At 27.9% G+C, this 115343-nt stretch carries 101 protein-coding genes, 1 pseudogene and 1 riboswitch (2 of these 103 cut by a window edge); of the genes and pseudogenes, 14 read left to right on the forward strand and 88 right to left on the reverse strand.

Features of this window, described 5'->3' with window-relative positions; translation table 11 throughout:
* The 12 genes from ACTG44_RS16525 to adhE all read right to left on the reverse strand — a co-directional run.
* A protein-coding gene (locus tag ACTG44_RS16525) for a V-type ATP synthase subunit A (RefSeq protein ID WP_021385858.1) crosses the window boundary here: on the reverse strand, nucleotides 1–346 show its 5' end (the start). It extends 1433 nt beyond the left edge of the window; the window shows 346 of its 1779 coding nt (coding positions 1–346); the start codon lies at nucleotides 344–346; its stop codon lies beyond the left edge, outside the window.
* Between the two features lie 116 nt (nucleotides 347–462).
* Complete coding sequence (locus ACTG44_RS16530; RefSeq protein WP_009893746.1) at nucleotides 463–780, reverse strand: V-type ATP synthase subunit F; 318 nt, start codon at nucleotides 778–780, stop codon at nucleotides 463–465.
* Complete coding sequence (locus ACTG44_RS16535) at nucleotides 773–1750, reverse strand: V-type ATP synthase subunit C (RefSeq protein ID WP_021385854.1); 978 nt, start codon at nucleotides 1748–1750, stop codon at nucleotides 773–775. The genes ACTG44_RS16530 and ACTG44_RS16535 overlap by 8 nt, the downstream gene beginning before the upstream one ends.
* A gap of 14 nt (nucleotides 1751–1764) precedes the next feature.
* Entirely contained in the window at nucleotides 1765–2328 is a 564-nt protein-coding gene (locus tag ACTG44_RS16540; protein ID WP_021385844.1) for a V-type ATP synthase subunit E, read from the reverse strand.
* A 51-nt stretch (nucleotides 2329–2379) separates the two neighbouring features.
* Nucleotides 2380–2871 carry a V-type ATP synthase subunit K gene (locus ACTG44_RS16545; protein WP_021385913.1) on the reverse strand — a complete coding sequence of 164 codons (492 nt, stop codon included), beginning with the start codon at nucleotides 2869–2871 and terminating at the stop codon, nucleotides 2380–2382.
* Between the two features lie 2 nt (nucleotides 2872–2873).
* A complete protein-coding gene (locus ACTG44_RS16550) occupies nucleotides 2874–4799 on the reverse strand; it encodes a V-type ATP synthase subunit I (RefSeq protein WP_479917436.1) in 1926 nt (641 codons plus the stop codon).
* A 1-nt stretch (nucleotide 4800) separates the two neighbouring features.
* Entirely contained in the window at nucleotides 4801–5112 is a 312-nt protein-coding gene (locus ACTG44_RS16555) for a hypothetical protein (RefSeq protein WP_021385841.1), read from the reverse strand.
* A 629-nt stretch (nucleotides 5113–5741) separates the two neighbouring features.
* Nucleotides 5742–6017, reverse strand: coding sequence for a hypothetical protein (locus ACTG44_RS16560; RefSeq protein WP_021385846.1), 276 nt, complete (start codon nucleotides 6015–6017; stop codon nucleotides 5742–5744).
* Between the two features lie 94 nt (nucleotides 6018–6111).
* Nucleotides 6112–7521: a L,D-transpeptidase family protein gene (locus tag ACTG44_RS16565; protein ID WP_479917437.1), complete on the reverse strand. Its 1410-nt coding sequence runs from the start codon at nucleotides 7519–7521 to the stop codon at nucleotides 6112–6114.
* Nucleotides 7522–7895: 374 nt separating this feature from the next.
* Nucleotides 7896–8558, reverse strand: coding sequence for a B3/B4 domain-containing protein (locus ACTG44_RS16570; RefSeq protein WP_021385878.1), 663 nt, complete (start codon nucleotides 8556–8558; stop codon nucleotides 7896–7898).
* 246 nt (nucleotides 8559–8804) lie between these two features.
* The gene (locus ACTG44_RS16575) at nucleotides 8805–11030 is read right to left on the reverse strand and encodes a bifunctional diguanylate cyclase/phosphodiesterase (protein WP_479920847.1); all 2226 of its coding nucleotides are present in this window, start codon (nucleotides 11028–11030) and stop codon (nucleotides 8805–8807) included.
* Nucleotides 11031–11305: 275 nt separating this feature from the next.
* Nucleotides 11306–13960, reverse strand: a complete 2655-nt coding sequence (gene adhE, locus ACTG44_RS16580) for a bifunctional acetaldehyde-CoA/alcohol dehydrogenase (RefSeq protein ID WP_479920848.1) — start codon at nucleotides 13958–13960, stop codon at nucleotides 11306–11308.
* Nucleotides 13961–14357: 397 nt separating this feature from the next.
* On the opposite strand from adhE, the gene ACTG44_RS16585 reads away from it, so the two are divergent.
* Nucleotides 14358–14546, forward strand: coding sequence for a hypothetical protein (locus ACTG44_RS16585; protein ID WP_021385931.1), 189 nt, complete (start codon nucleotides 14358–14360; stop codon nucleotides 14544–14546).
* A 123-nt stretch (nucleotides 14547–14669) separates the two neighbouring features.
* On the opposite strand, the gene ACTG44_RS16590 is transcribed toward ACTG44_RS16585, so the two are convergent.
* The 5 genes from ACTG44_RS16590 to ACTG44_RS16610 all read right to left on the reverse strand — a co-directional run bounded on the left by ACTG44_RS16590 (nucleotide 14670) and on the right by ACTG44_RS16610 (nucleotide 19305).
* Nucleotides 14670–15260 carry a dipicolinate synthase subunit B gene (locus ACTG44_RS16590; RefSeq protein ID WP_021385926.1) on the reverse strand — a complete coding sequence of 197 codons (591 nt, stop codon included), beginning with the start codon at nucleotides 15258–15260 and terminating at the stop codon, nucleotides 14670–14672.
* A gap of 3 nt (nucleotides 15261–15263) precedes the next feature.
* Entirely contained in the window at nucleotides 15264–16139 is an 876-nt protein-coding gene (gene dpsA, locus ACTG44_RS16595) for a dipicolinate synthase subunit DpsA (RefSeq protein ID WP_479917440.1), read from the reverse strand.
* A 75-nt stretch (nucleotides 16140–16214) separates the two neighbouring features.
* Entirely contained in the window at nucleotides 16215–17600 is a 1386-nt protein-coding gene (locus tag ACTG44_RS16600) for an AMP-binding protein (RefSeq protein ID WP_021385897.1), read from the reverse strand.
* A gap of 3 nt (nucleotides 17601–17603) precedes the next feature.
* A complete protein-coding gene (locus tag ACTG44_RS16605; RefSeq protein ID WP_479920849.1) occupies nucleotides 17604–18740 on the reverse strand; it encodes a thiolase family protein in 1137 nt (378 codons plus the stop codon).
* A 16-nt stretch (nucleotides 18741–18756) separates the two neighbouring features.
* Nucleotides 18757–19305 carry a biotin transporter BioY gene (locus tag ACTG44_RS16610; RefSeq protein WP_021385914.1) on the reverse strand — a complete coding sequence of 183 codons (549 nt, stop codon included), beginning with the start codon at nucleotides 19303–19305 and terminating at the stop codon, nucleotides 18757–18759.
* A 293-nt stretch (nucleotides 19306–19598) separates the two neighbouring features.
* On the opposite strand from ACTG44_RS16610, the gene ACTG44_RS16615 reads away from it, so the two are divergent.
* The gene (locus tag ACTG44_RS16615) at nucleotides 19599–20378 is read left to right on the forward strand and encodes a hypothetical protein (protein WP_479920850.1); all 780 of its coding nucleotides are present in this window, start codon (nucleotides 19599–19601) and stop codon (nucleotides 20376–20378) included.
* 185 nt (nucleotides 20379–20563) lie between these two features.
* Here the strand turns inward: ACTG44_RS16615 and ACTG44_RS16620 are convergent, their stop codons facing one another.
* The 17 genes from ACTG44_RS16620 to nrdE all read right to left on the reverse strand — a co-directional run bounded on the left by ACTG44_RS16620 (nucleotide 20564) and on the right by nrdE (nucleotide 38208).
* On the reverse strand, nucleotides 20564–21481 hold the full coding sequence (locus ACTG44_RS16620; protein WP_479920851.1) for a putative RNA methyltransferase: 918 nt from the start codon (nucleotides 21479–21481) through the stop codon (nucleotides 20564–20566).
* Nucleotides 21482–21787: 306 nt separating this feature from the next.
* Nucleotides 21788–22216 (reverse strand): N-acetyltransferase, encoded by a 429-nt coding sequence (locus ACTG44_RS16625; protein ID WP_479920852.1) that lies wholly within the window; start codon nucleotides 22214–22216, stop codon nucleotides 21788–21790.
* A gap of 622 nt (nucleotides 22217–22838) precedes the next feature.
* The gene (locus ACTG44_RS16630; RefSeq protein ID WP_479921703.1) at nucleotides 22839–22946 is read right to left on the reverse strand and encodes a WCX domain-containing protein; all 108 of its coding nucleotides are present in this window, start codon (nucleotides 22944–22946) and stop codon (nucleotides 22839–22841) included.
* Nucleotides 22947–23756, reverse strand: a complete 810-nt coding sequence (locus ACTG44_RS16635; protein WP_479920853.1) for a helix-turn-helix transcriptional regulator — start codon at nucleotides 23754–23756, stop codon at nucleotides 22947–22949.
* 268 nt (nucleotides 23757–24024) lie between these two features.
* Nucleotides 24025–25941, reverse strand: a complete 1917-nt coding sequence (locus ACTG44_RS16640; RefSeq protein ID WP_479920854.1) for an FtsX-like permease family protein — start codon at nucleotides 25939–25941, stop codon at nucleotides 24025–24027.
* Nucleotides 25941–26687 carry an ABC transporter ATP-binding protein gene (locus ACTG44_RS16645; protein ID WP_479920855.1) on the reverse strand — a complete coding sequence of 249 codons (747 nt, stop codon included), beginning with the start codon at nucleotides 26685–26687 and terminating at the stop codon, nucleotides 25941–25943. The genes ACTG44_RS16640 and ACTG44_RS16645 overlap by 1 nt, the downstream gene beginning before the upstream one ends.
* A gap of 108 nt (nucleotides 26688–26795) precedes the next feature.
* Entirely contained in the window at nucleotides 26796–27647 is an 852-nt protein-coding gene (locus ACTG44_RS16650) for an undecaprenyl-diphosphate phosphatase (protein ID WP_054277480.1), read from the reverse strand.
* Between the two features lie 221 nt (nucleotides 27648–27868).
* The gene (locus ACTG44_RS16655; RefSeq protein ID WP_479920856.1) at nucleotides 27869–28726 is read right to left on the reverse strand and encodes an ATP-binding protein; all 858 of its coding nucleotides are present in this window, start codon (nucleotides 28724–28726) and stop codon (nucleotides 27869–27871) included.
* Nucleotides 28727–28879: 153 nt separating this feature from the next.
* On the reverse strand, nucleotides 28880–29572 hold the full coding sequence (locus ACTG44_RS16660) for a response regulator (RefSeq protein WP_479920857.1): 693 nt from the start codon (nucleotides 29570–29572) through the stop codon (nucleotides 28880–28882).
* 145 nt (nucleotides 29573–29717) lie between these two features.
* Nucleotides 29718–30677 carry an ABC transporter substrate-binding protein gene (locus ACTG44_RS16665; protein ID WP_479920858.1) on the reverse strand — a complete coding sequence of 320 codons (960 nt, stop codon included), beginning with the start codon at nucleotides 30675–30677 and terminating at the stop codon, nucleotides 29718–29720.
* A gap of 32 nt (nucleotides 30678–30709) precedes the next feature.
* Nucleotides 30710–31588, reverse strand: coding sequence for an ABC transporter ATP-binding protein (locus ACTG44_RS16670; RefSeq protein ID WP_479920859.1), 879 nt, complete (start codon nucleotides 31586–31588; stop codon nucleotides 30710–30712).
* Nucleotides 31581–32363: an ABC transporter permease gene (locus ACTG44_RS16675; RefSeq protein ID WP_479920860.1), complete on the reverse strand. Its 783-nt coding sequence runs from the start codon at nucleotides 32361–32363 to the stop codon at nucleotides 31581–31583. Before ACTG44_RS16675 ends, ACTG44_RS16670 begins: the two co-directional genes overlap by 8 nt.
* Entirely contained in the window at nucleotides 32364–32993 is a 630-nt protein-coding gene (locus ACTG44_RS16680) for a hypothetical protein (RefSeq protein ID WP_479920861.1), read from the reverse strand.
* Between the two features lie 464 nt (nucleotides 32994–33457).
* Nucleotides 33458–34357, reverse strand: coding sequence for a helix-turn-helix transcriptional regulator (locus ACTG44_RS16685; RefSeq protein ID WP_479920862.1), 900 nt, complete (start codon nucleotides 34355–34357; stop codon nucleotides 33458–33460).
* A 63-nt stretch (nucleotides 34358–34420) separates the two neighbouring features.
* Nucleotides 34421–35047 (reverse strand): GyrI-like domain-containing protein, encoded by a 627-nt coding sequence (locus ACTG44_RS16690; RefSeq protein ID WP_479920863.1) that lies wholly within the window; start codon nucleotides 35045–35047, stop codon nucleotides 34421–34423.
* 77 nt (nucleotides 35048–35124) lie between these two features.
* Nucleotides 35125–36096 carry a class 1b ribonucleoside-diphosphate reductase subunit beta gene (nrdF, locus tag ACTG44_RS16695; protein ID WP_479920864.1) on the reverse strand — a complete coding sequence of 324 codons (972 nt, stop codon included), beginning with the start codon at nucleotides 36094–36096 and terminating at the stop codon, nucleotides 35125–35127.
* Nucleotides 36097–36108: 12 nt separating this feature from the next.
* On the reverse strand, nucleotides 36109–38208 hold the full coding sequence (gene nrdE / locus ACTG44_RS16700) for a class 1b ribonucleoside-diphosphate reductase subunit alpha (RefSeq protein ID WP_479920865.1): 2100 nt from the start codon (nucleotides 38206–38208) through the stop codon (nucleotides 36109–36111).
* Between the two features lie 479 nt (nucleotides 38209–38687).
* On the opposite strand from nrdE, the gene ACTG44_RS16705 reads away from it, so the two are divergent.
* Complete coding sequence (locus ACTG44_RS16705; protein ID WP_021385907.1) at nucleotides 38688–39413, forward strand: pentapeptide repeat-containing protein; 726 nt, start codon at nucleotides 38688–38690, stop codon at nucleotides 39411–39413.
* A gap of 133 nt (nucleotides 39414–39546) precedes the next feature.
* On the opposite strand, the gene ACTG44_RS16710 is transcribed toward ACTG44_RS16705, so the two are convergent.
* The 8 genes from ACTG44_RS16710 to ACTG44_RS16745 all read right to left on the reverse strand — a co-directional run bounded on the left by ACTG44_RS16710 (nucleotide 39547) and on the right by ACTG44_RS16745 (nucleotide 48145).
* Complete coding sequence (locus tag ACTG44_RS16710; RefSeq protein WP_479920866.1) at nucleotides 39547–40743, reverse strand: ABC transporter ATP-binding protein; 1197 nt, start codon at nucleotides 40741–40743, stop codon at nucleotides 39547–39549.
* Nucleotides 40744–40745: 2 nt separating this feature from the next.
* Complete coding sequence (locus ACTG44_RS16715; RefSeq protein WP_021385863.1) at nucleotides 40746–41771, reverse strand: FecCD family ABC transporter permease; 1026 nt, start codon at nucleotides 41769–41771, stop codon at nucleotides 40746–40748.
* Between the two features lie 72 nt (nucleotides 41772–41843).
* The gene (locus ACTG44_RS16720) at nucleotides 41844–42974 is read right to left on the reverse strand and encodes an ABC transporter substrate-binding protein (protein ID WP_479920867.1); all 1131 of its coding nucleotides are present in this window, start codon (nucleotides 42972–42974) and stop codon (nucleotides 41844–41846) included.
* Nucleotides 42975–43202: 228 nt separating this feature from the next.
* Nucleotides 43203–43387, reverse strand: a riboswitch (cobalamin riboswitch).
* Between the two features lie 137 nt (nucleotides 43388–43524).
* Nucleotides 43525–44418, reverse strand: coding sequence for a dihydrodipicolinate synthase family protein (locus tag ACTG44_RS16725; RefSeq protein ID WP_021385868.1), 894 nt, complete (start codon nucleotides 44416–44418; stop codon nucleotides 43525–43527).
* An 81-nt stretch (nucleotides 44419–44499) separates the two neighbouring features.
* Complete coding sequence (locus tag ACTG44_RS16730) at nucleotides 44500–45402, reverse strand: fumarylacetoacetate hydrolase family protein (protein WP_021385904.1); 903 nt, start codon at nucleotides 45400–45402, stop codon at nucleotides 44500–44502.
* A 48-nt stretch (nucleotides 45403–45450) separates the two neighbouring features.
* A complete protein-coding gene (locus ACTG44_RS16735) occupies nucleotides 45451–46611 on the reverse strand; it encodes a UxaA family hydrolase (protein WP_479920868.1) in 1161 nt (386 codons plus the stop codon).
* A 161-nt stretch (nucleotides 46612–46772) separates the two neighbouring features.
* Nucleotides 46773–47078 carry a UxaA family hydrolase gene (locus tag ACTG44_RS16740; RefSeq protein WP_021385903.1) on the reverse strand — a complete coding sequence of 102 codons (306 nt, stop codon included), beginning with the start codon at nucleotides 47076–47078 and terminating at the stop codon, nucleotides 46773–46775.
* A gap of 92 nt (nucleotides 47079–47170) precedes the next feature.
* The gene (locus ACTG44_RS16745) at nucleotides 47171–48145 is read right to left on the reverse strand and encodes a 2-keto-3-deoxygluconate permease (protein WP_021385880.1); all 975 of its coding nucleotides are present in this window, start codon (nucleotides 48143–48145) and stop codon (nucleotides 47171–47173) included.
* A gap of 593 nt (nucleotides 48146–48738) precedes the next feature.
* On the opposite strand from ACTG44_RS16745, the gene ACTG44_RS16750 reads away from it, so the two are divergent.
* Nucleotides 48739–49515: an IclR family transcriptional regulator gene (locus ACTG44_RS16750; protein WP_021385900.1), complete on the forward strand. Its 777-nt coding sequence runs from the start codon at nucleotides 48739–48741 to the stop codon at nucleotides 49513–49515.
* 338 nt (nucleotides 49516–49853) lie between these two features.
* Nucleotides 49854–50999: an iron-containing alcohol dehydrogenase gene (locus ACTG44_RS16755; RefSeq protein WP_479920869.1), complete on the forward strand. Its 1146-nt coding sequence runs from the start codon at nucleotides 49854–49856 to the stop codon at nucleotides 50997–50999.
* A 180-nt stretch (nucleotides 51000–51179) separates the two neighbouring features.
* Here ACTG44_RS16755 and ACTG44_RS16760 read toward each other — a convergent pair whose 3' ends face one another.
* The 11 genes and pseudogenes from ACTG44_RS16760 to ACTG44_RS16810 all read right to left on the reverse strand — a co-directional run bounded on the left by ACTG44_RS16760 (nucleotide 51180) and on the right by ACTG44_RS16810 (nucleotide 65342).
* The gene (locus tag ACTG44_RS16760; RefSeq protein WP_479919403.1) at nucleotides 51180–52031 is read right to left on the reverse strand and encodes a L,D-transpeptidase family protein; all 852 of its coding nucleotides are present in this window, start codon (nucleotides 52029–52031) and stop codon (nucleotides 51180–51182) included.
* A 136-nt stretch (nucleotides 52032–52167) separates the two neighbouring features.
* Nucleotides 52168–52881: a DUF434 domain-containing protein gene (locus ACTG44_RS16765; RefSeq protein WP_479920870.1), complete on the reverse strand. Its 714-nt coding sequence runs from the start codon at nucleotides 52879–52881 to the stop codon at nucleotides 52168–52170.
* A gap of 276 nt (nucleotides 52882–53157) precedes the next feature.
* Complete coding sequence (locus ACTG44_RS16770; RefSeq protein ID WP_479920871.1) at nucleotides 53158–54546, reverse strand: FAD-dependent oxidoreductase; 1389 nt, start codon at nucleotides 54544–54546, stop codon at nucleotides 53158–53160.
* Between the two features lie 124 nt (nucleotides 54547–54670).
* Nucleotides 54671–55948: a cytochrome c biogenesis protein/redoxin gene (locus ACTG44_RS16775; protein WP_479920872.1), complete on the reverse strand. Its 1278-nt coding sequence runs from the start codon at nucleotides 55946–55948 to the stop codon at nucleotides 54671–54673.
* A 139-nt stretch (nucleotides 55949–56087) separates the two neighbouring features.
* On the reverse strand, nucleotides 56088–56420 hold the full coding sequence (locus ACTG44_RS16780) for a winged helix-turn-helix transcriptional regulator (protein WP_021385918.1): 333 nt from the start codon (nucleotides 56418–56420) through the stop codon (nucleotides 56088–56090).
* 622 nt (nucleotides 56421–57042) lie between these two features.
* Nucleotides 57043–58151, reverse strand: a pseudogene (gene tnpB, locus ACTG44_RS16785) (IS200/IS605 family element RNA-guided endonuclease TnpB).
* A 620-nt stretch (nucleotides 58152–58771) separates the two neighbouring features.
* On the reverse strand, nucleotides 58772–61348 hold the full coding sequence (locus ACTG44_RS16790) for an alpha-mannosidase (RefSeq protein ID WP_479920873.1): 2577 nt from the start codon (nucleotides 61346–61348) through the stop codon (nucleotides 58772–58774).
* A gap of 132 nt (nucleotides 61349–61480) precedes the next feature.
* The gene (locus ACTG44_RS16795) at nucleotides 61481–62581 is read right to left on the reverse strand and encodes a PTS fructose transporter subunit IIC (protein WP_021386065.1); all 1101 of its coding nucleotides are present in this window, start codon (nucleotides 62579–62581) and stop codon (nucleotides 61481–61483) included.
* A gap of 15 nt (nucleotides 62582–62596) precedes the next feature.
* Complete coding sequence (locus ACTG44_RS16800; RefSeq protein ID WP_479920874.1) at nucleotides 62597–62917, reverse strand: PTS fructose transporter subunit IIB; 321 nt, start codon at nucleotides 62915–62917, stop codon at nucleotides 62597–62599.
* Nucleotides 62918–62919: 2 nt separating this feature from the next.
* On the reverse strand, nucleotides 62920–63378 hold the full coding sequence (locus ACTG44_RS16805) for a PTS sugar transporter subunit IIA (protein WP_479917459.1): 459 nt from the start codon (nucleotides 63376–63378) through the stop codon (nucleotides 62920–62922).
* Nucleotides 63378–65342, reverse strand: a complete 1965-nt coding sequence (locus ACTG44_RS16810; RefSeq protein ID WP_479920875.1) for a BglG family transcription antiterminator — start codon at nucleotides 65340–65342, stop codon at nucleotides 63378–63380. Before ACTG44_RS16810 ends, ACTG44_RS16805 begins: the two co-directional genes overlap by 1 nt.
* Before the next feature lie 147 nt (nucleotides 65343–65489).
* Here ACTG44_RS16810 and ACTG44_RS16815 point away from each other — a divergent pair, with 147 nt between their 5' ends.
* Nucleotides 65490–66362: a GRP family sugar transporter gene (locus ACTG44_RS16815; protein ID WP_479920876.1), complete on the forward strand. Its 873-nt coding sequence runs from the start codon at nucleotides 65490–65492 to the stop codon at nucleotides 66360–66362.
* Nucleotides 66363–66479: 117 nt separating this feature from the next.
* Here the strand turns inward: ACTG44_RS16815 and ACTG44_RS16820 are convergent, their stop codons facing one another.
* The 14 genes from ACTG44_RS16820 to ACTG44_RS16885 all read right to left on the reverse strand — a co-directional run bounded on the left by ACTG44_RS16820 (nucleotide 66480) and on the right by ACTG44_RS16885 (nucleotide 80892).
* Entirely contained in the window at nucleotides 66480–66947 is a 468-nt protein-coding gene (locus ACTG44_RS16820; RefSeq protein WP_479919411.1) for a C-GCAxxG-C-C family protein, read from the reverse strand.
* Nucleotides 66948–67052: 105 nt separating this feature from the next.
* Entirely contained in the window at nucleotides 67053–67985 is a 933-nt protein-coding gene (locus ACTG44_RS16825) for a TDT family transporter (protein WP_021385991.1), read from the reverse strand.
* Between the two features lie 164 nt (nucleotides 67986–68149).
* Nucleotides 68150–69106 carry a DUF1848 domain-containing protein gene (locus tag ACTG44_RS16830; protein ID WP_479917463.1) on the reverse strand — a complete coding sequence of 319 codons (957 nt, stop codon included), beginning with the start codon at nucleotides 69104–69106 and terminating at the stop codon, nucleotides 68150–68152.
* A gap of 61 nt (nucleotides 69107–69167) precedes the next feature.
* Nucleotides 69168–69842, reverse strand: a complete 675-nt coding sequence (locus ACTG44_RS16835) for a 4Fe-4S binding protein (protein WP_479920877.1) — start codon at nucleotides 69840–69842, stop codon at nucleotides 69168–69170.
* Between the two features lie 67 nt (nucleotides 69843–69909).
* Nucleotides 69910–70656 (reverse strand): DUF2087 domain-containing protein, encoded by a 747-nt coding sequence (locus tag ACTG44_RS16840; RefSeq protein WP_479920878.1) that lies wholly within the window; start codon nucleotides 70654–70656, stop codon nucleotides 69910–69912.
* Nucleotides 70657–71009: 353 nt separating this feature from the next.
* Complete coding sequence (locus ACTG44_RS16845) at nucleotides 71010–71480, reverse strand: PTS sugar transporter subunit IIA (RefSeq protein WP_021386073.1); 471 nt, start codon at nucleotides 71478–71480, stop codon at nucleotides 71010–71012.
* 24 nt (nucleotides 71481–71504) lie between these two features.
* A complete protein-coding gene (locus ACTG44_RS16850) occupies nucleotides 71505–72104 on the reverse strand; it encodes a KpsF/GutQ family sugar-phosphate isomerase (protein WP_021386113.1) in 600 nt (199 codons plus the stop codon).
* A gap of 19 nt (nucleotides 72105–72123) precedes the next feature.
* The gene (locus ACTG44_RS16855) at nucleotides 72124–73305 is read right to left on the reverse strand and encodes a MalY/PatB family protein (protein ID WP_021386044.1); all 1182 of its coding nucleotides are present in this window, start codon (nucleotides 73303–73305) and stop codon (nucleotides 72124–72126) included.
* On the reverse strand, nucleotides 73298–74875 hold the full coding sequence (locus ACTG44_RS16860; protein WP_021385997.1) for a PTS transporter subunit EIIC: 1578 nt from the start codon (nucleotides 74873–74875) through the stop codon (nucleotides 73298–73300). Before ACTG44_RS16860 ends, ACTG44_RS16855 begins: the two co-directional genes overlap by 8 nt.
* Before the next feature lie 433 nt (nucleotides 74876–75308).
* On the reverse strand, nucleotides 75309–76145 hold the full coding sequence (locus tag ACTG44_RS16865; protein WP_021386110.1) for a PRD domain-containing protein: 837 nt from the start codon (nucleotides 76143–76145) through the stop codon (nucleotides 75309–75311).
* A gap of 901 nt (nucleotides 76146–77046) precedes the next feature.
* The gene (locus ACTG44_RS16870) at nucleotides 77047–77751 is read right to left on the reverse strand and encodes an ATP-binding cassette domain-containing protein (RefSeq protein ID WP_044213924.1); all 705 of its coding nucleotides are present in this window, start codon (nucleotides 77749–77751) and stop codon (nucleotides 77047–77049) included.
* Nucleotides 77752–77761: 10 nt separating this feature from the next.
* Entirely contained in the window at nucleotides 77762–79123 is a 1362-nt protein-coding gene (locus ACTG44_RS16875; RefSeq protein WP_021385994.1) for an FtsX-like permease family protein, read from the reverse strand.
* Between the two features lie 63 nt (nucleotides 79124–79186).
* The gene (locus ACTG44_RS16880; RefSeq protein ID WP_021386085.1) at nucleotides 79187–80233 is read right to left on the reverse strand and encodes a sensor histidine kinase; all 1047 of its coding nucleotides are present in this window, start codon (nucleotides 80231–80233) and stop codon (nucleotides 79187–79189) included.
* Nucleotides 80221–80892 carry a response regulator transcription factor gene (locus ACTG44_RS16885; protein ID WP_021386039.1) on the reverse strand — a complete coding sequence of 224 codons (672 nt, stop codon included), beginning with the start codon at nucleotides 80890–80892 and terminating at the stop codon, nucleotides 80221–80223. The genes ACTG44_RS16880 and ACTG44_RS16885 overlap by 13 nt, the downstream gene beginning before the upstream one ends.
* Before the next feature lie 343 nt (nucleotides 80893–81235).
* On the opposite strand from ACTG44_RS16885, the gene ACTG44_RS16890 reads away from it, so the two are divergent.
* The gene (locus ACTG44_RS16890; RefSeq protein ID WP_479920879.1) at nucleotides 81236–82510 is read left to right on the forward strand and encodes an aminotransferase class V-fold PLP-dependent enzyme; all 1275 of its coding nucleotides are present in this window, start codon (nucleotides 81236–81238) and stop codon (nucleotides 82508–82510) included.
* A gap of 231 nt (nucleotides 82511–82741) precedes the next feature.
* Here ACTG44_RS16890 and ACTG44_RS16895 read toward each other — a convergent pair whose 3' ends face one another.
* Nucleotides 82742–83626 (reverse strand): NAD(P)/FAD-dependent oxidoreductase, encoded by an 885-nt coding sequence (locus tag ACTG44_RS16895; protein ID WP_021386004.1) that lies wholly within the window; start codon nucleotides 83624–83626, stop codon nucleotides 82742–82744.
* A 171-nt stretch (nucleotides 83627–83797) separates the two neighbouring features.
* Nucleotides 83798–84115, reverse strand: coding sequence for a thioredoxin (gene trxA / locus ACTG44_RS16900; protein WP_021385981.1), 318 nt, complete (start codon nucleotides 84113–84115; stop codon nucleotides 83798–83800).
* A 254-nt stretch (nucleotides 84116–84369) separates the two neighbouring features.
* Here trxA and ACTG44_RS16905 point away from each other — a divergent pair, with 254 nt between their 5' ends.
* The gene (locus tag ACTG44_RS16905) at nucleotides 84370–85116 is read left to right on the forward strand and encodes a TrmB family transcriptional regulator (protein ID WP_021386035.1); all 747 of its coding nucleotides are present in this window, start codon (nucleotides 84370–84372) and stop codon (nucleotides 85114–85116) included.
* Nucleotides 85109–85990, forward strand: a complete 882-nt coding sequence (locus ACTG44_RS16910) for a PhzF family phenazine biosynthesis protein (RefSeq protein WP_021385976.1) — start codon at nucleotides 85109–85111, stop codon at nucleotides 85988–85990. The genes ACTG44_RS16905 and ACTG44_RS16910 overlap by 8 nt, the downstream gene beginning before the upstream one ends.
* A gap of 205 nt (nucleotides 85991–86195) precedes the next feature.
* On the opposite strand, the gene ACTG44_RS16915 is transcribed toward ACTG44_RS16910, so the two are convergent.
* The 6 genes from ACTG44_RS16915 to pepI all read right to left on the reverse strand — a co-directional run bounded on the left by ACTG44_RS16915 (nucleotide 86196) and on the right by pepI (nucleotide 94715).
* Nucleotides 86196–87551: a peptide MFS transporter gene (locus ACTG44_RS16915; protein ID WP_021385961.1), complete on the reverse strand. Its 1356-nt coding sequence runs from the start codon at nucleotides 87549–87551 to the stop codon at nucleotides 86196–86198.
* Nucleotides 87552–89476: 1925 nt separating this feature from the next.
* Nucleotides 89477–89980, reverse strand: a complete 504-nt coding sequence (locus tag ACTG44_RS16920; RefSeq protein ID WP_234781145.1) for a CarD family transcriptional regulator — start codon at nucleotides 89978–89980, stop codon at nucleotides 89477–89479.
* Nucleotides 89981–90185: 205 nt separating this feature from the next.
* Nucleotides 90186–91595 carry a vWA domain-containing protein gene (locus tag ACTG44_RS16925; RefSeq protein ID WP_021386074.1) on the reverse strand — a complete coding sequence of 470 codons (1410 nt, stop codon included), beginning with the start codon at nucleotides 91593–91595 and terminating at the stop codon, nucleotides 90186–90188.
* A 3-nt stretch (nucleotides 91596–91598) separates the two neighbouring features.
* On the reverse strand, nucleotides 91599–92729 hold the full coding sequence (locus ACTG44_RS16930; RefSeq protein WP_021385983.1) for an ATP-binding protein: 1131 nt from the start codon (nucleotides 92727–92729) through the stop codon (nucleotides 91599–91601).
* 11 nt (nucleotides 92730–92740) lie between these two features.
* Nucleotides 92741–93544 carry a hypothetical protein gene (locus ACTG44_RS16935; protein ID WP_021386069.1) on the reverse strand — a complete coding sequence of 268 codons (804 nt, stop codon included), beginning with the start codon at nucleotides 93542–93544 and terminating at the stop codon, nucleotides 92741–92743.
* A gap of 289 nt (nucleotides 93545–93833) precedes the next feature.
* The gene (gene pepI, locus ACTG44_RS16940) at nucleotides 93834–94715 is read right to left on the reverse strand and encodes a proline iminopeptidase (protein WP_021386032.1); all 882 of its coding nucleotides are present in this window, start codon (nucleotides 94713–94715) and stop codon (nucleotides 93834–93836) included.
* A gap of 470 nt (nucleotides 94716–95185) precedes the next feature.
* Here pepI and ACTG44_RS16945 point away from each other — a divergent pair, with 470 nt between their 5' ends.
* Complete coding sequence (locus tag ACTG44_RS16945) at nucleotides 95186–96160, forward strand: aromatic acid exporter family protein (protein WP_021386076.1); 975 nt, start codon at nucleotides 95186–95188, stop codon at nucleotides 96158–96160.
* Nucleotides 96161–96275: 115 nt separating this feature from the next.
* On the opposite strand, the gene ACTG44_RS16950 is transcribed toward ACTG44_RS16945, so the two are convergent.
* From ACTG44_RS16950 to ACTG44_RS16985, 8 genes are all read right to left on the reverse strand, one after another.
* Nucleotides 96276–97307, reverse strand: a complete 1032-nt coding sequence (locus tag ACTG44_RS16950) for a transglutaminase-like domain-containing protein (protein WP_021386067.1) — start codon at nucleotides 97305–97307, stop codon at nucleotides 96276–96278.
* A 574-nt stretch (nucleotides 97308–97881) separates the two neighbouring features.
* The gene (locus tag ACTG44_RS16955) at nucleotides 97882–98901 is read right to left on the reverse strand and encodes an ATP-binding protein (RefSeq protein WP_479920880.1); all 1020 of its coding nucleotides are present in this window, start codon (nucleotides 98899–98901) and stop codon (nucleotides 97882–97884) included.
* Nucleotides 98898–99575: a response regulator transcription factor gene (locus tag ACTG44_RS16960; protein ID WP_021385986.1), complete on the reverse strand. Its 678-nt coding sequence runs from the start codon at nucleotides 99573–99575 to the stop codon at nucleotides 98898–98900. Before ACTG44_RS16960 ends, ACTG44_RS16955 begins: the two co-directional genes overlap by 4 nt.
* Before the next feature lie 154 nt (nucleotides 99576–99729).
* The gene (locus tag ACTG44_RS16965; RefSeq protein WP_479920881.1) at nucleotides 99730–101637 is read right to left on the reverse strand and encodes an FtsX-like permease family protein; all 1908 of its coding nucleotides are present in this window, start codon (nucleotides 101635–101637) and stop codon (nucleotides 99730–99732) included.
* Nucleotides 101638–102390, reverse strand: a complete 753-nt coding sequence (locus tag ACTG44_RS16970; RefSeq protein WP_021386010.1) for an ABC transporter ATP-binding protein — start codon at nucleotides 102388–102390, stop codon at nucleotides 101638–101640.
* 159 nt (nucleotides 102391–102549) lie between these two features.
* Nucleotides 102550–102906, reverse strand: coding sequence for a DUF4180 domain-containing protein (locus ACTG44_RS16975; protein ID WP_479917480.1), 357 nt, complete (start codon nucleotides 102904–102906; stop codon nucleotides 102550–102552).
* A 20-nt stretch (nucleotides 102907–102926) separates the two neighbouring features.
* On the reverse strand, nucleotides 102927–103385 hold the full coding sequence (locus tag ACTG44_RS16980; protein WP_479920882.1) for a helix-turn-helix domain-containing protein: 459 nt from the start codon (nucleotides 103383–103385) through the stop codon (nucleotides 102927–102929).
* Nucleotides 103386–103727: 342 nt separating this feature from the next.
* Nucleotides 103728–104927 (reverse strand): S41 family peptidase, encoded by a 1200-nt coding sequence (locus ACTG44_RS16985; protein WP_479920883.1) that lies wholly within the window; start codon nucleotides 104925–104927, stop codon nucleotides 103728–103730.
* A 354-nt stretch (nucleotides 104928–105281) separates the two neighbouring features.
* Here ACTG44_RS16985 and ACTG44_RS16990 point away from each other — a divergent pair, with 354 nt between their 5' ends.
* From ACTG44_RS16990 to ACTG44_RS17000, 3 genes are read left to right on the forward strand one after another with little or no spacing between them, the layout of a single operon-like run.
* The gene (locus tag ACTG44_RS16990; RefSeq protein ID WP_479917482.1) at nucleotides 105282–106055 is read left to right on the forward strand and encodes a sulfite exporter TauE/SafE family protein; all 774 of its coding nucleotides are present in this window, start codon (nucleotides 105282–105284) and stop codon (nucleotides 106053–106055) included.
* Between the two features lie 14 nt (nucleotides 106056–106069).
* The gene (locus ACTG44_RS16995) at nucleotides 106070–107329 is read left to right on the forward strand and encodes a DUF1254 domain-containing protein (RefSeq protein WP_479920884.1); all 1260 of its coding nucleotides are present in this window, start codon (nucleotides 106070–106072) and stop codon (nucleotides 107327–107329) included.
* Nucleotides 107330–107359: 30 nt separating this feature from the next.
* On the forward strand, nucleotides 107360–109090 hold the full coding sequence (locus ACTG44_RS17000) for an alkyl sulfatase dimerization domain-containing protein (protein WP_479920885.1): 1731 nt from the start codon (nucleotides 107360–107362) through the stop codon (nucleotides 109088–109090).
* A gap of 172 nt (nucleotides 109091–109262) precedes the next feature.
* Here ACTG44_RS17000 and xylA read toward each other — a convergent pair whose 3' ends face one another.
* Both xylA and xylB read right to left on the reverse strand, forming a co-directional pair.
* Entirely contained in the window at nucleotides 109263–110600 is a 1338-nt protein-coding gene (gene xylA / locus ACTG44_RS17005; RefSeq protein ID WP_479920886.1) for a xylose isomerase, read from the reverse strand.
* Nucleotides 110601–110687: 87 nt separating this feature from the next.
* Nucleotides 110688–112232, reverse strand: a complete 1545-nt coding sequence (xylB, locus tag ACTG44_RS17010; protein WP_479920887.1) for a xylulokinase — start codon at nucleotides 112230–112232, stop codon at nucleotides 110688–110690.
* A gap of 213 nt (nucleotides 112233–112445) precedes the next feature.
* Here xylB and ACTG44_RS17015 point away from each other — a divergent pair, with 213 nt between their 5' ends.
* Complete coding sequence (locus ACTG44_RS17015) at nucleotides 112446–113627, forward strand: ROK family transcriptional regulator (protein WP_479920888.1); 1182 nt, start codon at nucleotides 112446–112448, stop codon at nucleotides 113625–113627.
* 474 nt (nucleotides 113628–114101) lie between these two features.
* Here the strand turns inward: ACTG44_RS17015 and ACTG44_RS17020 are convergent, their stop codons facing one another.
* The 3 genes in view from ACTG44_RS17020 to ACTG44_RS17030 are tightly spaced (at most 20 nt apart) and all read right to left on the reverse strand, a layout consistent with a single transcriptional unit that may run on beyond the window.
* On the reverse strand, nucleotides 114102–114506 hold the full coding sequence (locus ACTG44_RS17020) for a PTS sugar transporter subunit IIA (protein ID WP_021386091.1): 405 nt from the start codon (nucleotides 114504–114506) through the stop codon (nucleotides 114102–114104).
* Nucleotides 114507–114526: 20 nt separating this feature from the next.
* Complete coding sequence (locus ACTG44_RS17025) at nucleotides 114527–115009, reverse strand: PTS sugar transporter subunit IIB (RefSeq protein WP_044213929.1); 483 nt, start codon at nucleotides 115007–115009, stop codon at nucleotides 114527–114529.
* A 20-nt stretch (nucleotides 115010–115029) separates the two neighbouring features.
* On the reverse strand, nucleotides 115030–115343 hold the 3' portion of the coding sequence (locus ACTG44_RS17030) for a PTS system mannose/fructose/sorbose family transporter subunit IID (protein WP_227835629.1). It continues 502 nt past the right edge of the window; the window shows 314 of its 816 coding nt (coding positions 503–816); its start codon lies beyond the right edge, outside the window — the gene reads right to left on this strand; it ends in the stop codon at nucleotides 115030–115032.

Genomic DNA, 115343 nt, shown 5'->3' on the forward strand with positions numbered 1-115343 from the left:
TAACTGCTCTATCAAGTGAAGATACTTCAACACCTTTAGTTATATTAGTACCTGAAATATCATACATTTTTTCAAGTGGACGTTGAATACCATCATAAATAGTTGAAATAAGACCTGGCCCAAGCTCAACACTCATAGGCATTCCAAGAGAAACTACTTCTTCCCCTGGCCCTAGACCAGAAGTTTCCTCATAAACCTGTATAGAAGCTTTATCTCCATGCATTTCTATAATCTCGCCTATAAGATGTTTATCTGAAACTCTTACGACGTCAAACATATTCGCATCTCTCATGCCCTCCGCTACAACAAGCGGTCCTGACACCTTTACAATTGTGCCTGTTTTCATATTCTCTCACCTGCAATCATATACTTTATCAAAATTTAAATACTCCCTCCTATATTTTATCAATACATACCTTTAGCACTAATAAAATTTGAGATTGTCTTTTATTCAACTTCCATTTATTCTTTAAATAATATATCTGCACCTATAGCACGTTTACTAGATTCTCTTACTTCATTCATACCTAATCCCATACTTCCTCCAATACCTGGAATAACTATAATAGCAGGAAGTTGGTAGTCTTTGTATTTTGCTATTGATTCTTTTGCAAGCAATGATGCCTGTTCTGTAATATAAATTATCGCATACTCATCTTCAACCAACTTATGTATACTTTTTTTAATTTCGTCACTATCATAGGCTGGGAAGATATCTATTCCAAGAGCTAAAAATCCCATGATGCTATCTTTATCTCCAACTACTCCTACCTTATACATAAGCATCCCTTAGCCTTTCTTTTATAGTATCTGCGTCTATATTATTAAGCTTACTAGTCAAAATAATTCTTATTGTTTTTATCTCTGATTCTTTAGCATATAAATAAGCAATTAATGGTTCTAATGTAAGAGGTTTAAATTTTGCTTCTCTAACATATTCCATAAGATAGTCATCACAAAGTTTTTCAAAGACAGTGAATCCACTACCCATACCTTTTTTACAGACATCAGAGTAAGAAGTAGATTTAAAACATGATGCTGGAGTGTCTGAAGAAAAAGCTTCTAAGAATTTTTCCTTATCAAGTGACCCCCCTGAAACAAACACATTCATAAACATCTGAAAATCTTTCTTCATATTTTTAACTCTTATAAAACTTTTTAGATTTGTTAAATCACAAACTTTCATAACATAATCTATTACAAATTTGTTTTGACTTTCTTTAGCAGTCTCTCTCATACTAGAAAAAGTCGCTTTATCTAAAGCAATATCAACCATTTGACCATTTTGTGTCTTACTATAAACATCAAATGCCTCTACTATGGCGGCTTCCATTATCTTAGGTAAATCACTAAAACTACGATTTGCTAAAGATTCTCTAAGCTTAACAAGAGGAATTGTACCTCCATCAATCAAATATTTTTCACCATCTACACCAGAAATTTCTTCTTTAATCAGCACTTTTAAGTTGTGATAGTCATTTTTATAAAGAAATACATCAACAAATTTTTCTTCAGGAGCTAGACCTTTAAGAATTTCATATGTCTTTGATAATTCTTGAGTCAAAATATTCTCAAAATTATGGATATTATTATTTGCTGTATCCACATAACCTGCTTCAGCTATAATTCTTAAAGAGTCTTCAGGGCTTTTGGCTTCTGCCATTTGAATAAACATTTGTCTGTTAAGAAGCTGTTTTTCAAGCACTCTTATTCGTGCCACGGCATAGGGATAAGTTTTTTCTTCTGCCATTTTTTAACCCCTCCTTAATTAAACAAAATTTCTGCTGCAATTTGTTCAATATCTTCATGTTCTACTGCAATTATGGCTTCAAATGAATAATTGTACTCAATGTCACCTTTTTTAACTATGAAGCCTCCAGTAATATCTCTGATTTCATCAGACACTTTAATGCCTTTTTTTGATAATACATCTTTTAATGTTTTTTTGTCCTTTTTAGATAACACTATCTGTGAATCTTCTGTACAATTTGATTTTTCAATCATATTTAATATAATCTCTTCATATTCACTATCTTTAAGATTTAAAAGTTTATTTTTAGCTTCTAAGATTACTTCTTCTAAAATCTCTTGTTTTTTTGATAATATTTGTTTTTTAGCCTCCATATAAGCTCCTGATATTTCCTTAGAAGCTGCTTTTTCTGCTTCTGCCTCTGCAAGCTTTGTATAGGAAGCCATTTCCTTTTCAGCTTTTTCATTAGCTGAGTTTATTTTTGAATCTGCCTCACTCTTAGCTTTATCCAATATTTCTTGTGCTTCTTGCTTGGCATCAGCTATAATTCTGTCAATCATTTTTTGTTCATTACCCATAGGAGTGCTTCCTCCTTTTCATTTTTTTTACTTATGAATTATACTCTATATTTAACCAACTGCAATTCCATTGTAAGCTAAGAAAGAAACAAGTAGTCCTAAAAGCGCATATGTTTCAACTATAGCTGCAAATGTTATAGCCTTACCAAGTTCTTCAGGTCTTTTAGCAACTATTCCAACCCCTGCTGCTGCTGCCTTACCTTGTGCAATACCTGACACTAAACCAACTAAACCAATTGGAAGTCCTGCCATAAGAAGTTGTAAACCTTGAGCTGATGTTGGTATTGCGTCTCCCCCAATAATTCCTGCTTTTGATAAAATAAGGAAAGCTATGATAAATCCATATAGACCTTGTGTACCAGGAAGAAGTTGTAAAACTAGAAGTTGACCGAATTTACTAGGGTCTTCTGTTACAACACCTGCTGCGGCTTGACCTGCTATTGAAGTACCCTTAGCAGAACCCATACCTGCAAATAATGCTGCTATAGCAGCTCCTGATATTGCCAAAAATTGACCATTTCCTAACGCGTTTAAAAATTCCATATTTACATCTCCTTTTTATTAATGCTTGTATATTTTGTTTTATACTTAAACGGAACAAAAGGAACTCCTCCGCCTTCATAAAACTTGTTGAAAAATTCTACATACTGTAACCTACTTGTATGAACATATGCACCAAGTGCATTTATAAGAAGGTTTATTGTGTGTCCTACAACACCAATTACAACTGCAAATATTGGACCAGCTATAGCCCCTAAAAGATTGATAACCTGCCCTATAACTCCTGTTGTTAGACAAAGTGCCATAATTCTTGTATAAGATAATATATCAGCAAAATAACTTGTTATACCATAAAGACTTGAAAATCCTTTGAAAAGCTTAACAGGAACACCTTTAAAGCTTCTTCCTTGAGTAAGAACAAGACCTATAGCACCTATAATTGCTAAATATTTTCCTACTTCAGAAAATACACCTATATCTCCTGCAACAAAAGGTATTATAAGTAGACATACCCCTGTTATACATAAATACCAAAAACCTATATCAAAAATTGCATCTATTACCTTTCCATCTCTTATTAATGTATATGCTTTAATTCCCAAACCTACATATATATGGATAATACCGAACAGTAATGACATTCCCATAAGTACCATAACATCCTCCAAAGGATTGATTAAAGCTTTTATAGGAATTAAATCCCCCAAAATACCCCCGAATATAAGACCCCATATAGTAGTTGAAACTCCGCAAATACCAATAAGTTTAATTAAATTCCCTTCACCTTTTTGCATTTTTGATTTGTATACAATAAATCCACATGCTAGTGCAATTATCATCCCATACGCAGCATCACTTAGCATCATTCCAAAGAATATAACATAAAAGAAAGTCATAATTGTATTTGGGTCAATATCTTTTGTGCTTGGACAGCTGTACATGTTTGTTACACTTTCAAAAGGTGTTACAATTTTATTGTTTTCAAGCAGAATTGGGAAGCCTTCTTCTTTATCTCCTTCCTCTGTCTGAACGCAACAATCAAACTTCTCTGTAATTTCTTTAATTAGTTCTTCTGCTCTTTTACTTGGTAGCCAACCATTAAGACAGAATGTTGTTTTTGTTTTGACAAGCCTCTCTATAATCTTTTTTTGGTCTCTCTCTATAGTGTAAAAATCATATAGATTTTCAAGCATGTGTACACTATCTGCATGGCTTTTAATTTCTTCCGTCTTATCTTTAGAAACGTTTTCCTGTCTAATTATCATTTCATTATATTTCTTAATAGCTTGTGATGGTGTACCTTCTTCATTTGGCAATGCAACTACTGAAAAATTAAATTCTTTTAGAACCTCTAAAGCATTATCAAAAGTTTCTTTCAAAGTAATTAAATAAACATAGTTCATTAATTTATCGGAATTAATAATTCCAAGAACACTTTCTGGTATTTCATCTTCTAATTTTACTCTTAAGGCATCAATATTTGCACTTATAGGTACAGTTCCAAGTATAGTTTTTGTATACTTAGTTTCCATATTCTCAAGAGGAATGTCAAAGTTCACCCATGGTTCTAACATGTTTTTATTGTTATTCAATAGATTTATGTTAGTCCTTATTGTACCTATCTCCTTATGTAGAGTGTTTAACTCTAAAGCTTCAGCATAAATTTGCTCTTCTTTTTCACTATCAATTCTGTTAAACTCTCTTTTTGGTGCAAACATGGCTTTCTTTTGTTTCACTAGTGAAGAAACAATGTTAATTGCTTGATTTACATGAGACATCTTCTGTTCTAGCATTATAACTTCTGATTCTTCACTATCTTTTACAAGATAATTTTTTAATTCCTCCTCCTCAGTAAGAAAGGCACTATCATCAATCTGAACAAACCCACGGTTCATAAGTAGCTTTAAAATCTGGCTTTTTTGAGCTTCTAAGCCAACAATAGATATTTTGTTCATATTAACTATTGCCATATTATCTCACTACCTTTCCAATAACCGCTTCAATTGCCTTACTTTTTCTTTCTTTAGCAGTTTTTTCAATTTTCAGACATTCACTTTTAGCATCAGCTAAGATTTTATCAACCTCCACCTTACTGTCGGTGACTGCCTTCTCAATAAGAGTTTCTTCCATAAGCTTTGCTTGCTTTTTTACATCAGCAAAGATGCTTTCACATTGGTTTACAGCATCAGCTCTGATAGACTCTGCATCAGTAACAGCTTTAACTTTGATACTGTCTGCTGTCTGCTCTGCCTCAACAATGCTTTTTATTATTTCAAAAGCCATCCAAATCACCTCTCTTACCTTTTTACTATGTATATAACCAATTAGATTTTTTTATTCTAATTAGATTACTACCTCATTGTTAAAGTATAAACAGCATTTTTATATAATAATTAATATTTTTCAACGTTTATTTCTTAATAAAACATATTTTAGAATAGTACTTACTTAGATTTATATCCTGTTTTGACTTACTTTTAGACTATGACATGAGTATGATTTTTAAATATCATTATTTTCAATAATTATAATTTAAAGCGATATAGTTTGTCAATAGCGTTATTCTGTTTTAAAATTAACGTTTTATCGACATTTTAAATTTTTATTTTAATTTTTTTCTACATATAATTTTATTTGTTACATATAAAATATTTTTATTTGTTTTTTCAACACTCATAGTACTGAAACTTATTGTTTTTTTTGAATTTTTAGAAATATCTCTCATTATTTCATCTAAGTTTTATAAATCATTGGGCTATATCGTTTTTTGTCACCTTATTTTTAGTCTAATTTTTTATATTTACTTAGAAAGAAATTAATATTTTTTAAGATTGATAAAATTTACACTTACATCTGATATTTTTATTTGAACTAGCTATATTAATTTTAAATTGATAATATATACAGTTACTTTATATATTCGACAACATTATGAAAAAATCCTCGTACCAATCACTCCAATCTTCAATAGGATATGCTGCTCCACCATTTACACTCTTCAATAGATTTGATGTATATTCTTCTCCTATAGAAAAAAGCTCACCTACTGTTATATTGTAACCTTTAGATGTAGCCACTTTACAAAATGAATCCATAACATCACGTTGTTCTCTTGTTTTTATAAGCTCTATTTTAAATTTCTCATCTTTTCTGGCTGCTTCTAAAATTTTAATTAACTTTTCATTCATTATATGTTCCTCCTTTTGATAATCATTATATAAAAATGAAGCCATCTTAAAAAAACTAAGATGACTTCACTTAATGTCTATAGTAGTACATTCCTTAATATAAAATAATTGGTGTACCTGGTTCTATATTTTCATATATCTTCTTTGCTTTAGAAAAAGGTGTATTTACACATCCATGCGAACCTGAAGATCTATATATACCTCCACCAAAAGAGCCTCTCCAAGTAGCATCATGAATTCCTATATTTCCATTGAATGGAAGCCAATAGCTTACAGGTGAACTGTAACCTTGCCCAGTTAATGAAACATTTCTAGCTTTATAGTTAAGAGGGTATATACCTGATGGTGTGGCAAATCCTCTACCTAAATCACCTGTTACAACATCTGTTGATACAAGCATCTCTCCATTTTTAAAGAACCACATATGTTGGTTAGAAAGACTAATCTCTACATATGTATTTCCAATATCATCTCTATTACGAGATACAGCTTTTTGTATGTAAATAGGTTCTCTTGTAACATTTTTACCAGCTTTTACAACATCAACCAATGCTTTAGCTTCTTTATTTTTGTCTATCAACCAACCATAAATTCCACCTGAAATTGTAATCTCTTTACCTGTTGCAGTCTTAAATGGTCTTGAATCTCCAAAAGTACTATATTTTTTGCTTAGTCCTCTTGCATATTCAACCATTGCAGCATTATCAAAGCTTATCTCATAATTCTTTTCTGAATCCACCTTTAACCATTTGTTAATCTCAACACCATCTAAAGTTTCCTTACGGTCACTAAAATCATATGTAACAACTACACCAACATACTTATCTAATGTCTTAATAGCTTCTTTCAATTTTTCTGAATCCTTTGTATTGTTTGGTGCTTCATATACCTTATTTTCTTCTAAAGAAATAGAAGTATCTCCAGAATTAATTGATTTTTGTACTAACTTATAAAAATCATCTTTTTTTACTTTGTTTCCAAGTACCTCTGGAACTATAGCATAAGCATTTTTAATACTATCATACTTAGGATAAGCACTCTTAGGTTCTACAACTTTTTTACTATCAAAGCAAGCTAGAGAATTAAATCTTTTTTCTAGTAAATCTTTATTATATGAAAGAGTTACCATATTATTATACTCTTTAGATTTAAATATTCCACCAATCCATCCAAATGCACTCTGGCTATCTTTTATCTTTTGAACTTTATCATCTGGTGTAAACTTCAAATCTATATCCTTTGCTTTTATTTGCTCTTTCTTATTGTTTCTTTCCTCTAAGTTTAAAGTATAAGAACTAGTACTTGATGTTAATAAATCATTTACTTGCTCAACTGTTTTTCCTGAAGCTTTAACCCCATTAATAGTTGTTCCAAAGTAAAAATGATTTCTAAAAAAGATTGCCATTCCTATATAAGCTACAACTAAAACACCTACTACTATAGCTATCTTAACTTTTAGATTTTTTTGCCCACTTTCTTGTTTTACCTCTTTTCCATCAATCATAATTAAATCCTTCCTTACATTATAATTACCTATGTACCTTATTGCTTTTTAAACAAAATCACGTTTGCCTTATTTTATATACCCAAATTACTGTAGTATTATTTACATTTTTAAATATAGAGTTATTTCCATCATACTATTTTATTTTTTAGGTAAAATAGTTATTGTAAATACCTCCTTTCAAAATCCCTTAAATATAGGCTCTGCTATATTAATATATTACCATACTTTTAGGAATCATGGGGATATCTATCTATTTTTGTAACTTTAAACTACTTTTTTAAATAAAAGAAAATAATTATTTATTAGTTTACTTATCTTAAATTATTTCTTAAACATTATATTCCAATCTAACATAACGTTGTTATATACATCTATTTAATTATCTTAGTCTCTATATCTTTTCCATCTGCATATTCTTTTAGTAATTCCTTAGCATAATCAAAATATTCTTCAATATCAGATTCTTGACTAAAAGAAAATATACAAATCAGTATTTCATTTGCGTCTTCTGTTATCATTGCTCTCTCAGAGTCACTAGTTGGACTTCCAAATTTACCTAGTGAATCAGATAATATAGGAAGATTTTCTATATTTATTAATTCTTTTCCAATACCTTTATACTGTTCACCTTCGTCTCCTACAGTAAAACATACTGGTGAATGTAATTTACTTACATTATATGTACCTACTGGATACAACGATTTTATTGATATTAGATTATTTATTTCAACTATATTATTTATTGTGTAAAGACCTTTCCCTTGGATAATTCTTCTAATTAATGCTTCTGAAGACGTTCTATATCTACTTGGATTTTTACCAAGTTCTTTATAAGCATTTCTTGCATCTTTAATCTTATCCAATTTTGTAATGTCTTCAACTTTTAGACTTTGATTTAAAATGTCACAAAACTCGTTTATCTTGTTAATTAATTTTTCTGAGCTCTTATTTACTGCTACTTTTGCTTGGATACAGCCTAACTTCGCATCAGGCCATCTTTCCTTAAGTTTTTTATCAATACTTACATCTATCATACTTAAACAACTCCTATACACTGAATTTTTATTAAAGTTTTTATCATCTATACATTATAGTACTATTCTTTTGTTAATAAAATGTTTATTAGCAAAATAATTTATTTTTAATACAATCTTTGTAAAAAACTATTACTTTTCCCTTATATAGTCTGCATATGACCAAAAATCAAAAAACACTAATTATTTAACAAGAATTTACTAAACTCAAGTATCTATAATAGTGTTTTATATAAAATTTAAATTTCAATCTTGCAATAAACTTATAAAATTTATACCTGGCATTGGTCTTGCAAAATAGAATCCTTGGACTAAATCACATCCGAATTGCTTCATTAGCTCAGCTTGAGCCTTACTTTCAACACCCTCTATAGTTACAATTAAGTCTAGGGATTTAGCTAGAGATACTATAGATTTTGCTATATTACGACTTCTCTCATCATTTTCTATACCATCAAGAAAAGATTTATCTAATTTCAGTACATCAATTGGCATATCTCTTAAACAACTAATGGAAGAATATCCTGTCCCAAAATCATCCATAGAAATAGAAAATCCATACTTTCTTAACTCATTTAAGACATTCTTCAAAATATTTAATTCATTCATAGCTACAGTTTCTGTTATCTCCAGCTCAATTAAATCTGAATTTATATTATATTTTTGTATAGTACTATTAATAAATTTTACGATATCTGGTTGGTACAATTCAACTCTAGATAAATTCACTGAAACTGGAACTATACTTTTACCTTGTTTTTTCCAGTCAGATAAATCTATACAGACTCTCTCAAACACAAATCTCCCAATTTTTAAAATCAATTGACTTTTCTCTGCTATAGGTATAAATATTGCTGGACTTATAAATCCATATTCTGGGTGATTCCATCGTATTAATGCCTCACTACCTATCATTTCACCATTTACAAGTGAAAACTTAGGTTGATAATATACCTCAAATTGATTTTTTACTAAGGCTGTTTTTATATCATCTAAAATAATTGATTCTTCACTAAGCTTATTTCTAACATCCTCATTATAAATAGCATAATTTATATTTTTACCTTTAGCAACAGACCTAGCCATATTTGCCTTATTTACAGCCTTTTGAATATCTACTTCTCCTTCTTCTACAAAGTAAATCCCAACACACAGAGAAATTTCAAATACTGTATTTAAATTACTTTCAATATTATTTCGTATATTATCAAGTTTTCTTATAATTTTATCTCTTCCCTTTTTATAGTCACAGAAAATTGAAAAATAATCACTCGAAAGTCTTGCATATATTTCGCCTTCTGTTAGTTCCTCTTTTAAAGCCCTTGCTATTGTGATTAACAAATTGTCACCAAATTCGTATCCAAAAGTATCATTAATCATCTTAAAATTATTAATATCAAAATATACTATAATATAGTCTAAAGATGGTTTATTTAAAAGATATTTACTACACTCCTTATAAAACTTATTTTGATTTCCTATATGAGTAATCTTATCTTCATAAGCCAAACTTAATATTTCTTTTTCATTAGATTTTTTTATATACATTATATATAAAATAATTGTAATAAATACAAATATAATAAATAATACTGCATATACAGCTCTCTTAATAATTTGCTCTGAATTCTTGAATATAACACTTTCTGGAACTGAAAAAATCAAGTTCCAATCCTTTATATAGTTATTTTTTTCATTTCCATTATCCATAGTGGCATATCCTAGATATCGTCTTTCTCCTGAGATTGTTAATATTGTTGCACCTGTTTTATTTTCTTCTAATTTTTTATTTAAATTATTTACCTCTTTAATATCATTATCCTGTTTTAATAATTCATAAATATTTTTTGATAGTCTGTCCTGTTGAGGATGAAGTATAACTTTCCCATCATTTTTTACAACATAAGATATACTATTATCTTCATAAAAAGATACATTTATAAGTTTCATTAAAGTATTGATATCATAGGTACAATATAAAACTCCAACTATTTTATCATTATTTAATATTGGCACTGATATAGTAATCTTTTTTACAGATTTATTTACTTCATCAACATATGGACTTGAAACATAATTTTTACCTTTAATTGAGTTTTTGAAGAATTCTTTATCCTTAACTGAAAACTTGTTACCCTTAGTATTTTCTGTATTACCATTTATATCAACTATTGCCATGGTGTAAAATTTTTGATTTTCCATTTCATCCAAAAGCTTTTTTATTTTTTCTTCATTAGATATGTTTGGATTCGAAGCATAATAACTTGAAAAAATATTTAAAACATCTAAATCTTTTTCAATTTGTCTCTGGGCTAATTGAGAACCTTGTATTGCAACTTCTTTTATATGTACTTCTGCTTCTGATATAAGAAGATTTTTTGTATTTTCTATATAGATATACCCCATTATCAGAAATACTGATGTCAACAAAAGAATTATAATTAATGTAACACTCTTATTTCTCTTCGTCATTCTTCTCCTCCCCTAATTAGTCAATACTTTATATAGCTAACATACCTTATTTAATATAAATTTATCATTTATGTTATATACAAATATACCCAAATACCATATATAAAACCAATCTAATTATCATATAAAACATTCTTTAACTATTATAATAACACTATTTAATTGAATTTTGAATTAAAGAATAAAAACTATTCATTTTTCCAAATAAAAATCCCTTATACAGTAAAATTTTATCTCATGTATAAGGGATTTTATTTTATATATTTTATAATAATTTATCTTCCATAATATGAATTTAAATACATATTTTTTATTTCATTCATAAGAGGATATCTTGGATTTGCTCCTGTACATTGGTCATCAAATGCTTGAATTACCATTTCATCTATTGAATCCATAAACTTAGATTCTTCAACACCAAATTCTTTTATAGTTTTAGGAATGCCAACTTTACATTTTAATTCTTCAATAGCTACTAGTAAGCTTTGGAATTTCTCTTCATCAGAATTTCCTTTTAAACCTAAGAATGAAGCTATTTCAGCATATCTCTTTAAAGCTTCTGGGTATTTATATTGAGAAAATGCTCCCATTTTCTTTGGTGCATCTGAAGAATTAAATTTCATAACCTCTGTTATTAAAAGAGCATTTGCAACTCCATGTGGTACATGATGGAAAGCACCTAACTTATGAGCCATAGAGTGGCAAACACCTAAAAATGCATTTGCAAAAGCCATACCTGCCATTGTAGAAGCATTTGCCATTTTTTCTCTAGCTTCTGGGTCTTTTGCTCCATTATCATATGCACGTGGAAGATATTCAAATATACTCTTAATAGCTTGTAGTGCTATACCATTTGTATAATCAGTTGCAAGCATAGATACATATGCTTCTAATGCATGAGTCAAAGCATCTATACCAGAAGCAGAAGTTAAGCTTTTTGGCATATTCATCATCATATCAGAATCAACTATGGCCATATTTGGCATTAATTCATAATCAGCTAGTGGATATTTTACCCCTGTGTCTTGGTCAGTTATAACAGCAAATGGTGTTACTTCTGAACCAGTCCCTGCTGATGTTGGTATTGCTACGAAATTGGCCTTTTCACCCATTTTAGGGAATGTATATACTCTTTTTCTTATATCCATAAATCTCATAGCTAGGTCTTGGAAATCTACTTCTGGATGTTCATACAATGTCCACATTATTTTCCCTGCATCCATTGCGCTTCCTCCACCTATAGATATTATTACGTCTGGATTAAATTCGCTCATAGCTTTAGCACCTATCTTGGCACATTCCAAAGTTGGGTCTGGCTCTACTTCAAAGAATGTAGTATGTTTAATATTCATTTCGTCTAATAAGTCAGTAACTGCTTTAGTATACCCATTATTGTAAAGGAATGTATCTGTTACAATAAAAGCTCTCTTTTTATTCATTACATCCTTAAGTTCTTTTAATGCTACTCCTAAACAACCCTTTTTGAAATAAACTTTTTCTGGTGCTCTAAACCAAAGCATATTTTCTCTCCTCTCAGCTACTGTCTTAATATTAAGTAAATGCTTAACTCCTACATTTTCAGATACTGAATTTCCACCCCAAGACCCACATCCTAAAGTAAGAGAAGGAGCTAGTTTAAAATTATATAAATCACCTATACCACCTTGAGAAGAAGGAGTATTAATTAAAATTCTGCAAGTTTTCATAGCTGAAGTAAATTTATCAAGTTTTTCTCTTTGATTTACATCATCGATATATAATGAAGATGTATGCCCAAATCCACCATCTTCAACTAACTTTTCTGCTTTTCTAACTGCATCATCAAAATCATTTGCTCTGTACATTGCAAGTACTGGTGAAAGTTTCTCATGAGCAAAAGCCTCTTCTAATTCAACTGATTCTACTTCACCTATTAAAACTTTAGCATCTTCTGGAACTTCAAAACCTGCAAGTTTTGCTATTGTACAAGCTGTCTGACCAACTATTTTAGAGTTTAATCCTCCATTTATCAAAATTACATTTCTCATTTTCTCTGTTTCATCTTTATTTAATAAATAAGCTCCACGCTCTTTAAATTCTTTTTTAACTTCATTATATACATTTTCTAATACTATAACTGATTGTTCAGAAGCACATATCATACCATTGTCAAAAGTCTTAGACACAAGAATTGAGTTTACAGCAGTTTTTATGTCTGCGCTATCATCAATTATTGCTGGTGTATTACCTGCTCCAACTCCAATAGCTGGCTTTCCAGATGAATATGCTGATTTAACCATTCCAGGTCCTCCTGTAGCAAGAGTTAAATCTACCTCTTTCATAACAGTTGTAGTTAATTCTAAAGAAGGTTCGTCTATCCATCCAATTATACCTTCAGGAGCTCCAGCTAAAACAGCCGCCTCAAGAACTATTTTTGCAGCTTCTATAGTAGAATTCTTTGCTCTTGGATGTGGAGAGAAGATTATCCCATTTCTAGTTTTAAGTGCCAAGAGTGCTTTAAATATAGCAGTAGAAGTTGGATTAGTTGTAGGTACAACAGCTGCAATAACACCTATTGGTTCAGCAATTTTAGTCATACCAAATGCCTCGTCTTTCTCTATTACGCCACAAGTTTTTGTTTCTTTATATGCATTATATATATACTCTGAAGCATAATGATTCTTTATGACTTTATCTTCAGCAATTCCCATACCAGTTTCTTTTTGTGCCATTATAGCTAAAGGAACTCTTTGCTTATTAGCTGCTAAAGATGCTGCTAAAAAAATCTTATCTACTTGCTCTTGAGTATATGTGGCAAATATTTTTTGAGCCTCTCTAATTTTTGCTAATTTTTTAACTAAAGTTTCAACATTATTTACAACACCTACATTAATTGACATAAGCTCATCTCCCTTTATATTTTCTATTATATTCTGTTCTTTATTGGACATTTTGACAACCTCCTAGAATAGTATTTTTTGCTTAAATGTTAATTTATTAACATTATAACATCTTCTCTTTCTATTTTCAAGTTATTTTTTTAACATTTTATTTTTATTTAAAATAATCTTACTTGTTCCACTAATACTCTAGTTTACGAATCATTAGCTTCATTATATATCACTTTATTTTTTATGTAGATTATAGAAATTTTCATCTTAAAACTTAATGATAACGTTATTATTTTAACATAAATATTTTGCGTTTTTCTTATGAATAAAAATATATACAGATAAGTTTTTTCAATGTAGTATAATTAAACATATAAATTCACAAGTCTTATATAATACGAAATAAGGTATAGTTAATACAGTAAAAATAAACTTAAAGTTCATAGGAGGAATACGGATGAAAAAATTAAAAATAATCAGCATTTTATCTTTAATTATAAGTACAATTTTAATGATTGTAGGTATTGCAGTAGTAGCTTATTATGTAGATAATTTATTTATTAGAGGACTATCAGTATTTATCTTGATTATGTCTGCTTGTTTTGTATCAAGTACAGTGAGATTAATATTTAAAGAAGCAAAGTAATATAAATTCCAGTTTATAAATTAGATTAGGTAAATATTTTAATAAATTATAGAATAAAGTCCAGCAAATAATATTGCTGGACTTTATTAATATTACATACAATACATATATTACACCACTAATCTATTGATGTGGGCTTTTTATAACAGGCTGTAATTGCTTATTTTCTAAAGCAAGTTCTATAGTTGGAACTATTAATTCCGTATGTGCAATCATAGAATTAGGCTTTGCTTTACAGTTATCTTGACCAAAAGGTACAAAATATATGTTTTTAGAATTAAGGAGAATACCAATATTTTTGAAATTAAAGCTTAGAGCATCATTTGTTGATATTGATATTACTAGTGGTTTATCATTACGAAGATGACCTTTAGCTGCCATCAATACTGGTGAATCCGTAATACCATTTGCTAATTTTGCAGCAGTATTTCCAGTACAAGGTGCTATTATTATAATATCAGCAATTCCTTTAGGTCCAAATGGCTCTGCCTCTTCAATCGTAACTATAGGTTTATTACCTGTAAGTTCATATGCTTTTTTCATAAACTCTTCAGAATTTCCAAATCTACAATCGATATTTTGTGATACATCTGAAAATATAGTGTGTACATTTGCTCCTTCTTTAACCAAATTCTCCAACTCTATAAATATTTTATCATAAGTACAAAACGAACCAGTAAATCCTACTCCAATTGTAAGTCCTTTAAGTCTCATTTTCTAATCCCTTCTTTCATTTATAATATTTTCTATAGCGTTAACAAGAATTTCACCAGATGTCTTTGGTGAGTATTTACCAGGAAGCCCAGGACAAAGAGTCGCATTAATACCTATATCTTTCGTAACAGAGTAATCCACTCCACCAGGAGAAGAAGCTATATCAATAATAGTTACTTCTTGTGATACTTTTTCCAGTCTTTCTTTTGTTAAAATACATTCCGGTATAGTATTAAAAATATAATCAAACTGTAAAAGTTTATCATCAAGTTGATTCAAGGAAATACTAGAATATCCAAATGCATTAGCCGTACTTATTGCATCATTCTTTCTTGCCCCAACACATACATTTGCGTCTAAAGAGTATAATTTTTTGGCAAGTATTTGTGCACATCTTCCAAAACCTAATACTAAGCAGTTGCTTTGATGTATATTAATTATACTTCTTTTAATAGCTTCTGCTATGGCTCCTTCAGCTGTAGCAACTGCATTTAAAATAGCAACATCATTCATTTTCATAAAATCATAAATCTGAATAGAGTGTTGCTCACAAAATTTACAAACTTTAGTTGGTATATTACCTCCAAACAATATTTGATTAGGAGATAAATTAATTAGCAAGTTATCAATAGTTGCATCTAGGCAACCATCAGTATTTTCAATGTTAACTTGATTCTTTGTAAATGGAATTGGACATAAAATAATGGAACTTTTGGATAGTGCCTCAGCTAGTGAAGTTGCTTTTCCAACGATTCCATTTATGATTTCATTTGATATTCCATAAGTGACTACAGAATACCCTTTATTAATTAGTTTTTTTACCATGTACACTTGTCGCAGGTCTCCCCCGATAACAGTTATATCGTATTGATTTGACATATTGTAAGCCTCCTTTACTATATACAATATGTTTTTATCAATATATTGGTTCACTAAAATTACTAAATATTATACTTATAATATTTTTAATAGTGCTAATCTATCTATCTTTTCAGAAGAGGTATATGGAAATGAATTTAAAAAGATAACTTTTCTTGGGATTTCATTTTTTATTAGATTCTTTCTCATTTTAATCAATAAATCTTTTTTTGTAATTTTATCTATAATTGTTACAAATAATGCAATTTGACTTCCTCTTATGGAGTCTGAATATGGTAATACAACTGCGTTCTCAATTTGAGGAATTTTTTTCACCTCATTTTCAACTTTAGTAGAGCTAACTTTAAATCCTCCAATATTTACAATATCATCATTTCTTCCTTCAAAGATTAAGTATCCATCATCATCAAAATATCCAACATCATTTACAGAATAAGGTTTTGTTGCATTATATACTGCATATTTTGTATTTACAAAAATCTTTCCATCTGTAACATATACATCTATTTCTGGAAATGGTCTACCTACGCTTAAAGGTTTCTTAATTAATTCATCATAACATAAGTATGTAATGTAATTTAATTCACTTGCTCCATAATATAAAATAATTTCAGATTTTGGCATATAGTATTTTAAACTTTTTGCAGTATTTTCAAACAATAATTGAGAACCTGTGAAAATACTTACAACATTGAGTATTGCTTCTTCTAAGTGTTTAGCCAAGAGTTGAAGCTTTGTAGGTACGAGGTATATGTTAGTTATATTGTATTGTTTTATTGTTTTTATCCATGACTTACAGTTTAGACCCGAATTTATTACAACACTTCCACCTTCATATAATACTGATATTAAAGAATTTAGATTTCCTGTAAAACTCAATGTCCCATTAATAAACAAAATTGATTCCTCAGATATATTAAAAATATCATTTTGGGTAGGAAAGAATCCAACCCAACTCTCATATGTTCTATACAATACTTTTGGAACACTTGTAGAACCTGAAGATAAAACTCCCATACATATATCTTTATCTAGATAGTTTGTAGGAGTATTATATTGATACATATATATATTAACTTTAGGATTAGATATAGAAAAATTAGTTTTCTTTACTTTTTCATTATCATCAGATAAATTAATGTTGTCCATAGTCTCATCGGATATAATTATTGAAATATTATTTTTTATTATAATGTCATTCAATACTTTTTTAGAAAGATTATAATGACAAATAATAGGTATATTTTTTGAATAATTAATTGCGAAAAAGCTCATTAACTGAAACATTATACTTTTAGAATATATTAAAATAGGTACATTCTCACCTACAGAAATTTGTTTTCCAAGTTTCTCACTATAACTTAACATATTTTCATAAGTATGTTTTTCTCCATCTACAATTAAAAAATCTTTATTTTTATTACTATTTATCTTTATTTTTAGAAGTTCATAGTAGTTCATAATCTACACCCTTTCAATCAATAAGGCTGAACCCAAGCCACCAGCTGCGGCTATAGAACAAATTCCATATCTACCATTAATCTTTTCTAATGCTTTTAAAAGATGTAATGCAATAATTGCACCTGAAGCACCGTATGGATGACCATAGGCTAAAGCTCCACCAAATACATTATATCTATCAATCAATTCTGGATACTTTCTTTGAAATAGCACATCTATAACTGCAAATGCTTCATTAAATTCAATAGCAGATATATCTAGGTAATTAATTTTTTCTATTTCTAAAATTTTCTCCATTGCTTTTATAGCAGATGTTGGACTTAAATTTGCATCTGTTCCTATTGTACAGGCATTAACAATCTTTGCTTTAGGTTTCTTTTTTGTATTTTCTATGTATCTTTTAGAACATAGTACAATAAATGAAGCTCCATCATTAATGAGACATGAATTTGCTGCATTTATAATAGTTCCTTTTCCTAAAATCGATGGTACTCTATCTAATAATCTTTGACTCATCTTGTCACGTATACCTTCATCATAAGTATTATTATCTATAGGATATATAATATCTTCAAGCACTTTATCTTCTCTAGCCTTCTTTGCTCTTTTATGACTTTCTTTCACCCAAAAATCTAACTCTGTTTTCTCAATTTGATACAACTTTGCTACTCTTTCTGCGCCTTCTAGCATACTATTTTCACTATTATCATCAGGAGAGAATTGAGCAACTGTATAATTAGAATTATTTATATCATATCGTTTATCATTTTTATGGTATGTACGCATTGGTTGCAGAGAGCTACTTTCAAATCCACCAGCAATAATTAAATCACACTGCCCAGATTTAATTTTTGAAAATGCTATCTCTATACTCATCATAGCAGAGGCACACTGCATATCTACAGTAAAAGCAGGTACTTCATTTGAAATTCCTGCTGTTAAAGTCATTAATCTTGCTATATTTCCACCTGTTCCAACCGCATTTCCACATATAACCTCATCAATTTTATCAATTTCATATTTTTCAATTAGGTGTTTTAATACACTTGCACCCAAAGATTCTGGTTGAACAAATTGAAAGATTCCATTTTTTAGACCTATATGACTTCTAAGTCCTCCTAATATAAAAACATCTTCCATATATTCTATTCCCTCCTTACAGTAGATTTCTTTTTAATACATTGTTTAATTTAACACCTAAAAAAGATGCAATAACTGCTTTTATTGTATCTCCAATTAAAAATGGTACTACAGCTGCAAAAAGTGCTGCTTCTACTGTCATTTGATTAAAATAACACATAAATACTGTTCCCATAAAATATATAATAGGCATACCAATAAAAATTGTTATTAGTATATATCTTTTAATATCATTATTTTTTCCTTTTAATAGACTAATAATTAATGCTGCGAACAAAAATCCAAAATAAAAACCACCTGTTGGGCTTAACAATTTTCCAATCCCAGATGCTCCTCCACCAAATACTGGTATTCCAATCAAACCTATCATTATATATACACCAACTGTGCTAAATGCTTGTCTTGGTGTTAAAATCAAAGCTATTAGATTTATCATTATTGTTTGTGCTGTTACTCCTGCTGGTGTAAATGGCAATGGTATATATATATAGGATGATATACATAACAATGCTACACATATTGACATTTTAGTTAAATCTTGAATATTTACTTTAGTATTTTTCATTTTTATAATTCCCTTCATACGTCTTATTCAATTTAGTTTATATGTACATGTACAAAGTTTCTATTAAAGCTTTGTTTTAGTATAAAAGAAAGACGTTTTTTTGTCAACTCAAAATAAATTATAGGTTTACATTTTATTTTTAAGTAAACTTTAGACTAATGCTTTATATTTTAATGGTTATTTATAAAACTTTATTTAGAAACTAACCTATTTTGTCTATACTTGTAAATTATAATATGATATATTTTTATATGAGATTTTATTTTATATAAAAATAATAAGGAAGTGATGATATGGAAATTAATGAAAATAATTTAAATAACATAGATGAAGAGTTAGATGAACTTAGTAAGAAAGTTTATTTAGATTCGCCAGACTTTTGGATAAGCATTTCAGACAAAGTAATTGATAAAGTGTTTGATGAAATGTTATTATTTTTTGCAGTTAAGTATAATTATTTTAATATATTATACTTTGCTATTGAGAATAATTATATAGATTTGAATATACCATCAAAAAATAAAGAATATCCTAATATAATGAGTCATCTTTTAGATACGGCAAAACAGAATGAAGATAAAAAGATTTATAATTATCTTCTAAGTTTAAATAAAGATTATACTATAGATGAAAACTCAACTTTAGATGATTTGGATTGTAATACTAGTAGTGATAATTTTGAAAAAAAAGATTTCTACATTCCAAAATACTTGTGTCCAAACTGTAATTCTAATATCTTTGATACAGGTTATAAAGTATCAAATGACATAATATATAAATTCTCTTTTGATAAATCTGAACCTGTTGAAATATCTAGTGAAATTGCTTCCATTAAATGTTGTAATTGTGAAGAACTGTTAGAAAATATTACACCTGACAAACTATATAGTATATGTAAAATCCAAAACTGTAATAATTGTGGTTCTAATTTAACTAAAGTTGGGATTCTTGCAAAGAAAAAAATGGAGTTTGATGAGAATAACGAAGAATTTAAATATGTTTCAAAATCTTATTGTTGTGGAAATTGCGACTCTGAAATAAACATGTCTCAAAAAGAACACTTTAAGATTTAACAATTTATCGTTTTAAATAAGAAGAATATTTTATTAGATACTATATAAGTTTTTAAAATATGTAAAATAAACATTTTTATAATAATTAAAATTGCTATGAAACCCGACTTTACTAAGCCAGTCTCATAGCAATTTTCTATTGTACAATCATAATTAAAGTTTATCAAACTCTTATAAAAATTCTTTTATTTCTTTATAGTACCAACTATAACTCTTAAATCGATTGTTATATAAGATATATCTGATTCTAACAACCTTAAAATCTCTTTTTCATGTAATGATGATGTCAAAGGTGTCATTTTAACTAAATTCCTTAAGTTTAATACATTGATATTAGTCTTATAATTAATTCTATTATCATAAATCAAATCAAGATGCTTTTTAAACACATCTATAATATTTTTATTATTATAATCGCTATTTTTTATGTCTTTCTGTATACTTGTTCTTATTTCTTTTAAATAATTTGACTCTGGGACAATCTTTACTACTATTCCACCATCACTTAAAACTCTTGCAAACTCCTTATAGTTTGCAGGAGAAAGTATATTTAATATTATATTAAACTTACTATCTTGAAGTGGCAGATTTGCTAAATCTGAAATACACCACATAATTTCATTTTCTCCTCTTGTAGCAATAGAAATCCCTTCTTTAGCTATGTCAATTCCAATTAATTTACATCTATTATTAATCTCTTCATCTTCAGATAATTTATTTAAAAAATATCCTTCGCCACATCCTGCATCTAATATATAGTTACTATATTTATTTAAAGTGTAATTTTTGATTATAGACTCTATTTCTTCTATTAAATAATCATACACCTTAGAATTATATATTTCATGTCTTGACTCAAATAGTTTTTTATCATAAATAGTTTTTGTATTACTATTTAATAAATTAACATATCCTTTTTTAGATATATCAAAGCAGTGTTTGTTCACACATTTGACACTATTTTTATCAACAGTAACCATATTTGCTTTGCAAAGTGGACATTTAAATACATCTATATTTTCATTAAGTAGTAATCTAGTTGTTTCTATCTTTTTTAGTTTACCAGTATTTTTTTTATTTACATTACTTATATTCTGTTTCATTCCCATAATCTCCTTAAATTTACTATTTAATTTAAATAGCACGAAATTATGGCTACTTGCATAAGATAACTTTTCTAGATTATATAAAATGTGTTATAAGCTGTTGTAAAATAGCCACAATTTGTGCGCTATCCTCTTATTCTAGTGTAATACATAAATGCTCTTTTATTCATTATTTTTCCCCCTATCATTATGTTTATTAATGTCTTAAGTACATGTAATTCACAATTCTAAAAATTTTTTTTAAAATTATGCCTATTAGAATAATAAATATGTTAATTATTATTTTAGTCGAATATATTAACGTTATTTACCATATTCCATTATGTACTCTTTAAATCCTGAATCTTCATTTATTTGCTCTTTTACTATATTAAATCCTTTTTTATTGTAAAATACAACCGCCTTTTTATTGTCTTTATATACTGCTAGATTTAGATTCTTGTATTCTTTAGTTGCATAGTCTAAAAGTTTACCTCCTATACCTAGGTTTTGATAGTTTGAATTTATAAATAAAGCTCCTATAAAACTTTTATCTATTATGCTTATAAATCCTTTTATTTCTTGACCATCCTCATATACAAATGTATCTGATATAGGTATATATTCGTTTTTGACAGTGTTATAGTTATTTTCCCAGTATTCTTTACTTATAAAGTTGTGTGCTTTGATTGTGCTTTCTTTCCATATTTCCATGATTTTGTTTATATCTTTATCATTTGATTTTCTTATCATAAATTTTATTTCACCTCATTTTTATGTTGATTTTTATTTATAGTGTAAGTTTACTTCATTTAGATATGATTTAGTTAATATAAAACTTTAAAGTGTTATATCTTAATTATTTTTATTTTAATCTTTACATACCACTTAGTTAATATAAAACTATCTTTAATTTTTTTAATTCCATCTTTAATTTTATCCTTTACATACCACTTAGTTAATATAAAACTCCAAAATAGATATAATTGAATATACTGCACTCAATCAATTATAATTTAATAAAAACATCAAAATTTGCAGTGAGCGAGCAACAGTGCAATTGATAACATTTATTATACACCTTCAATCCCTTATATTCCAACTGTTAACACCTATTTTAGCATAAATATCGCTCACTGCAAACTTATATAAATATTTCATCAGAATACTTATCAATACCATAACATTTCTTTTTAATTGAATTAGGATTTTTTATCTCATAAACATAGATTGAATCCTCACTATTATCAATAATATTTTCTATTTCAGAAATATATTTATGTAACTTTCCATCAGTAATATCGCCTCTCCTAACTAATATATTAACACTAGACTATAAAGTATATCTGTCTAAATATAAAGAGATTGGAAAAAATCAGTAAAGTTTTCTCATTTTTTCAATTTCAGATAATATATCATTCTTAAGCCTCTCAGGTTCTATGACTTCAACATAAGCTCCCATACTTAAAATCCAGCTTTTTATTTACTCATAACCTCTCATTTTAGCTTTAAATAATATAGATTCTTCATCATACTCACTAATTTGTTGATTATTAACCCATACCTTTTCCCTTACAATTGTTGAAAATGGTTGCTTAATTTTCATAATTATATTAATTTCTTCTCCTTTATAAATACCTATACTATTCTTACTATATTCGCTCCAATTGAAACTTCTATCTACAAGATATTTTTCGTCTAAAACAGTATACTCTTTAATTCTACATAATTTAAAATCTATAAACTTAAGTCTTTTTTCACAAAAAGCTACCATATAGGTATCTGATTTATAGTTAAATAAACAATATGGATGTACAACTCTTTCACTATTTCCAGAATTCAAAGAATAATATTTTATCTTGATTTTGCGTTTTGTTGTATATGCCCTTGTTATTTCACTGAATTTTTCTTTTTCAAACTCATAATTACAATTACGTTGTGCTTGTACTGTGAAATAATCCATATATATATCGCTTTTTTCTCCTGTATTTAATACTGCTTTTATTTTTTCTACAATGCTATTAAATTCATTTTTGTAAATATCGTTATTATACTCTAGCTGTGAATTTATCATGTCTAGAATTGAAACTTCACTATCCAATAATTTAATTAGTGAGATACTATTACATTTATCGATTTCATATCCACCATAAATCCCAGGTGTTGAATTTATAAATATACCTGCTTGTTCTAAATATTCCTTATAGCTTTTTATTTGCCTTTCACTTACTTCCAACTCTTCTGCTAGCTCTTTACACTTCATTCTTCCTCTACTTTGAATTAATATCATCATTCTTATTGTATTAGCTAATTTACTAATGAATAACACCTCCTAATAATATTAATTAATATCTTATATTGTTTATTTCTACACATATATACATATAACCTCCTTATGTTTTATGTAAGTAGAATTTTTTACTATTTAGATACTTATTATGACATATTAGTATATAATCTTAATAATTAATACAATAAAAAATATTACTGAAAAAATAAATATTTATAATTCCAGTAATATTAATCAATTTTAAATACTTTTTATTAGTTAATAATCTCTCCTAAAAATTAACTAAATTTAACCTTATCTCTTTTAAATAATTATTTCTCACAATTAAGAAATACACTATTTGAACTAAAAATAAGCTTCCCATTACCAAAACTGCCGAAGATGCTACCTCTATATCAAAAGAATTTCTCAGTGCAGTAAGTGCAAATATCGAATGTATAACTGCCACTACATAAGGCAACAAAAATACAATTCCAATTTCAATAGTTGAAGCTTTTTTAATCTCATTATATGTCATCCCCAATTTATTTAACTGCTCATACTTTTTCTTGTCAACTTGACAATCCATATAAAACTTATTATATAAAAAACTACTTGTAGTAACAAAGAAAATCATACCTATAAATATTGCCAAAAACATAAATGTAGAATATGTTAATTTACCATTTTCTATCATTAATTCTTTAGAGAAGAATAAATATGGTTGCATTCCAGACTCATCATTAAATTTATTCTCAAATTGCCTACATATCTCTGTAGTTTTGCTTGAATCAACTACTTCAAATGTAGTAAATCTATCCACTATAAATTTTGATTTTATACTATCATAAAAATTATCTTTTACCACATACATATTGTCATAATATGCTGGCATAACACACTCTTCTACTTGTTTTACCACCTTTAAACTTTTATTCCCTATAACAACATTGTCTTTAACTTTCTTATCACCTGGTAAGCTTGATGAAAGCAATGATATAGATTCATTATCTTCAAAACTTATAGGATTAACTCCTATAATCTTTGTGATTTCGAGATACTTAGATTCTTTCATAATTCTCACATTAAAATCGCTTTTTTTAGGAAATACAGTTTTAAATTCTCCATTAATTCTCGTATAATCTATATTTTCTTTTTTTAATTTGCTTTCTATAAATCTCATTCTTTCCCTATCTTTTTCTTTACTATCAGGCTTGTTAGCATCATTATGCAAAGTCATTGTTGAATAATACATTGTGTTAGGATATATTAAATTAATTTGACGCTTTACATCTTTCCAAAATGAATAAACTGTACCTATAGCAGTAAATGCTACTGCAGAAGTTATAGCTATCAAAAAGAATATCCTAGCATTATCCTTTACTTTGTAAATCAAATTTGAAATCCAAAGCATATTCGTATTTTTTCTATAAAATCTCTTATTTAATTTTAACTTTTTTAGAAAAAACACACTAAATTGAGAAAAAAATAAATAGGTTGCTAATATAGTAAGAGATGTAACTGGGACTAAGCGTAGATATGTTGTATATTGGTCAGTTGATGTAACAGCACTATAATATGCTATTACAAACAGACAAATACTTAATATAACAAATACTAGTGATGTTTTAGGCTCTGGTTTTGGAGTCTTTGTACCTTTAAGCAATCTCAATACTTGATTTTCCTTAACTATAAAAGAAGCAAATACTGATGTTAATATAGCCAAAATTATGAAGTAAATTAAAGTAGATAATATTGCATTTATTGGTATATAGAACTTTAATGGTGATAATTCTAAAAAGGTAGACATAATCACTAAAAATATCTTTGAAAAGACTAAGCCTATTATTACTCCAATTACAGAAGACACTATATTTATTATTATATTTTCTATAAAAATTAACTTCATTACCTGTCGCTTTGATATCCCTGTAATATAAAGTATTCCAAATTCTTTATATCTACTTTTAAGAAATATACTAACTGAATAAAACACAAAGAAGAATAAAAATAAATATGCAATTATTTTACTCATCTTAAGTCCCTCTTTTAGATAATCGGGAAATTGAGATATCTCTAAATTGGGATGACTTGTAAACATGATAAAAGAAAATAGCAGGGCAGAGGATATAACAATACTTGCTAAATACCCTACATAAGCTTTAATGTTTCTTGAAATATTGTTGATGGCAAATTGTTTTATGTTCATTAATTATCGCCCCCCAATAATGTAAGTACATCCATTATCTCTTGATAAAACTGCTCTCTACTACTTCCCTTATATATTTCATTATATATAGCTCCATCTTTTATAAATAAAATCCTACTACAATAGCTTGCAGCCAATGGGTCATGAGTTACCATCATGGTAGTAACCTTATTTTCTCTATTTATATTCTCAAATAACTCCATTACAATCTTTGATGACTTCGAATCTAAATTACCAGTTGGTTCATCTGCTAAAAGTATTGATGGTCTATTTATTAATGCTCTAGCGATAGCAGTTCTCTGAGCTTGACCACCTGATACTTCAAAAGTTCTTTTGTCTAATAAATCTTTTATCCCTAAAATTCCAGATACTTCAGCCAATCTATTATTTTGTTCTTTTACACTAACCTTATCTAATGTCAATGGCAATACTATATTTTCACCTATAGTCAGGGTATCTAATAAATTAAAATCCTGAAATACAAAACCTAACTCTCTTCTTCTAAATAATGCGAGTTCTTCACCTTTTAACAATAAAGGATTCTTACCTTTTAGTTCAATGGTTCCTGTAGTTGGTTTATCAATAGTAGAAATCATATTTAAAAGAGTTGTTTTACCACTGCCAGATGGTCCCATAATTCCTACAAATTCTCCATCATCTATACTAAAATTTATATCATTTAATGCATTAAAAATTATTTTCTTACCATATACTTTACTTAAATTATTTACAGTTAAAATTTTCATTATTAACTATCCTTTCTAATCTAATTTTTGAAATAACATATATATCTATTTGTTAATTATTATTTATATTGGTTAGCTAATTTTTGTAAATAATAAATATATCTTAACCTATACACTAATTATGTTTGTAAAAGCTAATATAGCAAGTAATATTCCCATAAGTATTCTATATATAGCAAATACTCTCATTGACTTTTTCTTTAGAAAATCCACAAATTTTTCCATAACTACTATTGATACAATAAAAGCTACTATAAATCCAACTATCAAGGCAATCCACAATGTTGGTGTCATTATTGAATAATCAAATTCAAATAAATCCTTTCCTGATGAAGCTACCATAGCTGGTACAGCTAAAAAGAAAGAAAATTCAGCTGCTATAGGAGAATTAAGTCCTGCTATCCATCCACCCATAATAGTAGATGCACTTCTTGACATACCTGGCCATGCAGATAAAACTTGTAAAACTCCAACTTTTAATGCTTGTATTGGTGTAATTTTGTCTATATTGTCAGTAGAGTGTTTCTTTTTTCTAAATAAAGTCTCTACCACTAGTAATAAAATCCCACCAACTATAAATCCTATAATTACAGATTGTAAATTAAACAAGGCTTTTATGTTATCGTAAAATAGAACTCCTACAATCGCAAATGGAATACATGCTATAATTACATTCATTCCAAATTTAAAGCCAGTCTTTCCTTCTTTTCCACCAGTAAATATAAACTTAAAAAATTCTATAACACTATCTTTTATTTTTTTCCAATAAAGTACTACTACTGCTAATATTGCTCCAAGTTGTATTACAACCTCAAACATTTCAGCAAATTGTCCTTTAAAATCTATCAAGCTACCAACCAATATCATATGACCAGTAGATGAAACTGGGATAAATTCCGTAAGCCCCTCTACTATAGCTATCATAACTGATTTTAATATGAAAATAATATCTAAGCTCATCAATAAACATCCTTTCCTTTTTACAAAATTTATTTTTTATGTTATTTCTTACACTAATTCTAATTTAGATTAGAAAATTTAACTATCTACAAACATTACACAAACCTTACATCTATGTAAGGTTTGCAAGTAAACTCTATTAAAATTAGATTTTTTAACTGTAATTATCTCATTCAACAAATGATATAAATTAATAAAAAACATAATCAATTAAAGATTTATTATAGAAGATTATTCATATTATCTTTATTAAACATTATTGAAACTTCTGTACCTTTTCCTACGTCTGATTTTATGCTGACTTTATGCCCTAAATCATCACATACTTTTTTTACCAGATAAAGTCCCATACCTGTAGATTCTCCAAACTTACGACCATTTTCCCCTGTAAAAAACGGGTCAAATACTCTTTTTATATCTTTAGAAACAATCCCAATCCCTTCATCTATTATACTTAAAGTTACATATTTATTGTTTTCTTCAGCTTTTATATTTAGGTAGTTGCTATAACCTTTAGAATATTTCACACCATTTGTAATCAATTGGCTTATTATAAATTTCATCCATTTTATATCTGTATAAACATAAGTAAACTTGTCTATTTTTATCTTAGGAATTATCTCACTTTTTATAAACAACCTCTTTTCTTCATTTACAATACCAACTACAATTTCATTCAATCTAGCTTTTTCAACCACAAAATCTTTTTGGAAATTATCTGCCCTTGCAAAGTGCATCGCCATATTTAGACCTTTATTTAGCCTGTCTAGTTCTTCTCTTATGTTTTCTGTTACTTCTTCTCCCTCATATTCTTGAAGTTGAAGACTTATAACTGATATTGGTGTTTTCATCTGGTGAATCCATTGGTTGATAAAAGTCAAATGCTCACTATGTACTTTTTTATGCTCTTGTATCATTGATTGATATAGTTTATGTTGTTGTTTTAAAATAGCTGATATATTTCTTCCCAAGAAAGAATTTCCTAAATACAAGAATGATTCATCCAGAGATTTTATACCTTTTTTGAATAGAGTATATACTTCTCTATGCTTATAGTACTTATATATTAAAAAACACAATAATATAAAAGAGCTAAATAAAAGAATATATAAGCTCTCTCCAAAATTGATAAACTTCATAAGATTACAATAAATAATTGTCATAAATATTCCTATATAATATATAAAAATATAACCCTTACAATCTCTAAAAAATAATTTCATATTTTCTCCCTACCAATTTTTATTTAATTTATATCCTAATCCTCGTACAGTCTGAACAGCATTATCTATACCTAATTCCTCAAATCTTTTTCTTATCCTGCTAACATTTACATTTAGAGTATTTTCTTCTACAAATTCAATATCATCCCATATCTTTTCTAACAGATAATCTCTACTTACTACCTTTGGGTATTTTCTAATGAGGCATTCAATCAATATGCCTTCTTTCTTAGTAATAATTAGAACCTTTCCACCTAATTCTAACTCCAACCTCTCTGGATAAAACTTCAATCCATCTAATTCAACTATTCTTTCATCTATTTTAGGTGAATATTCACCATATACTCTTCTTATATGGCTCTTTATCTTTGCCATTACTACATCATAATAAAAAGGCTTTGTTATATAATCATCTGCTCCACTTTCTAAAGCTCTAATCTGGTCTACATTCCCATCTCTAGCTGATATAAAAATTATGGGTAGATTAGACTGTTGCCTAATACATCTGCACCAGTAAAAACCATCAAATTTAGGTAAATTAACATCTAATAGCACTAAATCTGGCTTTATTTTTTCAAATGTAACCATTATATCATCAAAGTTTTCTTCAACAACCACTTCAAATCCATATTTCTCAATATAATCCTTAAGTAATGTACTTATTGATATATCATCTTCCACAATATATATTTTATGACTCATATATTCCTCCCGATATCTATTTTAACATTAACTAAACCTACTAAAAATAAATATAATTATTAATATAAAATAGAAAAAGTTACCTTAATTAAGGTAACTTAAACTTTTATTATAGTTTCTATTTAATATTATTTTAGCATAATTTCTACTTAGTAGCATATAGTAATTCTTTTATATCTACTTTTTTCTCTTGTAATCCATTTTTTATTAAGAAGTTTTGTGTATCTTCAAGTGAAGATATGTCTTTATCTGTTATATCTAAACTAAAATCATACCAAGCGTATAACTCTTTAGTTTCTTCAACACTTAAATCAACTTCTTTAGCTACTTTTTCCATAGCTTCATCAAAATTATTATTTACATATTCTAAAGTTTCTTTTTCAACCTTCATAAATCTTTCAACTATCTCTGGATGTTTCTCTGCAAAATCTGTACTAACAGCTGTTACTATTATCCCATCTACTAAACCTTCACCATTTGCTACAAGTTTACTTCCAGACTTCATAGCTTTAAGGGCTGCTGGTCCAGCAATCAATGCAGCATCAACACTACCATCAGCAAGAGCTGCTGATGCTTCTGGGATACCCATGTTAATAAACTCTACATCATCAATACTTAATCCTTCTTTATCAAGAGCTGCAATTAATACTTGGTGTAGTATAGTCCCCTTTGGCCCTGCTACCTTCTTACCTGCTAAATCTGCTGCTGATTTTATTGAACCATCGTTAGTCAAAATCATAAATCCTTTTGGTGACCTACTATAAGTGTTTAATATCTTTAATTCCACTCCATTAGATGCAGCTATCAAAGCTGACGTACCACCTAGTGCATGTAAAAAGTCTATTTCTCCAGCAGCTAAGGCCTGTGTCTGCTCTGGTCCTGTAGTAATTTCATGGAAATTAACTTTTATATTATCCTTTTTAAATTCCTTTCCAAATAAATCATCCTGTTTTTGAATTATAGAAGGAACATTTAATGGTGATTTTACATAAGTTAAATTTATTTCTGAAAGTTTTTCTCCATCATCCTTTTTAGCACATCCAGCTAAAGCTGTTGTTGCAAGTGTTAATATCGTTATACCTACCAATAGTTTTTTTAATTTCATTTACTTTACTCCTTAAAATATTATTAATTTCTTTAAACGTCTTTGTTTGATTTCATTGTCATTAAAATATCTTTTTTTAATTTAATATAATAGTCTGAAGTTAAATCTCTATCATAATCATCTTCTATATTAAATTCTTTTATTTTTCTTTCATCTGTAAAAACAACTATTTTTTTGCCTATCTTTAATGCTTCATCGATATCGTGAGTTACAAATATTACACCTTTATTAGTTGATTTATGTATTCTTATAACTTCGTTTTGCATATCAATCCTTGTAAAATAATCTAATGCCGAAAAAGGCTCGTCCATAAACAACATATCTGGATTGAAAGAAAGAGCTCTAGCTATACTTACTCTCTGCGCCATACCTCCTGATAACTCATTTGGATAAGAGTTTTTAAATTTCTGCAAGTTCATCATCTTAAGATATTTTTCTACATCAATATAATTTTTCTTATTAAGTCTATTCAAGTTATTTAAATTATCATTAGTTTCTAAATCTCTGGAATTATCACTTATACTTTTATTAGCAATGCTTTTCTGATGTTTAAATTTGCCAAGTACTTTATTTAAAATAGTGTTTTTTCTTTGGTTATGGAAAGCTATATTTTCACTTACATTTAACCAAGGCATCAGTCTACTCTCTTGAAATACAAATCCTACATTAGGCCTATGCTCTTTATTATCTTTAATAAATCTAATCTCACCACTATTTATATTTTCAAGGGATGCAATTGCCCTAAGTAAGGTAGTCTTTCCACATCCACTTTCACCTAGAATTACAGTTATATGATTTTTATCTATGTTTAAAGAAATATTACTAAGAACTATATGCTCTTCATTGTCAACTTCATAACTTTTAAATAGATTTCTGATTATATATCCAGAATCACATACTAAATTATTCATAGGCTTCCACCATCTTTCCCTTACTTACCTTTTTCACAATAATTGAAAATATATAATCTGTAATTATTCCTAAAAGTCCAATTACGATTATACCTACAATGACAACATCCGTCCTGGACATTTCCTTTCCATCAGATATCAAGTAGCCAAGACCTGATGATGCTGCTACAAGTTCTGCCCCAATAATCGCTCTAAAACTATATCCAAGAGCTAACTTTAGTCCGACTGCAATATCAAGAATGGCATTAGGTATAATTATTTTAAATATTATCTGAAGCTTTGAAAACTCAAATACTCTACCTACTTCAATCAGTTTTGAGTCACAATTCCTAATCCCCTTTAATGTGCTTGTAAAGATTGGGAAAAAAGAAGCCAAAACTATAATTATAATTTTTGATTCTTCTCCTATACCAAACCATAGTATAAGCATTGGTATTAAAGCAAGTGGAGGTGTATTTCTTAAAAAATTTATTAGTGATTTAAAATATTCATATACTACACTATGAATTCCAAAGAATATGCCTAAAGGTACACCTATTGCAGTACTTATTGCAAATCCTATCAAAACTCTTTTCATACTTGCATATACATTAATAAATATTGAACCATCACTTATCATATTTAAAAATGTACTATACACCTTTTCAGGTGATGGTAATATATAATCACTCCAAATACCAAGATAATTAGTAATTTTCCACAATAAAAGAATTATGAAAAATATCAAAACACTTTTTATTAGACTTAAAAACTTATTATTAAATTTATTGACCATTTACAAACCATCTCCATTATTACATCCATCTTTACAATAAAACATTTCTACTATATCATACTTATCTTCAGAACTATTTCTTATTTTTTGTATTTTGCTTAAGATTTCATCTTCACTCGATACTTCAAGAACTTTTTCAAAAGAGTCTTTAAAGTATCCTAATGGAATTGGAGATTCATCTATCTTTCCAAGTGATTTTATACCTTCTTTTTCAGCAAACTCTTTCCATGTATAAAATATAGCATTACTCTTATCTTTAAACTTTTCACTTGCAAAGTCCCTTAATTGTGTACATGGACAGGTTACTATCAACATATCCTCTTCACTTTTGATATATTTATCATATAAAACCCTACAAGTCCTTACTAGTATTGGTTCTATCATAGGTACTTCAAAACTATCTATCAAATTATTTCTTTTTAAAAGATTTATACTCTCTGGACATCTACAATCTAACATTGTATTCTCAGTCTTTTTTGTATACTCTTTGTATTGCTTCTTTACATATTCCAATTGTGGCTCACATTCTGCCATTATGTAACCCTTTTTTATTAAATTTTCTTTGACAAGGTGAAACTTTTCCCCATACATTCTTTCTGCCACTGGATTTATTAGAAGATATTTATTCATAGCTCCTCCTATTATTTAATATTGAATATTATTATCAATTACTAGTTTAAATGAGCACTTAAATTTTGTCAATATATTAAATTTTTCTTAATAAAATAATATTTATCTACATTTTTTTACTGTTTTAATTAAAATAGTAAATAGTATATTCAATTTATTTTAAATAATTATATACATATATTTCTAGTAACCTACTTATATAATAATCTATAAATATTATATAATGATATGTACGCAATTAGTATTAATATTTGATAATAATACTAATAAAAGTAGAAATTTTTTTAATATTATAAGAAATCAAATTGAATATTGAAGCTAAAGTAAAAAAAGCTGGTGTTTCAAAATGAACTTTTTAGTTCATGAGGCACTCTTTTTTGTATGTAATCAAATGTATTTTCATCATTTCAATAATGAAAAAGAGGCTTATCTCTCTATTTTGAGACAACCTCTTTTTATAATCTTTATAAATATTTCATTTTAACTTCATCTATAATTTGTAAAATTCTATTTCTAACATCTATTGGTTCCAATACTTTAATCTTATTTCCAAAAGAAAGTATATATCCATATATCCAATCATTTTTTGGATACTGTACTGTTACGATGAAATCTCCATCATTATCACATAATATGTTATCAATATCAAATTCATCATACACTCTATAGCCTACATCTTTAGAAATTTTCAACTTTAAAGTAATACTTTCATTTTTATCTTCTTTTATCTCTCCCACTTCAATTGGTATACTCCTTATAAATGTCTGTTCACAAACACATATGTTTCTCATCCTTACAATCTTAAAAATTCTATAATCATTTTTTTGACGACAATAAGCTTTGATATACCAAGATTTCTCTTTAAACCAAAGCATAAGTGGTTCTACACAACGCTTTGTTACCTTTCCATAAGTATTTATATACTCAAAAGTTATAATATTACAATCTAATATGGCTGATTTTATTTTTATAAATTTATCTTTTTCTACATCATCACTACCCCAATGAGAAAAATCAACAGTTATCCAGTCTATATCTGACTTACAAAATAAAGGTTTAAGTTTTGATAACGTAGAATCAACTTCTGGATATTTAAGCACATTTAAACTCTCTAGTGATGCTAGAATTTCTTTCTGTTCTTGCTCAGATAAAATGGATTTATCAAAAGTAAAATTATCCAAAATACCTATACCCCCATTTCTACCTTTGTCAGTATAAATTGGGATACCAGAAGCTGACAGTATTTCGACATCCCTACAAATAGTTCTCCTAGACACTTCAAAATGTTCAGCTAATTCTGTTGCAGTTACTTTTTTCTTATCTAAAAGGATATAAATAATTTCAAATAATCTATTACTTTTCATATAATCACCTCATTACTTTATTATAGTATAACAATAAAGTAATATAATACCACAATATAACACTTATATTTCTCTTTTTACTTCAAAACGTAAAACCGTTTTTAATAAATCAGGAGATACTTTTCTAGCATCACTTATATAAATTTCACGATGTACATTAGATTTTCTTGCAAGATTATTTCTTTTACAAAATTCACTCATAATATCAAAACTTTCTGGTTCATTATCATATGAACCTACATGAAGCATTTGGACACACAATCCTTCATTAATAAACCCAAATTTAAATTTTTCAAGAAGGTTATGTGGTTTCTTCTTTTTTACTATGTCGATAGCTTTATCTAACAAGTCTTGTGTAACAAAATCTGGCTGACGTATCATCATAGTATAAATCAAGTCTTCTTTAATAAGTATATCTGAGTATTTGCTTTTTTCTCCTTTATCCCATATAGCTTCTAAAGGAAAAACAGTATAATCGAAATACCCTTCTGGCACAATTCCCTTATTAGGCATGGTTTTTATTGCATATGCCAAAGAATAAAGTACTCCTATTGCTTCAGTAAATTCTTTGTCATTTGGGTCTCCATTACCTTTTAACATAATAAATTTCTGCTCTGGTACTTCAACTATTACTGGATTCTTATTAGGTAAATATAACTCCTTATCTTTTTTTCTCCATTCATATTTCATGAGAATACCTCCATATATATTTTATACATTGATATTATCATGATAAAAGTGACAACAGTATGTCACAATTTATAAATTTATATTATAAAATCTTCATCTTCTAATTCCTCATATACTCCTTTTTGGTATCCATTACCTTTAGTTGAAAAGAAATCATGTGTTTTAGTTTCCGTACTAAGACCATTTAATACAATTGGATTGATAGCATCTACAATATATAACTTCTCAAAGCCTAGATTTTCTAAAGCCCTATTTGCATTGTATTTCAAAAAGTTTACTACCTCTTTTTCAAGCCCACTTTCTTTATATATAACATTTGTGTATTCTATCTCATTCTCCATAAGGTTATCAAGTATAGAATACATCTTCTCTTCTAGTTTTTTCTTATCAATTTCATCAAATTCGTCGTATATTTCTTGTGCAAGCAATCCTATATACTTGCCATGTAAAGATTCATCTCTAAGAATAAGTGATATTATTTCTCCACTAGCCACCATCTTTCCTTGACCAGATAGATACAATGGATAAAAGAATCCTGAATAAAACAGGAAACTCTCTAAAAATACACTTGTAACCATAGATAAGTACAAATCCTTTTGATTTGTAGTGTTTTCATACTGAACTAAAACTAAATCGGCCTTTCTTTGTAATGTTGGTTCTGTTTCTATCCATTCAAATAACTCATCTATTTCTGAATTAGAAAGTAAAGTCATAAATATAGAAGAATAACTTTTTGCATGTATTTCTTCCATAGTCCCCATAAAAGACAAGACAGCCTTTCTTTGCAGATTTTCTGTTAAACTCATCATAGATGGTATTCCATTATTCCCCTGTTTTGTATCCAATAATGTTAAACCACCCAATACTTTTTTATATAATTCCTTTTCCTCATCACTCAGTTCATTCCATACCTTGAGGTCCTTAGAAACAGATATTTCTTCAGGAAGCCAAAATTGTTTTACATTTTGTTCCCAAAAAGCCTGTGTAAATCCATCTTCTTCTCTATTCCAGTTAACTGCATTATGTATTTTATGTAAATTAAACGTCATATATTTCTCTCCCTATACTGAACATACTAAACACTCATGAGTGTCTCTTGTCATCTTTGTTCTTGTGTAATATAAACTCTTCAGACCTTTTTTATATGCATATATATAATGTCTAGCTATGTCTCTAGTTGTCTTTTCATCTGTGACAAATAGAGTTGTTGATATCCCTTGGTCAACATGGTTTTGAACTGTTGCTACTAAATCTATTACTTTTCTCATATCCATCCTGTATGCTGATTGATAATATAACATATTATCATTTGTTAAAAATGGCATTGGATATATTGTAGTAGAATCTCCATATGTTCTTACTTCTACTGGTTCAGTAATTGGCATTATACTTGATGTAGCATTTTGCACATAACTAATACTTTGAGTTGGTGCTATTGCCATCAAATAAGCATTGTATATGCCTTTTTCTTTTACTTTATCTAATAAGCTTGCCCAATCTTCTTTAGTTGGTATATGGATACCTTCAAATAATGCCTTTACCTTATCTGACTTTGGTAAATAAGATTGCTCATAGTATTTTGATAGTACTTTACTTTCTCTACCTTTAGCATATTCTGATTTATTAAAGCCTTCAAAAGTTTGATTTTTTTCTATAGCTATTTTCATTGATGCTTTAATTGAGTAATATCTAATCATTGCAAAAAATACATTAGAAAAATCTATGGCATCCTCTGAAGTATATAAGATATTTTCCCTTACCAAATATCCATGTAAATTCATAGCTCCTAATCCTATAGAGTGAGACTTACTATTACTCTTACTAACTGTTGGTACTGGTTTTATATCTGTGCTATCTGCTACAAATGACAATGCTCTTATTGCTGTCTCAACCGTACTTTCTATAGTTTTATTGTCCATAACATTAGCTATATTTAAAGAACCAAGGTTACAACTTATATCTTGTCCCCACTCATTGTTACCTCCATAGCCCTCTATTTGTGAAGGTGTCTGATATTGAAATATCTCACAACATAAGTTAGACATCTTGACCATTCCAACATCTCTTAATGTATGTTCCTTATTTGCTGTGTCTATGTATACTACATATGGATATCCACTTTCTTGTTGCATCTGTGCTATTTTAGTCAGCATCTGTCTAGGATTTATTTCTTTTTTTCTTATATCCTTATCACTAACCAGCTTTTCGTACCACTCATTCATTTCTATCTCATCAAGATAAACTCCATACTTCTTATACACAGTATGAGGATAAAATGCATATGCAGTTTCATTTTTTTCTGCTAATTCCATAAACTTATCAGGTATTATAGCTCCTAGTGATAATGTAGCAAGTCTTATTTTCTCATCAGCATTTATCTTTTTCGTATCCATCAATAATTCAAAATCAGGATGGAATACAGTAAGGTAAACTGCTCCAGAACCTTGTCTAGCTCCCATTTGATTGAAATAACTAAAGGATTGCTCCAACATTTTTGCTACACCAACAACTCCTCCAGCTGCCCCTTCTATATCTTTGATTGATTCACCTGATGCTCTAAGTTTGGATAAATTTAGTGCAACGCCTCCACCAATCTTTGATAAATGATTTGATGAAGATATAGCATATGATATACCTTCTGTACTATCTTCTACAGATAATAAAAAGCATGATACCATCTCTCCAGCTCTTTTTCTTCCAGCATTTAAAAACGTTGGAGTAGCTGGTTGAAATTCTTGTTTTACTATTTTATCTGTAAGGCTTAGAGCCAAACCTTCATCACCATTTCCTAATGTCAAAGCTACAATTAATACTTTCTCATTATATGTTTCTAATATTTCTTTTCCATCATTGCTTTTTAATGCGTAATTTTGATAAAACTTGTTTGCACTCATATATGATTGAAATTCAAACTGATATTTCTCAATAAACTTATATACCTTTTTAATAAAATCCATACTATACTTATTTATTACTTCTTCTGAATAATAACCTTCATCTATTAAGTACTTTAATCTTTCTTCTAAATCTTTAAATTTTTTCAACTTTGGTTTTATAAATTCTTCTATGTAACTACTTAAGGCTTCCTTGTCTTTTTCCAATTGATACTTACCTTGTTCATTTTTAATTATCACTTGATTGTTAAGCTCTATCCAATTCATTATTTACCGTCCTTTTAACATAATCTTGTGCTATAATTTCTTTCAATTTTCTTATTATTTCTTTTAGTATTTATTAGTTGAAATCCCCAAAATAACCTATAACTATTGGAATATAATAAGTATTTTTCAAAAACAAAAGCACTACATATAGTCAGTGCTTTATCTATTATATACTACATATAGTATATACACAAATTTTTTTATATCTAAACTTTTATTATTGTATCACTGATATTATTTTTATTTAAAGAAATTTTTATCAACTCAAATATAAAACAATACAAACTTATTATGTCATGTTTAAAAGTGCAAATTATCCCTAAATAGCCTAAGAATATATTATAATATATTTAAAACAAAATATTTTATATATGATATTTTATATATTATTTAGAAGTTTTTTATTTATTGTTATATAATTAAATATATGACTATTTTGCTACTACATATATAAAAATAAATTCATGAAGGTGATTTTTATGAGAGATATTTCTAAATATGAACTTGAAAAGATACTTAAAAAACATTATTTATGGCTTAAAAACAACAATGATGGAGAAAGAGCTGATTTAAGAGAAATAAAATTAGAAAATATGAATTTAAAGGGATACTGTTTAAGTAATATTGATTTTTCATGGTCTGACCTTATTGATTTAAACTTAGAAGAAGCAGATTTAGAAAACTCTAGCTTTAGTAACTCTTATTTTTCAAATTGTTCATTAAAAAATTCCATATTAAAAAATGCAGACCTAAGTGGAGCTAATTTTAGATTTTGTGATTTATCTAGGTCAGATATTAGAGGAGCTAATTTAGAAAACTCCAACTTAGAATATGCTACTTTAGATGGAGTAGTATCAGATGAAAATACTCGCTTTTTCAAGTTATACTGTCCTGAAACAGGAGCATTTATAGGCTATAAAAAGTGTTTTAATTTTAGAATGGTACAATTATTAATTCCAAGTGATGCAAAAAGGGTTTCTGCTACATCAAATGCTTGTAGATGTGATAAAGCAAAAGTACTGTCAATTACAAGTATAGATGGCAAAGAATCTTTTAAAAGTGCTCGTGCATATGCTGATGAAAATTTTATATATAGAGTAGGAGAAACTATTATAGCTGAAGAATTTAATGAAAATAGATGGAAAGAATCAACTGCAGGAATTCACTTTTTTCTAACTAGAGAGGAAGCTATAGGTTATTTATAAAGGAATACTTTTTTATAACACCATACACAAAATAAATAAACAGTAAAAAAAGAGTATCTATAATAATGTTTAAAAACTATTAAGATACTCTTTTATATTTTTTGTAGTCTGCAATTACATTTTATTTTACAATCTATAGTAAATTATCTGTCTTGATACTATCCATAATTTGTGAAACCTTATCTATATATTCTATATCATTACCAAGACTACTATAATACTTATTGCTCTCATTCCTATTCCTAAATGAATAAACTTTTTTATCCAATTTTAAAGCCTCTTTTATAATGTCTATATTTTTTTTATTCGTTTCTCCTACGCTAAACCCTGTATCTATTATAATCTTAGAATCATTTAAATTTCTAATAGCTAAATCAAAACTCTCATTAGTTATTGGCTCAAATGGCTTTTCTGTAAACATCTTTATGCCCATAGTTCTGCCAATTTCATAATCAATATCATTTTCATGTATTATTCCAGAATATAGACCTATACCTTTTTTAGTAAAAGCTCTATAAATTGGTGTAGCTTTACCACCACCACCAATTATAAAAACTTCATTTTTAGATTTATTACTAATCTCTACTGAACCTAAAAGACTATTAAAATTTTTATCATCCAATTCATAAAGTGAATTTATAATATCTTCATCCACTACATCTTCAGGTTGACCATAAGCTATGACTTTATTATTCTTTATAAGAGCAACTTTATCACAACTTTTTAATGCTATATCAATTTCATGCAATGAAAGTATTACTGAAATTGATTTTTCCTTACTTAATTTTTTTAGTATATTTATAAGCTCTAACCTATGCTTTATATCTAAGTGAGTTGTTGGTTCATCCAATATAATTATTTCTGGCTCTTGAACTAAAGCTCTTGCAACTAATACTTTTTGTTTTTCTCCATCACTTAGTTCGTCAAAATATCTTTTCTTTAAATGTAATGCATCTACAGATTCTAATGCTTCATCTACCAGTATTAAATCTTTTTTGGATAGGTTACCAAAAAATCCTGTATATGGATACCTTCCTATATTAACTATATCTTGTACAGTCATTAAATCACCTAATAATCTATTTGTAAGCACTAAAGCCATTTTTTTCGATAATGACTTTCTTGATATATGATTTACATCTATGTCATTTAGATATATCTCCCCTTTTATTGGCGTTATAAGTTTAGATAAAGACCTTAATATAGTAGTTTTTCCAGCTCCATTACTTCCTAAAAGACATAATATCTCTCCATTTTTCACCTCTATATTTATATCACTCACAACTACTTTTTTATTATATCCTACACTTAAATTATTAGTTTTCAACATATCTAAGCCCTGTCCTTCCTTTTCATCAATAGCATTACTACAATTGGTGCTCCTAATAAAGATGTTATTGTGCTTATTGGTAATTCTATTGGCGACAGAATTACTCTTGATATTAAATCACAAAGAGCTGTAACTATACTTCCTAAAAAAATTACCACTGGTATTAGTACTCTATTATCTGATGTCTTAAATATCAATTTTGAAACTTGTGGTACTGCAAGTCCAATAAATCCTATAGGTCCTGCAAATGCTGATACTATTGCTGCTAGTATACTAGATATAAATACTACCAAAAATCTAAAAAATTTTATATTTATACCAATACTTTTAGCATATTCTTCTCCTAATAAAAAAGCATTTAGAGGTTTTATTATAAAGATACTCATTAAAAGACCTAGAACACCAATCAATATAAGTATCTCTACTTTTTCCCAGGTAAATCCAGAAAAACTTCCCATAGACCAAACAGTGAATTCCTTTAATTTTTCACTATTTGCAAATGATTGTAGTACATTAGTTATACCACTACACACATATCCAGTCATAATTCCTATTATTAAAAGAGTCGTTATATTCTTTACCTTACTTGCAAATAAAATGACTACAGACATTACAATCAAAGCTCCTATAAATGCTGCCACAAATATACTCATTGAAGTTATATTTTCAAATCCTAATGTATATCCACCTAAAATCATAAGCGCTACTGATAAAGTAGAGCCTGAAGATACACCTAATATATATGGTTCAACTATTGGATTCTTAAAAAATATCTGTAGTAAAATTCCTGATACTGCTAAACAAGCTCCACCCACCATAGTTGCAAGTACTCTTGGAATCCTTATGTTGTATATTATTTTATAGTGTTCTGTATTATCCATACCTCTTAATACAACATCTATTATTTCTTTAAACTCAATTTTTACAGAGCCAAATGCTACACACACTAAAAAAGTAAGTATCATGCCTATAATTAGTCCTATAAATATTGTAGTATTCTTTATTCTCATTTTATTGATAAAATCCATTTATATACCCCTCTTAACAAATCTATATTAACTAAAATCCATAAAACTCATCTTTTAGTGTCGTATTATATATTATTTATCATAATTTATATAATGTTTAATTTTTTCACCTGTAGCTCCTGGATGAAACATCTCAACTAAATCTACTATTAATTCATCAGTCTTATCTACTGATTGATAATAATCTGGAGCAAATACCCACAAGTTACCATTTTTTACAACATCCAAATCAGCCAATACAGGTGCACTAGATTTTATAGACTCTAAGTTTGGTGCATAATCTGAGCTTGATGAGTATACAAATATATCTGCATCCTTTGCAACTTCATGTAGTTGTTCAATACTCACTCTTCCTTCATTTGAATCCATTGAAGCACATGCATTTATTCCACCAGCCATTCTTATCATATTATCTACATATGAATCTTTAGGTGCTACATAAGCATTTCCTTCATATACAGATGCCCATACTACCTTAGGCTTGTTTTTGTTTTTTATTTTTTTACTTACTTCTTCTATCTTTTGTACTGTCTTATTTAATTCACTAGTGGCTATATCTTCTTTATCATAAAATGCAGCTATTAAGCTTGTCCATTCCATTCTTCCAAATGGATTTTGCTCTTTATATTCATTATCTACAACATAGTTAAGTCCTAATTCTTTTAGTTTATCAATAAATTTTGTATCAGCTTCTGATAAACCACTACTAACTATAGTTAAATCAGGGTTTAAATCTACTATTTTTTCATAATCTGGTGCTAAGTTTGAACCAACATAATGTATCTTTCCGTCCTTCATCAAATCTTTAATTTCTTTGATAGTCCAATACTGTTCCTCTGTTGTTACTGCTTTTATGCTATCTAGCTCACCTATTGTTCTTAGAGAACAGGCTTGTGTTGTAGATGCTATTAAGACATTATCTACAGGTGTTCTAACTATATTAGCATTTTTATACTTTTCAGGAACTTCAATTTTTTTAGGGATTAAAATTAGTTCTCTTTTATCTCCATCAGTTACTTTTTTAATTCCATCCTCTAAGTCTTCAACACTAAACCCACTTGCATATTTTAATTCTAACTTCTTACCACTACTAACTTGTGCATTCTCTTTATCATTTTTACTACATCCTATAAGACCTCCTACTAAAATAACTATCATAATACTTAGAAAAAATTGCTTTAAAACATTTACTTTAAATTTCATCTCTTTCACTCCAATATTTTATTTTTTATAAGTGGTTAAAAATTCTAATAACATATACTTTTAAAATATATCTCATTAGAACTATATTAAAGTCATCTTTAATAATTATAACCTTTTAATAAAATAAAAAACTTCTCCTAATTTAGAAAGGAGAAGTTTATATATCAATTTTACAAAAAATGAATTGATATTTCATTTTATTATAAATTACAATTTCCACCCTAAATTGAACCTATGTAATACTGGGCAGGTCTCCTGACTCACGGCTTTTCCTCTATCGTCCTTCCCAAAACTTTTCATATAAATCTCAGTGGATTTTGATTTCGTATCCGTATACAGTAGCGGGGGTTGTAGTGAACTTACATCACTTTCCCTATTAAACTAATATAGTACCCTAGTATCATTTTATTTAATTTTTATTAACATAATTGTAGTTTATTGTTGACCACTTTGCAAGGTTGATTTAACATATAAAAAAAGAGTGTTTAAAATGACTATAAAAATCAGTTTAAAACACTCTTCGTTTTTTACTATATATCTAATTAACCAGTTAACATATATTTAATTCATTCATTAATTTTTTAATCTCATATACTTGATTTTCATTTGGCTTTATAAAAGGTGCAGTCATATAATCACTCACTTGTAAGCCTCTAATATTCATTGCTTTTTTCATTGCTGGTATAAATGGGTTTGTTATTAAATAAAAATCCATAGCTTTATTTATATATTTTTGAATTTCTATAACCTTATCCATATCTCTATTATTATAAGCTTCTGCCCATTTTGAACAAACTTCTGGAATTAAATTTGATAGACCTCCTATACAACCTGCTCCTCCAGACATTAGATTATGTATAAAGTTTTCATCATAACCACTATATATCTTAAAATCTGGAAACTCTGCTTTCATAGTATTTATTAAATCTCTAGTGTGTCCCATCAAAGTTACTGTATCCTTATAACCAACTATATTTTTATGCTTTCTTACAAGTCTTAATGTAAGTTCTGGACTCAAATCATAACCAGTTCTATCTGGATAATTATATAGATATATTTCAGCTTCTGTATTTTTAGCTATTTCGCTATAAAACAACTCAATACTGTCATCATCAAGAGAGAAATAATAAGGGCTTATTATCATAACTCCATCTGCTCCACTATTATGTGCATAATTTGAAAGCTCTATAGACTCTTTTATACTCATACGGCTTGTACCTATAAACACTTTTACTCTCTTATTAACATGATTAATTACTAAATCTATAAGTTCTTTTTGCATATCCATAGACATATTAAAGAACTCTCCAGTACTTCCCATTACAACTAGGCCATCTACTCCTCCATCTATAAGATGGTCATAGACTTTCTTATTTCCTTCTTTATCTAAATTTCCTTCTTCATCAAATATTGTAACCACTGGTGTCAAAAATTCTGCTTTCATAATTTAAACTCCTAAAATTTATTTTAATATGTTCATTTAATACATTCAGGTTCTGCCTTAACATTACCTATATTAAAACATTTACTTAATGTAATTTCTTAAAATTCCAATACTTTCAACCTCACATTCAATTACATCTCCACTACTCATATATCGAGGAGGTGAAAAACCCATACCAACTCCAGAAGGTGTACCAGTAGCTATAATATCTCCAGCCTCTAAAGTCATACCTTTTGAAAGTTCTGAAACTATGTCTGAAATGTCTGATATGAATAACCTTGTATTAGAATTTTGTCTTTCTTCACCATTTACTCTACTGCATACCTTAAGTTTTACAGGAAAAGAAATTGCACTTTTATGTACGATACATGGCCCTAAAGATGTAAATGTATCTAATCCCTTTCCTCTAAACCATTGAACATGCTCTTTTTGTAACTTTCTAGCAGAAATATCATTTATAACAGTGTATCCAAAGATATAATCTTCGACCTCTTCTTTTTTAATATTAACACCTGTTTTACCTATTACTACTCCAAGTTCAACTTCATAGTCTAATTGACTATTTATATCAAAATGACCATCTATCTTATCTTCTGGGCCTATAGCTTTTGTAACACGTTTTGTAAAATAGACTGTTTTTTGTGGTTTTTCAAAACTATCATCAAAGTGAGTTTGAGTTTCTTCAAGATGGTCTTTATAGTTCACTCCCACACATAAAATATCGTGTATAGGTTTTTCTATAGGAACATGTATAATACATTCTTCTCTTTTAAAAACATCATAATTATGGAATATATCTTCCTTTATAGTACTTTTCAGTCTAATGATATCGTCTTGAGATATATTTTGAATTAAATCATTTAAGTTCTTAAAAGATTTGCTAAGATTTAAGGAATTAATATCTATAATAAATAATTCATCTTTAGAAAAAACTCCTATTCTTTTACATTCATTTTTTCCTTCAGTAAAACTGACAAACTTCATAATCTCACCCTTTATTAAAATTCTATGTATTCGTTTTTTAATTAAATCTTATACATAGTTACATACTCTAGCTATTGCCATTTCAGTATATCCAAGAGACTCAGCCTTTGATTGTTTTCCATTTGCTACATCTACAATCATATTTAATAAATCATCTGTTAATTCTTCCATTGTTTGTGGACCATATATAACTGGGCTAGCATCAAAATCCATATTGTCTTCCATATTTGCAAAAGTTATTTTGTTTCCAGTTATCTTTATTACAGGAGCTATTGGATTTCCTGATGGAGTTCCTCTACCTGTACTAAATACTACTATTTGAGCTCCTCCTGCAACCATACCAGCGACAGATGAAGCATCATTTCCAGGTGTATCCATTATAACAAGACCTTTTTTATCAATCTGTTTAGCATAATCATACACTTCACTTATTGGTCTATGACCACCTTTATGTATACAACCTAGTGATTTTTCTTCCAAGCTTGTCAAGCCACCAGCTATATTTCCAGGAGATGGATTTCCTTCTCTTACCTCTTCTCCAACTAATTTTAACGAATTTTCATATCTATGCACTATATGTAATATTTTTTCTTTTACTTCTTCATTTACTGCTCTTCTAGCTAATATATGCTCTGCTCCTATAAATTCAGTAGTTTCACTTAAAATTGATGTTGCTCCTAAATCAACAAGTCTATCACTTAATTCACCTATTAGTGGATTTGCTGCTAATCCACTTGTTGGGTCAGACCCTCCACACTCAGTTCCTAGTATAATCTCAGATATTGGGAATTCTTCTTTTCTAAGTAAAGATGCCTCTTGAGCCATTTCTCTAGCATAACGAACAGCCTTTTCTATGGTTTTCAAAGTCCCATGTTCTTCCTGTATTACAAGGGTTTTTATTGGCTTGTTTGTTCTCTCTTTTATTGCCTCTACTACCAAATCATTTTGGCAATTCTCACATCCTAAAGATACCACTATTACCCCATATACATTTGGATTTGCTGCATATCCAGCCATAACATCCATAGTCAATTGTTGGTCTGAATTTACTTGTGAACATCCATTTTGATTATTAAAAGTAACTGCTCCTTGAACTTGAGACGCTATTATTCTAGTTGTATCTGATGCACAAACACTAGTAGGTAATACTAATATGTGGTTTCTTATACCAACTCTTCCATCTGGTCTTTTATATCCATAAAATTTCATACTGATTTCCTCCTAAAATAGTCTATATACCTTCTGTAATTTTCATATATTATAACTTTTTGTTACACTCACTAATCAAATAGATAAAATCTTATTTGATAATAATTAAATACTAAAAGACAATGAATTTAACTTCTATAAATTTATAAATAAGTATTATTTTATACATTGCCCATAGCTTGTTTGTCCAAATCCTCTCTAACACTTCTAACATTATGAATATGTACATGTTGACCAATCTTTATTTCCTGATTTGCTTCTCCTATATGCTCTCCATATTTAGTAACTTTGTCACCTTCAGCCATATCTTTTATAGCCAATTTATGATAAATAGTTATATCATCTAATGCTTTAATTGTCTTTATTGTTTTATCTTTTAATTTAAAACTAATTTCGCTATTCTTAGTTATTGCTTCAATAGCTACTGCAACGTTATCTTTTTCATCAATTATCACCGCATTTATCATTATTCTTACTCTCCTTTGTAAATAATATAATTTTATTAATACCCTAAAATCTAATTAAAGAATTTGCTCTTTCAATAGTAACTCATGTAATATTAAGCTGTTATTGTCCCATCCTCATTTTGTTTTGGAAACTTAGGACATCCATACTTCTTAGCCCACCAACTAGTTATAAGAGGAACTAATATTGCAGTGACAACTACTGCGGCTGCTACTTGAGTTGTTGCTGTTGCAACATATGGTTGCCATGATGGGTCAACTAATGCAACAGCAGCGGGTACAGCAATTGCATTTCCAGCAGTTGTAGCTACAGCCCATCCTGCATATCCTGGACGTTTTCCTATAAATTTATCACAGAATACTATAAATATACCTCCTACAAACACAGATATTAATCCAAGTATTACTCCTGATAATCCTCCTTTTAGTATACTTGCAAGGTTTATACTACTACCTAGTGCAAATCCTACAAAAGGTACAAGCAAATTACATCCTGGCTCTAAAAATTCTTTCATTTTTTTATCAAAATTACCTATTATCATACCAACAAGTATTGGTACTATTGCAGCCAATAAAGACAACAAAGGAACATTTGCAAGACCTGAAGTCCCAAGAGCTATTAATGTAAAAAATGGTCCATCATTTAAAGTAAGTAAACTCATAGTTGCACAATCTGTTTCATCTCCATATGAAGTCATCAATGAAAGATATATACTACCATTACTATTTGTAACTGCACTTATAACAGCCAATGTTGTAAGACCAAGTACTCCATCCATTCCAAATAGTTTACCTATAAGAATACCTATTAAAGCACCTATAGCAAATTTGGAACCCAGAAGTATTCCACCTCTTTTTAAAACTTTTGGCATTTCTCTAAATTGAAGTTGAGTTCCTAAGCACACCAGTTGAACTCCAATTATAGTTGCAGACCCAACACTTGAAAATACTGCTGTTGTAAATGAACCTATTTGCACAATATCTGGGCAAAATGTATTAATGAAAGCTGCTATAAACATTGGAACTATCATCATACCTGCAGGAATTTTTTTAATAAAATCCATTATCATAAAGTTACTCCTCCTAAAACATGATATTTAATTACTCTTATTAAGTTTTTAGCTTTAATTCTAACGGCCGTTTCAGTTCGTATTTAAGAACTAAGTTTTTATTTACGAATCTTTGAATTAATGATAGCATTTTCCTATTTATGAGTCAATAAAAAAAATAAATTTTTGTCAAAATTTTTTCAAATTATCTGATAATATACTATGTATTATCAAATAGCTTCATTATATGCAAAAATACAAAGCACTCAAAAATATATAGTGCTCAAAACTATAAAATTTTTTATACAATTCGAATAATAGACAAATTATAAGATATAATTCACAATATTTTGATATATCTATATAAAATACAGCTATTAAATAGATTCTCTTAAATTATATAACTAAATATCACCAACTTTCTTTAGGTATATTTTGGAAATTAATGTAATTATTTATGTAGAACCTCCTAAAAAATATCTACCAGTCTTTGAGTCAAGAGCTTATTTATGTACAAATCTACATATTTATTTTCCACATTGTAAAATATCACATAGTGTGCTAAAATCAACATATTCTAATACTTTAAATTAATAAAAAGAGGGGGGAAATTTATGACTTCAGATAATCATCGCCCAACAGCTAGGATATTAGATATTTTAGAAGCATTAGCTGAGTCCGAAAACGGATATACTCTCACAGAAATAGCAGATGCTATTAATGCTCCAAAAAGTAGCATCTTTCCTATAGTTCATACACTTAATGCTAGAAAATATATTACTATTGATAAGAATACATCCAAATACTCTATAGGGATACGTTCTTACACATTGGGGTCTTCATTTTTTGAAAAGAGAACTATTTTCAATTATGTAATTGAAGAAATGACTAATATAGTTAATTCTTGTTCTGAAACTTGCCAGCTTGGTATCCTTGACAACAATGAAGTTCTTTATGTTGGTAAAGTAGATTCTCCAGAACCAATTAGACTTATTTCTTATGTTGGTAAAAAAATACCTGCTAATTGTACAGGCCTTGGAAAAGCTCTTTTATGTGATTTTGATAAGGAAACACTAATAAGTTTATATCCAGATGGTTTAAAAGGCTTTACAGAAAAATCAATTACAGACTTTGATGTTTTATATGAGCAACTTCTTGAAGTTAAAAAAACACAAATAGCTTCAGAATGTGAAGAATCAATGCAACATCTAAAATGTCTTGCTGTGCCAATAAGAAAAAATGGATGTATAAGAGCTGCTGTTAGTGTAACATTACCACTGTTTAGAGCTAATGAAGAAAAAATAGAACTGATAAAAGAATTACTTTTAAATGCTCAGAAAAATATTCAATCTATGATGGAAGAACGCAATGAAGATATTATAATAAATTAAGTTAATGTTTAACAGATACGACATATTGAAAATTGTAATAATTAAAAATTCTATTTTAAACTGGCATATTTATTTGATTTATACAATAAAAAACAAAGCTACTGATTTAACTACAGTAGCTTTGTTTTTTTATGATAATTTTTATTTTTTTATTGACATGATAAAAATACTATGTTAAATTCTAATCATAATCGTATTTACGAATTAAGTTCTTATATAGGAACCTGTATATCTGTATTAATCTAAGCCATAATTATATGATAAACAAGCTAAAGAAAGATTATTAGATATATATTTCTTATATAAAAATCAATTTAAAATAAAAGGAGATTTTAGTTATGAGCATTTATTATGTCCCACCAATAAATTTACTTGGAAAAGGATGTCTTAATGAAGCTAAAGATTCAATTAAATCACTGGGAACTAAAAAAGCATTTATTGTTAGTGATAAATTTCTAGTTTCAAATGGTACTGTAAAAAAAGTAACAGATATTCTATCTCAGATAGGTGTAGATTTTGCTATTTATGATGAAGTTAAACAAAATCCAACTGTAACTAATGTAAACAAAGGACTTGAAATATTAAAGTCAGAAAATTGTGATTTTGTTATTACAATAGGAGGGGGTTCTCCACAGGACTGTGGTAAAGCCATTTCTATATTAGCTACTAATGGAGGAGATATTAGAGATTATGAAGGTGTCAACAAAACTTCTAAAAAATGTCTTCCTATTGTAGCTATAACTACTACTGCTGGTACATCTGCTGAGGTTACAATAAACTATGTTATAACTGATGAAGACAGACATGTAAAAATGATAATGGTTGATACTAATTCATTAGCTACAATGACAGTAAACGACCCTGAATTAATGATTAGTAAACCATCTAATTTAACAGCAGCAACTGGTATGGATGCATTAACTCATGCTATAGAAGCTGTAGTAGCTAATGGAGCTTATGATGTTACAGATTCGACTGCCTTATATTCTATAAAACAGATATTTAAATATCTTCCAAGAGCTGTTAAGAATGGTAATGACATAGAGGCTAGAGAACAAATGTGTTACGCTTGTTTCTTAAATGGAATTGCATTTAGTAACGCAGGGCTTGGAAATGTACATGCCATGGCACATCAATTAGGAGGTTTATATGATTTACCTCATGGAGTATGTAACGCTATGCTACTTCCAATAGTTGAAGAAGAAAATGCCAAATCTGCTCCTTCTAAATTCCGTTTAATAGCTGAAACTATTGGAATGGATGTACATAATAAATCAGATAAAGAGTGTGTTGACTTTGTAATAAATAAAATAAAAACTCTTTCTGAAGAAGTAGGAATCCCAAAATCTTTAAAAGATGTAGGTGTTGATAATCCTAATTTTGAGTTACTTGCAGAAAACTCTATGAAAGATGCATGCGCTGGAGCCAATCCTGTTTTCTTTGATAAAGATAAGCTTATAGAATTATTTATGAAAATATCTTAATTATAACAACCTACCCCATAAATTAATTATGTATATTTATAAGGGAGTGCCTCAAAATACCTTTATTTTATTATTGGCACTCTCTTATTACATCGTTCAAATCGTAATTCTTGTCAAATACTAACATATAATATTATTAGTTAAGAATACTAGCTCTTAATTAACAAACCAAATATTTTATCAATGAATTATAACAGTTGTTGTATCAGGTATATTATCGTATATCCATTTTGCATTTTCTGTATTTAGTCTTATGCAACCATGACTAAGAGCTTCACCAAGTCTACCATCTATTATATAACTGCCTGTTGAATCATATAATACAGAATGATAATAATATCCACCTTTAATTCTAGTAGCGTACTTAACTGAATACTCATCTGTTCCAAAAGAAGGTTTTCTTCCACTTATATAAAATATACCCGTTATAGTCGGAGTTTCAGGCTTCCCTATAGTACATTGCCACTTGTAAAGTTGACCCCAACTTCCATTATCTTTCTTAAAAATATAAGTATATTTATTTCTAAGGTCTGTCACAATTAGATAATCACTCGTACTTTTAATATTATTTTCATTAACAAACTTTGTCATATCAGTATAAAAATATTTATAATCTAACTCATTAGGTTTATTTCCATCAGTTGATAAGAAATAATTAAAAACATATCCTATTTTATCATCATATATAACTTTACTCCAATCCCCATCTACTTCTAAAACTTCGACCCTAGACTTTTCGGGAATTACTGTAATTATATTTGAAGTCGTAGATTTGTCTTCCCTTAAATTTAAGTTACTCCAAGTATATTCGCTTACTGATACTAAGTCCTTATATACATACCCTTCTTGAGAATTATACACTACTTTAATCCATTCATCTTCTTCATCTAATACCTCCATTTTTGCTCCTTGAGGTATTACAGTTATAATACTTGAATTTGTAGATTTAGCAGACCTCAAATTTACATTTACTAAAGCATATTTATATACAGGTGCTCTATATTTTTTAATATTTATTTTAGTTAACTTCACACATACCATCCTCTCATATGTCTTTTTACAACATTTTATGAAATTCGATATGTATTCGTTCTCCTATTTTCAAACTTTACTTGTATTACTGATAATATTGCTCTATACAAACTTATTTTTTCTCATTTATATTTATCTATTTATTTAAATTTACAATATTACAATCCTTAATATATTCTTCAATTATACCTCTAGTGACATTAAAATAGCTTATGCATTTATCAACTATGACTGCATCACTACTAACTACTCTATCTAATTTTTCTAATACGACATCTGCATTTTTTACTAGCTCCACCTCAGTTTCAATTCCCCATATTTTAGCATATTCCAGTATCTTATACTTTAAATTTCCTGAATTAGAAACTGGAGAATCTAGGTAAAATCTAATTTTTTGTGCATTGTATTTATTAAAAAAGTCTCCTATCAACTTTAAGGCTTCTTCTGTTTTATCTATAATCTTATATGTCCCCCTAAGCCCTGCTAAGTCTCTCATATTACCATCACTACCTATTACTAAAGTTCCACCAGATAATGCCACTTCTATAGCTATTATCAAATTAAAACCATCTATATTTATAAGCCCTTCTTTGATTTTATCTAGAGAAAGTTTTTTTGACTGTCTTGTTATATTTTTTTCTTCAGTGCATACTGCCCTTTTTAGTGCATCTCTTTGTCTTATGGAAAACTGATACCTATCTCCAACAAAAGTAACAACTGGGTCTATTTTATAATCCCTATTTATTAACCATTCTATTTCTTCCTTCGCTTTTGTAAGTCTTATTAATTCATTACTTGAAAACCATCTCTTATCATTCTCATCAAACCCTCTTTTAGATACTTTATTCATATGATTTCACCTCCCTATTTTAAACATTGCCTTAATATCTTAAGTATGATAAACTTACTCTTTTAAAATATTTTTGATACTATTACATTATCCATTTAAGTTATCCAATACTTAAATTATACCGTTTAATTCCAGTTTATAATGCAAAATAATAAATTCTATAGTATATTTGTAACTTTACAATACAAAAAGGATACTATTAGTAATTTATTATAGTATCCCTTTTATAAAATCTATTTATAATGATAATTTTAGGCTTTATATATTAAATTTATGTTATACTTCCTTTATCATATTAGGAGATAAAATATCATTAAGAGCTTCTGTCATAGTTGGATGTGCATAAACACGGTCTCTTAAATATGTGTACTCTACTTCTAAATCTATAGCTAATTGAATTAAGTGGATAATCTCACTTGAATCTTCACATATCATAGTAGCTCCAAGTATCTTATTTGATTTTTTATCTATTACAATCTTTATAAACCCATCTGTCTTACCAATCTGCTTAGCTCTTGGAATTGCTTCAACTGGCATCTTTGCTACTAATACTTCATATCCTTTTTCCTTAGCTTGTTTAACATTAAGACCAACTCTTGAAAATGCTGGACTTATAAATATAGAGTTTGGTATATTTTTTCTATCACTATTGGTTCTAGTCTTATCTCCAAATAATTGATTAATAATTATACGATAGTCATCTAGTGAAATGTAAGTAAATTGTGGGCCTCCATTTATATCTCCTATAACCCATATGTGTTCTTTATTAGTCTTAAGAGTCTCTGATACTTTAATAAATCCTCTTTCATTTAACTCTATACCTGCATTTTTTAGTCCTAACCCTTCAGTATTTGCCTTTCTTCCTGTAGCTACAAGTATCATATCGCTTGTTAATTCCTTTAATTTACCTTCTATTTCATACTCTACTATAGCTAAGTTAGAAACTTCTTTAATCTCTTTTATCTTTGCATTGTTTATAATTTTTACATTTCTCTTTTCAAGTAGTTTTATTATTTCTTCTGAATCTTCAACATCTTCATTAGGTAAAATACCATTATTAGAATTTAATATCGTAACTTCTGCTCCAAATGAACTGTAAATACCAGCAAACTCTAGACCTATAAAGCCAGCTCCTATGATTGTCATTTTTTTAGGTAGAGTTCTTAGATTCATAAGAGACTCACTATCATATACTACATGCTTATTTTCCACGCCTTTAATATTAGGTATAAATGGTCTTGAACCAGTATTAATAAATATCTTATCTGCTACTAACTCATAAACTTCATTTTCAGTTTTAACTTGAACTGTATTTTCATCAATAAAAGTTCCCATTCCTGTGAATATAGTTACATTCTCATTTGAATTTAATTTATTATAGTTAGCTTCTCTAAGTTTTGTAATTAAAGTTTCTTTTTTATCTATAGCTTTCTCATATTCAACTTGAGCTTCATCCCAAGAACTTATACGTTTTGTTTTTATACTGTTTGCTGAATTTTCTAAGCTTTTAGTTGGTATACATGCCACATTTATACATGTTCCACCATACATCTTATTTGATTTTTCTATTAAAGCTACTTTTAATCCTTTATTTGCCAAATCCCCTGCTAGTGTTTTTCCACCTTTTCCAAATCCTATTATTATTGCATCAAATGTTTTTTTCATATAATTTTCAACCCCTTCTTGTGTTATTTATACTTTTACTATAACAAGATTATCTAGGTAGTACAATTAGGCACTTTTTTGTAACCTTAAATTTATTTGAGTCCTTATATTTAAACATTTTAATCTATTTATTTCTTTGATTCTCAATAAAAGATGCCATAGTCTCTTTATCCATAGCTCCTGGAATATACTGAGTTACATATCCTTCCTTATCAATTATAAATGTAGTTGGAAAAGCATTAATTCCATATTGATATGCTAATGCTCCATCTTCATCAAGTGCAACTGGGAAGGTATACCCTTCTTCTTTTAAGAATTTAACCACATGTTCTCTTGAACCTTCTCTACCCAAATTAGGTGAAGCTACTCCCAAAATCACTACATCTTCATTATTTTTCTTATAGTCTTTATATAGTTGTTCTATGTGAGGCATTTCTTCTTTACATGGAGGACACCATGTAGCCCAGAAATTCAAAAATACAACTTTACCTTCATAATCACTTAATTTATGTGTCTTACCATATTGGTCTGTTAGAGTAAAATCAATAGACTTTATTCTCTCTTCATCTTTAGACCCTGATTCATTATTTCCATCATTAGGGTCTTTTTGACCATCATTACTACTAGAACTGTCTTCTTTATCCTTAGAATTTGATTGTTTATTATCTTCCTGATTACTTTCAATTTTACTATTTTGTGGGATATTAAAATGTTTGCTTATACTTCCAAATCCATTTACCATCATTAATATTCCTGATACTATAAGTATAATCCCACCTATTTTTTTAATAATCTCCATGTTAGATTTTATCTTGTCTATGGTTTTAAATAATTTACTATAAAACATAGATGTAATTATGAATGGCAAAATAAATCCAATAGTGTATACTGCTATTAAAAGATTTGCACTAAGATGATTGCTTGAACTTGAAACCATTACTAATACAGATGCTAGTATTGGACCAATACAAGGTGTCCATCCAAAACTAAACGTAAAACCTAATATAAAAGCTGTTATTGCTTTCATTTCTTTAAACTTTACATTAAATCTTTTTTCTCTATTCAATATTGAAGATTTAATTATTCCCATGTAAAATAAGCCCATGATAATAATTATAATCCCACCAATGAACATTATTAAGTCTTTATTCTCATTAAAGAACATACTCAATACTCTTACTGATGAACCTAATATAAAAAATGTTGTCGAGATTCCAAGAGCAAAGAATATAGTATTTTTAAATAGAGAACTTCTTATAAAATTTGTCTTTCCTTCTTTTAAACTCTCTACACTACTATTTGATAATATACTCAAATAAATAGGCAAAATTGGCAATATACATGGTGAAAAGAACGACACTACACCTTCTATAAATACTAAAAATAAATTTACATTTTGCAAGCTAAAATTCCTCCTTATTTTATTTCAAATATTAAAATTTTATCACTATGCTAAAATTAGATTAAAAACATTCAATTTTAATACCTTTTTACTCATAATTTAAATGAATCATTCTAAATCTCATATAAAATTTTAAGATTTATTTATCACAGTTTAAGTTTTTATTACTCCACATTATCATTTTTTCCATAACAGGAAGCAATAGTAATCCTGACTCACTTAAAAAATAGGTTGACTCTACAATGTTATTAACCAGCCTTTTTTTCTTAACTATAATTTCTTGTTCAATTAAAAAATCTAATTGTTGAGTTAGCATTTTCTTACTACATTCTGGTATAGCTCTTTGTAACTCTCCAAATCGTTTTTTATCCTTTTGTATCTCCCATATTATTATAGCTACCCACTTTTTACCTAATATACTTGATAAAGCTTCTACTGGACAATCATATATCATGTCATCTATATTGTACATTTTACTCTCCTCTTTTCTTTAATTATTAAGTAAATTGTTATAACAGTATGTTTATAGATATTATGTATACTTCTAACTTTACTTAATTAAAATTTTTATTATATGTATCCCTAAGACAAATTATTTTAAGTGTTATGTAATTAATATATCAGTTTTATATACATATCACAATTGGTCACTTTTTTGTAACTACATAGAACTTATCATAAAATCAAATTGAATAATTGTTATTAAAGTATACCTTAATTCATTTCATTAATATTTTGTTGATTCTAAACTGAATATAAAACTACTCTAATATAATAAGTTCTTTGTTTAGACAACTTATCCTGTTAAACTATTTATCTGGTTTAACAAATTTTATATAGAATACTATACTTATACATTAATATTTACCCAAATTTATGCAAATTAAAAAGTCTGACCAATTACTATCAGTCAGACTTTAAACGATAAACTTATTTTTCACTTATAAATCTAATAATATTGAAATAACCTGAACCTCCCATGACTAAAGTCACAGGGTTCCTGCTTCATAGAATTTTGCATACTAAAATATGTCTTACAAACTCTCCACAGGCTATCCCCGTAGTTCCTACGGTTCTTACATAAGTTATTTATTTTAAACTCTTATTAGTTTTAATCCTTCTTTTAGTATATTTATACTTGCATTTATATCTCTATCGTGAGTTTCATTACAACAAGGACAAATCCATTCTCTTATACTTAAATTCTTCATTTCCTCGTTTTTGTACCCACATTTATTGCATATTTGTGAACTTGCAAAGAATTTACCTACCTTTACAATTTGTCTACCATACCAATTAGCTTTATATTCTAATTGATGAACAAATTCTGACCATGACACATCAGAAATTAAGCGAGATAGTTTACTATTTCTAGTCATATTCTTTACTTGTAAATCCTCTATGCAAATAATATCATTCTCTCGTATTAATTTGGTAGATAGTTTTTGTAGAAAATCCTTTCTTTGATTAGCTATATGTTCTTGAAGTCTTGCAACTTTTAACCTTGCTTTATTTCTATTTAAACTACCAATTGTTTTTCTCGATAATTATCTTTGTAATTTAGCAAGTTTGTTTAATGACTTTTGAAGATACTTAGGATTTTCTATAAATTCTCCACAACTTGAGATACAAAATTCTTTAATTCCTAAATCTAAACCTATCTGACTATTAGTATTTTCAAATGCTTTAATATCTATATCAGTACAACATAGTGATACATAATATTTACCACTTGGTTCTTTGGATACAGTAGCATTAAGTATTCTTCCTTGAGGTACTTGTTTATCCCTTACTTTAACCATACCAAGTTTAGGTAATTTTATATATTGACTACAGTACATAATATTTCCATTTGTAAAGTTAGTTTTATATGAAAATCTGTTAGTTTTTTTGATTTAAATTTAGGAAATCCTGTATTTTCCTTAAAGAATTTTTTATATGAGTTTTCTAAATCTTTTAAGGTATTTTGTAGTGAAAATTTGTCAGGTTCTTTAAGCCACTCTAATTCTCTTTTTAAATTGGTCAAATCAGAACTGCACTGTTTATAAGTAAAAGTTTCTTTATCGTTTTCATAAACTTCTATTTTTTTAGCAAGATACTTATTATATACAAATCTACAACATCCAAAAGTTTTGTTAATTAGCTCTTGCTGTTTTTTATTTGGATACATTCTAAACTTATAAGCTTTTTCCACTACTATCACCTCACTTTAATTGTTTTTTATGATTATTAATATACATATCCGAGTAACTTCTATTTTTCATCACCCATTATAATATTAACAAACGTAATTATTTAAAACAATTATTTCGAAGGTTTTATATTTATTTCTAAATAACATATATAAGAACCGTAAGTCTTAACTTTTATCATTTTTGAGGTTGTCGTTCACATAAGTTCGCTACTACCTATGCAGTTCTCTTATGAACTTCTTACACTTTCATGTAAGCACAGACTATATCTTATCCTTCGGCATTATCCGTTAAGGTCTACCCACTTCCACTACCAATAGCTTGTAGTGTACTTCCCTCAAGAGGAATAGTCGTTGAAGTTTCTCCTACTTAGGAGCTTACCTGCTGATTGCCCATTTTAAAGTACTTAGGGTTTAACCTTATACCATCTAACCAATTTTTTCTACTTTCGTAACTTTCACACTTAGGTTTATTTCATCCTTATGTTTTAGTTTAGTTAGCTTTAGGGGTTTCCAGCAATTCAAGTAGTATTGGATAGGCTCTATCCTATCTCTACATATAAGTTTCCCTATATGCTGACTATTTTAGCTACTAACTCACGACTAAAGTCACAAGTGTGCGTAGCTATTTTTTAATCAAAAGGTGCTATTTCATACACTTGTTGTTCTTGTAATTCTTCTATTGCATTTACTATTTTCCCGTTTCTATTTTTAAATATTTGCTCATCTAATATTATTTTCTTACTAGTTGGATTTTCCAATCTTATTATAAATTTTTCTTTATTATAGTAAGAAGGGTAACATGCTGACACAAGATAGTTCTCTGGTAAAGATATTATTTCCAATTCTCTACTTACAGATTTTTCAACAATAGATTTTTGAATCTTATTATCTATACGGTATAAAAAGAAATTATAATCCTGTAATTGATAATTTACACATTCTTGTAGATAATTATGAGCTAAACTTGCAACTTCTAGTTCATCAAATGGTTTAGAATTCATGTATACTGCAAATGAGAACTCTACCTCTTTAAGAATTTGGGCTTTATCAGTTTTAATTCTTATATGACCTTTTTTAGTCGTATCACCAGAAGCACGTCCTGGTCTATATAATAAGTCAGGCTTCCCTAATTCATCCGTAGTAGCAAGTAAAGTCAGTGCAATTTCATCTTCAACATGTTGGTATTCTTTTATTCCTCTAGTAAATACAGTACAACTTCTGTTTTGATTTGTCAGTGTAATATTACTTTCTAATGGCTCTAAATCTATAGGCATTTCACTGTAAATATCTTCCCAGTTGTTTAAAACTCCATTTTCTCTTGTTATATATCCAAATGGTAGTGATGCTATGTTTTTATTATCTTTTATATTAGTTTTTATATGAACACGTAGTCTATGATTATATACTGTATTATCAACACAAAGTTTTACATCCATTAATGGATTTTCTTTTGATAAGGTAATACTAGCTTTTACATTTAACTTTCCATTAAGATATTTATTTTTTCTATCTTCTAGTGTGAGTGGTAGTAAAGTAGTACCTTCAACCACTATTTTTTCATATCCTAAAGCTTTTTCTGTAGATACTTTACCAAATAAAAGTTTTATATCCTTATCATTTTTTAATGGAGAAAAATCATAAGTATCTCCTGCGTTTGCACTGTCTTTTAATATTAAAAAGTTTGATATATAAGTTCCATCTTTAAGCTGTAAATTTAAACTTCCATCTTCATACATTATCTTATAATTATCATTAGATATAAAGGTATCATTAGATTCATTAAGTACCAACATTTCCTTGTCACTTGATTCAAAACTGACAACCTTATATCCAAGTGCAGGAAGCTGTATATTTATTCTTATTTTTAATATATAATAACCTGGCTCTTCAATAAATATATTACCAGCAGGTGTCTCCTCTAATACATTTTCTCTCGATTTAACATAAGTTTCTTCAATTATAGTGGCATCTAAATTATCTTTAAAACAAATATTTTTACTATCACTTACAACCTGTATCTCTTTATATCCATTAAAACTTTTAGCTTCTGTATTAAATATTAAAATATCATTTTTAGATAATTTAAGCCCTTCCGAAATTTTTTTGACAATAGTATTTTCAATACTATCACATATTTCGTTCGCTTCTCTTATACGATGAAGAATATCCTCTGTCACAGTATCAGTTACACATCCAGCCAAACTATCATGTGCCTGTCCTTCTAAAAGTTTTTTCCATGTATTTATCAACAACTGATTGCTTATTTCAATCTTACTCTTTTTGGCAATTACTAGTAGTGGTTCTATCCTTTTAATTAGCTTATTTTCTAGTTTATCACACGCTAATTTTATATCCATTCTACTAGAACCAATTGATTTATGTATTCTTGCAAGTACTGGCTCTCTAAATTCACCCCTGTAACTTTCTAGTGATTCTATAGATTTTACATACTTCAAAAACTCTTGATATGAGCTTATTATATATGAATATTTTCCAATATCATTAATCTCTTTAACTTTGTTTTTAAAATCACCTATTATATTCAACTGGTCATTTCCTGACGGTATTAGTACCTCATCTACATCACTATACGATTTGATAAAATCAATTGCATGGTCTAAACGTCCATTAACATATTTTGATGAAGGCTCTAAAAGCATCCCTGTTCCATATCCATGTGGCATATTTACAGCATATATGTAACTTTCATCATTTAGACTTTTCCATTTGAAATATGGTGATTGCACCTGTTTACCAAGATGTATGCCTCTCCAAAAGAATATATTATCAAGACCTACATGCTTTAATAATATAGGCATCTGTGCATTAAACCCAAATGTATCTGGTAAATATCCAATTTTCATATACTTACCATATTTTTTACTTTCAAAAATTCCAATCATTAAGTTTCTTAAAATAGACTCTCCTCTAGCAAAGAATGCATCTGTTTGAGTAAACCATGGTCCAATGTGAAGTCTATCTTCCTTTATTAGCTTTTTGATGATTTCTATTTTTTCTCTATGTAGTTGTACATAGTCATCCAAAATAGAAAGTTGTCCATCAAGTACAAAACTTACATCTGTATTGCGCTCTAGTTCATCAATTACATCTGTAAATAGTTGTTCACTAAGTACTAGTGCGTCTCCAGAAGTAAAATACCATTCTCTATCCCAATGTGTATGATTAACAATGTGTGCTTTTATCATTTACTCTCCTCTGTTCCTTATCTTTAATATTTAAGTCCAAAATCAATCTCTAATACTTCATTGAGTATAGGATTTATCTTAAGAATATAATTCACATACAATTTATAACTCTTCTTAAATTAATATTACATTTTAAGATTCCCACTCTGCTTCATCAAATTCATCATCTTCAAATTCATCATCTTCAATCACTGGATTTCCACGTAATACTATAACTAGACCTGCTACAATTGCTGTTCCAACTGCTATTGATAATATATACATTGGCCAGTTCTCCACTGTAAACCACCCATAAAATCCACTAATTGGAGTTGCATTTACTGAACCTAGACCAACTGCCATAGCTGAAGCAATTGCTGTTCCAATCACACATGAAGGTATTACTTTCAATGGAGATTCTACTGCAAAAGGAATAGCCCCTTCACTTACTCCAATTAACCCCATTATAAGAGATGATTTACCAGCTTCACGTAACTGCTTATTATACTTCTGTTTCGCTAATATAGTAGCAAGACCCAATCCTAATGGTGGTATAACAATTCCTACCATAGCAGCAGTATTAGGTGCATAAATCCCACTTGTTAATAATGCAAGTGATGTTGTTAAGGCTGCTTTATTAACTGGTCCACCTAGGTCAACTGCCATCATAGCTCCAATAATAGCTGCCATTAATATCTGATTTGTACCTGACAATCCATTTAACCAATTTTCTAATCCAGTATTTAATGTAGCAAAAGGAATACCTATCACATAATTAATTAATACAACAGTGATTAACGTACCAAATACTGGTACTATGAATATTGGTACTATTGAAGCTGCTGATTTTGGTAGTTTAACATGATTTTTAATAAATAAACATGTGTATCCTGCTATTAGACCAACTGCTAAAGCTCCTAAAAATCCTGCCCCTATATCTTTAGCAATCATACCTCCAACAAGACCTGGTACAATAGCTAATTTATCAGCTATAGAAAATCCTATAAATGCAGCAATTACAGGAAACATTAATCCTAAAGCAGTGCCTCCAAAACCATCTAAGTCATGCAATAGCCTGATAATACTACTAGCACTTTCTGCATATTTAGCATCCCATATATCTGGTATATTATAGAAAGAACCACCCACACGGGATATTGCCATTATCATAGCACCTGCAATTACTAATGGAATCATATATGAGATTCCTGTTAAGACATGCTTTTTTAACTCAGAGACTATCTTTTTTAACATTGTATTTCCCTCCACTTATTTATTGTCAATTAGCTTTAGTGCATCATTTATTACTTTCTCTGCATCCTTTATAGGTGCATTAACTGGTACTTCTAATATTTCTTTTCCTTCAAAACGTTCAGCATTTCTAACTTTAGTATCTACTGCAAATATTACTACTTGGGCAATTTGTGCATCCTTTGTAGTTAATTCATTATCGATTCCTGTAGCTCCTTGTGTTTCAACTTTTATAAGGTGCCCCATTTTTTTTGAAGCTTTCTTTAATGCTTGTGCTGCCATATATGTATGTGCAACTCCTGTCGCACATGCTGTTACTGCTATAATTTTTCTTTTCATTTCTACATATCTCCTTCATTAAATATATTAATTATTTCTTGTGCTGAATTAGCTAATTTTAATGCATCCACATTATCATCATCCATAAGCTTAGTAGCCAATTTAGATAATAATACAAGATGATTACTATCCTTATCAATGTTACTTATAGCCAGTAAGAAAATACTATCTACTGGTTTTTCATCTAAAGCGTCCCACTCAATCTTATTTTTAGTTTTTGCAAATATTATAGAAGATTTCTTGACAGCATCGCTTTTTCCATGAGGAATAGCAATACCATTCCCAATACCTGTAGTTGCATGTTCTTCTCTTTCTAACACAGACTTAACATATTCTTCTTTGTTATCTACAATTCCATTTTTAACAAATATACTACTTAATTCTTTTATTGTTTCTTCTTTTGTAGTTGTATCAAGATTAAAAACAATTTGCTCTTTTTTTAATACATCTGATATTTTCACTATATATTCTCCTCCATTAGCAAACCGTACACTTCTTTTGGTGAAGTTGCACTTAATATGTCATCTATATTTTTTTTATTGTCAATGAAGTCATAAAAAACTTCATATATTTCATCAAGCTCTAAGTTTTTGTCATTTTCTAATGAAATAAAGAAAATAACTTCTACTTTTTCATTTCCCCATGTAATAGGATTTTTTAAAGTTGCAACAGATATATTAGATTTTTTAATATAACTAGGATTAGCATGAGGTGTAGCTATAGATTGAAAAGAAGTGTAAGATAAATTTTCTCTCTTAATTGCACTCTCAGCGATTCCATCTCTTGCAAAATCTTTTTTTATCAAATTATCTGTTATACATTTAATTACATCTTCATAATTTAAAGCTTCAATATTTAACAAAATATTTTCTTCAAAGATTAGGTTTTTAAAAGATTTATATTTTTTAGAAGTATTCTCTGAAACATTTTGTATATTTTTTTCCAATGTTCTTATATCACTTTCATTTAAAATAGGGCTAACTATTATTGTAGGAATAGCCTCTAACTCTAAATAAATAGTACTTATCACCAAATCTGCATCAATTTTACTAGATACTAATTCTTGTACAGAAAGTATCTTCTCAATTTTTATCATAGGAAAGTATTTTTTTATCCTTGCAGATAATAATCTAGATGAGCCTAGTCCTGTACTACATACTAGAATTACTCTAACATTTTGTGGAAGCTCTTTCATTCTTTCCCTAAAAGCTTCAAAATGTAGTGCTATATAAGCACATTCATCATCATTTATCCTAATATCATATATAAATTCAATTACTTTCTTTAAATCCAAAGCCTGTTCAAATGATAAAGAAAAGTTTTGCTTGATTGTATTTACATATGGATTTTTAATACTAAGACCGTATTTCAATCTATTTATTGATGAATGTACATGTGAAGTTAGTCCATCAATCAAATCTTTGTCATAAGCTGTCTCATACAATGTATTTTTAATAATTTCTCGAAGATTTGAGATATTATTTGTATTTGTCTCATAGTGATTGTCTGAAGTATCCTTTAATTCAGTAGTATCTCTATGTTGGTCAGCTGCTACTAGATGTAAGTTTATATATCCAATTTCAGATTTTGGCAACAGTATCGAAAACTTTTGCTCTAGTTGTTTTGCCAAATAATTTGTATTTAACACTTGATTATTTTCAATATTATCAACATACAAGCTTTCTTCTATATACTCACCTTTTCTAATCCTCTCTACAGCTATGGCTAAATGGATAACTAATGACTGAAATTCATAATCAGAAAACTCAAACTCTCTTTCTTTGCTGAAATTCCTAAGAATATCAATAATTATAGACAAATCATCTTCAGAAAAAATACCATTTACATCTGCTTGTATTTTTTCAAATGCCTGATAAAAGCTTTCTTGTTCTTGCTTAATATACCAGTTTCTGCTCCAAAATTTATGTATAAACTTAGCAGTGAGTTGCCTTTTATCTCTTTCACTTATGTCCAACTTTATTCCTTTACTAGGTTTTTTATATATAGAAACTCCTTCGTTTTTTAGTAATTTTTCAACCTCAGCTAAATCTCTTTCAATAGTTCCACGACTTATATATAATTCGTCAGAAATTTGTTGTATAGTAATATAATCATTGCTTTTTAACAAAATTGAATATATATATATTACTCTCTCCTCTCTAGTTGTAGGAATTTGACTTCCTTTATTATCTAGGTAAGGAAGTATTTTTTTCAAATCTCCATCAATATAAACACCTATTTTGGGTTTTCTAACTAAAGAAAGACCTATCTTTTTAAGTACTGCTTCTACTTCTTTAAGAGATTTTGAAACTGTTTTTTCTGAAACATCTAAATCATCTGCTATTTCTTTGACAGTTGTATGACCTTCTTTTAATAAAAACTTTATTATTCTAATTTCACGATTTTGAATCATATCAGTTAACATTTTCAAATTTACTCCTTCCCTTTGTTTTTATTTTAATGGAAAATGTTTTTCTAAAAAACTACTAATATTTCCTTATTAAATACGGTAATTTTGATGTATTGAACACTTTAATTTTAGATGATAAATTAAAAACTGTCTAAATTTAATATGAAAGGAAATAACCTAATGCTGACAATAATTATTGCTTTACTTCCTGTAATGGGATGGGGACTGATGCCAATAGTTGCAAACCTAAAAAAAAGTTCTCCTTATGAACAACTTTTAGGTACATCTATAAGTGCGTTTATATTTTCCACTATAATAACTTTGGTTATGCGTCCTGAAATTACATTTTTTTCATTTTTTGTAAGTATGATTTCTGGGATATTCTGGAGTTTAGGACAGCTAATGCAGTTTAAAGCAATTCAAATTACTAGTGTATCTAAAGTAATGCCGATTTCAAATGGTTCACAATTGACTTTTACAACATTATTAGCTGTACTCTTATTTAATGAGTGGACTAGTTCTAAAATGTTCTTGATTGGCTCTTCATCGATATTATGTATAGTACTTGGCATACTTCTTACAAACTATCAAACAAAAAAATCTACTGATAACAATATATTAAAATGTGTAGGAGTTGTATTATTATCTTCTTTATTTTTAGCATTATACGTTGTAACTAATCAAATATTTTCAATCGAAGGATATAGAATTATATTACCTCAATCTGTGGGTATGTTGATAACTTCATTTATTATTGTTAAGTATTTTTCTAAAGAGATTGTATATAAGAAAAATGTTTCATTTAATTTAATTACTGGAGTATTGTGGTCAATAGCAAATTTAGGTATGTTTATAACAACTAATGCATTGGGGGTTACAATAAGTTTTTCTATTTCCCAAAGTTGTGTGATAGTAGCCACTTTAGGAGGGATTATATTCTTTAAAGAGAAGAAAAATAAAAAAGAATGGTTTTCTATTTCTCTTGGCATAATATTAATCATGTTTGGTGTCCTTATGTTGAGTATTATAAAGTAATTATTTATTTGTTTGAACAATTTTATTTATATATTTATAGTTAATTGTATTATTAAAATTAGTTATATAATTAAAGCCTGTAAATTTAGTTTTTAAAATTTACAGGCTACTATAATTCTATTTAATCTTAAGTTCTTCATCTTCAACAAGTTTATTTGCAACCCACTCTGTGACTTGACCTGTTATTTTAATACAGTGTTCTTTTCTTTCAGGAGACATAAAGTTATCACCATCCCACTTCTTTGTAATAACTCTACAACATGTTGCACCATATTCTTTCTTAATATAATCATGTAAATCTTTAGCATATTCAAACATCTTTGGATTCATAGTTTCACCATGAACTCTTCCATATACAATACCTAAAGCCATTTCACCTCCAGATATTGCTCCACAAAGACATTGTGATTTTCCAAGACCTATTGGAAATCCTGATGCTAACTTAGTTATATCTGGACTCAAAGGTTGACCTAAAGCATCATTTATTGTTTGAAGAACTGCTTCAGAACAAAAAAACTCTCCTTTTCTAAAGTATTCTTCTGATATTTCTCTAACCTCTTGTAAATATTCCTCTTTTGTTTTCATTTGTTTATCCTCCAATAAAATTAAGCTAAATTAAGTCTCTAAAATTCATATCACTTTCACTCATTGATATTAATATCTTTATTAAATACGTATATTTAATAATTTTTATTTAGCTTTAGATGTAGTTTCTGATTTACTAAGATATATAATAAATAAAACTAAAACATACAAAATAATCACTGTAGCTATTATCTCTTCTAGTTTAAAAGCATATAAAATCCAACTTACAGGATGACCTGATTTAGTTAGATAACCATTCATTAGTTTCATGCCCATTGCACTTATTGCCATAGGGAATGTAAATGCAGCAAAACTTGGATAAAAAGGCAACCTTAATAATTTTGGTAAATACCCCAAAACTATAATATAAAATACAATTGACAGTATAAATAATAAGTATAATATTACACTATTCTTATCTGAAAAAGAATTAATATATCCAGACAATAGTAATGACCCTGGTGCAGCTAATATAGCTATACTTGGTAAAGATGGTTCAGGCATTTCCTTGATTATCCACACTCTTTTTAAAACTACTGGTATAAGAACTATATAAGATATAAATCCTATCCAAAAAGCAATTTTACCTATTAAAAGCTGATTAAATGCTGGTGCTGTAACACTTGCTGCAACTATCCCGACATAGACTATATACCAAGATGGAAATACTGCTTTTATTGAGAATTTAACTAAGAATTTCTTACTAAATAAGATTATCAACACAATATGACCTACAACTCCGATGCTCCAAATTACAATACCTAATTCTAAAGATAATGGTTTTACATATGTAGCAAATATCATCGTTGCCATTGTTATAGTTGGAAATGTACTTGATATTAAGGGATTTTCTAATTGCTCTTTAACACCCTTTTTAAGTAATACTATTTTGACTATGTAAATTGTATACAAAACAAAGCCTATAAATCCAATTACATTACGTAATGGTTCACTATAAGATTGTAATAAGTTACCTAAAGTAAATATTGATAAAATCAAACTTGCAATAGGTATAGGATATTTTTTAAAAAAATTCAAATTCTACCTCCTTTGTTACTAAGTTATTTGTATTTTTAATTATATCAAAAAAATGGTCAAGTTGACATATTATGACCATTTTTCTTATATAGAAAATATCTATTAAGTTTAATTTTGTTATTATAAGTATCTATATCCTTAATATATTAAGGTAATTTGTTTATTTATTTTAAATCAAACATGTTAATTTGTGTACTTTCACTTTTATCTACTTTAATACTCTTCATATCTCTAGTAGTTATTTTAGCATCATCTCTTAAAGTACCTATAAGTAATTTATTGTCTTCTTTGTAAAGTCTATAGTTTTCTTCTACTTTGGTATAATTGAAATTAGCATAACAATACAAACAATAATGTCTGCAAGTATTGTATTGCCCAATATCAACACTTTTGACACACCCACAAACATCTCTTTGTGTATCATCTTTTTTTACTTTTACTTCACTACCTATGATTTTTGATATTAACTTATCATCAATACACTTACTTTCTTCAATCCCAAATTTTCTTAGATTGTATCCCTCTGAACACATTTCAAGCACTATACCATATTTATGAGCAATCCTAGAAAGCTCTTTTGATAACATTTCTACTTCTGCAATTTCTAATGGTTTTATATGTAATGACTTAGTATTAAATTTTGTTTTTTTATACAAATCGATAAAACTCATTATACATTTTTCTGTAAATCCATCAAGTTGATTGCATAACCTTTCAAATGCTTTAATATGGTAATCTACAGTATACTTTTCACTTAGAAAAATTGGGTCATACCTCAAAATTACTCTTTCTTTACCTATTCTTCCAGATAGTTCCTTAAATGAATCTATTATCTTTTGTTTGTCTGAAATTCGTGTTTCTACTTCTTTGCCATATGATGTTATAGTATAGTGAAAATAATATTTATAGTCTTTTAATTTATTTAAATCCTGTATCATTGGAGTTGCATCCTTTGTCCAAAATACAAAACAATCGACAGTATGTGGATTTAACTCTATCTTACTAACTTGCTTTGGATTCATTGGATTAATAACATATACAAAACCTTCTTTAAGTCTGTTAAAAAACCATTTACTATAGAAAGCAGGTATATCTGTTCTCCTACTCACACTTACTATCATATTCAGCCTCCTTATTAATATAATTATGCTCTAATATATTTTAACATAATATCTAGTAGACTTATTTCTGGTTTGCATATCTTAATGACCATGGACAACTCATCATACACTTCAATACACAAAAACACTTTGAAATATCAATAAGAGACTCTCTTTTACCTGGCAGAGTCCACTCATTTCCATGTATAGCTTTTGCAGGACAGTTTTCTACACAAATATTACAGTCTAAACACTTCGAATCCATTAAAGGATATCTTTCAACAGAAATTAGAGCATCTGTAAGTACAGTACACATGCTAAAAGCACAACCATATTCCTCAGTTACAAACAAATTATTTTTCCCCATAAATCCAATACCACTAATATTTGCTATTGTCTTATGTGGTAAAGTACTAATACCAGATTGCATTGTTGGATTAATATAACCCTTTTCAGAATATCCATGTTCTAGATTATTTTTTTCTGATTGAGAATAAGCTTTATAACCTTTATCTTGAATATATTTTGAAATCCAATCAGCTAACTCTTCTACTTTTTCCTCTTTTTCTAAGAAATCATCACTATCTGTAGGTAAGTTATTATATATATCTGTAACGAATTTTTTTGATAATCCTATACAAAATAAAATTGCTTTAGAAAAACCATGTGTTTTACTTGCTGGAAATTCAGATATATCAACAAAGCGAACAATATCTACACCTTTACTGTGCAAAATAGATTTCAATTCATCATTCATACTTAACTCCTTCCACAATTAACAAAGTAAAAATAGCATTATATGTTAGTAGATTTTACTATTATCATTATGTTAACCAATACTTTGTACATTCTTTATTTCTACTCATAAAACCATATTCAATTAAGTATCTTCTAATTGTTGCAAAATCATTATATATTGATTCTAAAATCTTATTAACTTCCTTTTCTGAGTATTGCTTTCCATATTCAAATTGTTCCAAAATCTTGGATAAAATTACAACCTTTTTCTTTTCCTTTGAAGAAAATCCTTTTAATTTTAGAGGATTCATACTTTCAAATGAAGTTTCTAAAATGTGTTTTCTCTCTTCTTCAGTTACTACATATCTTTCATCAACCATTCTAGCATGTTCATGGATTGGTATTATAGTACTACCTCTATTAGATTTTTCTTCAAATACAGACTCATATAATGCTAAATACAGTTTAGCTTGTTTTGCTTTTTCTCTAAACATAAATTTTTGATGGCGAATAGTGGATGTAGATACTTCAACCTTTTTTGCAATTTCCTTATCTGGTAAATCACTAATGAATAATTGAAATAATTGTTTTTGATTTTCAGTCAGTGTATTGTACTTTGAATCACCATCAATCAATTTTTCCAAGTAATCACTGTGCTCTAATTCCAGATGTAATTCAATGGCTTTTGAAGCTTCAAAGAATCTATCACCTATTCTGTATATCTCTCCAACTTCATACGTTTTTGTACATGTAATGCAAGTATAACAATTTAACTCATCATTAAATACATAACCTCGTTTAATATCATTAATAGAAAGATTTTCAATTTTCATGCCTCTACCTCCACTCTATAGTTTATAAATTTTATAGATATATTATATTAAAGTTTATTTATATAGTCAACTTTTTTATTTTTTGTTTGCAACATCTACTTATTCATTAGTTTTAAATTACAATATACAAAACAATATATCTAAACAAATATATCTAAATTATTAGTTATATGAGTACTTATTTGTCTTATTTAACATTAAATATTTTTCTATATACATAAAACTATTTAATATTTACAAAACAAAAGGAACTCCTCAATTAATAATTAAAGAATTCCTTTTTATTCAACAAATCTATGTAATTAAACTTATAAAACATAAATTTATAAATACTAGTCTTGTACCTTAGTTTTTTATTTAAACTCAATTACAGTATCTTTTCCACCCTCAACACTATTACCTACATTATATGTATTCATGTTGTACTCTGAATAGTTAGTTATTGTAACTGGAGTAATAAGTGATATCCCCTTTGATTCAATCAAAGAACGGTTAATTTTCAACATTGGTGTTCCTTCTTTTACTTGTTCACCCACACTTACTAATGCTTCAAACCCTTCTCCTTTTAAATTTACAGTATCTAATCCAATATGAATAAGAAGCTCCATTCCATTTTCTAATTCTATCACGAATGCATGTTTAGTCTCTGCTATTACTGCTATCTTTCCATTAATTGGTGCATAAACAATATCTCCTGTAGAATCTATAGCTACACCTTCTCCCATAAGTTTTTGAGAAAATACAGCATCTGGAATTTTAGATAATTCTATTACTTTTCCTGATATGGGTGACTTTATTGATTTTTTTTTAAACATTTTGAACATAAAGCATACTCTCCTTTTTTACTTTTAACCATTATTTGCTGCTTTTAATTTCTCTCCTAGGCTTCCTCCTGGATGATATTTATAAAAATCAGCTGAATCAAAGTTACTATTCTTAGATAATGCACATGCAATAGAATCTCCTAAAACCAAAGTAATCGTAGATGATGTTGTTGGTGCTAAATTTAGGTGGTCTGCTTCATCCTTTGCAGGATATATTAAAGCATAATCACACTCTTTTGCCAATACTGAATTTCTATTTGAAGTAAATGCAATTGTTTTAGAACCTATTGCTTTAACATACTTTATACAATTTACTACTTCCATAGAATTTCCACTATTTGAGATTAAAATTGTAATATCTTTACTTTCAATCATTCCCAAATCTCCATGTACTGCCTCTGTTGCATGTACAAAAAAACTTGGTGTCCCAGTGCTGGCAAATGTAGCTGCCAATTTCTTGCCTATATGTGCAGATTTACCTACTCCCATAAAAATTACTTTACCTTCACAGTTGGCAATTTCATTAACTATACTTTCATATTCAATACCTGCTTCATCTATTAAACACTTTATGGCATTCATTTCAGTAGTCATAACATCAACCATTGTTTTTAAATAGCTCATAACTATCTCCCCTTCTATATTAAATATTTTTTGCAATATAATCTATAGTTTTTTTAACTCTATTTAAACCATCTTCAAGTTTTTCTCTTGAACATGCTACATTTAACCTTAAATAAAACTCACTTTCTTCACCATATACGTTTCCTGACATAATAGCTACTTCTCCAATATCCATCAATAACTTTTGGAATTCCTCACTACTTATCTTAAGGTCAGAAAAATCTATCCAAGCAAAGTAACAACCTTCTGGCATAATCAATTTTAATGGTTCTAAACTATCTTTTATATAATTAATTGTATATTCAAGGTTATCTTTAAGATATTTTAATAGCTCATCCAACCAATATTCACAATCATTATAACAAACCATTGTTGCTAGTATTGCTAGTATTGCAGGTGAATTTACAAAATCACGGTATCTAGTGATATTTTCAAATTGATTTCTAATACTTTCATTTGGTATAATCACATATGACCCAGTTAATGCTGGTATATTAAAAGTCTTAGATGCTGATGTACAAATAAATATAGAATCTAAATAGCTTTCTGCAACCTTTAAGATAGGAGTCATTCTATTATCATATACAATATCCATATGTATATCATCTGATATTATCTTTACATTGTTGTCCTTACATATACCTACAATCTTAGCGAGTTCTAATTCACTCCATACTCTTCCAGTTGGATTATGAGGATTACATAAAATAAATATCTTAGATTTTTTGCATTTTTTCTCAAAATCCTCAAAATCAATCAAATATAATCCACCTTCATTTACAAGAGGCGATTTTATAATATTACGATTATTATTTGCTATAACATCATAAAAAGCATTATATGCAGGAGTATTTATCAGGATTCCATCTCCTTCATCACTAAATATCTCAATAAGTTTACTAATTGAGTACATTACACTAGGACTGTAATATATCCAATTACTGTCAATACTACAATTAAACCTTCTAATGTACCAATTCGTAACTGAATTTCTAAAATCATCATGTTTCCATCTACTGTATCCCAAAACTCTATGATTTAATCTTTCTTGTAAGACTTCTGTTATTTCATATGGAAACTCTAAGTCCATATCTGATATTGTAAAAGGAAGTAACCCCTTTTTTCCAAATCGATCTTCTACATAGTCCCATTGGGTACAATATGTACCCAATCGGTCTATTTTTTTATCAAAGTTAATCATTACATGCCTCCAAATGACCTTCCATAGCTTTATCCATCTGCTTTCTTAAAGAATACACTTGAGTCCCTATAATTACTTGTATTGTGTGTTCGTCTAATTTAACAACTGCTATACCACCAGCTTCTTTAATTGCATCCTCATTTATTAGTGATACATCTTGTAATTTTAAACGTAGTCTAGTTACACAATTATCTAATGATAATATATTAGATTGTCCACCTAAAGCAGCTATCATTTGCTGTCCTTTATATGTAGATAGATTTTTAAAATCTGAACCATTTCCCTCAGATACTTTTATTTCTTTATCCTCACGTCCTGGAGTCTTTATATTAAACTTAATAATTGCCCACTTAAATACAAAATAGTATATTGCAAAGTATAAGGCTGCTACTAATACTGCTATTGGCCATCCTGTAGCTGTACCTCTTAACACACCAAAACTTATAAATGCAATTAAATCTCCTGTGAATCCCATTAATACACCTAAGTATGGAAGTACCATGTTTGCTAAACCATTCATAAATGTATGGAAAGCAAATAATGCTGGTGAGATAAATAAGAATAAGAATTCTATTGGCTCACTTATACCACCTATAATAACTGTCAACACTCCTGATATTAAAAGTCCTTTAAGCGCTTTTCTATTTTCTGGTTTTGCTGTACGATATATAGCTAGTGCAGCACCAGCTAATCCATATTGAATCATTAATTTACCTTGTTCCATTTTACCAGCTAAATCAAGAGGTATAATCTGATTATTCTCTACATATGCCATAAACATATTCAATGTACCAAAGTATGTTTCTCCGTCAATAACAGCAGTTCCACCTATTGGTGTAAAACGGAATACTGATGTTACAAGATGATTTAATCCAAATGGAATTGTAACTCTTTCTGCCACTGCATATGAGAAATAGCCTAATGGTCCTGCTGAAGAAATCCATTTTCCTAAATTTTGGAACGCATTGAAAAATGGTGGCCAAACAATAGGTATTAATAATCCAACAATACTCATAACTATTAAACTAACAATTGGAACTAATCTTGGACCACTGTAGAATCCTAATGATTCTGGCATTTTTAAATTACTAACTTTATCATATATTGCATAAACAATTAAACCTGCTACAATACCACCTAAAACACTTGTATTGTATGTTTGTATCCCCATAATCATAGCTTGACCATTAGTTGACATTTGGTCTACTGGTACTAATAAATCAGCTCTTGTTAAATAAAAATTTGTACCTATATGCATTGCTATAAATCCTACTAAACCTGAAAACGCTCCAAACTCTTTTTCTTTTTTTAATAATCCTAATGGAATTGCCATTGCAAATAATGCTCCCAAATTATTAAATGCAAATAATCCTATTGTCAGCATGAAATTTAAAATCATGTTAACATATTCATTTCCTAAAAATGGAACCATAGCAATCATCTTAGGGTCTGTAAAACCTGCACCAAGTCCTAACATCATCCCTGAAACACTAAGTAGTGCTATTGGGAACATAAACGTTTTTCCTAACATTTGGAAGAAGTTCCATAAACCTAACTTATTTTTTTTCATAATTTTACCCTCCTATTTTTATCTAAAAACATAATCAAATTTATAGAAAAACCTAAATCAAAAAACTCAATCTAATAATTAAGTTCAATGATTTAGGTTTTGCCTGCTTAACCAGTTACAATCCTAAAACTCACTGTCTATATTTAATAAAAAAACCTAAATCAAAAAACTTAACCTAATAGTTAAATTCAATGATTTAGGTTTTGCCTGCTTAACCAGTTACAATCCTAAAACTCACTGCTTGTATTTAATAAAAAAACCTAAATCAAAAAACTTAATCTAATAGTTAAGTTCAATGATTTAGGTTTTGCCTGCTTAACCAGTTACAATCCTAAAACTCACTGTCTGTATTTAATAAAAAAGCCTAAATCAAAAAACTTAATCTATAGTTAAGTTCAATGACTTAGGTTTTGCCTGCTTATCAGTTACAATCCTAACAACCACTGTTTGTTATTTTATTTATGTGAATCATTAGATATAATTCTTCTTCTTTACTAATTTTATATTCAAACATGTCTAATACCAATGCTGCAATTTCCTCAGTACATATTTTAGGTTTATTATAATTTTTATTTACCAATTTGTACATATCTTCAATATCACTATCTTTATAAGTTTCTTTTCTTAAAATCCTTTGAACAAAAAACTTTAAGTGAGTTATAAGTCTAGTGTAATTTAGTGAATTTACATCTAATTTAAACCCATGTACTTCTTCAATTATCTGAATAACTTGCTTTGAAAACTCAAGTATATTAATACCTTCATCTTTTTGAGAATTCTCCAAACCATTGATTATATGAATAGCAATATATCCTGCTTCATCTTCAGGCAATTTTACTCCTATCCTTTTTTCAATTTCATCAATTGCCCATAATCCAAATTCAAATTCTTCTCTATAAAGTTGTTTTGTCTCATTCAATATTAAGTTTGGTAATTTTATACCTTGTTTTTCTCTTTGGACAGCGAATTCTATGTGACTAGTTAAGGCTAATATTATTGAATCATTCACTTGAGTATTTAAAACTTCATTAGCCTTTTCTATAATTTCTTCTGAAATTTTAAAGTATTCAATAGAGGTCTTATTAAGTATTTGATTGTATTTGTCTTTTTGATTATCTTGAACAAAATATTTCTTAGAAATCAAATTTTCATCTATCAAATCTCCTACTTTTTTCTTGAATCCAACTCCAGCACCAGTAACAATTATTTCTGTGCCATCTTCTAAGGAGCTTACTACGACATTGTTATTAAATATTTTTTTTATATTCACTATAAATCCCCTCTAAAAAAAATCTCTCATCACACTTACATAGTATATTATATTTAATTTAATGTCAATATTTAAAATTTTATTTTCGAATATATTTTGCATTTTACCCTATAATACTACAATAACAAAATATTTTAATTATTCTTAATCAAATTATCATATTTTGTCGTTTTTTTATTTAAATATATTTAAATATTTCTTTTGTATATTCAATTAGTTAAAATTAATCAACATTTTATATTCTGAAACTAATTTCAAACTATTTTCCAGTATTTTCAAGTATTTCAATTTGAACTATATAGATATATATTGAAATTCAAATTATATTGTATTTTTAATTTTTTCTCAAATATATGTATTAACTAATATAAATTTTAATTTAGATAAATTAGGCATAGTTTTTTATAATATATTTTATAATAATTTTTATATTTTGTTTTATGTTTTTTTATTAGATTATTATACTTATATGTCTATAATTACTTATAAAATCATTTTTTCTAATTATTTACAATACATTTTAACTACTTTTATTTAGTCATATCTTTAATATTTTTATAAGTTTACTGGTCATATTTATCATTAGTTTCAATTAATATTTAACATTTTATGTAAAATTTATAAAAAAATGTATATAAATTTAAATAAGTGACTATACTAAAAATATGATACGGATAACCAATAAGTTCAACCTATCTCCCCCAAAATAGAATGAGTTACAGTTTCCCCCAACTGTAGCTCATTTTCGTGTAATTTAATAATTTAATTGTCCTATACTTTTTGATATCTTCATAAAAAATATATAGACTATTACACAAATTATTTACATAATAACTCATAAATAAAAGCACTATTATAAATTTATAATAATGCTTTTATCTTAATCTATCTTATTATATTTTTAGTCTATCCTATTATCTCTACTTTTTATAAACATCAATTTGCCATTACTTATTCCCCATAACTCATCTGAACATAAAGCAATTCTATCTAAAGTTGTAGCTATTATCACACATTTATTATCTTTAGATGCTAGTTTGTAAAGTATATCTACCAAGCTTTTTTTGCTTTTATCATCAGTACTTTCTATAATATCATCATTTTCTATGATATCATCACAAATTATTAAACTTGGATTATTAGACAATGCTCTAGCAATACAGACTCTCTTCTTATCATAGTTAGATAAATCTTTCACTTTACAATTTGCTTTTTCCTTATTAATTCCTACTTTTTGTAGAGTCTTATATACAATTTCATCCTTATTCTTTTCTCTGTTTCCACCAACCAACATAGTCATAATAATATTATCTAAAACAGTGGCATCATTTAACAAGTTGTAACCTTTAAATATTGCACCTACATACTTACTTCTATAAATATTTTTATTTATATCTTTTAAATCTTCACCATTATATATAATACTTCCACTAGTACAATCATCGAGACCCGATATTGTAGACAATAAAGTACTCTTTCCCGCTCTAGTTTTTCCTATAATAACATACATTTTTCCAGTTTCAAACTCTGCACTCATATCTTTTAATACAAACTTACTACTGCCCTCATATTTATAATTAACATCAATTAATTTAAGTATTGGCAATCTCCATCACCTAATTTCTATCATAAATTATTTGTATTGGCTTGTACATAATTGTACTATATATGGATACTATACTAGTCAACAATATCAATATAATTGCCATAATAATTATATTAAACATAAATTTTAAAGTTGATTTATCTTTTAAATTTTTCATCTCTTGTTTGCTGTTACTATAATTTATGTTTATATCTTTATATCCTCCATAATCAAATACAGAGTCATTATATGTTACATTATATTTATACTGATATTCAAAAACATAATTTGATATTGCTTTTTCTGATATACTTGCAATTCCTAATCCAAGTATAATACATATCAAAATCATTATGATACTTTCATAAACGAAACTTCTAATTATCTTAAATTTAGACATTCCAATTAGCCTCAACACCCCTATATCATATTTTATTTTTTTTATTGATATTACAGAACTTATCATCAATAATATTGAGCCTAACACTAATATTCCAAAAATAGATGTAAAAGCTACACTAGACAAGTGTTTTATTGGTGCCATTAATTTATGATACACTGAATCATCTATAGTAACTTTATATATATCACTTAGCCCTTTATTTCTTAGTTCTTTCTCAAAAACCTTTCTACTATTAGAATCTTTAAGCAAAAAATTAGCACTTGTATAAATCATCTGATTCTCTGGTCTAATCTTTTTTTCAAACTCAAGTAAAGTGTTGTATGAGGTTAATATGTTATTGTATATGCTTATATCTTGAGTATTTTCTACTTTATTGCCATATTTTTTCTTATATACACCTACTATTTTTAGATTTAACATAGTATTAGCATCATAATCATTTAGCAAAGATATTGTATCTCCAAGCTTAAACTCACTAACACTTAGAAAGTCTTCACTTACTATACATTCATTATCTTTTTCAAATAATCTCCCTCTACTCATATCTAAATTATAATATTTAAGATTTATATTTTTATCTGTAAATCCCATAACCACAAAATTTGTGCCTATATCACCATATACAAGATTTTTATCATTACTAACTACAGTTTTTTTATTATTATCAAGATACAAAACAATATTTCCTATAAGTGACATTTTTCTTACATATTTTGATTTTGAAAAGTTTAAATAGTCATCTAAATTTAAAACACTATATCCTCTCAAAGATTCTATTGAATCATTTTGGCCAATCTTTTTTTCATTAATTTTAATACTTACCTTTGACTCAAGTTTTTTCTCATATTTTTGATTTATAATAGATGCACTTAAATTTATTATTGAGAAAATAGCAATTGATAAAACCATTAATAACATAATAACTATACTAAATGAACTATGAATTTTATTTCTAATCAAATTTTTAATTGCATTATTTAAAATATACACTTTATATCTCCTCTTATCAATTGAATACTATGTTATCGATATTATTAGAACTCTTATTAATTATTACTTATATTCTTTAAACACTAAATAAAAAGTTGAACCTTTATTTTCTTCACTTTCAACCCATACAAAACCATTACATAAATTACATACATGCTTTACTAAACTAAGACCTATACCATACCCGTCCTTATTTAATTCATTTATTCTATACCTATCATAAAATATTTTATCTATATGATGCTTATTCATTCCAATGCCATTATCTTTTACCAATACAATAACACTTCCCTTTTGATTTTTTACACTTACATATATATCTTTACCTTCACCATATTTTATTGCATTATCTAAAAGATTGGATACACCTCTATAAATCCACTTTTCTTTTCCATAGATACTCATATTTTCATCTTCATCAAAATCAAAGTTCAAATTGCTATACACTTTAGAATAATTATCACACACTTGTGCACATATTAAAGCTATATCAACCTCATACATATCCTCATTATTTTTTATATCACTTATTGCAAGTACATCTTCTACACTATTTGAAACTTTATCAAGAGTATTTAATAATTCATTATTTCCATCAAGTTCTAAACTTGTTTTCAATATAGATATAGCGTTTTTTTGTTCATGTGATAAATATGAATTCAATCTTTTATAGTCCTCAATATGAGAATCAAATTTATTTTTTAAGTCTTTATACACTCTAGACATAATAGGGTCTATGCTCAATATTTCGTCCTCATCTTCAATGTTATTTATATTATTTAATATTTCTATTCTTTCTTTAAACTCCAATCTATTTAGTATCGATAAAAGTATGAAATTAGATGTCACTATAAAAGCAAAAAATAATATTATAACTACATTAAAATTATTCTTAAGTATAAGATCATAATTAGTTATTACTCCTTTATCTATATCATGTACATTGTCTGGCATCATTTCGCCCTTATATGGAGTTAAATCTCTAGAAATTAAATTCTTATCTATATCAGATATGTTTATAATATATTTTAGACCTATTGCAAAAATTATAAAAACTATAACAGAATATAAAATTAACACTATAGTCTTTTTATTCTTTAATCCTTGCATATAGAATATCCTATCCCTCTAGTAGTTATTATTATCTCTTTACCTGCCACTTCTTTTAATTTCTTTTTTAATCTAGCTATATGTACCCTTAGTACAGATGATAAAGGGTCAAAATATTCATCATAAACGTGTTCTGATATATCTATACCTGACACAATATTTGGATATCTACTTGCAATATATTCTGCTATATCAAATTCTTTGCTTCCCAGACTTACTTCTTTATCATATACATATACTTTTCTCGATGCTGGATTTATTGTAATGGGTCCTGCTTTTATATCTGGGTTTGTCCTACCATAAAATCTTCTTATAACTGCTTGTATCCTAGCTCTTAATTCTATAATTTGAAATGGCTTTACTATATAATCATCAGCTCCTAAATCAAGCCCCTTTGCCAACTCATTTACTCCATCTCTTGCTGTTACAATTATTATAGGTATCTCTAGATTATTACTTCTAAAAAATTCTAATATCTCTATTCCATCTTTATCAGGTAAGTTTAAATCTAATAATATAGCATCATAATCATTTATAAATGCTTTTTCTTCTCCATCTAATCCACAATTTGCTATATCTACTACAAGTCCTTCATTTTCCAAGCCTGACTTTATATTATAAGAAAGTTCCTTATTATCCTCTATTATTAATACTCTCACATAATCATCTCCTAAATAAAATATCAATCTATTTATTATATATAATGAATGTTTATTGAATGTTAACTTCACCTTATAACTATTTATATTTTAAACAAAACTCAACCTTATTATTATTCAAATATTTGCACGTGTCAAATTTGAGTCAATCCAATCTTTTAATGTTTCTAGTAATGGATTTAATAATCTATCTACAAATATTAATAAATTCAATAAATAACTTAACAAGAGCTAATTAACAAAACCCTTTCTAAAAACATAACATATATTAAACAAGCTCTTGATTAAAACTTGAACTTGTTTAATAAAAAATACAATAGTTTGTTAGATAAGGGGTTTTTTTATGCCATTCATGGATTTATCTGAATACATTGAAGGTGCAAATCTTAAAGTTAAAACTAAGAGTAGTGAAACTGTTAAAAGGATATATTTTAACAATTCTGCTACTCCATTAGTTCTAAAAAACGTAGTGGATAATTTAAATTGCGAGATTCCGTGGCTTACTTATATTAATGCTCCAGGAATAATCTCAGAAAAAAATACTTTAGAATATGAGAATGTACGATATACCATTCTAAAACTCATTGATGGAGATAAAGAAAAAGACTCTGTTATTTATGTCAAAAATGCTACAGAAGGAATAAACTTATTAGCGGAATTTTTTAAGAATGAAAGTCCAAATAAACTTGTTATTACTACAGCAATGGAACATATGGCTAATTACCTGCCTTTTAAAGTTAATTTTCCTACAAAAGTTGTTGGAATTACAGAAAAAGGAGAACTTGATTTATGCCAATTAGAGAATATACTTAGAAATAATGCTGGGAATATATCTCTGGTTACGGTTACAGGTGCTAGTAATGTTACAGGTATAACCACTCCTATATATGAAATAGCAAGAATGGCTCATAAATACGGTGCAAAGATATTAGTGGATATTGTTCAAGTAATTCAGCATAAACCTTTTTCAATGATGCCACATGAATGTGCTGAGCATATAGACTTTATTGTTTTTAGTGGACATAAATGCTATTCCCCATTAAATGGTGGGGCTCTAGTAGGTCCTAAAGCATTCTTTGAAAAATTTACTCCTGTATTATATGGTTCAGGTTCTACAAAATTTGTAACCGATGACAAAATAATATATGCAAATATACCTCAACGTTTTGAAGCAGGATATCCAGAGTATTTTGGAACTCTTGCAATGGGAAAAGCACTAAACACTTTAAACAAAATTGGTTTAAACAGAATTTCAGAATATGAAAGAGAATTATTTTTATATGCTAAAGAGGAAATGAAGAAAATACCTAATGTGATAATATATGGAGATAAGTCAAACAATGTAATTATCCCAAATATATCTTTTAATATAAGTAATATGTACTATAAGGATGTAGCAAAATATTTGGTTGATAACTTTGGAATAGAAACTGGAGCTGGAGTAGTAGGTGCAGATATTTATGTACAAAAACTGTTAGGTATAAGTCCAAAAGAGGTATATATTAGATTTATGAGGGAAAGTCCTGTAGGGCTTGTTAGAATAAGTTTAGGAATGTACAATACTTTTGATGAGATAGATAAATTTATATATGCTCTTAAAACTTTGGCTTTTAAATAAGTTTTTTCTATTCTTTTTCAGCAATAGATAAAAATTAACTCTATCAAAATATTTTTAATCATCAAAAGAAATACATTTTTATACACAACTTATATAAGATTTAATGTAAAAAGGTGAATTCATATAATAGAATTCACCTTTTTACATTAAATCTTTATTTTCAAATAACATTTCTTAATGTTGGGGAGATGTATTAAAAAAATAATACCTTAGGTTTTTATTAATTTTTATCTAATAAGTATTAACAAGCATTGATTTATTTATCTTCTGCTTATCTAGATAAGAAATTGCACTAGATACAGCTGTCTGACCTTGACCTGCTGATTTTAAATATTGATATGGTTTCCCAGCACAGTCCCCTGCCACATATAAACCTTCAATATTTGTATTCATGTTTTTATCTGATTTTATATGAGAATCTTCTACTTCTAATCCTGGAACCATATATTTTGGTGATACACTATCTTTTATGATAAATATACCATCTATATCCAACTCACTTTTTCTCAATACTAATTTATTGACTAGTTTTCCACCTTTTATTTCTAAGGGTCTATCATCTATTATGTTTATACTACTATTGATTTTATTTTCTAATTTATACATAGGTATATAGTAAACACTACTTGCTATTTCACTTAAAAAATTTGCTTCTTCTTCAGCTTCATGATTGTATCCTATTATAGCCACTTTTTTATCTCTATATAACATTGCATCACATGTTGCACAATATCCTACCCCTTTTCCAAGATATTCTTCTTCTCCATTTATCATTTTTCCATATTCAATACCTGTAGCTAATACAACCGTAGTTGATTCATATGTATCGTTTCCAGAAACTAATGTAAAATATTCACCCATACTATATACATTATTAATTCTTTTTTGAGTTATCTCTATTCCCATATCATCTATGTGCTTTTTAAATTTATCTTTAAGTTCTAAGCCACTTATATTACCAATTCCTAAATAATTTTCTATAGAAGGCGCTTTAATAAGCTTTTGACTTATATCTTCAGTTCCAAATAAAATTATATTTTTATTTCTAATTTTAGCATTTATAGCAGCTGCAAGTCCTGCTGGACCGCTTCCTATTATCGCAATATCATATCTCATAGTTTCACCTATTTTTTATAACCTTTCATTTTTCTTTTATATAAATACTATATCAACAGATGATATCATTGCCAATTAGGCACTTATTTGTAACCGCTTTAAGATTTATACTATATAAACAAAAAAACTCACTATAATGAGTTTTTTGTTTATATATATGAATTATTTTAATTACATATATGATTCAACTTTACTTTTTAAATTATCTTTAGGTATAAAACCTATTAATCTATCTACAGGCTTCCCATCTTTAAATATTATTACAGTTGGTACTGTAGATACTTCAAATTTTTGAGCTAATTCCATACTTTGGTCTATATCCACTTTTAGAAAATCTGTTTTTTCAGCCATCTCATTTCCTAATGCTTCATATACTGGTGATAACATTTTACAAGGTCCACACCAAGTTGCGAAGAAATCTACAACTACTAATCCATCTTTATTTTCTACTTCGTTTATAAATTCATTGTTATTTATTATTTTTGACATAATATATATCTCCTTTATTGTTTTCTTGATATTAATATACTACGACCCATGTAACAGTGCAATTAGTCACTTTTTTGTAACTACTCATTTTTAATAACTTTAATCTCATGCTAAGTATGATTATGAGGTTACATATCTATACTATATATTTTTACTTTCTGCTTAATTATAGTTGACATTTCACTATTTAGGTTATAAAATTAAATTAATAACTACCTATGTAGTTACTAAACTTTTATAAAAGGAGTTTACCTATGGATGATATAGTTAATGAATTACAAAATATAGGATTTACAAAATATGAATCTCAAATATACATAGCATTATTAAAAGAAAATCCTTTAACAGGATACGAGATAAGCAAATTATCAGGTGTCCCACAATCAAAAGTATATGAAAACATAACAAAACTAATAAACAATAATATAATTGTCAATGTTGGAACTGACCCTATTAAATATGTACCTATAAATCCTAGCGAATTATTAAAAAATAAAAAAGAAGAATTTAATAATTCTATAGATAAGCTAAACGACAACTTACAGGTATTAAATAAAGGTAAAAGTATAGAATATGTTTTAAATATAAAAGATAATAAAAATATCTTAAAAAAGGCAATAGAAATGATAAATAATGCAAAACAAGAAATTATACTTTCTTGCCCTTATGAAGAAATTCTTGAACTAAAAAATGACCTTCTAATTGCTTGTAAAAAAAATATTAATGTTGAAATACTTCTTTCAGAAAATAAAAAACTAGAAGGCCTAAGTAATATTCATATCCATGGAGGAAATGATACTACACTTGAAAATAAAAAGCTTTACAGAGGAATTATTTTAATTGTAGATAACAATGAAATACTGACAGGAAACTTATCTAAAGGAAGTGAAGCTATTTCAATCTGGACAAGAAACTCTAATATTTTATATATTGGAGATCAATACATAAAACATGAAATTTATATTTCAGAAAAAACAAAAGGAGGTTTTAAGAATGAATAAAATTAATATTAAACAAGTTGATGCTTTTACAACTGTACCTTTTGGAGGAAATCCTGCTGGTGTAGTTACTGATGCATCCAATATTTCTGACGAAATCAAGCAAAATGTGGCTAAAGAAATGAACTTATCAGAAACTGCATTTGTTTCAGAATCAAATGTGGCAGATTTCAAGGTACAATTCTTTACACCTGGTTTAGAAGTTGATTTATGTGGTCATGCAACAGTAGGAGCTTTTCATGCACTTTTAGAAGAGGGGAAGCTTGATACTAATAAGAATATATTTTATCAAGAAACAAAAGCTGGTGTATTATCTGTAGAGCTTAAAGAAATAGATAATGAAAATATATTTATGATGGAACAAAATCCCCCTGAATTTGAGAATTTAGATAACTACAGAAAAGAACTTGCACAAATGATAGGTGTAAATGAAGATAGATTGCTTGAGTATCCAATTATGAAGGTAAATACTGGACTTTGGTGGCTTGTATTTGGATTAAAATCTTTAGATGATTTAAAAAATATTTCTCCAGACTTAAATGAAATCAAAAAATTTAGTGGTGAAAATAATATAATTGGTATAACTCCATTTTGCATAGAGACTATAGATGAAAAATGTGACTATCATTTAAGATCTATTGCACCATATGTTGGAGTTACAGAAGACCCTGTATGTGGAACTGGAAATGCTTGTGTATCATCTTATATAGTACAACATAATATTTTAGAAAAAACTAGTTTTATTGGTGAGGAAGGTAACTTTATAAACAGACCTGGAAAAGTATATGTAAATATAGCCAAGGAAAATAATGATATATCATCTGTAAAAATCGGAGGAAGTGCTTATACTGTTTTAAGTGGAGAAATTATGTATTAATTCTCTATATAATTTAAGATAAAAAAATACTAGCCAACTAAGACTAGTATTTTTTTATCTATTTTTTAATAAATTTACTTCAATATATATAATAATATTATGCTTAAACGTAAATTTTTATTCTTCTTACTAATTAGCTATAAATCAACCTAATATAATATAATTATTGTAGATTAATCTATATAAAATAATAATTATTTATTGATTATTTATCATCCTCAACAAGTTTACTTAATGTCTTGTCAGATAAGAATAATAGTATAGCTGCAACAAATAGTATTACTGGAATTACAGTGTATACCTTAATCATATCAAATTTAAGAGTGAATGCATATATATATCCGTATCCTTGACCAGCTAAGAAAGTAGCAAATGTCCATACTCCCATAAGAACACCTAGAAGTTTCTTAGGTGCATACTTACTTACGAAAGAGTTACCAAGTGGTGAGAATAACATTTCTCCAAAACTTAGAAGTATACCAAACATGATTATCCATATTATACTAGCTTTAGCAGTTTCAGGGGCTCCAACACCTCTTGAAAGTTCTGCTCCAACAAGCATTAAGAATGCAAGACCTAAGAATGCTAATCCAAGACCTGTCTTTTTAAATAAACTTATATCTCCTTGTGGTCTACTGGCAAGTTTGAACCATAATGCTCCAAGAACTGGTCCTAATACTATACATACAAGTGCATTTAATGAGTCAAACCAAGCAAGAGGAATTTCAAATCCTCCAATAGTCATGTCTACAAATGCTGCACCATAATCATAAACTGCAAGATAAGTTAAGTACCAGAATAACCAGAATACTACAGAGAAGAATGAAATAAGTATAATAGCCCAAATTCTCTTCTTATCCATACCTGTAAGAGGCGAATTATCTTTTGCTTCAACTTTTTCAGCAACTACGCCTTCTTTAAATGGTCTCTTTCCTGCATTTCCAAGGAATCTCCATCCATATGTGAACCATATTGCACCTATTACACAAAGTACAGCTGCTATGAAGAAACATTGAGAGAATCCAAGTACACCATTTTTTGCAAATGTTTTAGCATAAAGTATACCAACTGCTGTAGTTCCAATAAAAGAACCTATATTAACAAAAGAATACTGTACTGAGAATGCTGTATCAAGTTCTTCTTGATTGTCAAAAAGCTGTCCATTTACTGCAGATACATTTCCTTTAAAGAATGCAGTACCAATTGAAACTAATATTATCATTGCATTTACCATAGAAACTGTAGTTGCAATAGAACCAAGATAATATCCTATCCCCATGATAAGCATACCTATAGGTATAGTATATCTAGCTCCTATCCACCTATCTGATATATATCCCCCAATGATTGGTGCAAGGTATGTGAATGCAACAAGGTTAGCTTGCATTATGGCAGCTTGTCCTTTATCTATTCCAAGACCACCATGAATTACAGCTGTTGTAAGGAATATATAGATTAAAAACTTCGCAGAATAATATGCTGCTCTTTCAAATGAGAAAGTTGTTGAGCAGATATAAAATCCTATAGGGAATTTACCCTTCTTATTTACTGTTGTGCTCATAAGTTTAAATCCTTTCTTAATTGTATTTTTGTATTTTTATATTTTTACGTTTTACCTAGATTCTTTCTTTTGGTGAAAGATTCGGTGATATTGTTTTGTAAAACAATTTGTAATAATTATTAAGATAATTGCGTTTTTATTTGTAGAATTTATTTTTTCATGGAACAAATTAAATATGCTTTTTAATTATAAATTTAAATTATATAAATTCATTATTTTCAGATATATTTATAAATCATTAGATTCTTATTTAAGACCATGAAAAAATCTTCATCATAGCAATTCTTATTTTTTTACGTGATAGTATTTTACAAACTAAATTCCTCCTTTTGTGGCAACTTATATAATTACATTTAAGTGCTTTTTTAAAGGAGTCTCGAATAAAGCAACATATATTTTATTCAAATAATGTTTTTATTTATTTTTTAAATCTCTATGTTACTTCGTCTAACCAATTCTCAACTTAAATAAATAAACTACTATCCATTCACAGATTAGATTTATTTCTTATGATATAAGACTATACTAAACACTGTGAATCTAAACATAAAAACTGTTATTTTAAAGTGATTATCCATATATTCGCTTTAATACTATTAACTGAAGCTATGTTATGTATTTATAATATATTTTCCATAAAAATGCTTCAATTTGAAAACTTTTTCACGAATATTTATTTTCCACCTCCCCCTATTTATTTCACCATGTAAATCGTACCATAAATATATACTTATATGCAAGAAAAAAATCGATTAATCGACAGTAAATAATTAGAAAAATTTAAATTATATTTGTCAAGTATATTATATATATTTTTTTATATGGAAATATAAGTTAAATCAACATCTAGAATGGTTTTTTAGAAATGAAATTTTAATCTTTTTCTTAATTTACTTATTTTCAAAAATAAGTTTTTTGTATCCAATATATAATAATCAAATTACATACTATTAACATCTATTTTTTTAAGAATAAAAACGATAAATTAAGAAATGAAATAAATCCAAATTGAGTTTTATAAATTCTATTAAAATAATTAAATAATTGTTATATATTTAATTATTTTAATAGAATTCATTAATTTTTAAACTTATATGTATCTTATCTTGTAAAAATGACTCTTTATCTTAAATTTCTAAATATAGATAAATACAATTATTTCAAATGTGTTATAAGTAATCTAACTAATCACATCAATAAACATTTTTTTAACAAGTTTGAATTATTTATAAATAATTATATTTATTTATTATTCAAATAATATTTTATCTAAAAAAGAAAAAGTTTGTTTAAAAATAAACTTTTTAATTATTCTATATTACTCCTATAAAATACTTAATAAATTTCGCACATCTATAATTTTTCAGGTTAGACTATAAATATGCAGTAATTATCCTATTTATAAATTCCAATAGATATTTAGTCTTATTTTGTCGATTATATTTTTTATAAGATTTCCTAATCTAGATAAATTCTATTACAATAGATTTTCATGTCTAAAAAATAGCACCTAAAAAATAACTATAAATAAAATTTAAATAAGATGGATTCTATTTAAAATAGTATCCATCTTATTTACTCGAAACAAAAAAACTTTTTGATAGTATTATACATTTTAGAATCTAGATAACTCATCATACTATTAACCTAGATAATCAATTTTTTAAAATGACTAAAAACAACAATAAAATATTGATAACCAACCATTTTAAAGTTGTTGTTAAATTTCATTTTATCTTTTATGTTGAATGTTAATTTTTCAACTTTATTACAGTCTATATTTAAATTATGTATAATTACTTTAAATTCAATATTTTTTTACATTCTAATACTTATAATCTATAATTACATTATTCTCGTATTTTTTTAATTATATTATATTTTATTAGATTATGATTTTTAAATAAAAGATACTATAAAATACTTTATTGAGGTATATGACTTGATATATATGAACTAACTTCATCAGGAGAGATATCTAAAATAGTTGCAAACTCTTCATTCAATAATCTTTCGGCTTCTTTCATTATATTGTCGTCTGCTTGATGTGTTTTTTTACCAATAGATTTTACATACTCTTTATTATCATATATACTTCTTATTAATTTTATTAGCTCTTCACATTTACCATTTCTAAGTATTTTTTTAAATTGCTCACTTCTTGTTTTTTCATTATCTATCCATAGTGTATCCATATTAGGAATATCATTTATTAATGAAATAACATTAATTTTAGAAAGTAACTTTCTCATTGGTACTTTCTCATTATCTACAGGAATTTTTATTACTGTATTATTAGAATAAATAGGGCTCAACACATAATACTCTCTTTTTATTCCATTTGTAAATTTTTCATTTGTTATATCTAGAACCTTGCATACTCCTGTCATACCATACATTATATAATCATCAACCTTAAACAAAAACATCACCCTCCTTAATAAAAAATAGCTTTGACAACTGAATTTATCTTGCCAAAACTATTTGCTATATATTAATTTTAACATATTTTGGTACTTTAATGTAAATAAAACTTATATTATTAAAATAAAAAAATACATTAACTACTAGTTAACGTATTTTTTAGATTTACATAGTAAATATAACTTAAAATAGTTTATCTTCTATGAGTACTTATAAAATTGGGGCTTGACTATTCATTGAATATCCATCATTTCTTACATCATTTATCTCTAAAATTTCGCCCTTTATTTCGACTTTTGTAAGTTTCTTAACTGCTCCATAAGGCTCTTTCAATGAAAGTTCATCTCCTCTTCCAGAAATAACCCATAAAATCTTATACCCTTTAGGTGCTATTTGTAGCTTATTTTCACCTTTTCCATCAGTAAAGTAAACTAGTAAATTAATCTTTTTATTATTAGCATATTCAAAAACTGGAGAAAATCTAGTACCTCCACCTATCCTAATTCTATCTTTTATGTCTTTTTCAGTTCTCACCTTATATACACGTCTAATTTCATTATCGCACTCTATAATCGTAATTTCATGGCTATAGTTTTTTACGATATTAAGAACCTCTTTAATCGCTTGTTTAAACTCTTCATCACTGATACTTCCACTTATATCAAGTGCAACTGCTATTTCTGCCTTATGACTTCTAAGTTCACCCCTCAAGTCTAATCTATCTGGTTGTCTTCTATTTCTTCTTGTTATAGTCTTCTTTTTATTACTTTCAACGGTTCCCATTATCCTATTAAGATACAAATTCCATGGCAGTTCACCTTTACTATTTTTAAGTGACGATATCATACTTTCTAAATAAGCAGGAATTGTACCTTTTTGAGAACTATCAATAAATTTTTCAGTAAATTCTTTAAGCGTTTTTTCATCTACATCGTTAGATTCTTCCCAAATATTATGAGTTTTTTCTGGGCTATAATCAGTTTCTATATTTCCATACTTATCACTATCATCTTCTTCACCATCTTCATCCTCTTCTAGTAAATCTAATTCAGTTTGAATCTTTTCTACATAATATTCAAAAGGTTCATATGGCTCAAGTTTTAAGGAATATTTTAAATTTACCCATTCCAAGGTAGTTGCATATGGTGGTAAATTATTTAAAAATTTATTTACTACTATGTCCATTGCCATGTTGATAGCTAATGTACTATACTTTCCTTTTAATTCCTTTGCTCTCACCAAATGCATAGATAATATGTGATGAATTTCATGTTTGATTGTAGTCTCCATTTGTTTTATGTCAAGTGTTAAAAAAATCATTGGATTAAAGTATATAACATACTTAGCTCCTTTAAAATTCACACCCGTAGGACTACTTATATCAAATCGTATCTCTCTTGACATCTGAAATAAAAAATATCCATAAAAATTGTCCTTTTCTTCCATAAGACTTAAATTAACTTTATCTATAAGGTTAAAAAATTCATATTTAAAATCTTGTGGTATATCTACATCAAATTTCTCATTGGCACGATTCGCCTTTAGCATAGAATGAGTACTTATAATTTCACTTGCTTTATTATAAAGTTCTTTTGCTTGCTTATTAAAATAATTTTCCATACACTATCCCCTTATTAAACTATAAGATTCAAAATATGATTTTACAAACTCTTCATTTTCTATAGCTTTTTTATACACTTCAGTATAACTATTTCTAATGTCCTTCATAATTCCTATCATTAAATCTACAGGGTATACTTTTAAAAACTCAATGAATCTATTAATGTATCGGTTTGATTCATATTTACCATCCTTCACATTTGATTCTAAGTTTTTTAAGATATTTATAGCTGATAGATAAAGTCTTGTATGACTTTCATTTTTTACTCTTTCTATAATAGACTCATCAATAGATTCTCCTAAAAAAACCTCTTCATAAGATATTAGTGGTTTAGAATCTGATTCAATAAAGCTTATAAACTCTTCTGCAATAACCTTACCTATATTCCCTTTTATAACATTTAAAAATACTGCTCTAGGAATTGAATTATTTTTTTCCTTATAAACTTTATAAATTTTAGATACTCTTTCATAACTTCTAGGAGTTGCCCTTACATCATCTTCATTTATTTTATGAAGATATTCTGGAAAAGTAGAAATAAACTCTATAACCTTTCTTTCAATTCCTTCATCAACTGCCCATTTTAACCATTGTGTATGCTCACTCTCCATATTTAACCAGACAAATCTATTTTCTTGGGCAGCGTCCATATCCACAACTTGATAATCAAAGTCTGAACCATATTTACTTGATGGGTTCATTGCTGCTAAAATCTTTACATAATCATGCAACTTATATCCATTAATCTCTCTATTTAGAATTAAATTCATAAGTTCTTGTTGCACAGTATGCTCACAACGATTTATCTCATCTATAAATAAAAGAACAATCTTACCTTTAGATATCTCTTCATCAATTTCTCTTAATTTATTATGAACAGCATATACTGTTGTTTTCTTTTCAATCTTATATCCATTGGAATCAACTCCTACATAAGATTCTATAGTTGGAAGGCCTCCTATTTCGCCCTCTTTAAGTAGATTCCCATCAATAACAACTAAACTCCAATTATTTTCTTCAGCAAGTTTTTTTGCTAAAGCTGTTTTTCCTATCCCACTTTCTCCCACTATTAAGGGAACTTCTCCAGTGGATAATATTAAGTCAACGCTTTTTAATGTGTCTATAAAATTCATTTTTCTCTCTCCTACATAATCTTTAATTTCTCGTCTACAGCGATTTTTTTTGCTGTTTTACTTCCATATTTATAAATAAACATAATTTTATCTATTGATATATTCTCGCTATCCCTGTCTATAACACTACAATTTAAAAAATCTCTAACATACTTTTCTTCTACATCTTCCTTTGATAATACGTCTTTTAATACTCCCTCTAATTCATCTTTAGATATTTTCTTTATAATATATTTAATCACTAAAATATTAACTTTCAAAAACTCTAACATTTTATTCTTATCTAAATCAGTTATAAAGCCAATAGCTGCTTCATTATTTTTTATAGCTATAATTTCTGTATTATAACTAGGTGATTCTATATATCTTAATGCATCATAACTTATTCTAACTGCCTCTTCTTGTACACTTTCATAAGGCTCTTTTATAAATTTTATTGAATCATAATTTTTTCTTACTGCTAATAATTGTAACTCTTCACTTGGATTTTTAGCATACTTAATAGCCCATCCTGCTTGATTTATAGCCATCTTAATAACTCTATCAGTTGGATTTTTGATATAGTCTAGTATACTCCACCCCTCGTTTACTGCTTTTATCATCATGTCTTCTGTTGGATTATCTACAAATTTAATTGCTCTAACATTATTATCTATTGCTAACTCTTGCATCTCTCTAGTTGGATTATTTATATATTCTAGTACAAGCCCATTTTCTTTGATAGCTAGTATTTTCATTTCATCAGTTGGATTATTTAAAGTAGATATAATATTAGGATTATTTTTTATCATTTCAATAACTCTTGATTTTTCCATAATATGCCTTTCTTTCTATAATTATTTTTATCTCTATACTAATTATAATAATCTATTCCTATTTATATAATTGTTTCTTATTATAATTAATATACTTTTTAAGCAAATTTAAACAGAATAATTATACCAATATATAAAAAAATTTCTAGAATCGAATAAAATTAAATACATATACACAAATATATTTCCACTATTTGTAAAATTACATAAAATTTTAGTACTTCTATTAATAATAAAAAGAGACTAGACAATATGTCCAGCCTCTTTTTTATATAAATTTATATTATTTTTAATCATTAGCATCTAACCACTTAGTTAGAACCTCTATATATTTATCATTTTCTTCAACAAATGGCATATGTCTTGAATATTCAAATAACTCCCATTTACTGTTAGGAATTCTATCATACATAGTTTTTGCAATATATGGTGAACATAAATCTATTGCTCCACTAGTTACTAAGCAAGGTTCTTTGATTTCATGTAATCTATCTGTAAACTCATATCCAGAAAGAGTTCCTGTAGGAGAAAATTCATTTTGTCCCCATCCTACAATATACGCTTCAGAACCTGATTTTTTAGGTCTTCTTAAACATTCTGGAGAATCTTCTGTTACTTCACCTGCACAATACATTGCCATAAATTTTTCTAGTGCATCATTATATTCTTTACTAGAGTAATCTCCAGTATTTACTGCATCAAGCAATGCTTTTTGGTCAGCTTCATCCATATATGATATTCTTCTTTTTTGTTCTTTCTCCCAAAGCTTTGCAGAAGAAAGAGTAGATGAAAGAATATATGACTTAATACCTTCTGGTTTATACTCAATAGCATACCAAATAGCCTGCATACCTCCCCAAGATTGACCTAATAGATGAATTTCTTCAAGCCCTAGATGTTTTCTCAGTTCAATAAGCTCTTTTATCCAAGTGTCCGCATTAAATAACTCAGGATGTCCTTCTACAAATGAATTACCACAACCAATTTGGTCATACATTATTACTTGTCTGCCACTCTCAGCTATCTTGTCCAACACTTCAAAATAATTATGTGTAGAACCTGGTCCTCCGTGAAGTAGTACTAATGGCTTTTTCCCTTCAGTGTTTTCTCCTACTATACGGTAATAAGTTTTAAAACCTTCAAAAGGCATATATCCTTCAGTAATTTTCATGTTTATCTCCTCCAATTTGCTATTATGAACAATAATTAAGTTCATTAATATGGCTATTTAAAACTTCTAATACATAATTTATTAATGTATTTTAATCTTTATATCTGCTTTCATAAATAGTATAACATAAAAGAAAAAAATCTCCATACCAAATCAATTATAAAATAACATTAACTATATAATTTTATTTTATGTTAATAATAATAGATATATCTATAGTTATATCATTCACTAATATAATAGTAATATAAAATATTATTTCCTCAATAGAGTATAATTATTTTATATTCATTATAATATTTTGTATTCTACAATGTATTACATTAAAAAAGATATCTTTGTGTTTCTATTTACTTATCTTTTTATCGGATTTTACAGTATTTTTTAAATAAAATATTGTCAACTCCATTTCAAATAAAATTGGTTTTATGATAAAATTATTTTTATTATATTTTAAAGGAGGTTTGTATTTGAACAATATTGATTTGCTTAAAGTTATAAAGTTATCTTTAGGATGCTCTCTTGCTATATTTATTGCTTGGCTATTAAAATTAGAATACTCAATGGTTGCTGGAGTTATAGTACTACTTACAGTAAAAGACACTAAAAAAGAAACTCTTAAAGGTTTTATTGGAAAGTTTTATGGTTTTCTTTTATGTACTCTTTTTTCCTATTTATGCTTTAATATTTTAGGATATAATTTGACTTCATTTTCAATATTTATATTTATAATTATACCACTTTGTTTTTTATTAAATATTCAAGATGTCATTGCTATGTGTGTAGTCATCGCATCCCATTACTTCATTCAAGGAGAAACATCTATTAAGTGGATTTTAAACGAAGCTGGAATATTTGCAGTAGGGACTGGGATAGGTGTCATAATAAACATGTATATTCCAACAAATATACATAAAATCTATGAAGTTCAAAAAAAGTTACAGGAAGAAGTAAGCGTTGTACTTATAGACATTGCAGATATTATTGTAAATCCTAAAAAAGAGAATGAATATAGTAGAGATTTATATACATTAAATTCACTTATTGATAGAAGTATTTCTGAAACTTATGATAATATTAATAATACTTTGTTAAATGACACTAGATTCTTCTTAGAGCACATGGATATTATAAAAAGTCAACGGGATATTTTAGAAAGTTTGTATGGTTATGTATCTCAACTAAATTCTACACCACCACAAGCTCATATTCTATCTGCTTTCATACATAAGATAGGTTATACCAAATTTGAAGCTGAAACAGGCAATCTACTTCTTGAGGAATCGGATAGATTATTGTCAAGTATGAAAAATCAACCTTTACCTGTAAATAGAATAGAATTTGAGAATAGAGCCATTTTATTCTTATGCTTGACTAAGTTAAAACAGTTTTTAATTAATCGTATACATGCTCAGCAACTTAGAGATAATAATTTTTATAAATAAAAAGAGGAGAAATACAGTAGTTGATCCAACTACAAAATATCAGATATAATGTTAAATGCGCCCACAATAAGAGGGCGCAATGTTTATAATTTATTCTACTGTCATGAGTTAATCATTATTCATATCGAATATACATTACTTGACCAAGTCCAATATTAGCTTTTTCATCAGTGATTTCTATTTTAATAGTCACATCATTTTTTTTGCAGTACTTCGCTAATTCTGCACCAGAACGATTTTTACCACTAAAATCTAAAGAAAAAGGCTTATCATATTTAAAAGGATATTCAACAGGTTTACCTTCTGGCGCTAATGCAAACATCCCATATGGTGTGTTCATAAATCCTATTACAGCAATCGTAAGATTTGATGGATTTAAATTTGATTTACTACCTATAAATGTAACTGTATTTACCGATGAATTAATTACAATACATCGAACACCTTCATACATTACATGTTTGTCCTTTATATCTCCAAATTTTCCAACAACCTTTGCCCCTTCTTGATGTGGTAACATAGTGTGCTTCCCAGGTGGTGCTGGTTTTTGAGTTTGTGCTACTGCTCCAACTGTTGGATATGCTGTTTTATCAAATGGCAATGGATGTGTAAGGCTCTTGTATATGATGTCCTTTCCTGCTGACTTATTAGCATCAATATCTACATGATACAAACGCCCATCACCAAAACGGATAAGATTCCACTGGTGGTCATTTGATGTACTATGGACATAATAACATTCAATTCCCATAGCATCACATAAAGCTTTCAAGCTCCTAGCCATTCCAGAGCATGCTCCCTTTTTAGTAACCAGTGTATAGGCAGTATTGGCTCCCTCTGATGCATTCCAGTCAACATATGTTGTGTTATTTTTAATGTGATTATAGGCAACTAAAATCTTAGCATCTGTGGTCATATTCTTTGTGATTTTCTTGTTCATAAAATCCGCTGTTGCTTGTGCTACTGAATTCAATTGTGCTTGTGACAGCTTTGGGCCATATATGCTATTAGCTCCTGTGACATAGCTTTTTGGTGTCTTTGCTGTTACTTCCTTGGCTGTCATACCATAAACTGTCATACTCATACTTGAGGTTAAAACTATGGTTGCAATCAATAGCTTGGTAGCTAACTTCCTAATTTTTTTCATACTCAATATTCTCCTTTATAAAATATAGTTACTTCCTATTCCTTGCCATTAATAAGGCTCACTTTGGATTTAAAAAGGTGGATTGTCAACATGTAGGTTTTTCCATTCATACGTTCGTGAAATGTTCAAATTTAATGAAAAATCTAGTCGATATTTTCTACATGGTTTGTATACAATACAACTAGCAAATCAATGCCTTTGCTGTCAGCTTGATAAAATGATGGTAATTAATATATTCAAAACCATTATCATGTAGTAAATGATAGCTATTTTCAATTATTAGTAATGGCAAGAATAAATAGAATTGTCAATAATAGAGTTAAAGGCAAATTTGTATACACTTTATACAATCTCCATCTAATATTATATCTATTATAATTTTTATATTCAATACAATTTTTGGAAAAATATAGGATATGTTTATAAAAATACTATATTATGATAAACTTTATTATATTTTAATTATACTATAAATATTATTCATTTAAATATACTGACAAGTTTAAAATAAAAATCTTTATAAAATTTATGCAAATATTTTTATCTCTAATATTGTTATAGTCTTTATAATAACCTAACTATCTAGGTTTAAATAATCTGATATATCATAAAAATAGATATTAAAAATTGTATACGAACCATTTTCTGAACATACATCAATGTCATGACCCAAATTATCTATCATTTTCTTTACAAAATATAACCCCATTCCAGTAGACTTATACAGTTGATTTCTTCCATTTGCACCTGTAAAACCTTTATCAAAAATCCTAACTATATCTTCTTCACTTATGCCTATTCCAAAATCTTTGATAGATAATACCACTCCATTTTCTAACTCTCTTGAATCAAACTCAATTTTACCAGCTTTTTTAGAATACTTTATGGCATTATTAATAATTTGGTCTAAAATATATGACATACATTTAGAGTCTGTATAGACATCATAGTCTAGTTTATTTAAACTAACTTCAATGTTATTTTTTATAAGCAAAAATGAGTTATTTTTTACAGCCATTTTTACTAATTTTTCTAATTTAACCTTATTTATAAATACATCTTCAAACATGGTATTACTTCTACTACTATATAAAATGGAGTTAACTAAAAAGTTTATCTTAGCAACCTGATTCTTAATATCTATACTATCTTCTATACTGCTTAACCTATCTGTAATTATACTCAAAGAAGATATTGGAATCTTTATTTCATGAACCCACTTAGCCATGTACTCATCTAATTCTTTTAAAGATTGTTTATAAATTTCTATATCATTGTTATTTTTTATTTTTAGATTTTCTATAATAGCTCTCATTAGATTCTCTTCAAAAGATTGTCCCTCAACCAAATAACCATCTATTTCACCATTATCTTCTATACAATTATATAAACTTTTATAACTATTTCTAAAGCCGATATAATCCACAACAAAAAATAATATTGTTATAAATAGTACTAAAAAATCTAAATATACCAACTCTGCATATTTATTTTTAAATACATCTATAGCAAATAAGTATATATTTATTATACTGACTATAATTAAACAGATGATAATATACTTAGACCTACCTTTTAAATATTTCGCTATCATTGTATTATATATCCTATGCCCTTCTTAGTTTTTATAAAATCATCAAAACCTAATTCTTTAACTTTACTTCTCAATCTATTCATATTTACAGTAAGTGCATTATCTGTCACAAACTCATCATTATTCCATAGAGTCATCATAAGACTTTCCCTTGATACAACTCTATTCTTATTTTTTAATAATAAGGTTAAAATTTTTATTTCATTTTTAGTCAATTCTAAACTTTCATCCTTGTATTTGTGCTTTATAACTCCTCTTCCTGTATCAAATATCAACTCGTCGTAGTACATAATACTACTAGAGTCACTATAATTGTAGACTCTTCTTATTATACCATTTATTTTGGTAACCAATATATCTATAGAAAATGGTTTGGTAATATAATCATCTGCTCCATTATTTATCCCCATTATTAAATCCATGTCAGAATCTCTTGATGATAAAAATATTATTGGTACATTAGAAATAGCTCTAATTTTCTCACACCAGTAAAACCCATTATATAATGGTAAGTTTACATCTAAAAGTACTACATCTGGTTTTTTGTCTACAAATTCATCTAATACTACCTCAAAGTTATTAATTAATTCTATGTTAAATCCCCATTTATCCAATGCAAGAGCAATTTCTTTGGCCAAATCAATATCATCTTCTACTAATAAAATTTTATACATTTGTGTATTCTCCATTATTTTAATATTTAACTATGTTATAAACTATTACTATAATAACATATTTTATTATATAGGTTGATTAACCAAGTTGTTTCGTTAATCAACAAGAAGACTCTTATTAAAAGAATCTCCTTGTTTTTTAGCAATTTATCAGTTAATTTTTATATACTACACGCTTAAACTTACTGACGGATACTGCTCCATATATTATAAATATTATCAAGCATATAACTAAACTTAGTATATATATACCAAATAAATTAGTCATCAATAAATCTCCTGCTAACCTCAATGCAAAATAGCTAGATATTGTTGCACTTAACATTGGTAAAGTATAAAAGATGGCTACTTCTTTAAGTATAGCTCTATTTATATCTTTTTCTGTAGTACCTATTTTTAATAAAATCTTATATTTACCTTTATCTTCATATGCATCACTATATATTTTCATGTAAATTATACTTCCAGCTACAAGTACAAATACTAAGAATAAAAATACAAGCACTACATATGCAAATTTCATCCATCGACCCTCATTTAGACCTTTATATCCATTCTGAATATAGCTATTTTTTAAATTTAGATTATTTTCAAGATTTTTAAACATCACTTGGCTATTTTCTTCTTGATACACCTTTGCTCCGTAAAAATATACTTGTTGTCCCTTATCTCTTAATTTGAAATATGTATCATCATTTACTACTATGATGCTTTGATTAAATCCTGTCCCTAACACTGGAACTTTTACTTTTCCTTTTGAAATATTATATAAATGTCCATCAATGTTTACATGGGCTTCTTTTGTAGGTATTGATACTATCGTTTGAGGGCTTTTTAACTCTATTACATTATTTCCTTTAACTAGTTTATCACTATATTCTTTTAATTCTTCATCATGACCATTCTCTTTAAGAATACTACTAAAATCGCTATATTTCATTATGGCATCAGTTTTATCATAAATATCCTTACTATCTGTGTTTTCTAAAATTGTTAGTTCTAGATTTACTGAATATTTTATTTTATTAGTATCTTTTATTATATTCTCTATTTTTGTTTTATTCACTTCATCTTTGTCCATTGAAACTATACTGGCAGTATATACATTTCTTTGTTCTTGAGCGTTTTGATGTATATATTTCATTGCAACTGACGCTCCAAGAGTGGATATCGTAGTGGTTATAATTATTGCTATTATAGCATAAGTTTTGTAATTTTTATTTAATCTGTAATTTATATTATTTATTGCTATTATATTATTTCCCTTGAATAATATTTTTTTGTTTTTTATTATAATATCAAATATAACAGGAACAACTGATTTAAATAGACCATAAGTCCCAACTATTATTATAGCTATAACAGGTATTACACTCATTATATTTCCAGTCCTTATATTAGTAGAACGGTAATAACCATATCCTATTACTATAATTGATACTATAGCTAATATATATATACCTATTCCTATCTTTGGTATTTTTTCTTGCTTTTTGGATGTATTAATTAGGTTTATTACACTACTTCTACATATTGTTATAAAACCTTTTATAGCCATTACCATAAATATAGACATAAATATCAAAGTAGTATATAGTATAGCCTCCATGCTAAGTCCATTAGATACATTTATATCAAATCCAGATAGCTTTATTATCACTACTTGAAAAAATCTAGATGTTATTATTCCTATAACTATTCCTGTTATACAAGAACTTACTCCTATAAGCATATTTTCTACAAAATATATTTTCCCTATCGTATATAGGTCTAACCCCATAAATGATAATATACCAATTTCTTTAGACCTATTTTTAAAAAATATATTTGTTGCATACCAAATGAAGAAAAACAAAAACACTGATAGTATCATTATCACAGCTACCAATACTGATAATGTAAAATTTTTATTTTCTCCTTGTAATACATTTATAGCATCGCCATATCTTAATAATTCAAAGTTGGTTAGTACAACTACTGAAAAAACCATAGATATAAAAAATGCTAGATACGTTCTTATATTACTCTTAAAATTATTATACGCAATTCCAAGTATACTCACTTACATGTCACCTCCCATAGAGGCTAACATATCCATAATTTTTTTATAAAATTCTTTTCTGCTACTTCCTTTGTTTAATTTACACTTTATATTCCCATCGTTTATCATATATACTTCATTGGAATAACTTGCAGTTAGGGGGTCATGTGTAATCATTATAATAGTAGCATTATTCTCCTTATTTATTCTTTCCAATGATTCTAAAAGTTCATATGCTGACTTCGAATCTAAAGCACCTGTTGGTTCATCAGCAAATATGACTGCTGGATTTGTAATCAATGACCTAGCTGCTGCACCTCTTTGTTTTTGTCCTCCTGACAATTGATAAGGATATTTATCTAAATGATTTTCTAATCCAAATTTTTTGGCTATGGAAAACACCTTAGATTCTATTTCTTTACTTTTCTTTTTTCCTAATGCTAGAGGAAGCGCTATATTATCCATTAGTTTCATATTATCTAATAGATTGTAGTCTTGAAATATAAATCCTATTTTTTCTCTTCTTAGTTTTGACAGTTCATTATTTTTTACTTTTGATATATTGATTCCATCTAGTATTACTTCTCCAGAAGTTTGTTTATCAAGTGTAGACATGAGATTTAGTAATGTTGTTTTACCTGCACCAGATGGACCCATTATTGCTATAAAATCACCTTCATTGACTGTAAGTGATATATTTTTTAATACATTTGTTCTAAATCCTTTTATTCCATAATCTTTTGATATATTTTTTATTTTTAATATTTCTTTCATAATAATAGCCTCCAGTTGCTAATTTTTTAATATATATTTATTTTAAAGGTTTTATTTAAATAAATCCTTAAGTAAATATTACATTTTAACTGTTAACATTACACTTTTGTAACATGAACAAGATGGCTATTAAAATATTTGGTCTATATCTTTCTACTATCAATTTATATTTAAGATACATTTTTTAGCATCCTCAAAATTACCTACTATTCTAAAATTATTTGATTTATTCAGCTCTAGCATTAATTCTGAAAATCTTTTATTTATCCTATTCTCATCAGCAATAATCCCAACAACTTGTATTCTATAAGTTATAAATTTTTGTAATGCTACACCTGCTAGTCCAGTCTTCAAATTTAAAAACTCATCTGAAAATGAATTATTACTAAGCATCAGATAATTTACACCATGTTCCATACATAGAGATATAATATCCATTATTTCTCCTTCATTATTAAATTTACTATCTAAAAAAATATATTTCTTGTTATTTTCTTCTTTTATCTTATAATTCATTCTTATTCCTCATTTCTGTTCTAAATATTTTCTATTAATATGGATATAGAACCTAACATATCCTCAATAAATTTTATATTTCCCCATAACATAACTCTAAGCCTACTTTCATTTTCATTATATTTCAAATTAATAGTAGAGCCATTTGATATTGAAGTTGGATTATTTACAAGTGCCAAAAGTAAGTTTGATAGACGTGAGTATTCCTTATTAGAAATACTATTTATGTCAATTACTGTAGATACATTAACTTTTGGAATATATACTTGTTCTTTAGAAGAATCCAATTTAAATTCCAAACTATTACTTTTATCACTCTTTATATCCATAAATCTATCCAAATCTTCTTTTGATATCCTCCATTGTTTACCGACTTTATTAGCCTTTAATTTCCCATCTTTTATAAATTTTCTTATTGTCTTATGATGCATTTCTAAAGCATCTGCAACTTGGTCTATTGTATAAAACTTTTCCTCCATAACTACACTTACCTTTCATTTGATAATAATAATAATATATTAATTTAGGAATATCAAAAAGTCAAATTTATTTTGTATTTTATTGATTTTTGTTTCCTTTTATTGCTTTTTAATGTACTTTTATATTTTATTATATTATGATATTTTCTAGTAAATCATGATAATACCTCAACTTAACCTATAAATCAAACTCTATAACAATACACCACTAGAATGAAAAATTTCATAATTAAAAAAGCAATTTAAAAAGATTTAAAATCTTTTCAAATTGCTTTTTATAGTATGTTCTTATATTTTTAAATTCCAATACTTCAACCACTAAGATAACACTTAAAAGGCTACCTAGTAAGTAATATTTTCAAGTTCTAGTACCTTTTTTATACAATTATCATCTTTAAAATTTGCAGTTCTTTCACAATCTTTAACTTTAAAGTGTGGAATGGTTTTAAATTCTTCATCACATATTCCATTCTTATTTAAATACATACAACTCGCCATTCTGACTATCAGACCACTATTTTTTAAGTTAAACAACACAGGGTCTATACATCCTCCATCTCCTCCAGTAGTTTCACCTACTAAAGTTGCAAATTTAGTTTCTTTACAAAACATAGCAAGTGACTCTGATGACGAATATATTTTTTTATCTACAAACAAATATATCTTACCTTTAAATTTCAAATCATTTTTAGATTTTAGGGTATAAGAAGTATTTTCAAAACCATTAAAATTTTTCATAATTTCTTCTGGCGCATTTTTCTTTACACTTGTTGGCAAATTTTCTATAGGTTCTAATTTTATATTTCTTACATTAGTGTATTTTTTTACTATTTCATTATCATTTCTATATACTCTATATCCATCTATTTTGACATCATCTTTTATAAGTTTAGATACAATTCCTTGCCAATATCTATCACTTCCTCCTGAATTTCCTCTTATATCAATAATTAGAGCTTTATGCTTTTCTAAAGTGTTAATATAGGTTTCAATTTCCTTTAAATCATTATCTATAGCTCCATGCTTTGATGACATTGATGGTAGATACATGTATCCTACTTTCCCTTTGATTACATCTTCTAAAATTAATTCTTTTTTTACAAAAATATCATTTGGCATTTTTATCTTAGGATTTATAGAATCATATCTCACCACAACTTTTTTATCATTAAGAAAATCATACCAATCATTATTAGAATATGATTTCTTAAAAAGCTCATATCGTTTTTTATTATCAATTAACTCTGTATGTTTATTATTTAATTCAGATAATATAGATGACATTTCTTCTATAAATTCCTCATCATTTTCAGTACTCTTTATTCTTTTTATATAATCTTCCTTATTTTGTAACCAATCAGTATTATTAAGTCTTTTATTTACATCTAGATAAGGATATCCTGTTTTTATAACATTATATACATGTTTAAAATCATCTACTTTTTCTTCTTCAGATAGTTGATTTTTTTGTGAATAAGTAGAATTACCTAATAAAATTATAAATGTTAAAATAATTACTAAAAACAATATTTTCTTTTTCATATAATTCTCATCAACTTTCAAATTTTATATTTTAATACATTTTACTATCATAAATATCTAATAATCTTATTATAATTCATATATTAGTTAGACATCTTTAGCATCTTAATATTCTTATCGTAAATAGAAATTACTATTCTCCTCTTTTTTAATTTACTTTAATTCAAAATGACTTTAGACAAATCAAAATATACTAGTCAAATAATTACTACATTTTATCATATATCTATATTATTTGTAAAAATAGATATATTATTTTAAATTTAAACCTCCTTAGAATAAATTATTTTACTATTTTAGGGCAAACTTACTACCAAGAAATCAACATAAAACTCAAGAATAGGAGAGATACATATGGTGTTTTTTATAGTAGGATTTATAGCCTCTATTATAGGTGCAATTTCTGGACTTGGTGGCGGGATTATCATAAAACCAGTACTAGATGCAGTAACTGAACTAGATGCTTCAGTTATAAACTTTTTATCAACATGTGCAGTATTTACTATGTCTTGTTCTGCTGTTACTAAACATATTAAATATAAAACTAAGTTTGAAAAGCCTACGACTGTATTACTTGGAATGGGTGCAATTTTAGGTGGTTTAATTGGTACTGAGATATTTGAACTTATAGTTGATTTTATTAACAAGGATAGGTTTATAAAGCTAATTCAAAACGGACTCCTTTTATCTTTATTAGTAACTATATTAGTATACATAAATCTACCTAACAAAAAACAATTCCACATAAAGAATCGTATATTTACACTTTTACTTGGATATACTTTAGGAATGATTTCATCTTTTTTAGGAATAGGTGGAGGCCCTATAAATATAACAGCTCTGACATTATTTTTCTCAATGAATTTAAAGAGTGCATCTGTTAACTCAGTAATACTAATACTATTCTCACAAGCTTCAAAAATAATAACTCTATTAATTTCAAAATCAATACCTTCAGGGCTTGAAGTATCAATGTTACTTTGTATAATTCCAGCTGCAATATTAGGAGGACTATTAGGTACAACTATTAATAGAAAAATAAATAAAAATCATTTAATCATTGCTTATAATTCAGTCATGTTATTCGTTATAATGACATGTCTGTGGAATATAATAAGATTATTTTAAAGGAGAGGCTCTTAATGAATAAAACTAATTTACTTGAAACAGTTCAAAATGCTTATATATATGGATATCCAATAGTAGGGATGTATGAATTACTCTATACACAAGTTATTAATTCAAAAACTAAAACAACAAATTTTAATGAATTTGCTCATACTGTTACTGTAGCATCACCAAAAACATCCTTTATTCCAGCACCAAACAATGATACAACATATTCAAGAGCTTGGCTAGACTTACGTGAGCAACCAGCAATAATAGAAGTTCCAGATACTAATGATAGATACTACTCTATACAGTTATTAGACTTATTTACAGAGACAATTACTAATATTGGTAGAAGATTAACTGGAACAAAATCAAATAAATTTACTGTTATTGGACCAGGTTGGAATGGTGACTTACCTAAAGATACTCATATAATTAAAAGTGATACACCTTTTGCATTAGCATTTTTAAGAATTCTTATCAATGATAAAAATGATATTCAAGAAGTTAAAGATATACAAAGCAAGTTTAAAATACATAGACCTTCTGAAATGTCTAATAAAACACATCATGATAACTATGATACTAAATATTTACCAATATATAAAAATTCAAATTACTATGAATTCTTTGAGACCCTTAATAGCATACTTTTACTAATTCCATACTTAAAAACTAGGACAAACATACTATCATCAAGACAACTAAAAGAAGTTCCTGATGATATATTAAATGAAGCTTGTGATAGTGCAAAAAAACTTATTAATGAAGGTGGCTTAGCATTTGGAGAATCCCATAACTTCTGGAGAATTGCTCGAAAAGGCATTGGTAATTATGGAGAGGATTATTTACAACGTTCAATAGTTTGGCATAAAGGTGCTTTAGCTAATCAACCAGAAGAATCTTTATATCCAAGTATTTTTCAAGATAGTACTGGTCAATTTTTAGATGGAAATTTCGACTATGAGCTAAAGTTCAATAAAAACGAACTTCCTCCCGTAAGCCAATTTTGGTCATTAACAATGTATTTATTTAAAAATGCATTCTTAGTAGATAATGAGATTGACCGCTACTCTATTGGAGATCGTACAAAAGGACTATTTTACGCTGAGGATGGTTCACTAACTATATATATACAAAATAAACCACCAAAAGATGAAAATAAAATATCAAACTGGCTACCATCCCCTAAAGAGAAATTTTACATGACACTAAGGTTATATGGTCCAAGTAAAGATGCCATTTCGGGTAAATGGTTACCTCCAGTTGTTACTAGAGCAAACCAGTAAATTTTTTAATATTTAAAAGGAGTTATATTCATGAGCAATTTTGCATATACTGAAAAATCAAAATTTGTTAATCCTAGATTAACAGAACATTCTAAAACAATGGAACAAAAAATTTATAAAACAGGCGAAAATGTATATAGTGCAGTTGGTTTTGGATTATCTTATCCTGTTATGATTGAAGGAACTGATGGAATTATAATTATTGACCCAAGTGAAACTATTGAAATGATGGAAGAAATCATGAAGCATTTTCGTAAGATTACTGATAAACCTATTAAAGCTGTGATAATCTCTCATAATCATGGTGACCATTGGGGTGGTATGAGTGTTTGTGTGAGTCAAGAACAAAGCCAAAATAAAGAGATTCTTGTTATTGTTGATGAGACATTTATAAAACATTTCTCTCAAGCTAGTGGAGAACTGCTAGACATTAGAATGGGAAGAGCTGTTTGGATGTATGGCTCTATACTTCCTAAAGGAGAACATGGTTATGTTAATTTAGGATGTGGACCTGTTTTATCAAAGGGTTCTAATAAATTTATTGAACCAAATACATTTGTATCTGTTGAAGATGGATTAAAAATAACTATATCAGGAGTTGATTTAGAACTGTTCCATTGTGAAGCTGAGACTGAAGATGCTATGTGTATATTTTTATCTAAAGAAAAGATAATGTTTGTCGGAGATGCTGTTCAAGGTGAAATATTCCCTAATATATATACTGTTAGAGGGACTGTTCGTGATGCTAAGAAATGGTATACAGGAATTGATAAAATTCGTAAATATAAACCACATTATTTAGTTGGAACTCATATGAGACCACTACATGGTAAAGATGAATGTAATTCTCTTCTAATGGATTATAGAGATGCCATACAATATACCCATGACCAAGCAGTCAGACTTATAAATATGGGTTATACCCCTGATTATGCAATAAACGAGTTAGGAAAACTTCCTCCTCATCTATTTCAAAGAGAACGTTTAGGTGAATTTTATGGAACATTTAAACAAGGAATTAAGGCTATTTATGACCAATATATAGGTTGGTTTAATGGTGAAGCAAGTAAATTAAATCCTATTTATCCTAAGGATGCAGCTAGAAAATATGTGAAAATTATGGGTGGTCGTGAAATAATATTAGCTGAAGCTAAAAAAGCTATTGATGAAAAAGATTATGAATGGGCTACAGAGATATTAAATTATCCTATACGTATAGATAATGATGATATGGAAGCTAGAGACCTTAAAGCAACTGCTATTCGTATGCTTGGATACCAAACAGAAAATGCTACTTGGCGTAATTGGTATTTGACTAGTGCCATGGCATTAGATGGAGGTTTTGAACAGATAATAAATCAAGTTGGGGCTAATGCTGGATTTCCTCCATTTTCAAACTCATTTATAGGTCTAACATCCAAAGCTATGTTTGAATCTTTTAAGGTTAAACTAAATGGTCCTAAAAGTTCTGATGTTCATATGACACTATTGGCATGTGTGACTGATACTAATGAAGCATTTAAGCTAGAGTTACGTAGAGGGATTGTTGAAATGCATAATCATGATAGTGATGTAAAAGCTGATGTTTCAATTGAAACTTCTAAAGAAACCTGGGCAAAATTAATTACGAAAGAAATCTCAATTATTCAAGCTATTGAAAATGATTTAGTACAATGTGATAACCCTAAAAAAGCTCAATATTATTTAAACTTATTTGATAATTTTACTCCATTTGTAAATATGCCATTTTGGTTGCAATAATTTTTAAAATGGTGGTGTCTCAAAATGAACATTTTAGTTCATGAGGCACTCTTTTTTGTATGAAATCAAATATATTTTCATCATTTCAACAATAAAAAAAAGGCTTATCTCTATTTTGAAATAGCCTCTTTTATTATGATTTTAATTTAATTTTACACTTTAGAGATTCTATCTACTTCTTAGAGATTGTATCTACTTCATATATATATCTATTAAGTATAGCTTCTAGCATTTCTTGTCTTCCAGACTTATTCTTTATAACTGGCATTTGTAGTGCATAAGTTTCTAATTCTTTAAACCCAACCTTACCATCTACTATATCTTTACCTATGCCTTCACTGAAGCTTGAGTATCTTTCTTTGGTAAAGTTTTCAAATACCTCATCTTCTAATAATTTATGAGCTATTAATAATCCCTTTGCAAATGTATCCATACCTGCAATATATGCTAAGAATAAGTCTTCTACTTCAAAAGATGCTCTTCTCACTTTAGAGTCAAAATTAAATCCTCCTGGAGCTATTCCTCCTTGTTTTAACACTTCATACATAGCAAGTGTTGCATCATATATATTTGTTGGGAATTGGTCTGTATCCCATCCTAATAATAGGTCTCCTTGATTCGCATCTATACTTCCTAAAACATCATTTATTCTTGCCATATTCAATTCATGTTGGAAAGTATGACCTGCAAGTGTAGCATGGTTTGCTTCTATATTCATTTTGAAGTATTTATCTAGATTATACTTTCTTAAGAATCCCAAAACAGTGGCAGTATCAAAATCATATTGATGCTTAGTAGGCTCTTTTGGTTTAGGTTCTATTAAAAATTGTCCAGTAAATCCTATTTCCTTAGCATAATCTACAGCCATTTGTAAGAATCTTGCGAAGTTGTCCATTTCAAGTTCTGTATTAGTGTTAAGTAAAGTTTCATAACCTTCTCTTCCACCCCAGAATACAAAGTTTTCTCCTCCTAAATACTTAGTTATTTCTATAGCTTTCTTAACTTGAGCTGCTGCATAAGCATAAACATTAGCATTGCATGTTGTAGATGCACCATGAACAAATCTTTGGTTTCCAAACATATTAGCAGTTCCCCATAATAATTTTATACCTGTTTCTTTCATCTTAGCTTTTATGTACTCAACTATTTCATCTAATATCTTATTTGTTTCTTCTAAATTTCTTCCCTCTGGTGCTATATCTCTATCATGAAAACAGAAATACTCAATTCCCATCTTAGACATGAATTCAAACCCTGCATCAACTTTAATCTTTGCAATTTCAATTGGGTCTGTTATATTATTCCAAGGTCTATCCACTGTACCTACTCCAAATGGGTCATTCCCTTCTCCACATAAAGTATGCCAGTAACTCATTGCAAATCTTAAGTGTTCTTTCATAGTCTTATTTCCTACTACTTGTTCAGGATTGTAGTATCTAAATGCTAACTCATTGTTAGATTGTGGTCCCTCAAATTTTATCTGTCCTATTCCTTTAAATATTTCACTCATTTCATATCCTCCTAATGTTTTACACATATGATGTATGTAATATTTTTTTAATTTAAAACTATCTTTCATATTCATTTGTAGCTATTTTTATTCTTCACCTTTAAAATTAACTACTTCATCTAATAATTTAAAATCATCTTTTAAAGAATTATATATTTTCTTATACAATCTATGATATCTCTTGTATGTATCTACATTTTGATTTATTGGCTCTAATTTAGTTGAAGTTTTTATTATATTCTCACAAGCTTTTTGGACACTTTCGTATATTCCAGCTCCTACTAATGCAAGAATTGCAACTCCTAGCGCTGGTCCTTCACTTGAATTTATAGTATATACATCTTGATTAAACATATCTGCTTGCATCTGTCTCCATACTTTACTTTTACCACCTCCACCTGAGGCTCTTACTTCATTGACTTCTATATTAAGTTTTTCTATTATATCCATACAATCTTTTAGACTATATGAAACTCCCTCCATAATTGACCTTGCCATTTCTTTTTTAGAATGTATTGGAGATAATCCAAAGAACACTCCTCTTGCATAAGGGTCAAGATGAGGAGTTCTCTCCCCCATCATGTATGGTAGGTAAAGTAATCCATTGCATCCTGTTGGTACTTGGCTTACTTGACTATTTATAATTTCATATACATCTTTACCTAAAGAACTTGACACTTCCAGTTCGCTTTGACAGAAGTTATCTTTAAACCATTTTAATGATAATCCAGCCCCTTGAGTAACTCCCATAACATGCCACGTATTTGGTATTGCATGGCAAAAAGTATGAACTCTACCTTCTTTATCAATTTTTGGTTCTTTTGTATATGCAAAGACTACACCTGATGTACCAATAGTCGATGAAACTACCCCATCTTTAACTATTCCATTTCCTATAGCTCCTGCTGCTTGGTCTCCAGCCCCACCTACAACTATTGTTCCTTCCTTAAGTCCTGTTAAGTTTGCTACTTCTCTAGTAACATATCCTGTAATTTCTTGAGATTCATAAACTTTACCTAAAAGATTTTTATCTATATTTAACTTTTCTAGTACTTCATCACTCCAATTTCTTTTTCTTATATCAAGTAACTGCATACCACTTGCATCCGATACTTCTGTAGCATATTCACCTGTTAATTTGTACCTTATATAATCTTTTGGAAGAAGTATTTTATTAGTATTCTTATAAATATTGGGTTCATTATTTCTAACCCATAATATCTTTGATGCTGTAAATCCTGTAAGTGCTGGATTGGCAGTTATTTCAATCAGTCTTTCTCTACCTACCAAATCAGTTATCTCTTCACATTCTTTTACTGTACGTTGGTCACACCATATTATAGAGTTTCTTAGGGTATTTCCCTCTTTATCTAACATAACTAGACCATGCATCTGTCCTGATAACCCAATTCCTTTTATACATTCACTACTTATATTGGAACTTTGAACTACATGTCTTATAGATTCAACTACAGCTTCCCACCAATCATTTGCATCCTGTTCTGCCCAACCTGCTTTCTCTTGTATAAGAGGATATTCATATGTACAACTTTCTATAGTATTTCCTAATTTATCAAATAAGACTGTTTTAGTACCTGATGTACCAATATCCACACCTAACACATACTCCAACTTTATCCCTCCTTGAGACATCACTTCATAATTATCGTTTTCCTATTCTAATTTTTTATATTTTAGGTATATTTTACTTGCTTTATTTTTGTTAGTATATTAAACTAACTTATGAACTAATAATAAAATATTTAATTATCTTTGTCAATGCAAAATAGCCTTTTATTTTTGTCTAAAAAGTATTACAATATTATTTTAAGGAGGAATATCAAATTGGTTACTGATAAATACACGATTCGAGAAATGAATGAAAGATTGGTACTTGAACAAATTATAAAGAATGGTCCTATTTCTAGAGCAAGTATAGCCTCTACTATAGGATTAAATAAAGCAACTATATCTGCTATTACCAAAAAACTTATCGATGAGTCTCTGATTCATGAAATAGGAATTGGAAATAGTACTCATAGTGGCGGAAGAAAGCCCATACTTTTAGTATTCAACAAATGTGCAGGGATTTCTTTAAGTATGGATATTGGATATGACTATATATTTTCTTCTCTATCTTACTTAGATGGGACTATTATAAAATCTAAGAAATTAATAGATATACAAGTAAATAAAGATAATGTTATACAATTAATAGATGAAATTATAGATAGCTATAACATATCCAAAATAGATACTCCTTATAATGTAATAGGGCTTACTTTAGCTATACATGGGATTACTTGTGAAAATAACATATTATTCACTCCATATTATAACCTCAATGAGATTGATTTATATGGTATCCTAAGTAAAAAATATGACTTCCCTATTCATATAGAAAACGAAGCAAACTTAACAGCTTTAGCTGAGAGTACTTTTTCAACTGTACATAATTCACTACTTAGTCTTAGTATTCATAGTGGATTTGGTTCAGGCATTATAATAAACAATAAATTATATAGTGGTAGAAATGGCATGAGTGGCGAAATTGGTCACACTATTATCATGCCTAATGGTAAACTATGTCCTTGTGGAAATCGTGGTTGTTTAGAACAATACTGCTCAGAGAAGAAAGTGTTTGAACAAATTTGTTCTTTAGAAAATATTCCTAAAATAGACCCTGATATGGTAAAACAACTATACTATGAAGATAATGAGAATACTAAAAAAGTTATCCATGAGTTTTGTAGTTATCTATCACTAGCTATAAACAACGCTATTGCAACTTATGCTCCTGAGATAATATATTTAAACAGCCAAATAATCAGAAATATACCTGAAATATTAGAGATTACAAAAGATATGCTAGTTAGCTCTTTTAACAAAGGCATAAATATAGAAATTTCATCGTTAGGTTCTGAGGCATCTCTATATGGTGGCTCTGCTGTCAATATTAAAAGCTTCTTAAATATACAAAACCTAACTTTGATGAATGACATAAATGATAAAATAGCTGTACTATAATATTGGATAATCTAAAAACTAGCTTATTTAAGCTAGTTACATTTTTTAATATCTAAGTGAATCTATATATTACTTTTACTAAAAATATAATAGAACACTAGAAAAGATAACTACGTCTAAATCAACATTTACAACAGATGAACCACTTCATAAGTCACTTTATCTAATAGCTTTAATTATATATAAGTGAATTCAAAGTTTTAGAAACTGACCTAAATTATTAAATCAATTAAATATTCATCTTAATTAAATACTAGTTATAGTAATTACGAAAATCAAAAAAGTTAAGAATATATTTAGAAATATACTATTTTTACAAGAATAGAAATAATCTTAAATAAGGGTTATGACTATATAGCCATAACCCCTTTAAATTATATATTCTAAAATTAAATTTATTCTGGAGTTTACATAAAATTATTTGTACTCTTTTTCTCAGAAGTTATATATTAATTAAATATTAATATAATATATCTATTCATCATCAGATAATAAACCTGATGTTGGTTCAACAATAGAAATATTATCTTTGCCTATTTGCTCTAATTTTGTTGCTAATTCTTCTGCATCTGAAAAAGCTGATTCAACAACCATACCTAAATTTAGCCCTGAAATAATTTTAATTCTACTATCACTACTAGCCTCTAATAAAGCTGCATTGCATGGAGTTCCACCTAGTAAATCTACCATTATAACTATTTCTGAACTTTCCTTATATACTTCCAAGGCCTTTTTAAGTTTTTTTATTGTCCCTTCAATTCCATCATCTTGTTTCATATTTACAGTAGGATAATCTACAGAATCCCCTATTATCATTTTTGCAGAATTTAAGACTTCTTCAGCCATATTTCCATGGCTCATCAAAATAATACTATTCATTTTAATACACCTCTCTAAATCTATAAAATGTCTACAAGATAAGTTTTCTTGTCATCAGGCGTCATTATAGTTGTTATTTCAATTCCTTCATCTAAAAGTTTTTTAAATGCTTCTTTCTCTTCTTCTGTAACACTGATATTAGGCTTTAATACTGTTGTATCTTTTCTACTTGACATATTTCCTACATTTATATTATGTATTTTTAATCCTGCCTCCACAAATGGAATAAGGTCAACAGGAGACTTGACAATTAATAATACATTTTGTCCTTCATACTTCCCAGCAGTAATATTTTTTATAGCAGTTTCTTCTGTAATTATAGACGATGCTATTCCTGCAGGTGTAGCCATTCTTAAGACTTGTTTTTGCACAGAATTATTAGCTACTGCATCATTTACTACCATTAATCTTGTAACACCTAATTTATTACTCCACATAGTTGCAACTTGACCATGGATTAAACGGTCATCTATACGAATATTTTTAATGCCTTTCATTTCCATATCTAAATATCACCCTTTCCTTATTTTAAAATACCTAATGCATATAAAATTATTGAAACAACCATTACACCTAAAATTAAGTATATAGGCTTTATGTTCTTTTTAAGAGCCCAATACACAACTAAAACTAAAATTGCAGGAACTAATCCAGGCATAATTTGGTCTAATATTTCTTGACCTTTCATTGTAAAGTCGCCTTGTTGAAAGTTCAAAGCAACATTAGCTTTTACTACAGATGGTATCAATGCACCTACCACCATTAAGCCTAAAATAGATGTACTTTCAGTTAAAATCTTCAAACTTTTTTCAATTGAAGATATTAGCTTAGTACCTG

Source organism: Clostridioides sp. LIBA-2809 (genome assembly GCF_056688965.1).

What these genes read in the sequence shown, in the direction of transcription:
- ACTG44_RS16530 (WP_009893746.1), bottom strand. Translation starts at nt 780, where the DNA reads ATGTATAAGGTAGGAGTAGTTGGAGATAAAGATAGCATCATGGGATTT.
- ACTG44_RS16535 (WP_021385854.1), bottom strand. Translation starts at nt 1,750, where the DNA reads ATGGCAGAAGAAAAAACTTATCCCTATGCCGTGGCACGAATAAGAGTG.
- ACTG44_RS16540 (WP_021385844.1), bottom strand. Translation starts at nt 2,328, where the DNA reads ATGGGTAATGAACAAAAAATGATTGACAGAATTATAGCTGATGCCAAG.
- ACTG44_RS16545 (WP_021385913.1), bottom strand. Translation starts at nt 2,871, where the DNA reads ATGGAATTTTTAAACGCGTTAGGAAATGGTCAATTTTTGGCAATATCA.
- ACTG44_RS16550 (WP_479917436.1), bottom strand. Translation starts at nt 4,799, where the DNA reads ATGGCAATAGTTAATATGAACAAAATATCTATTGTTGGCTTAGAAGCT.
- ACTG44_RS16555 (WP_021385841.1), bottom strand. Translation starts at nt 5,112, where the DNA reads ATGGCTTTTGAAATAATAAAAAGCATTGTTGAGGCAGAGCAGACAGCA.
- ACTG44_RS16560 (WP_021385846.1), bottom strand. Translation starts at nt 6,017, where the DNA reads ATGAATGAAAAGTTAATTAAAATTTTAGAAGCAGCCAGAAAAGATGAG.
- ACTG44_RS16565 (WP_479917437.1), bottom strand. Translation starts at nt 7,521, where the DNA reads ATGATTGATGGAAAAGAGGTAAAACAAGAAAGTGGGCAAAAAAATCTA.
- ACTG44_RS16570 (WP_021385878.1), bottom strand. Translation starts at nt 8,558, where the DNA reads ATGATAGATGTAAGTATTGATAAAAAACTTAAGGAAAGATGGCCTGAT.
- ACTG44_RS16575 (WP_479920847.1), bottom strand. Translation starts at nt 11,030, where the DNA reads ATGACGAAGAGAAATAAGAGTGTTACATTAATTATAATTCTTTTGTTG.
- adhE (WP_479920848.1), bottom strand. Translation starts at nt 13,960, where the DNA reads ATGTCCAATAAAGAACAGAATATAATAGAAAATATAAAGGGAGATGAG.
- ACTG44_RS16585 (WP_021385931.1), top strand. Translation starts at nt 14,358, where the DNA reads ATGAAAAAATTAAAAATAATCAGCATTTTATCTTTAATTATAAGTACA.
- ACTG44_RS16590 (WP_021385926.1), bottom strand. Translation starts at nt 15,260, where the DNA reads ATGAGACTTAAAGGACTTACAATTGGAGTAGGATTTACTGGTTCGTTT.
- dpsA (WP_479917440.1), bottom strand. Translation starts at nt 16,139, where the DNA reads ATGTCAAATCAATACGATATAACTGTTATCGGGGGAGACCTGCGACAA.
- ACTG44_RS16600 (WP_021385897.1), bottom strand. Translation starts at nt 17,600, where the DNA reads ATGAACTACTATGAACTTCTAAAAATAAAGATAAATAGTAATAAAAAT.
- ACTG44_RS16605 (WP_479920849.1), bottom strand. Translation starts at nt 18,740, where the DNA reads ATGGAAGATGTTTTTATATTAGGAGGACTTAGAAGTCATATAGGTCTA.
- ACTG44_RS16610 (WP_021385914.1), bottom strand. Translation starts at nt 19,305, where the DNA reads ATGAAAAATACTAAAGTAAATATTCAAGATTTAACTAAAATGTCAATA.
- ACTG44_RS16615 (WP_479920850.1), top strand. Translation starts at nt 19,599, where the DNA reads ATGGAAATTAATGAAAATAATTTAAATAACATAGATGAAGAGTTAGAT.
- ACTG44_RS16620 (WP_479920851.1), bottom strand. Translation starts at nt 21,481, where the DNA reads ATGAAACAGAATATAAGTAATGTAAATAAAAAAAATACTGGTAAACTA.
- ACTG44_RS16625 (WP_479920852.1), bottom strand. Translation starts at nt 22,216, where the DNA reads ATGATAAGAAAATCAAATGATAAAGATATAAACAAAATCATGGAAATA.
- ACTG44_RS16635 (WP_479920853.1), bottom strand. Translation starts at nt 23,756, where the DNA reads ATGATGATATTAATTCAAAGTAGAGGAAGAATGAAGTGTAAAGAGCTA.
- ACTG44_RS16640 (WP_479920854.1), bottom strand. Translation starts at nt 25,941, where the DNA reads ATGAACATAAAACAATTTGCCATCAACAATATTTCAAGAAACATTAAA.
- ACTG44_RS16645 (WP_479920855.1), bottom strand. Translation starts at nt 26,687, where the DNA reads ATGAAAATTTTAACTGTAAATAATTTAAGTAAAGTATATGGTAAGAAA.
- ACTG44_RS16650 (WP_054277480.1), bottom strand. Translation starts at nt 27,647, where the DNA reads ATGAGCTTAGATATTATTTTCATATTAAAATCAGTTATGATAGCTATA.
- ACTG44_RS16660 (WP_479920857.1), bottom strand. Translation starts at nt 29,572, where the DNA reads ATGAGTCATAAAATATATATTGTGGAAGATGATATATCAATAAGTACA.
- ACTG44_RS16665 (WP_479920858.1), bottom strand. Translation starts at nt 30,677, where the DNA reads ATGAAATTAAAAAAACTATTGGTAGGTATAACGATATTAACACTTGCA.
- ACTG44_RS16670 (WP_479920859.1), bottom strand. Translation starts at nt 31,588, where the DNA reads ATGAATAATTTAGTATGTGATTCTGGATATATAATCAGAAATCTATTT.
- ACTG44_RS16675 (WP_479920860.1), bottom strand. Translation starts at nt 32,363, where the DNA reads ATGGTCAATAAATTTAATAATAAGTTTTTAAGTCTAATAAAAAGTGTT.
- ACTG44_RS16680 (WP_479920861.1), bottom strand. Translation starts at nt 32,993, where the DNA reads ATGAATAAATATCTTCTAATAAATCCAGTGGCAGAAAGAATGTATGGG.
- ACTG44_RS16685 (WP_479920862.1), bottom strand. Translation starts at nt 34,357, where the DNA reads ATGAAAAGTAATAGATTATTTGAAATTATTTATATCCTTTTAGATAAG.
- ACTG44_RS16690 (WP_479920863.1), bottom strand. Translation starts at nt 35,047, where the DNA reads ATGAAATATGAATGGAGAAAAAAAGATAAGGAGTTATATTTACCTAAT.
- nrdF (WP_479920864.1), bottom strand. Translation starts at nt 36,096, where the DNA reads ATGACGTTTAATTTACATAAAATACATAATGCAGTTAACTGGAATAGA.
- nrdE (WP_479920865.1), bottom strand. Translation starts at nt 38,208, where the DNA reads ATGAATTGGATAGAGCTTAACAATCAAGTGATAATTAAAAATGAACAA.
- ACTG44_RS16705 (WP_021385907.1), top strand. Translation starts at nt 38,688, where the DNA reads ATGAGAGATATTTCTAAATATGAACTTGAAAAGATACTTAAAAAACAT.
- ACTG44_RS16710 (WP_479920866.1), bottom strand. Translation starts at nt 40,743, where the DNA reads ATGTTGAAAACTAATAATTTAAGTGTAGGATATAATAAAAAAGTAGTT.
- ACTG44_RS16715 (WP_021385863.1), bottom strand. Translation starts at nt 41,771, where the DNA reads ATGGATTTTATCAATAAAATGAGAATAAAGAATACTACAATATTTATA.
- ACTG44_RS16720 (WP_479920867.1), bottom strand. Translation starts at nt 42,974, where the DNA reads ATGAAATTTAAAGTAAATGTTTTAAAGCAATTTTTTCTAAGTATTATG.
- ACTG44_RS16725 (WP_021385868.1), bottom strand. Translation starts at nt 44,418, where the DNA reads ATGAAAGCAGAATTTTTGACACCAGTGGTTACAATATTTGATGAAGAA.
- ACTG44_RS16730 (WP_021385904.1), bottom strand. Translation starts at nt 45,402, where the DNA reads ATGAAGTTTGTCAGTTTTACTGAAGGAAAAAATGAATGTAAAAGAATA.
- ACTG44_RS16735 (WP_479920868.1), bottom strand. Translation starts at nt 46,611, where the DNA reads ATGAAATTTTATGGATATAAAAGACCAGATGGAAGAGTTGGTATAAGA.
- ACTG44_RS16740 (WP_021385903.1), bottom strand. Translation starts at nt 47,078, where the DNA reads ATGATAAATGCGGTGATAATTGATGAAAAAGATAACGTTGCAGTAGCT.
- ACTG44_RS16745 (WP_021385880.1), bottom strand. Translation starts at nt 48,145, where the DNA reads ATGATAATGGATTTTATTAAAAAAATTCCTGCAGGTATGATGATAGTT.
- ACTG44_RS16750 (WP_021385900.1), top strand. Translation starts at nt 48,739, where the DNA reads ATGACTTCAGATAATCATCGCCCAACAGCTAGGATATTAGATATTTTA.
- ACTG44_RS16755 (WP_479920869.1), top strand. Translation starts at nt 49,854, where the DNA reads ATGAGCATTTATTATGTCCCACCAATAAATTTACTTGGAAAAGGATGT.
- ACTG44_RS16765 (WP_479920870.1), bottom strand. Translation starts at nt 52,881, where the DNA reads ATGAATAAAGTATCTAAAAGAGGGTTTGATGAGAATGATAAGAGATGG.
- ACTG44_RS16770 (WP_479920871.1), bottom strand. Translation starts at nt 54,546, where the DNA reads ATGAAAAAAACATTTGATGCAATAATAATAGGATTTGGAAAAGGTGGA.
- ACTG44_RS16780 (WP_021385918.1), bottom strand. Translation starts at nt 56,420, where the DNA reads ATGTACAATATAGATGACATGATATATGATTGTCCAGTAGAAGCTTTA.
- ACTG44_RS16790 (WP_479920873.1), bottom strand. Translation starts at nt 61,348, where the DNA reads ATGATAAAAGCACACATTGTTAATCATACACATTGGGATAGAGAATGG.
- ACTG44_RS16795 (WP_021386065.1), bottom strand. Translation starts at nt 62,581, where the DNA reads ATGTTAAAAAAGATAGTCTCTGAGTTAAAAAAGCATGTCTTAACAGGA.
- ACTG44_RS16800 (WP_479920874.1), bottom strand. Translation starts at nt 62,917, where the DNA reads ATGAAAAGAAAAATTATAGCAGTAACAGCATGTGCGACAGGAGTTGCA.
- ACTG44_RS16810 (WP_479920875.1), bottom strand. Translation starts at nt 65,342, where the DNA reads ATGTTAACTGATATGATTCAAAATCGTGAAATTAGAATAATAAAGTTT.
- ACTG44_RS16815 (WP_479920876.1), top strand. Translation starts at nt 65,490, where the DNA reads ATGAAAGGAAATAACCTAATGCTGACAATAATTATTGCTTTACTTCCT.
- ACTG44_RS16820 (WP_479919411.1), bottom strand. Translation starts at nt 66,947, where the DNA reads ATGAAAACAAAAGAGGAATATTTACAAGAGGTTAGAGAAATATCAGAA.
- ACTG44_RS16830 (WP_479917463.1), bottom strand. Translation starts at nt 69,106, where the DNA reads ATGATAGTAAGTGTGAGTAGGAGAACAGATATACCTGCTTTCTATAGT.
- ACTG44_RS16835 (WP_479920877.1), bottom strand. Translation starts at nt 69,842, where the DNA reads ATGAATGATGAATTGAAATCTATTTTGCACAGTAAAGGTGTAGATATT.
- ACTG44_RS16840 (WP_479920878.1), bottom strand. Translation starts at nt 70,656, where the DNA reads ATGAAAATTGAAAATCTTTCTATTAATGATATTAAACGAGGTTATGTA.
- ACTG44_RS16845 (WP_021386073.1), bottom strand. Translation starts at nt 71,480, where the DNA reads ATGTTCAAAATGTTTAAAAAAAAATCAATAAAGTCACCCATATCAGGA.
- ACTG44_RS16850 (WP_021386113.1), bottom strand. Translation starts at nt 72,104, where the DNA reads ATGAGCTATTTAAAAACAATGGTTGATGTTATGACTACTGAAATGAAT.
- ACTG44_RS16855 (WP_021386044.1), bottom strand. Translation starts at nt 73,305, where the DNA reads ATGATTAACTTTGATAAAAAAATAGACCGATTGGGTACATATTGTACC.
- ACTG44_RS16860 (WP_021385997.1), bottom strand. Translation starts at nt 74,875, where the DNA reads ATGAAAAAAAATAAGTTAGGTTTATGGAACTTCTTCCAAATGTTAGGA.
- ACTG44_RS16880 (WP_021386085.1), bottom strand. Translation starts at nt 80,233, where the DNA reads ATGCAAGGATTAAAGAATAAAAAGACTATAGTGTTAATTTTATATTCT.
- ACTG44_RS16890 (WP_479920879.1), top strand. Translation starts at nt 81,236, where the DNA reads ATGCCATTCATGGATTTATCTGAATACATTGAAGGTGCAAATCTTAAA.
- ACTG44_RS16895 (WP_021386004.1), bottom strand. Translation starts at nt 83,626, where the DNA reads ATGAGATATGATATTGCGATAATAGGAAGCGGTCCAGCAGGACTTGCA.
- trxA (WP_021385981.1), bottom strand. Translation starts at nt 84,115, where the DNA reads ATGTCAAAAATAATAAATAACAATGAATTTATAAACGAAGTAGAAAAT.
- ACTG44_RS16905 (WP_021386035.1), top strand. Translation starts at nt 84,370, where the DNA reads ATGGATGATATAGTTAATGAATTACAAAATATAGGATTTACAAAATAT.
- ACTG44_RS16910 (WP_021385976.1), top strand. Translation starts at nt 85,109, where the DNA reads ATGAATAAAATTAATATTAAACAAGTTGATGCTTTTACAACTGTACCT.
- ACTG44_RS16915 (WP_021385961.1), bottom strand. Translation starts at nt 87,551, where the DNA reads ATGAGCACAACAGTAAATAAGAAGGGTAAATTCCCTATAGGATTTTAT.
- ACTG44_RS16920 (WP_234781145.1), bottom strand. Translation starts at nt 89,980, where the DNA reads ATGTTTTTGTTTAAGGTTGATGATTATATAATGTATGGTATGACAGGA.
- ACTG44_RS16925 (WP_021386074.1), bottom strand. Translation starts at nt 91,595, where the DNA reads ATGGAAAATTATTTTAATAAGCAAGCAAAAGAACTTTATAATAAAGCA.
- ACTG44_RS16930 (WP_021385983.1), bottom strand. Translation starts at nt 92,729, where the DNA reads ATGAATTTTATAGACACATTAAAAAGCGTTGACTTAATATTATCCACT.
- ACTG44_RS16935 (WP_021386069.1), bottom strand. Translation starts at nt 93,544, where the DNA reads ATGGAAAAATCAAGAGTTATTGAAATGATAAAAAATAATCCTAATATT.
- pepI (WP_021386032.1), bottom strand. Translation starts at nt 94,715, where the DNA reads ATGAAAATTACTGAAGGATATATGCCTTTTGAAGGTTTTAAAACTTAT.
- ACTG44_RS16950 (WP_021386067.1), bottom strand. Translation starts at nt 97,307, where the DNA reads ATGAAAAAAATTAGGAAGTTAGCTACCAAGCTATTGATTGCAACCATA.
- ACTG44_RS16955 (WP_479920880.1), bottom strand. Translation starts at nt 98,901, where the DNA reads ATGATAGCGAAATATTTAAAAGGTAGGTCTAAGTATATTATCATCTGT.
- ACTG44_RS16960 (WP_021385986.1), bottom strand. Translation starts at nt 99,575, where the DNA reads ATGTATAAAATTTTATTAGTAGAAGATGATATTGATTTGGCCAAAGAA.
- ACTG44_RS16970 (WP_021386010.1), bottom strand. Translation starts at nt 102,390, where the DNA reads ATGAAAGAAATATTAAAAATAAAAAATATATCAAAAGATTATGGAATA.
- ACTG44_RS16975 (WP_479917480.1), bottom strand. Translation starts at nt 102,906, where the DNA reads ATGAATTATAAGATAAAAGAAGAAAATAACAAGAAATATATTTTTTTA.
- ACTG44_RS16980 (WP_479920882.1), bottom strand. Translation starts at nt 103,385, where the DNA reads ATGGAGGAAAAGTTTTATACAATAGACCAAGTTGCAGATGCTTTAGAA.
- ACTG44_RS16985 (WP_479920883.1), bottom strand. Translation starts at nt 104,927, where the DNA reads ATGAAAAAGAAAATATTGTTTTTAGTAATTATTTTAACATTTATAATT.
- ACTG44_RS16990 (WP_479917482.1), top strand. Translation starts at nt 105,282, where the DNA reads ATGGTGTTTTTTATAGTAGGATTTATAGCCTCTATTATAGGTGCAATT.
- ACTG44_RS16995 (WP_479920884.1), top strand. Translation starts at nt 106,070, where the DNA reads ATGAATAAAACTAATTTACTTGAAACAGTTCAAAATGCTTATATATAT.
- ACTG44_RS17000 (WP_479920885.1), top strand. Translation starts at nt 107,360, where the DNA reads ATGAGCAATTTTGCATATACTGAAAAATCAAAATTTGTTAATCCTAGA.
- xylA (WP_479920886.1), bottom strand. Translation starts at nt 110,600, where the DNA reads ATGAGTGAAATATTTAAAGGAATAGGACAGATAAAATTTGAGGGACCA.
- ACTG44_RS17020 (WP_021386091.1), bottom strand. Translation starts at nt 114,506, where the DNA reads ATGAATAGTATTATTTTGATGAGCCATGGAAATATGGCTGAAGAAGTC.
- ACTG44_RS17025 (WP_044213929.1), bottom strand. Translation starts at nt 115,009, where the DNA reads ATGGAAATGAAAGGCATTAAAAATATTCGTATAGATGACCGTTTAATC.